This window comes from Acinetobacter sp. LT1 (genome assembly GCF_059800965.1).
The window spans coordinates 1-89,826 of the sequence record NZ_JBBAXE010000016.1 but is presented as its reverse complement, the minus strand read 5'-3'; the positions used below and the strand labels follow the sequence as shown (position 1 = coordinate 89,826).

Below are 89,826 nucleotides of genomic sequence, written 5' to 3'. Positions count from 1 at the left end.
CTTGCAAACGGCTTCATCACCGCAGCGATTCCTGTAACAGGCGAAGGCCCTGTGACCATCCATGCAGAAGCAGTGGATGCACAAGGTAACCTTGATGTTGCAGATGCAGATGTAACGGTAACTCTAGATGTTACTCCACCTGATATCACTACAACTGTGTTAGCAATTGACCCAGTTACTGCTGATAACATCTTGGATGCGACAGAAGCTGGTGGATCAGTGACCTTAACAGGTACATTGACCAACATCCCTACAGATGCAGTAACAACAGGTGTTGTGGTTACTGTAAATGGTGTTGACTATACAGCCACAGTTGATGCCGTAGCAGGTACTTGGACAGTTGATGTAGCTGGTAGTGGTCTTGCAGCAGATTCAGACTTAACTGTTGATGCTACTGCGACATTCACAGACCTCGCAGGAAACGCTAGTACACTTCAAGATACGCAAACTTATACTCTTGCAAGCTCTATCATTGCTTTCGATAACACTGATACAGCTGTACTTGCTCCTCAACCATTGCTTGTACAAGATGATGCAGCACTAGGAAGCAATACTTATCTAGCACTTGTATCACTTGCTGGACTTGATTTGCAGTTAGGATCAGAGTCAATCGGCTTTACAGTAGCTGCTGGTCAAGAAGGCAATGCGACCTTTACTTACAGCGCTTTAATTGGAGTAGATGCATTATCTGATTACTCTCTAGTAGTTCAGAAACTTGATCCAGTAACAGGCCAATGGACTTCGGTCTATGGTGGTGGTGAGGCTGATATTCTTGATCTTACTTTACTAGGTTCAACTCCTGGTGTGGTTCTTGATGGTCTAGAAGAAGGACAATACCGTGCATTCATGACTTACAACGGTCTTCTAGGTATCGGTTTACTGGGTACCTTAACTGGCACAATGGATGTTTATGACACAACACAAGTAGGTGGATATTACACTGAAGTTGCTGATGGGAATGTGATTACTGATATCAATACCAGTGGTGAAACAGACGTTGTAACCGCTACGACTGTAGTTACAGCGGTAAATGGTCAGCCTGTTACAGCGGTAGATACTGTGATTAATGGGTTGTATGGTACGTTGGTAATCGATCCAGACGGTACATACACTTATACGCCTACTGCAAGTGCAGCAGGTGTAGGTCAAACAGATGTATTTGTCTACACATTAACTGATCCTGTAACTGGTGATACGGCTCAAGCAAACCTCAATATTCAATTGAGCTCTGTGAAAGCAGTGGATAATGTTGTAACTGCAGAGATCAACCCAGAACCGTTGCTAGTTGCAGATGATGTTGCTCTAGGTAGTTCAACTTACCTTGCAGCAGTATCGTTGGCTGGTCTGGACTTACAATTGCTTGGTAACGACGCAATTGAGTTTACTGTTGATCCAAACCGCGAAGGTACAGCAACGTTCACATTCGATGCGATAATCACAGCAGATTTACTCAGTGATTATGCGATTGTTGTTCAGAAATTTGATGAAGCAACAGGACAATGGGTATCAATTGGTGGTACTAACCCAGAAGCATCACTCATCGATCTATCACTTATCGGTGGTACGCCAACAGCTGTACTTGAAGGATTGGATGCTGGTCAGTACCGCGCATTCATCGGATATGAAGGCTTGCTAGGTGTAGGTTTAGGTGGAACATTAACTGGTACGATGGATGTCTACAATCCATACATCGTGGCTAGTTACTCTGTTGAACCGATCTCTGGCAATGTCATCAAAGATGCGAGCCTCACTGGTGAAGTTGATGCAGCAAGCAGCAGTGCTGTGATCTCTCAAGTGAATGGTATTGCGGTTGATCCAGTTGCTGGTGCAACAATCACTGGTACATACGGTACATTGGTGATCGACCAAGATGGCAACTACACTTATACCCCAACTGTAGACGGAGCAAACTTAGGTCAGGTAGATCAATTTACCTACACCTTGCTTGATCCTGTAACAGGTAACACTTCTGAGGCAACACTTTACGTTCGTCTCGATAGTGACAGTGTAGATATGACTTGGAACGATACAGATCCATCTCAACCAGCTGTAATTACTAGTCCGCTTCCAGTAGATGCGATGGATAACGTTGCTTCAGCTGAAATAGACATGGTTTATCCAGTAACGACTGAGGTACTTGATAACGCGATTAGCTACAACTGGTTACTCGGTGTAGGTGGAGTTGTTATCGGTTCTAGAGAAGGAACAGCGACATTTACAGTTGATCCAGGTAATCTGACTGATGCGATTATTGCAGTGAACTTTGGTTCGGTTGCTACGGTTGTCGACGGTTTACATGTGGTATTAACACGATTAAATCCAGATGGCACTCGTACTGTAGTTGCAGATAGCTCTGATACTGGCGTGATCGATTTGTTAGGTATCTTTGGTTCTGAAGTTCAATTCAAGATTGATAACTTAAGTGCCGGTACTTATGAGTTGTTCATGGAAAGCAACACATTACTTACAGCTCTAGGTAGTGTTACTGCGGATATCACACTGAATCACGGTGATATCACTCAACCTCCTGTACTGGTTGTTGACCCTGTAACTGGTAATGTACTCGCTGATGATAACTCTGCTGTTTACGGTACAAACTATGTGCCGGACTACATTACAACAACTTCAGTAGTAACTGCTGTTACAGCTGAAAATGGTAATACAACTACAGTTGTAGCGGGTACTCCAGCAACGGTTATTGGGGTATACGGAACTCTGACTATTAATGCAGATGGTACTTATAGTTATCAGGCAACTGCGGATATGGCGAATGTAGGTAAAGTTGATAGCTTTACTTACACAGTGACAGATCCTGTAACTGGTAGAACTGATACCGCTACATTACATGTTCAAGTTGGTTCGCCAGATGTTGATGTCACTTGGAATACAGCAGATCCTTCGGCAGATGCTACGCTTCCAACACCATCTGTAACAGCTGATACAGATGATGCGACAATCAGTATGGAACCAGTGGTAGATCCTGCCGCTTCAGTGGCGAGTGGTGACTTACAATTTGCTCAGATTGGTACTGTTCCAATTGTTGGTACTCCGATCTACGGTACTACGGGTACAGTCACTTCTAGCCAATTTGTAATTGGTGCGAACACTGTTAGTGATGTTCATATACAGTTGAACTACACTGCATCATTAAGCTTATCGGCATTACCAACTGTAGCTTATAAGATTCAGCAGTTTGTAGGCGGTGTATGGGTAGATACGGTTTATTCAGGTTCAGCGACGGCTTTAGCTGGCGTGTTGGGTGCTCCAGCCTACTCGACAGATGTGCCACATCTGTCTGCAGGTACGTACCAAATCGTATTCAACATTAGTGCTCTAGTTGCTATTGGCCAAGTTACTTTAGATACAGTAATTACAACCACAGCGACTCATCTAGACCAATACACACCAGATGGTCAAACAGACTGGATTACTGGCAACGTTCTTACTAACGATGTCGTAGAAGGTACTCAGCTCTATGTAATGAACTCAACAACTGGCACTTATGAGCTAGCTGCTGGTCAAGGAGTCAATACAGGTGAAGGCACATTGTATCTATACAATGATGGTTCTTACTTCTACAAACCATTAGACAGCGCTGCAAATGCGACAGTTGATGTGATTGATTACAAGTTGGTTTCTGTGATTGATGGTAGTGAATACACTTCTTCATTGACGATTAACTTGAGTCAAGAGTTGAATAGCCTTGCAGTGAGTACTGCGGCAAATGATACATTTGCTCTTGGTAATGGCTCGGATACATTGATCTACAACACATTAACAGCTGCAAGCGTAACTAATGCAACTGGTGGTAATACAACAGCTGGTGGTGTAGATGTATGGACTGACTTCCATGTAGGTAATACTGCAACGGATGATCAGGCTGATAAGATTGACTTAAGTAACTTGTTAATTGGTTCACAAACTAACTTAACAATCGGTCAATATGTGACAGTAAGTTATGATGCTGGTACTCAAACTGCGACAATCAGCGTAGACCGTGATGGTGGATTACTTGTAGAAGGTACTTACACTGAAACGCCATTGCTTCAATTGACTAACCTCACTGGTCCAGTCACATTGAATGACTTGATCAACAATGGTCAAATCATTTTCTAATCTGATAAGTGACTTATAAAAAAAGAGCCTTCGGGCTCTTTTTTTATGTTTAAACAATACGTTAACTTAGCTTTTTACATGTTCATGCTATGATGGATTGAAAACTTTATAGAACAACAAACAACGGATAGGGACTGATTTCGAGTGAAAGCATTTTTAAACTTCCAAAGACAACTGAACCTTTGGTTAGAACATATCGCTCCCCATGTTTCAGATCTTCAAAAGAAGACGATTTTATTTATATCTTATGGGCCTAAAGACCAAAGATGTAACGTATGGCATAGTAAAAAAACAAGCTTTTCACAAGCAAAAATACAATTATTAGCTTTCATTAATGATCAGTTTGCACAGGAACTACTTACTGATTATATAAAAATTGATGTTGCATATAATTTAACGAAACAAGCTTGGAAAGTAGTAGAGCAGCAAGTCCATCATCAATTTCACAACAACCACTACCGTAAAGGTATTGGGTTTGATGAACACTGTTCAGTAGCTTTTCTTGAGCAAGAGATTTATGGAAAGGCAATTATACGAGGTTTGAGCTATGACAAACCCAACTTTTTTGATGAAACAAATCTGAATTATTCAATTAAGCAAAAATATAACGCGACTAAACCACAGATTAAACTACAAGAGCTACAAGACATTTGGACTTTTGATACCTACGCAGCATTTTATGAAAATGGGCAATTCATTAATTTAGCGAGCGGTTATGATGCGAATGGTATCAGGGCGATTTCGAGCAATAAGAAACAGCATTTTCAGTCGTTAATTGAAAAAAATTCGGCATTTTTGCATGATCAAATTCAAGAAAATGGCAAATTTATCTATGGCTATTTTTCTGCTTATGATCGAGATATTCGTAACTATAATACGGTACGCCACTGTACCTCGGTGTATGCGTTGCTGGAAACATTTGAAGTGCAGAGCAAACCAGAATATTGGCCCAAGATACATGCTGCTATCCAATATGCACTGACCAACTTTTATAAAGAAAAAGACTCAGAAACTGCTTTTATGATTGATGGTAAAGAAGGGGAATTTGAAATTAAATTAGGTGCCAATGCTGCTGCTATTTTGATGTTCACTAAATATCAAGAAATTATTCAAAAAACTGATTATCAAAAATATGCAGAGAAACTTGCAAATGGTATTTTAAAATTAGTCGATTCAAATGGCTCAACAACTCACGTATTAAATTATCCAGATTATGATTTAAAAGAAAAATTCAGAATTATTTATTATGATGGTGAAGCTGCTTTAGCTTTATTAAGGTTATATCAAATCAACCAAGATTCTAGATTATTAGAAACTGTTAAATTAATGTTTGAATGTTTTATTGAAAAGAGATATGAAAAATACCATGATCATTGGTTAAGTTATTGTACAAATGAACTCACTAAAATATGCCCTGAAGATAAATATTTTATTTTTGGTTTAAATAATTATTTAAAACATTTTATTTTTATTCGCAATCGAAAAACGACTTATGCGACTTTACTAGAAATGTTAATGGCTGCTTATAAAATGGTGAACCGTTTAAAAGAGCAGGGGCACACAGCACTTTTTGAGCAAGCTTATATGCCTGAGCTTCAAAAATTAATTGAATTCAGAGCTGATTTTCAAACGACAGGCTTTTTTTATCCGGAAATGGCGATGTATATGGCACGGCCAGATAAAATTTTACATGCTTTTTATATTCGCCATGATCGTTTCCGAGTACGGATTGATGACCAAGAGCATAATTTATCAGGCTACATCGCTTATGTAAAAGGTTACAAAGGTGATGAGTCATGAAGTATCAACCCGTTGAAATCAAATTATTAGCACATATCGACACTACAAGTTTCGATGAAGCTTTATGGCAATTCGAATTCGACGATGATATTTCAACATTACTGCTAATCGACTATGCACTAGAACAATTTCAACAAAAAAAAGTGCAGGCTCAAGATGTCTATATTGTGCCACAAAAAATAAGTGAGCAAATTGGACAGCAAAACTTAGGTTTAAAAACATCTGAAATTTACACATTTACAGAGTTATTGCAGTTCATAATTTTTACTCAAGCCGTAGATGTAAAGGAAGCTTTAAGCAATATGCTTTGCGGTACAAATGAGCAAGCATCTTTAATTTTCTCTAAAAGAGCCGCTGCCTATAACTTAAAATTAAAAAATGAAGCTACCCAAAATCAGCTAAAGCATTTGTTTTTATTGCTCAGAAAAATTTATAGCTATCCCAATGAAATAAAAAAAGTATTCTTTATAAAAGAGCTGAATTTTCAAGGAAAGTCTTATCTCCCTCAGACACCATTAATGGGACAGAATGTAGTAGAGGTCTTATATCTTACAAACTCATTTAGAAAAATTTATCTGACGTTCTTGGAAGAAAACCAAACGATCGGTTTCTTTTTATTCTTAGATGATATTCATCGTGCTGAGCACCTGGTTCCTTACTATGCTTGTTTTCAAGCACAGAACGTACAACCTAAAGTTTGCTCTGCTCCAAGTGGCATTATTAACATTTTGGGGGATACCTACTTTGGGGAAATCTACACTAAAAAGCGTAAGGCGAGAGGACAAACGGATGCTCTGCAGCAATATGGATATGACTATTCTTTTAAAAAAATAAAAGCTTTTTTAGGTGAACATGACTTAAATATTGCTAACTTTGAAGCGGTATTTTCTTTAGAAAACCAATCTCCTTTAGATCATAAAAAGCCTTTTATTCTTAAAGCTGATGCTGAACAAACATTAGCAGAATTCAAAAATATTCACCTTAATCATGTGGTGTTGGCAAATAACCATCTAAAAGACTATGGGAATCGTGGGCTGACCTATACATTACAACAGTTGGATCAGGCTAACATTTCTTATATCGGGGCAGGTGTAAACCAAAAAGATGCTCATAATTACTTTGAGCTCTCTTTTGAAAATAAGCATTATGCTATTTTTAACGGATACTGGCACAGAGACACTGCCTATCTCGATTATGATTTTTATGCTTTAGGTTATAAGAGTGGGGTTGCGTGTTTAAATGGTGTTTTGCTTGAACAAATAGGTCGCTATAGGCTGACTCATCCTGAACATAAAATTATTGTTATTTGCCATTGGGGTGTCGACTTTAAGCCTATTACAAAAGAGCAGAATAAGCTTGCTACGATTCTAACCCAAGCTGGCGCTGACCTGATCATTGGTCATGGTGCTCATACTATTCAACCTGTCCAGATCATCAACCAAAAGCCAGTCGTGTTTGGTATTGGCAATGCTGTGTTTAATAGCAATGGCGAATATGACAAATATAATGCTTTACCTTATGGTTGTATAGCAAGGTTAGATTTGTCAAAAGATTTACTTCGTCTTTATCCAATTTACACCAATAATTTGAAAACATTTTGGCAGCCGTATCCAGTCAATGCTGAAGATTTCTTAAAGGCGAGTACTTACATGACATCTTCATTGGCCCCTGAAAATTACATCGCTACCCAAGATAACTTAGGGGCATATATTGAAATTAAATTTTAGGGATATTGTTTGTATGTCGATAAAATAGTTTGAAGTTGTACTGGCGTAAATCCTAAATTTCTTAAGCCACCACTGCCTAATTTACATTCGGCGCTTGCCATGATGTTTGTTGGAGTACGTTTTGTAGCTTTTGGTGCACAAACATGTTTTAGTCCAAACACATGTCCCATTTCATGCACGCTACCAGCCTGAATATTATAATTGAGGCGGTTCCAGTCTAATAAAATAAAGGGTTTGCCATTATTACGAAAAGCTCTACTTGTTACATCTTCAAATTTCCATTTCGTTGAGTAGGCATCATAAATAAAAACAATCACTTCTTTACTTGCAGTTCGTTTCGGAAAACACGTATTTACACTGGCAGGAATGGTTTCAATAGTAATTGGGTAGGGCTGATTAATCTGTTGTTTTAAATCACAATGTAATTTTGAAAACTCCTCATAAGGAATATAACGATGTAATTTAAATTTAAAAATTTTATTATTTTTATCATCTACATAGTATTTATTTAATATTTTAATTTCCTTACGCATCTGTTGATATTTTCAAACTTTGTAGCTTCTGGAGAGTTGGTTGTAAAAACAAAAGTGACTGGAATAATAGGACGGCCATCTGTAGAGACTTTAGGTGTTTCTCCTAAAGGAAGAGGAGGGCGTGTAGTACAAGAAACGCATAGTAAAGTGCCAGTAATCACCAGTAATGTTTTTTTCATGCAGATTTCCCTCAAGCCCACCTTGGATTGCATTTAGTTTTGTTCAAAATTTTTTATATGATATGAATGATGTCAATTTTTATGGAGTCCATTTTGACAACTCAGTATGAACTACATCGGCAAATTTTAGAAGTCATTGCTTTGATTCCTTACGGAAAAGTTGCAACCTATGGACAAGTGGCTCGTATGGCAGGATTACCAAAACATGCAAGATTAGTCGGCTATGTTTTGAAACATCTTGAAGCTGATCATCAAGTTCCTTGGTATCGTGTGATTAATTCTCAAGGCAAAATTAGCCTAAGTAAGTTTAATGAAAAAGGTGAAAACATTCAGCAATTAAAATTGGAAGCTGAAGGTGTTTATTTGTTAAATGGTAAAGTTGACTTAAAGCAGTTTGCTTGGCAGCCTTAATATTTATGTTAGAGAGTAAATACACATGCAAAAGAATAATAAATGGTGTAGTGGAGCAGTATTACTTTTAAGTTTGATGGCACAGGTGAGTTATGCTGAAAAGGATATTTCAACTCAACCTTTTACAAATATAAAGGCTTCTCAGCAAGACATAGATTTGATATGTAAGCAACTGAGGCAGAAATGCAGTGGTGAAGCTATCCTGTGGAAGGTTAAAAATACGCAAGATTCAATTTATTACCTAATAGATGAAAGTCCACAAATTGTTCAGGTTAAGAAGCAAAATAATCAATATAAAGTAGTTGATCAATGGGACTTTAAAAATTATCAACATCATAATAAAGAGCCTCACACCGATGATTTGGCACCAGATGGATTACAAATCTTTCCAGCTTTATATCCATTAAATAAAAATGAGTTTGCAATCGCAGTAGTTAATAGATGGTTTACGGGTTACTCAGGAGGAGGGCGTTTTGAAGAAAATGCTGACTTCATTAAGCTCAAACCTCATGGGGAGTATCAAGTTGTACTAAAAGATATTGCTTTTTCTTCACGAGAAATGATTCGAGCATGTTTTTCAGAACAAGATTATAAAAAATCGCCCCATTGTCATGATGAGGCATGGATGATACTAAACATTCAATTTAAAGATGTGGGACAACCATATTATTTATGGCAATTAAATTATAAAAATTATTCTTGGGAAGCTTTCAAAAGTAAAAAAACAATAACGGTTGAGCAATCGCGTGAAGAGGTTATGCCTTTTAAGAAATAGAAGCCTATCTTGCTCACTTTAGCCAGACAGGCATTCTCACTTTAGCGAACAATTAACACAGGAATATGGCTTTCCCCTAAAACTTTTTGTGCAACACTTCCCAACACGAGTTTTCGGACTCCCGTGCGGCCATGAGAACCCATGACAATCAGATCTGCATTTAAGTCTTGAGCAGCTTGAATGATTTCCTCATGTACAACAAAGCCTTCCAACAGTTTGGTTTCAACAGTAATGCCTTCGTTGGCAAATTCTTGTTTTGCTTTTTCTAAAATGTCGAGCAAATAAGTTCTTGTACGTTCAATCAACTCATTAGTTTGGCCAGTTTTTACGTAGACATCAGCAATAAATGGATCAAGTGCCATCACTTGTACAACTGTAATTTTGCTATTTAATGCTTTTCCCAGCTTAATGGCCTCTTTCATGGCGACCATAGAAGTTTCAGAACCGTCAATTGGTACTAGAATATGTTGATATAACATGAGTATTTTCCTTATTGTAATGATGCTTATTTATTAATACTTTATACCTATTTTTTGACGATTTAAATTCAAGCACGTAATCATTTGTGATTTTATAACGACAAATTTTGTAGATAAATTTTTATAAATTGCGCAAATTTTCTATATGTGTAGATAAAGCATCAATATCGTCAGTTTGAAGATATTCACGTATTTTCAAAATTTGCTTCTCATCTAAATCATAAAGTTTTAAAGCAAGTAGTTTGTCGATTTGTTCTTGAGGAAAGCGATATTTAATAATTTTCGCAGGCACTCCACCTACAATTGCATAAGGAGGAACATCTTTAGTTACTACGGCTCCAGTGGCGACCACTGCGCCTTCACCTAGTTTGACACCTTGCATAATCATTGCACGGCTACCAATCCAGCAGCCATCAGCAATAATAGTATCACCAGCCGCCAAAAAACTACGAGTATCAAAAGGAAAAGTTGAAATCCAGTCGGGTCTATGAAGCTGATTGCCACCCATCATGATCACGCACTCAGCACCAAAACAAACAAAATTGCCAATATAAAGTTGGTCAATCGGTTTTTCTGGGGTTGAAGCTTTGTCATGTAAATAACGTACTACACAACGTTCAAAGCCTTGATCCCAATAAGCTGAATAATAAGAATAATTTCCTTTAATATGGATATTGGGATTTTTCACAGTTTTGGAAATAAACTCAAATTCGCACCAATGACGAACAGGGGAGCTAATTAACTTTTCAGCCATAATGGAGATATAAAAAAGGCAATACACCATTATACCGAATTGCGATTCAAGCTGAACCAATAATCTCAGCTCAGCCAATGAATCGAATATTAAAGTAAGTGCTAATTTGAACTAATTATTATGAGGAATACGTGCAATAACTTTAATCTCAAAATCAAAACCCGCTAGCCAGGTTACGCCCACAGCGGTCCAGTTGGGATAAGGTTTTTGTGTAAAGATCTGATTTTTAACTTTCATAATACTTTCAAACTGCCGTTCTGGATCAGTATGAAAGGTGGTGACATCAATAATATCATCGAAAGTACAACGAGCTGCTTTCAGTGTCTCTGCTAAGTTCTTAAAAGCTTGGATCACCTGTTTTTCAAAATCAGGTACAGGTGAGCCATCTTCAAGGCTACCAACCTGTCCTGAAACAAAGAGTAAATCTTTCGATTGAATTGCGGCTGAATAACCATGCTGTTCATATAAGGCATGGCGGTCTTTAGGAAATATTGCAGTTCTCATCAGGTTTGCTCTCCTTCAGTATTTAAATACCAATCAGTAAATGTCGCTCAGGTTTCACATACGCCTCGTATGTAAACATAATTGACATACGAGGCGTATGTCAATTAAAATTTTTTGTGATGATTAGCTGGTGAAATACATGTCTGTTCGTGAACAAAAGATGGCGGAAACCCGCAAGAAACTGATTGAAGTAGCACGTCGTGCATTTGCTGAATATGGCTATGCAGATACTTCAATGGATAAACTCACGGCAGAAGCAGGGTTGACCCGGGGGGCGCTGTACCATCATTTTGGCGATAAGCGTGGTTTATTTGCTGCAGTCGTCGATCAAATTGATTCACAAATGGCAGAATATGCCCAGCAGCATTTAGAGCAGCCTGATGATCTTTGGGAAGGATTGTTACTTGAAGGGCAGACCTATATTCAAAATGCTTTAAATCCTGAGTTTCAGCGTATTGTGTTACGTGATGGACCTGCAGTGCTGGGCGATCCAGCGCATTGGCCAAGTCAAAATAGATGTTTGCAGTCTACCCGTGAGTGTGTTGAACAGCTATTGACAGCAGAACAAATTAAAATTGTAGACCCAGAAGCGGCAGCAGTGCTTTTAAATGGGGCTGCCATGAACGCTGCATTATGGGTGGCTTCTAGTGAATATCCTGAACAGGTACTTCCTGAAGCATTAAATGCTTTTAAAATCTTTGCATCAGGCTTTTTAAAAGATGCCTAGTGAATTTTTTAATATTTGTCTGAAATATAAAAAACCCCTCAATTGAGGGGTTTTATAGTTTCAGTATATCTATTTATAAATTAAAGATATTCTACACTTACGATTTCATATTCCACTTCGCCTTGAGGAGTAACGATTTTTACTTCATCACCTTCACTCTTGCTCAAAAGGCCACGTGCGATTGGTGAGTTCACTGAGATTTTATTGATTTTAAAATCAGCTTCATCATCACCAACAATTTTATAAGTCTTGCGTTCTTCAGTATCAAGGTTTTCAATCGTTACCGTAACACCGAATACAACACGACCGTTTTGTTCTAAGTCCTTAACATCGATGACTTGTGAAGCACCCAATTTTCCTTCGATATCTTGGATACGTCCTTCACAGAAACCTTGCTGTTCACGAGCAGCATGGTATTCTGCATTTTCTTTTAAGTCCCCATGTTCACGTGCTTCAGCAATTGCTTGAGTAATACGTGGACGTTCAACAGATTTCAGATGTTGTAATTCTTTCTCTAAGGCGATTTTACCTTCAGGGGTCATTGGATAACGTTGCATTTCGGTCCCTCTTAAGTTGAGAAAACACAGTTAAAAAAATGAAAAAATCCCGCCACCGATAAGGTGACGGGACTTATCGGTAAAAAAATTAACCTACAGTTAAATCTTGCAAGCGGTATACATCCATTGGCAATTTCACAGCAAAGGCTTGGCAAACAGCTTCTGCGCCATTGATAGTCGTTGTGTAATACACTTTGCCTTGTAGGGCAGCACGACGAATCATTGCAGAGTCATATTGAGCCTGTTTACCTTCAGTGGTATTGACAATAAGGTGTATTTCACCATTTTTCAAGCGGTCAACAATATGTGGACGACCTTCAGTAACTTTATTTACAGATTCGCATTCTAAACCTGCTTCTTTAAGCACTTGGTAAGTACCACCTGTTGCAACAAGCTTGAAGCCATATTCAACTAATTTCTTAGCGATATCAGCGATGTATTTCTTGTCAGATTCACGTACTGATAAGAAAGCATGTTTTACTTCGCCTTCAGTTGGTAAACCAGGTAAGCGTTCATTCGAGCCTAGAACAGCTTTATAGAATGCTTCACCAAATGTTTTACCTACGCCCATCACTTCACCTGTAGATTTCATCTCAGGTCCAAGCATAGGGTCTACGCCTTGGAATTTAGCGAATGGGAAAACGGCTTCTTTCACAGCAAAGTGAGTTGGAATGATTTCTTTAGTAAATCCTTGAGACTCAAGAGATTGACCTGCCATACAACGCGCAGCAACTTTCGCTAAAGAATCACCAATACACTTAGATACGAATGGAACTGTACGTGAAGCACGTGGGTTAACTTCTAGAACGTAAATATCGTCACCTTTTACAGCGAACTGAACGTTCATCAAGCCAACAACGCCAAGTTCTTTTGCCATCGCAATTGTTTGACGGCGCATTTCATCCTGAATTTCTTTAGATAAAGAATAAGGAGGAATTGAACATGCAGAGTCACCTGAGTGAATACCAGCTTGTTCAATATGCTGCATGATACCGCCGATCACAACGTCTTTACCGTCAGATACACAGTCAACATCAACTTCAGTTGCGTCATCTAGGAAACGGTCAAGAAGAACAGGGGCTTCATTAGATGCTTGAACTGCTTCACGAAGGTAACGTTTAAGTTCTTCTTCGTTATATACGATTTCCATTGCACGACCACCTAATACATAAGATGGACGAACAACAAGCGGATAACCTACTTTTGCAGCTTCAGAAATACCTTCTTCAGCAGATTTTACAATGCTGTTATTTGGTTGACGAAGCTGTAAACGTTGAATCATTTGTTGGAAACGTTCACGGTCTTCAGCACGGTCAATCGCATCTGGTGATGTACCGATAATTGGAGTACCTGCTTCTTCTAAAGCACGTGCCAATTTAAGCGGAGTTTGACCACCGTACTGTACGATTACGCCTTTAGGCTTCTCTGTACGTACGATTTCAAGTACATCTTCAAGTGTTACAGGCTCGAAGTATAGACGGTCAGATGTGTCATAGTCGGTAGAAACAGTTTCAGGGTTACAGTTCACCATGATTGTTTCGTAACCGTCTTCACGCATAGCTAATGCAGCGTGTACACAGCAGTAGTCAAATTCGATACCTTGACCAATACGGTTTGGACCACCACCAATGACCATGATTTTGTCGCGGTTTGATGGATTTGCTTCACATTCTTCATCGTAAGTTGAATACATGTATGCAGTACCAGATTCAAACTCTGCTGCACATGTATCAACGCGTTTGTAAACTGGATAAACACCCAAGTTCCAACGTTGTTTACGGAATTGCTTTTGTGAAATGCCCATGAGGTGAGCAATACGAAGGTCAGATAAACCTTTACGCTTGAACGAACGGATGTTGTCAGCGTTTAAGTCACCAAAACCTAAAGTTTTCACTTGAGCTTCAGTTTTAATGATGTCTTGAATTTGGATAAGGAACCAGCGGTCAATCTTAGTCGCTTCAAAAACTTCATCTAAAGAGAAACCATGACGGAAAGCGTCCGCTACATACCAGATACGCTCAGGACCCGGAACTTTAAGTTCTTTTAGAATAATTTCTTTTGCATTTGTTGCACCGGCTTCGATTTTTTCATCAAAACCGCTTACACCAACTTCAAGACCACGTAATGCTTTTTGTACAGATTCTTGGAAGTTACGGCCAATTGCCATCACTTCACCAACAGATTTCATCTGAGTGGTAAGAACTGGTTCAGCTTGCGGGAATTTCTCGAAGTTAAAACGAGGAATCTTCGTTACAACATAGTCAATTGATGGTTCGAAGCTTGCAGGAGTCACGCCACCAGTGATGTCATTTTTCAATTCATCAAGGGTATAACCAACAGCAAGTTTTGCTGCGATTTTAGCAATCGGGAAACCTGTTGCTTTAGAAGCAAGTGCAGATGAACGAGATACACGAGGGTTCATCTCGATCACAACCATACGTCCGTCTTTCGGGTTAATACCGAACTGGACGTTAGAACCACCTGTTTCAACACCAATTTCACGAAGAACTGCAACTGAAGCATTACGCATCAATTGGTATTCTTTGTCAGTTAATGTTTGAGCTGGTGCTACAGTAATTGAGTCACCAGTGTGTACGCCCATTGGGTCGAAGTTTTCGATGGCACATACGATAATACAGTTGTCGTTTTTGTCACGAACAACTTCCATTTCGTATTCTTTCCAACCAATTAAAGATTCATCGATCAATAACTGGTGAGTAGGAGACAGGTCAAAACCACGTTCACAAATCTCAAGGAATTCTTCACGGTTATATGCAATACCGCCACCCGAACCACCCATTGTGAATGATGGACGGATAATTACTGGGAAACCAAAGCGTGACTGGATTTCTAAAGCTTCTTCCATTGTTTCAGCAATGGCAGCTTTTGGACATTCCAAGCCAATTTTACGCATAGCGATATCGAAGAGTTTACGATCTTCGGCTTTCTCAATTGCGTCTTTAGTTGCACCAATTAATTCAACATTATATTTCTCAAGAACGCCGTGCTCATCAAGTGCAAGAGCACAGTTCAACGCAGTTTGGCCACCCATAGTTGGCAATACTGCATCTGGACGTTCTTTTTCAATAATCTGTGCAACTGTTTGCCAAGTAATTGGCTCAATATAAGTTGCATCAGCCATTGAAGGGTCTGTCATAATGGTTGCTGGGTTAGAGTTAACCAAAATAACACGGTAGCCTTCTTCACGAAGTGCTTTACACGCTTGAGCACCTGAGTAGTCAAACTCACATGCCTGACCAATCACAATCGGGCCAGCACCAATAATTAAGATGCTTTTAATATCCGTACGTTTAGGCATTATTCGCTCCTTAATTACTGTTTAGATGCTTCGATAAGTTCGATGAAATGATCGAACAATGGGGCACAATCATGTGGACCTGGGCTTGCTTCAGGGTGACCTTGGAAGCTGAAAGCTGGTTTGTCTGTACGGTGAATCCCTTGTAAGGTGCCATCGAACAATGATTTATGCGTTGCTTTTAAGTTAGCCGGTAAAGTTTCAGCATCTACAGCGAAACCATGGTTTTGTGAAGTAATCATCACTGTACCATCTTCAAGATTTTGTACAGGGTGGTTAGCACCGTGGTGACCATGATTCATTTTTACAGTTTTTGCACCAGAAGCGAGTGCCAAGATTTGGTGGCCTAAGCAAATACCAAATACAGGTAATGTTGTGGTTTCAACAATAGTTTTTACAGCTTCGATTGCATAATCACAAGCAGCTGGATCGCCAGGGCCATTTGAAAGGAATACGCCATCCGGATTAAGTGCCAATACTTTTTCAGCCGGAGTTTCTGCAGGTACAACGGTTAATTTGCAACCGCGGTCTGCAAGCATACGCAAGATGTTGGTTTTGACACCGTAATCGTATGCAACTACATGATATTTTAATTCAGGTTGAGAGAAGCCTTGGCCTAGAGTCCATGAACCTTCAGACCATTCAAAACCAGTTGGATCGCAACATTCTTTTGCAAGGTCTAAACCGTTTAAGCCACCAAAAGCACGAGCTTTGGCAATTGCTTCTTCTTCAGTAATATTTTCGCCAGCAAGGATGCAACCATTTTGTGCACCTTTGTCACGCAAAATACGTGTTAATTTACGTGTATCAATATCCGCGATTGCAACAACATTGTGTTCTTGCAAATATTCACTCAAAGATTGCTCAGCACGGAAGTTACTGTGTAGTAGAGGAAGGTCACGAATAATTAAACCATTCGCCCATACTTTATGGATACGACCAGATTCAACGTCTTCTGCGTTGCAGCCAGTGTTTCCGATATGAGGGTAAGTTAATGTCACAATTTGTTGTGCATAACTTGGGTCAGTCAAAATTTCTTGATAGCCTGTCATGGCTGTGTTAAAAACGACTTCTCCAGTCGTACTTCCCGTTGCGCCGATTGACGTTCCTTTAAAGATCGTTCCATCTGCGAGGGCTAAAATGGCGGGGGTGCTCAAACCAAAGCTCCTGAATTTCGGCTGTAAAAAAGCGAGTAGACCCAAAAAAGATAGGCGATGTTGTGATAAAACATGCCCCTCCCTATCGGTCTGCTCGCTTGTAACTTAACAGCGCATTATACGCATGGAACCTCAAAAAGTCTATTTATTTTCTGCTAAAAAACATAATTCATTGCTTGATTTTTACAAAAAAATTATCCGCTCATCCGAATCAGTTACTTTTGATAAATTGTCTAACAATTTGCTGGCTGAATTTTTAGAACTGGATTTATTGTATTGCTAGTTAAAAAATAAACAATATGAGGAAATAGCATGAGTAATGATCAAGTTTCAAAAGATGTGAGCGAGAAAGCTCAAGCAGTAGTTGATTCGGTAAAAGCTGAGGTGAATGAAGTGAAAGAAACCGTAGCTGCTACTACAACTAAAGCGAAAAGAACAGTAACTGCTAAAACTGCGCAAGTAAAAGAAAGTGTTGCCGAGAAAACTGAGCAGATTAAAGAAGTTGCTACAGAAGCGAAAACTCAGGTGAAAGAAGCTATCACTGAAACTCAAGAGCAGGTCAAAGAAGTTTTAAGTGAAACTCAAGAAAAAATTGAAGCTGAAACTCATGAGTTAAACAAGAATATTCAAAATCAATTTGTTCAAATTAAACAAGATATTCTACAACGTCTTGATGTGATTAAAGCTCAGTTTAGCACCTCACAAGAAGGACTATCTGAACTTAAAAATGCTTTGAAAGCAGAAATTAACGCACTTATCGAAGATTTGACTAAAGTCAGTAAAGAACTTAAAGGTGATATTAGCCAGATTTCTTTGAAGCACAAAGATTCTTTAAGTGAAAGTATTAAGCGTACTAAAAATAATGCAGTTGAAGCTTGGAATAAAGCACGAGATAACTAATGATCTTAGCTTTTAGCCAGCTATAAAAAAAGCGAGAATTAATTTCTCGCTTTTTTACTTTTAAAACTGATGTAACCAGTCACGCTTATTATGGAAATCCGCACTTTTTCCACTGTGCTGCATTGCATAGTACTGCATACCTTCTTTGGTTTTTAAAACTGCAGTTAAACCTAAATAAAGGTTTGCCCATTTCAAGTGATGCTGTTGCATAAATTGTCCCAAATCAAGACTAACATTTAAGCCATAATGAGTACGCTTGAGATGGTTCAGTTCGATATCGTAAGCAGCAAGGGGAGGCATACTTTCTGGATAGCGATATTCTTCAAACTGATAAGACTGCCATGATTGAGAAGGGGAAAGGTTAATTTCCCGATAATAATCTTCATCATGCACGCCAACAAAAATTTCGAAACAAGTTTCTTCCCACAAAAAATCCTGACGAGGATGAGCCGCGACTTCTTGGGGCCAGACAATGAGTTGATTTGGATCACGAATCCAAAAACCGACATTTAAGGTGTGCGGTGCTTGCTGTTCAATTGCACCAACAACAGAAACAGCATGAAAACGATCAAAAGCTGAAAGTTCGTAACTTGCCATAGTTTGTCAAATCAACTTAGTTTGCTAAATGAGCGTGGCGAACAAGATTAGACAAATGCTGGTTTTGCTTAGCTGCTTTTTTGTAAAGTAAAACAATTTTACCAATCTTTTGCACAGCTTCTGCGCCAGTCGCTTCTACAATTGCATCAATTACAGCAGTACGTGCTTCACGGTCTTCACCAGCAACTTTAACTTTGATAAGTTCGTGGTCGTTTAAAGCACGAAGAGTTTCTTCGATAACAGCATCTGTTAAGCCTTGTCCACCAATCATGACAACCGGATTAAGCACATGACCAATTTGACGTAAACGTTTACGTTCATGGATAGATAAAGCGGCCATTAAAAATACCTGATTTTAAAAACGACTTAGTATAGCAAAAAACTTAAATTCAGATGTACGAAAAACTGTATAAATAATCGATCAACATTATTGGAAAAAAACTGTAAAACTTGGTGAGATTACGCTACATCCGTACTGTAATGAGAGTAATTTTCACGTACAATGAACGATCAGAAGTTTTTTTGATATTTAGTGAGTTATGGCAACACGCATTACAAACCAGAAATTGTCGAAAAGTAGTCGTGCGTGGATGAGGGAACATCTAGACGATCCTTTTGTAAAAAAAGCACAAAAGGAAGGGTATCGTGCGCGAGCAGCATATAAACTTCTTGAAATCCAAGAAAAATATAAGTTGATCAAGCCAGGCATGACGGTAGTCGATTTGGGTGCAGCTCCTGGTAGCTGGTCTCAAATTGCTGGAAAACTTGTGGGTAGCAAAGGTTTAGTGATTGCTTCCGATATTTTGCCCATGGATGCTTTGCCTGATGTCACTTTCTTACAAGGCGACTTTAGAGAAGAAGCTGTATTTGAAAAATTGTTAAATATTTTAAATGGGCGACAAGTAGACATTGTAATTTCTGATATGGCCCCCAATACATCTGGTAATAGGGCTGTTGATCAACCTAGACAGATTTACTTATGTGAACTGGCTTTAGATTTTGCTCAAAAGGTTCTTGGACCTAATGGACAGTTTGTGGTTAAAGTGTTCCAAGGCGCAGGATTCGATGAGTTTCGTAAACAAGTGGTTGATAGTTTTGATGTGTTAAAGACAGCAAAACCAGCAGCTTCTCGGGCGCGCTCTAAAGAAGTTTTTTTGGTTGGACAAGGGCGTAAGAAAGCATTGCAATAAAGTTTACTTGCCAAGCTCCTAAAAATTGTGCATTTTGTACTTTTAGGTTATCCGCAAGCAATACAGTTGCTGTTTTTATGACGATCAGCCAAGATTGGGCATGATCAAATTAGATCGATATGGGAATAAAGCTTTGAGCGATTACTTCAAGAATGCCGTATTGTGGCTAATAATACTTGGTGTTCTGATTTTAATTTTCAGTAATATCAGTGACCGCAATAAGCCTACTGCGATGAAATACTCAGATTTCGTTGCAGCGGTGAATGCTGGCCAAATTAAGCAAGTCACAATTGACGGTTTAAATATTAATGGTGAAAAAACTAACGGATCACAGTTTGAAACTGTTCGTCCGCAAGTTGAAGACACTGAACTTATGCCGAGCTTAAATAAGCAAAATGTTGTTGTAGAGGGAACAGCTCCTCAACGTCAAGGCATTTTGATGCAACTTCTCATTGCTAGTTTCCCTGTACTGTTAATCATTCTGTTATTCATGTTCTTTATGCGTAACATGGGTGGTGGTGCAGGCGGAAAAAATGGACCGATGAGTTTTGGTAAGTCGAAAGCAAAAATGCTTTCTGAAGACCAAATCAAAGTTAATTTTTCTGACGTTGCCGGCTGTGATGAAGCAAAACAAGAAGTTGTTGAAATTGTAGATTTCTTAAAAGACCCTGCAAAATTCAAACGTTTGGGCGCTACCATTCCTCGTGGCGTACTTATGGTTGGTCCTCCGGGTACTGGTAAAACGTTATTAGCCAAAGCAATTGCTGGTGAAGCTAAAGTTCCTTTCTTCAGCATTTCAGGTTCTGACTTTGTCGAAATGTTCGTGGGTGTGGGTGCGTCCCGTGTCCGTGATATGTTCGAGCAAGCGAAGCGTCATGCGCCTTGTATTATCTTTATTGACGAGATTGATGCAGTAGGACGTCATCGTGGTTCAGGTACAGGTGGTGGTCATGATGAACGTGAGCAAACCTTGAACCAAATGCTTGTAGAGATGGATGGTTTTGAAGGTAACGAAGGTGTAATCGTAATTGCTGCGACGAACCGTGTTGATGTCTTGGATAAAGCATTATTACGTCCAGGTCGTTTTGATCGTCAAGTAATGGTAGGTTTGCCTGACATTCGTGGTCGTGAGCAGATTCTGAATGTACATTTGAAAAAATTACCTTCAGTTACGGGTGTGGATGTTAAAGTTCTATCTCGTGGTACTCCAGGTTTCTCTGGTGCACAGTTGGCAAATCTTGTTAACGAAGCTGCATTATTTGCTGCACGCCGTAATAAGAACACTGTTGACATGCATGACTTTGAAGATGCAAAAGACAAAATCTACATGGGACCAGAGCGTAAATCGATGGTTTTACGTGAAGAAGAACGTCGTGCAACTGCTTATCATGAAGCTGGTCATGCGATTGTTGCCGAGATTTTACCGGGTACAGATCCTGTTCATAAAGTAACGATTATGCCGCGTGGTTGGGCTTTAGGTGTAACTTGGCAGTTACCTGAACAAGACCAAATTAGCCACTATAAAGACAAGATGCTAAACGAAATTGCAATTTTGTTTGGTGGTCGTATTGCTGAAGAAGTATTTATCCAGCAGCAATCTACTGGTGCTTCAAATGACTTTGAGCGAGCTACTAAAATGGCGCGTGCAATGGTTACGAAGTACGGTATGTCTGACAAAATGGGTGTAATGGTTTATGAAGATGAAAACCAAAATGGTTTCTTTGGTAATGTAGGAAGCCGTACGATTTCTGAAGCAACTCAACAGTTAGTTGATGAAGAAGTACGTCGTATTCTTGATGAGCAATATAAAGTTGCACGTAATATCTTAGAAGGTAATAAAGATATTGCACATGCGATGGTAAAAGCTTTGATGGAATGGGAAACTATTGATCGTGATCAAATCCGTGACATTATGGAAGGTCGTGAGCCACAACCGCCTAAAGTATATGTTGCTGAAAATCCAGTGGCTGCATTTGAACCACCAAAAGATGGTCCATCTACACCACCACCATTGCCAGCAATGAACTAATAATTAGTTAATTAAAAAAGCCACAGTCATGTGGCTTTTTTTATGGGCTTGAGTTTGTTAAAAGCTAAAAACAAATCAACACCATATATAGATGATAATTGCTAAAATACAGCCTGATTTTAAACTGGAGCTTTTTATGCAACTAATGCCTTTGCCTGAACAGATTTTACAGTGTGGACAGCTTCAGTTAGATTTATCACAGCCTCACGTTATGGGCATATTAAATGTCACACCAGATTCTTTTAGTGATGGTGGAAAGCATAATCAAGTAGATCAAGCGATTGCTTATGCGCTAGCCATGGTAGAGCAAGGCGCTACCATTATTGATATTGGTGGTGAGTCTACCCGTCCAGGAGCATCTGAAGTAAGCGTAGAAGAAGAAATACGAAGAGTTGTGCCCGTAGTTGAAGCTTTAGCTAAACATAATATTGTTCTATCAATTGATACAAGTCAGCCTGATGTTATTCGTGCAGCGAAAAAAGCAGGAGCACATATTTGGAATGATGTACGTGCGCTTACTCGTCCCAATGCTTTAAAAACGGCAGCAGATCTGGATATACCCGTAGTGATCATGCATATGCGTGGTGAGCCGACTACAATGAATCAGTTAGACCAATATACGGACGTAACCTTAGATGTTATAGCGGAACTCCAGCAGCGCGTGAATGAAGCTTTAAATGCGGGCGTGAAAAAACATAATATTATTATTGATCCTGGCTTTGGTTTTGCAAAAAATGCGCAGCAAAACTTAAGACTACTCAAAGAATTTTGGAAGCTTGGTGAAATGGGTTATCCGATTTTATCTGGCCTTTCTCGTAAACGTTTTATTGGTGAAGCATTAAAGGGTGCAACTGCAGATCAGCGTGCGGTAGGAAGCGTTACGGGGCATTTGCTTAGTATTCAGCAAGGAGCATGCATTGTTAGAGCGCATGATGTCAAAGCAATGACTGATGCAATTCTAGTTTGGAAGGCGATGATACAAGCTTAATAAAGTAGGCTTTATAAAAATCAGGTAGTAGCTCATTAATTTAATGAGCTAGATGATTGAGTCAGGGAAAAATATCGTTATTCTTTTGAAAATATGTTATAAGCGGCAAGTTTTTGCTGTTGTGTAAACTTTTGTATGTTCGAAGACTTACTTCTCCCGATGTTTGATGATGAATATTATCCAGATATTTTGGTCGCTGAACTCAAGCAGCTCATTGAACAATTTGCTAAAAAAGTTCAGAAGCCTGCCTTAGCTGAGCAGGATATCTATCGATATGCTCATCAAACTGTAATTGAAATTAATGAGATGAAACCTCAGTTCGAAGATCTAGATTCTTCTTTAGATGATAGTGCTGCTGACTATATTGCTGAAGCAATGATGATGGTAGCACAGGAAGCTGGATATTTAGATCTAGAAATGGAAGAGCTGGTTATGAATCGAGAGTGGTGATTACTCTCGATTTTCAATATCTTCAAATGCATCTAATAAGTGGCAAGATGCCTTTAAATGTATTTCGTCTATTTTTTTAACTTTTAAAATTAAAACACCATTCTCTTGATAATCTGCGTCCGCTAACAAACTGACTCAATAAGTTTCTCGTTTTTGTTCCAGCGTTTTAAATTTATCTATTCGGGTGCTTTAACTAAATAATCATCTCTGGTAATAGAGCAACGTGAAAAATACCAATGGTTGTCTTTGAAAGAAAGGGTACCAGAGAAAAGATCTGTGGCGTAAACCTTTGTTATAAAAAGGGTAGTGCAAACGAGTAATAATATTCTTATCATAAAATTCATTTTGATTAGGCATAAAAAAACCAGCATACGCTGGATTCTTTGTAGCACCAAATTCAATATTTGAAAATGGTGCCCGGGGCCGGACTCGAACCGGCACGCTTTGTGGGCGGGGGATTTTAAATCCCCTGTGTCTACCTATTTCACCACCCGGGCATGTGCGCAATAATAGAGGACAAGTGCGCGATTGGCAAGAGAAAATCAGAGAGTTTGCTTTATTTTCAATCAGTTCTTGTTGGTATTTATATAAATTAACCAATTTGTGTCATAATTTGTTCATTAAACTGAGATCAGTTGTTCATCTTATCTACCTAAATTTAAGACACTCATTGCTTAAAACTTAGGTAATTTTATGTCAGAGAAAATTTCACGCCGAGAATTAATTCAAAAAAGTCTGTTCGGTTTTGGGGCGCTATCTTTGCCCGTAGCTTTTACGGGGTGTAATGATGGTTCCGATGAGGAGGGTTCAGAAACACAAGCAGATTTTTTACATGGAGTTGCGAGCGGTGACCCATTGCAAGATAAAGTAATTTTATGGACGCGGTTAACACCAGTAGACCTTAATGCGCGTCTTAGAGTTACTTGGGAAATTGCTACCGATGATCAGTTCAAGCAGAATTTAAAGACTGGTACGGTTCAAACGAATAAAACTGACGATTTTACCGTGAAGGTGGATGCAACAGGTCTACAAGCGGGTATGACTTATTATTATCGCTTTCGATTTGGTAGCAAAGTCTCGCCAGTAGGGCAAACAAAAACATTACCTGTAACTACCAATAAGGTCAGCTTCGCAGTATGTTCTTGTTCTAATTATCCTGCGGGTTATTTTTACGTTTATCGTGAAATGGCAAAACAGAATGTGGATGTAGTCATTCATTTGGGAGATTATATTTATGAATATGGGGCTGATGGCTATGCGACAGAAGATGCTGCAAAGCTGGGCCGTACTTTACCGTCCGATAATAATAAAGAAATTATTAAATTAGATGATTATCGCAAACGTTATGCGCTCTATCGCCAGGATAAGGACTTGCAGGCGGTTCATCAGCGTCATCCTTTTATTGTAATTTGGGATGACCATGAGTTAGCAAATGATACTTGGCGTGAAGGTGCAGAGAATCATCAAAGTAATGAGGGTCCTTTCTTGGAGCGTAAATTAGCTGCTCTACAAGCTTATTTTGAATGGATGCCGATTCGCCCAGTTTCTAGTACCGATCATTTAAATATCTATCGTCAGTTTAACTTTGGTTCGCTGGTTCAATTAACCATGTTAGATACACGTATTATTGCGCGAGATAAACAGCTCGAATATAAAGACTATATGATAGCTTCTGGTTTAGATGCTCAAAAGTTTCAGGCTGATTTAACAGATCCAAAGCGTACTTTAATGGGATATACGCAAAGGGATTGGCTGGTCGATAAATTACAGCAATCTACAGCAACATGGAATGTTGTGGGACAGCAAGTCTTAATGAGTAAAATGTGGATTCCAGCTGAGTTGTTGGCATCGTTGGGGCAAATTACTTCAGGCGGAACTTCGTCTGATACATTAGCTAAAATGACTGCTCAGATTACAGAATTAGTCACATTAAAATTACGATTAGAGCAAGGTGATCCAACTTTAACTGTTCAAGAAAAAGCGCGAGTCACAACTTTAGTTCCCTATAACCTCGATGCTTGGGATGGTTATTACGCTGAACGAGAGTTTTTGTATGACAAATTGGCAGAGTTTAATAAGAAAATTATTGTTTTGGCGGGCGATACCCATAATGCGTGGACATCTTACTTATATAGCCAAAAGGGTGAATATATCGGGGTTGAACTGGCGACAAGTTCGGTTTCTTCACCGGGTCTTGAAAAATATTTAAGTATTCCGCTAACTCAGTTGCAGCAATTTGAATTTGCCTTTACAACGCTTATCGATGAATTGGCATTTTGTAATTTAAATCAGCGGGGTTATTTGATGGTTACACTAGATGATAAGCAGGTGCTGTCGGATTGGATTTTTGTAGATTCAATTAAAAATGCAGAATATAAAGTAGATTCTAGTCGAAGCTATCAATTGGTGTTGGATGCGAATTTAACACCTGAAAAAGATAAGCAAAAAACTGCTTAAATATATGGGGCGAGAAAGGGATGCTAATAAGTATCCTTTTTTTAGACATAAAAAAACCAGCTTTCGCTGGATTCTTTATGACACCAATTTCTATACTAGAAAATGGTGCCCGGGGCCGGACTCGAACCGGCACGCTTTGTGGGCGGGGGATTTTAAATCCCCTGTGTCTACCTATTTCACCACCCGGGCTTTACCAAATTTGGAGGCGGAGGTCGGAATCGAACCGGCGTCCACGGAGTTGCAGTCCGCTGCATGACCACTCTGCCACCCCGCCTACATTTGGTGATGCACATATTAGCAACCTTTACAAAAAAAACAATACTCTTTTGAGATAAGATGAACATAAAAGCAACATCTAGAATAAATTTGTCCAAATAATCATGTATTATTGGCACATTAAATTCATGTCTACCTTGGAGATGTGCTGTGGCATTGGTTTTAGACGGTCGCGCATTAGCAAAGCAAATTGAAGAAAATTTGTCAGTACGTGTTGAAGCTTTAAAAGCTAAAACAGGTCGTACCCCAATTTTGGCGACTATTTTAGTTGGGGATGATGGTGCATCTGCAACTTATGTACGCATGAAAGGAAATGCTTGCCGTCGAGTAGGCATGGATTCTTTAAAAATTGAATTGCCACAAGAAACGACAACAGAACAATTATTAGCTGAAATTGAAAAACTTAATGCTAACCCAGATGTACATGGCATTCTTTTACAACATCCAGTTCCAGAGCAAATTGATGAGCGTGCATGTTTCGATGCAATCTCATTAGCTAAAGATGTTGATGGTGTAACCTGTCTTGGTTTTGGCCGTATGGCTATGGGTGAAGCGGCATATGGTTCAGCGACTCCTGCTGGCATCATGACCATTTTAAAAGAAAACAATATCGAAATTGCTGGTAAACATGCGGTTGTGGTTGGCCGTTCTGCAATTTTAGGTAAACCAATGGCAATGATGCTTTTGCAAGCCAATGCAACAGTAACGATTTGCCATTCACGCACACAAAACTTACCTGAGCTTGTGAAACAAGCCGATATTATTGTCGGTGCAGTTGGTAAAGCTGAACTTATCCAAAAAGATTGGATTAAACAAGGTGCAGTGGTTGTAGATGCTGGTTTCCATCCTCGTGATGGCGGCGGTGTAGGTGATATTCAATTACAAGGTATTGAAGAAATTGCTTCTGCTTACACACCAGTACCGGGTGGTGTTGGTCCAATGACTATTACAACTTTGATTCGTCAAACTGTAGAAGCTGCTGAAAAAGCTTTAGGTTAATTTAATTAACGCTAGGCTGTTATTTGATACGCGTAACCGTCATCCGCAATTGTTTGAGGCAGAAATACGTTAAAAATTTAATGTTTCTGCGATACTTTCGATTCTAGAGAGTATCTGCCGAGTTTTGCGGATGACAATGGTTTTGCCTACTTTTCCCGAAAGAAAAGTAGGTCCAACCGAAGGTTATTCTAAAAATTCAAATCATAATGGAATGACTCTGTTATGCTTGTTATAAAAATGAATTAAAAGAAATCTGATGAGCTGCACCTTTCAACTGTCTAAAGCCCCTGAACATTTACTTCAAGCCTTACATGAAGTTATTCCCAATTGTGAGTTGATGGTACAACAATTACCAGAAACGCCTATTTCTTTATGGTTGATTCCACCAGTTTTTCCAACTGATCGCTTAGATGATGAAGTTATTCGTCGTATTTGGAATGATACGCCGTATTGGATTTTTTGTTGGGCATCTGGTTTGGCGATGGCGCAGTGGTTACTTGCAGAGCCGCACCATGTTAAGGATAAAGTTGTTTTGGATTTTGGAGCGGGTTCGGGTGTAGTTGCAATTGCTGCAAAAATGGCAGGAGCGAAACGAGTCATCTGCTGTGATATTGATCAAGTTAGTTTGAATGCTTGCCGCGAAAACGCTTTACTTAATAATGTTGAGCTAGAATATTTAGATGATTTATATAAGGCTGAGCAAGTTGATGTTTTGCTAGCAGCTGATGTTTTATATGATCAATGTAACCGCTTTTTCTTAGATGAATTTTTAAAGTTTGCACCAGAAGTCTGGGTGGCTGATAGTCGTGTTAAAAACTTTAGTCATCCCAAATATGAAAAAATTGAAGAAAGAAGTGCTTCTACATGGCCTGATCTGGATGAAGCTAAAGAGTTTAGAAATGTAAGTTTTTATAAGACGCTGTAAAAGAACAGCGTCTTTTTTTATTTTATGAACAAGTATAACGAACAACTTTTAGCGTGCTTGGACGTGCTTCAAGCGCTTGGCGAGTCGCATAGTCTTCACCATTATTTAAGCTAGGTGTATTTGATAAGCCAAAAGAAGCACGAGTTTCGCCGAGTTGAATTCCATAATGCTCATCTTTCGCTGGATTAGGAATTTCATTGATACTCAAAATTGATAATTTATAAACTTTCTGAGCACCTAGCACATTCTGACAAGCGCGTTGTAATTTACGTTCATCGAGTTGCTGGTTATTACGACCCGCTAAAGTGTAAGCTAAAGTCGCCGAAGTTTTTGTTTGGTTTTCAATCTGGTATCCAGTTGAACCATTATATTGTCGAGGGGTAGTCTGACAAGCAGTTAAAACAAACATACTACTTAATGTCAAGCATAAAATACTTCTATTCATCAGTATCGTCCTTATTTTCTTATAGCTAGTATCTCATAAAATACAAAGGTTGTTGGGGCTTAATCTCATGATTTGAGCTAACATCGGCGAACGATATTAGCTCTTATTAGTAAAGTATTAATGTTCTTTGATTTTTGAATGATGCTTGGTATCTTTCATAAAAATATAAATAATGAGAGAAATGAAGATCATAATACTTACATAAATAAAGTACCAAGATTCATGCCCAGCTTCTTTAAAACTTAAAGCAAAGAACTCTGCTGTTCCGCCAAATAACGTATTAGCAATTGCGTAAGGTAATGCAACACCTAAAGCGCGAATGTGTGCAGGGAAAAGCTCAGCTTTAACTACGGCATTAATTGAAGTATAACCAGTCACCATTACGAGCCCCCCAAAACATAACCAGAAAGCTGTCCAGTAATTATGTGTATTTGCAAGTGCATCAAATAAAACGTATGTGAATAAAACACCTGTTATTCCGAAGAAAATCATAAGGGGTTTTCGACCAATGCGATCCGACAAAGCACCCGCTACAGGCTGTAGACACATAAAAATAAATAGCGCTAAAGTTGTAATTTGAGTGGCTTCAGGTTTGGTAAATCCAGAAGTATTGACCAAATATTTTTGCAGATAAGTCGTGTAAGTATAGAAAGCTAAAGTCCCGCCAGCTGTTAAAAATAATACTGTGAACGCTTCTTTCGGATAATGTTTAAATAAAGCAAACATGCCTGATTTAGGCTGGTCTGTTTCTGCCTGAGCATTTTTAAAAGATTGAGTTTCTAATAGGCCACGTCGAATGCGGAAAACTACAATAGCAAGTAAAGCTCCAATAAAGAATGGAATACGCCATCCCCAATCATGTAATTGTTCTTCAGTTAATACCATTTGTAATATTAATAGAACACATAGGGCTGTGAGCTGACCAGCAATCAATGTTACATATTGGAAGCTAGAGAAAAAACCACGTCGATTTCTTTCAGCCATTTCACTTAAATAGGTAGCACTAGCACCATATTCACCGCCTACACTTAAGCCTTGAATTAAACGGGCGACAACTAAAAGAAGAGGGGCAAATACACCAATACTTTCATAACTTGGCGTCACGGCAATAAGCAGCGAACCGATACACATTAAAGTGACTGAAAGCGTAAGACCCGCCTTGCGTCCTTTACGGTCGGAATAGATTCCCATAATCCATGCACCGATCGGGCGCATTAAAAAGCCTACAGCAAAAATTGCGGCCGCTTGAAGGAGTTGAGCCGTCTGGCTACCTTTTGGGAAAAAAGCATGAGCAAAATAGAGCGTAAATGCGGCATATACATACCAGTCGTACCATTCGACAAGGTTACCAGCAGAACCGCCCAAAATTGATTTTAGACGAGTTTTTGTATCTAAATTAGAGTGTGGAGTTGTTGCGGTAGAAGGTTGATCAACCATGAGTCGCTCCATGTTTCGCTTGGGTTGAATGCTAAAAAAGAGAAGATTTATTCCGTTTTTACATATTTTCTAGAGGAGTATTTCACTTTATTTTTTTTATGTCTGTAAAACAATGTTTATTATTTAAGCAAAGGAATAAGTTGAATATTTATGTGATTTCAAATTAGCCGATCAGCTCACGTTTATAATATTGTTGGGATCTTTGGCATATTATTTTTTTCCAAGTAGTAAAAATTGATAAAGAATGAGTAGAGTTTGGGCGAAGAAAACCTATACCCCTTAAAAATAATGATATATTCCAAAGAAAATTTTAAGTAAATATAGTTAGGCATGATGTCTTGGCATTGTGGACTAGATGTGTGTGAATAATGAAAGGGACATTCAGATGTCAAATTGCCCGAAAAAATATATTGTTGCTTTTGATCAGGGAACAACAAGCTCAAGAGCAATTGTTTTAGACCATGATGCTAACGTTGTAAGTATTGCTCAAAAAGAATTTACTCAGATTTATCCTCAGCCTGGCTGGGTTGAGCATGACCCTATGGAAATTTGGGCTACGCAAAGTGCTGTTTGGGTAGAAGCATTAGCTCAAGCAGGTATTAAGAGTGAACAAGTTGCAGCAATTGGGATTACCAATCAGCGGGAAACCACAGTTGTTTGGGATAAAAAAACGGGCAAGCCGATTTACAATGCGATTGTTTGGCAAAGTCGACAAACGACTGAGATATGCAATCAATTGCATAAAGCAGGATGGCAAGAATACATTCGTAAAACAACGGGTTTGGTGATTGATCCGTATTTTTCGGCTACAAAAATTAAATGGATTTTAGACCATGTTGAAGGAAGCCGTGAGCGTGCTGAGCGAGGAGAGTTGTTGTTCGGTACGGTGGACACTTGGTTAATCTGGAAACTAACCAATGGTGCTGTTCATGTGACTGATTTTACCAACGCATCACGAACCATGCTGTTTGATATCGAAAAGCTAGAATGGGATGAAAAACTTTTACAAGTTTTAGAGATTCCTCGAGAAATGTTACCCGAAGTACATAGCTCATCTGAGGTTTATGGATATACACATACTATTAGTGGGCAAGAAGTAGGTATTCCAATCGCAGGAATCGCAGGTGATCAACAAGCCGCACTGTTTGGTCAAATGTGTGTTGAGTCTGGTCAGGCAAAAAATACCTACGGCACTGGCTGTTTTCTATTAATGAACACAGGTAAGAAGATTGTTCGTTCAGAACATGGATTACTAACTACTATTGCATGTGGTGCGAGTGGTGAGGTGAACTATGCATTAGAGGGTGCCGTATTTAATGGTGGTTCTTGCGTTCAGTGGTTACGCGATGAATTAAAAGTCATTAAGAATGCTAAAGACTCTGAGCTTTATGCAACACGTGTGAAAGACAGTAACGGTGTATATGTTGTACCTGCTTTTACAGGGTTAGGCGCACCATATTGGGACCCAACAGCGCGTGGAGCTATTTTTGGACTTACTCGTGGGGCTAGTATTGAACATATTATTCGTGCAACTTTAGAGTCTATTGCTTTTCAAACCCGAGATGTTTTAGATGCAATGCAGCAAGATGCAGAAGAAGAGCTTCGTACACTTAGAGTCGATGGCGGAGTAACAGAAAATAATTTCTTGATGCAATTTCAAGCCGATATTTTAGCGACACCAGTAGAACGTCCAATAATGAAAGAAACCACAGCTTTGGGGGCAGCTTTTCTTGCTGGACTGGCGACGGGTTTCTGGCAAGATCTACATGAGTTAAGAAATAAATCTGCCATAGAAAAGGTATTTGAGCCAAAAATGTCTTATGAACAATCAGAAATTATTTATAAAGGGTGGCTCAAGGCAGTTAAGCGTAGTCAAAGTTGGGCTGAGGATTAATTCGTTCTTTAACTGGTTGAATTCAATAGTAGGGTAATTAATTAACGGTTAAATACTTGGTTATTTAAAATTGATTATTCTACTTTTTTGATTGTTGTTTCTTCAATTTGGTGTTTTAATTTTTATAAGATCAACAATAAAAAGAAAATGAGAAATGAAAATACAGCCTAATGATTATTCAAAAATATATGACATTGCCGTGATCGGTGGCGGTATTAATGGTGTTGGTATCGCTAATGATGCTGCAGGCCGTGGACTATCGGTATTTTTATGTGAAAAAGATGATTTAGCTAGTCACACTTCATCTGCTAGCAGCAAATTAATTCATGGTGGTCTGCGTTATTTAGAGCATAAAGAATTTCGTCTGGTTAGAGAGGCTTTAGCAGAGCGTGAAGTGTTGTTGGCTAAAGCTCCACATATTATTAAACCCATGCGCTTTATTATGCCTCATCGACCACATTTACGTCCTGCGTGGTTAATTCGGGCGGGCTTGTTTTTTTATGATCATTTGGGAAAACGAGAAAAATTATTAGGATCAAATCTTATTTACTTCAAAGAAGATAGTCCTTTAAAACCAGCCATCACACGTGGCTTTGAATATTCTGACTGTACTGTAGATGATGCACGTCTTGTAGTGTTAAATGCATTACAGGCCAAAGAGAAAGGTGCCAAAGTCGTAACACGTACGCGTTGTATTAAAGCTTATAGGGAACAAGAGTTGTGGCATCTGGAGTTACAAAGCGGAGCAGAGTTTTATCAGGTACGTGCACGAGCTTTAGTGAATGCGGCAGGTCCTTGGGTTGAAGAAATTATTAGTGAAAATCTGAAGCTAAAATCACCCTATCGAATTCGGCTGATCCAAGGAAGTCATATTGTTGTACCAAAATTATATGACTGCCATAAAGCCTTCATTATGCAAAACGAAGATCGACGCATCGTGTTTGCCATTCCTTATTTAGAAAAATATACACTGATTGGTACGACAGATCAGGAATATATAGGTGATCCACAAAAGGTAGAGATCACAGAGGTAGAAATTGATTACCTCTTAACAGTGGCCAATTCACATTTTAAAAAGCAGTTAACTCGAGCTGATATTGTAAGTCAATACTCGGGTGTACGTGCTTTATGTGATGATGAGTCTGATAATCCTTCAGTGATTACACGTGACTATACCTTGGCATTACAGGCTGAACATAAAAAAGCACCTTTGTTATCTGTGTTTGGTGGCAAGATCACAACTTACCGAAAATTAGCCGAAGCTGCTTTAGATCATCTGTCTGCATTTTTTAATGATATGGCAGAGGAGTGGACTGCAGATGAGCCATTACCTGGCGCTGAAAACTGGACAACACTAGATGATTTAACGCATCAGATTCATTCACGTGTAAGTGGAGTTTCTGAGTCACTTACCAACCGTTGGGCGCATGCATACGGCACAAGAGTCTGGAATATGGTTCGAGAGAGAAATGCAATAGAGCAATTAGGCCAGAATTTTGGACATGATTTATTTGAATGCGAAGTCAAATACTTATGTGAATATGAATGGGCAACTACTGCGGAGGATATATTGTGGCGTAGAACAAAACTAGGTCTGGCATTTGATGAAAAACAAGTAAAAATATTAGAAGCTTATTTATCTGAGCGTCGACAAAAAGATGATGCCGCATAATAAAAAAGGTCGCACATGGCGACCTTTTTTATATATAGCAATTAGAAGCCAGTTTTTACAGCTTCAAGTAAAGCTGCTTGACGTTCTTTTAATGCTTTTGGTAAGCGATCACCGAGTTTATTAAATAAATCAGTGTGGCTTTCAATTTCAGTAATCCACTGATCTTTATCTTGAGCTGTGATTAGGTCAAATTCTTCTTTAGAGAATTCAGTACCTTCCCAGTTCAAGTCGTCATATGTTGGAACAAGACCAATTGGTGTTTCAACAGCGTTTGCACGACCTTCACAACGATCAATGATCCACTCAAGAACACGCATGTTTTGACCGAAACCAGGCCATACGAAGTTGCCTTCAGCATCACGACGGAACCAGTTTACATTAAAGATTTTTGGTAATTTATTACCAGCTGCTTCAGCTTTTGTACTTACTTGTTGACCAAGGCTTAACCAGTGATCAAAGTAGTCAGCCATGTTATAGCCAGCAAATGGAAGCATCGCGAATGGGTCACGACGAACGATACCTTGTTGACCAACAGCAGCAGCAGTAGTTTCAGAACCCATAGTTGCCGCTTTATATACACCGTCAACCCAGTCGAAAGCTTCAGAAACTAAAGGAACTGTATCTGCACGGCGACCGCCGAAAATAAATGCAGAAATTGGAACGCCTGCTGGATTTTCCCAGTCAGCATCGATAGAAGGGCATTGACCAGCTGCAACAGTGAAGCGAGCATTTGGATGTGCTGCTTTTTCACCATTTACGTGAGGCTGACCTTTCCAGTTAGTTAAGTTTGTTGGAACTTCTTTAGAAAGACCTTCCCACCATACTTGACCATCTTCAGTTACCGCTACGTTTGTATAGATAACATCTTTATGAAGAGTTGCCATACAGTTCGGGTTAGTCTTGGTGTTTGTACCAGGAGCTACACCGAAGAAACCAGCTTCAGGGTTAATCGCATATAAACGACCATCTTCACCTGGTTTGATCCAAGCAATATCGTCACCTACAGTTTCGATTTTCCAACCTTCATAACCTGCTGGTGGAATTAACATTGCAAAGTTTGTTTTACCACATGCAGACGGGAATGCTGCAGCGATGTAGTGTTTTTCACCTTGAGGGTTAGTTACACCAAGAATAAGCATGTGTTCAGCTAACCAACCTTGTTCGCGTCCCATGACAGAAGCGATACGAAGAGCTAAACATTTTTTGCCAAGTAATGCGTTACCGCCGTAACCAGAACCGAAAGACCAGATTTCACGAGTTTCTGGGTAATGAACGATATATTTTTCAGGGTTACATGGCCAAGCAACATCTTGTTGACCTTCAGCAAGTGGAGCACCTACTGTATGTACACAAGGAACAAACTCGCCGTCTGTACCTAATACATCATAAACGGCTTTACCCATACGTGCCATTTTACGCATGCTAACAGCAACGTAAGGAGAGTCAGTTAACTCAATACCGATATGAGCAATATGGCTACCTAAAGGACCCATTGAGAAAGGAACAACGTACATGGTACGGCCTTCCATTGAGCCTTCAAATAAACCATTTAATTTTTCACGCATAACAGCTGGGTTTTCCCAGTTGTTTGTCGCACCAGCATCTTCTTTATTTTGAGAGCAGATGTAAGTACGGTCTTCAACACGTGCAACGTCAGATGGGTCAGAATTTGCAAGATAAGAACCAGGATGTTTTTCTTGGTTTAATTTCTGCATGGTGCCGTTAGCGATCATCAAGTCGATTAGACGTTGATACTCTTCTTCGCTTCCGTCACACCATTCGATTTTTGCTGGTTTGGTTAAGTTTGCAATTTCTTCAACCCATGCGATAAGCTTAGGATGACGAACGAATTCTGGTGCGTTCACTGTGGTCATGGTGAGGCCTATTCAAAATATGTACAACGTACAAGTCATTCATTGAGAGGTACAATGAAAGATCAAATAAAAAAGTGGCTGTATTAAAGCACAAAATCATAAAAAAAATAAGACTAAAGACTAAGAAATAGATATTTTACTTTTATATATTTTTCTCATTTAAATCATTAACTTGTAGTTTTTTGCAATATCTTATTCTTAATATTTTTATGTTGTATGTGTGTTATTTATATTATTTATTTCCTTAAAAATCAATGTCTTGATTCTTGTTTTTTTCTTGAGAATTATTATTGATTAAACAAATGATCTTCATTCAAAATTTACATAAAGGGACTTTTATTAGGCGTTTTTATATACAATATTCAGGATGAATCCCTCTAAGATAATAAAAATGCGGACTTTAAAACCTCTCTCTATCATTTATAACCAAAAGTCGGGTTTTCATGCATCAAAACATGAAGATATGTATGAACAGTTAATGACTGTGTTCACCGAATTTGGTTTTGAAATACAAGTTTTTGAATTAGCAGAAGATGTTTCCTTTGATAATTTAATGAGTCAAGTGATTCATCGGCATAGCCAAAATGCAAATTTAGGTGTTGTTGTTGCAGCGGGTGGGGATGGAACCTTAAATGCAGTAGCGTCAAAGCTTAGACATACTCATATTCCTATGGGAATTTTACCTTTGGGAACCTTTAATTATGTCGCTAAAGTTTTAGATATACCCTTAGATTTGTTAGAAGCTGCTGAAGTTATCGCTACAGGTACAACTCGTTCTGTACATATTGCGACAATTAATGACCATGTTTATTTAAATAATGCAAGTCTAGGACTTTATCCATTATTTATAAAAAAACGTGAGCTTTATAATAAATACTTAGGGCGTTTACCTTTGCATGCCTATACATCAGCTTTGGATGTTTTATTAAGAGAAAATAAATCCATGAAACTTTCCATCACAGTAGATGGGAAGAAATATCCAGTCAAAACACCTCTAATTTTCTTTGGTAATAACCAGTTGCAGTTGTGTGATATGAAATTAAGAATTGCCGAATGTGCAGCACAAGGTCGGGTCGCTGGAGTGGTGATTACGAAAAGTGATAGGCTTAGTTTATTAAACATGTTGTGGCAGTGGATTCAAGGCAAAGTAGAAGAGACACAAGATGTTTATAGTTTTTGTGCAGATCATGTGGTGGTAGATTGTGCAAAAAGATCAAAACTTACAGTGGCTTTAGATGGTGAAATATTAGAGATGAAAGCGCCTTTAAATTTCTCTGTGGAAAAGAATGCTTTAAATATTATGGTGCCAAATGTTGTTACATCTGTCTGATCTGCATTTTGGAACAGAAGTTGAGGTATGTTTAGATGCAATCCGACTTTTTTGCACTCAACATAGACCTGAAGTCATTGTGGTGAGTGGTGATATTACTCAACGTGCCCGATATCAACAGTTTTATAAATGCCGTCAGTTTTTAGATAGCCTTAATATTCCTTATCTTGTTGTGCCTGGTAATCACGATATTCCGTTGTACCATATCTGGAACCGTTTTTTCTCACCATTTACTCGCTACCAATATTTTTTTGGCCAGCTTGAACCAACTATAGAAACTGAACATTTTTATATTGTTGGGGTGAATAGTATTCGCCGTCGTTATCATACTCGTGGACATATTTCGATTGAGCAAATTCAAACTACATATGAGCGATTACAGCAAGCGCCAGCGGATAAAATCAAATTAGTTGTTTTCCATCAACCTTTTTATACTCCACCTGATGATGAGCATGGTATTAAAGATTGTCCTGTATTAGGAAAAATGGCACTCGAAAAATGGAGTACCACGGGACTATTTGGAATGTTACACGGGCATTTACATAAAACTGCTGTATATGATTTAACGCAAATTTATCAGTTAAAGATAGATCATCCTATTTATGATATTCATGCAGGAACAGCAACTTCTAGCCGTTTGCATTATCATGTTCCAAATAGTTTTAATGTCATTTCAAATGAAGGAAAAATTAATCATTATTGGTTTAATTACGATTTAAAGATTTTTCAATTAATTTAATTTATAAAAATTCTATAAGACATTTAACTTAAGAGTAGATTGATAAAATTTTATCCATTACAATGCCTAAGCTTTAAATTCTATATATGGGGAATAGGAAAACATTCTAAATGTTTTATCATTTTAAAAATAATATTAATGGATACATAAAAATTTTTAACTATATAAAAAGCCGCGATTTAAAGTAGCTACAATAAGGGTTTAGTATTTTATGATAGTTAATAATATTTGATTAAATGAGTATCTATTTATCTTAATATTTTAGAATAACTTAATAATATTTAAAATTTCATGGTGGAAAAATGGTACAAGTATCATTAATGGCAAATAATGCTTCAAAAAATAATACAGTTGATATTAATGTAGGCCAGACAAAAAATATTGTAGTAAATCCTAAAGAAGTCGCAAAAATCGATATAAATCCAGAAAAAATTTCTTCAATAACAAGAGAAGGAAACAGTGCAATTGTTCATCTAAAAGATGGAACTGAAATTGTTTTAGAAAACTATTTTATTAACGAAAACCCGCAAATTCTTTTAAATGAAGGGCAGAGTTATTGGACTGCTAATCTGGGAGAAGATGCTAGCGGACAGACCACTGTTAATTATTTAGAATTAAAAGATACGCCAAAGCTTATTGATAGTTCATCTTCTGTACCCCTCTGGTCGTGGGTAGTCAGCGCTTTAGCAGGAGCAGGAACAATTGCTTTATTGTCTCGGAACGATTCTAAAGATACGACGCCTCCTGAGCCAGGTACTTTGAATTTCAATAATTTTTTAGATTCTGGGGGGGCGACAACCGACCAGATTACTCAAGATAAAAACTTTAATTTAAAGCTTGAAGGACAGGAAAGTGGAAGCCGAGTAACATATTTGGTCTCTACCGATGAAGGAAAAACTTGGCAAGAGACAACGGTCGCTCAAAAAGATTTAGTGGATGGAAGTTATCTTTACAAAGCTGTAGTAACCGACGTTGCAGGCAACATATCTGAAACCAGTGTGCAAAAAGTCGTTGTGGATACAACAGCGCCGCAAGCAGGTGAACTGACTTTAGCTGCTTTGACTGATACGGGCATTTCAGCAACTGATCAAATTACGCAAGATAAAGCTTTTGATTTAAAGATTAGCGGACAAGAAGTAAATAGCCAAATTACTTACTGGATATCGAAAGATGAAGGAAAGACATGGCAGGAAACGACAGTAAATCAAAAAGATTTGGCTGATGGTATTTATCAATTTAAAGCTGTAGTAACCGACGTTGCAGGCAACATATCTGAAACCAGTGTGCAAAAAGTCGTTGTCGATACAACAGCGCCGCAAGCAGGTGAATTAACTTTATCTGATTTAAGCGATACGGGTGTTTCAGCAACAGATCAAATTACGCAAGATAATAATTTTACTTTGAAGCTAGCTCAACCGATTGTAATCGGAGAGCAAGCTGCTTTATTAGACCACTATGAAGTCTCTACCGATGAAGGAAAAACTTGGCAGGAGACAACAGCTGATCAAAAAGATTTAGCTGATGGAAGTTACCTCTATAAAGCTGTAGTGACAGACCTCGCAGGTAACACATCAGAAACTGGTGTGGAAAAGGTAATTATAGATAATTCTTTAAATATTGAATCAACTACAGTAACTGTAAAGTCGATTACTGAAGACAATATAATAAGTTTAGTTGAAAAAGATCAAGTTATTTCTATAAGACTGGACGTAGATAATCTACCAACAGACTTAAATAGCTCACTGACCTCAGTAAATACGACATTAAACAATGTTGTTTATAACTTTCATTTTGATGAAGTTACCCAAGAGTGGGTTACTGAAATTCCAGCAGAGTTTTTGTGGTCAGAAGAATCGCAAACCAATATATCAACTGATATTAGTCTTACTGATCAAGCTGGCAATACAGCTATTATTAAACAGACCCAAAATTATAATGTAGATCATACTCCAAATTCGCCAACTCTAGATTCACTAACTTTCAATAATATAGATGGAGCTATCATTTCAGGTAGCGCATATAAAGGAAGTAAAGTTGATATCTACAATAAAAATGGTGATTGGCTTGCAACTACAATAGCTAATGAGGAGGGTAAATTTACTTTACAAGACCTTTCTATTAGTACTAATCAAGAAATTTATGCGGTCGCTACTTATAATGGATACAGCAGTGAAAATTCGTCAATTAACCTAGTTACTGAAGTTCCTGCTATTAGTATTACAAGAATTAGTCCAGAAGGTGTGATCACTGGTTATGCGACCGAAGGCAGTCATTTTATAGTAAAAGATCAGAATGGAAATATTCTACAAGAGTTTAACTCCATTGCATTTGAGGGTTCAGGTATTACGCCTTTTAGTGTAATGGCATTAGGTGAGGTCAGACCATTTACTTTGACCCTCAACCAACCTTTAGAGGAAGGTACTCAAATTATTATCTCTACAGATAAAGATAATATTTCAGGCCATCCACAATATATTACCGCAGACTATATTCCAGCAGTATTTTTAGAAACTCCACAATTTGATATTAGTGGTGAAACTTTATCAGTACATGTTAATGAGCCGAACAGCTTTATTCGTGCATTTTCTGGAGAGGGCAATTTAATTGCTACAGGTTTTACCGATGAACAAGGCTTTGCAAGTTTACAGGTATTCCAATTTTTAAAAGAAGGTGAGTCGGTTACCGTACAAGTAGTAGATAAAAATCAAAATACGAGTGAAGCCCTAATCGAAGTTCCAAACTTTGCTTATATTCCATATGTTGAACGTATTACACAAGAAGGCTTAATTTCTGGGTTTGCTGAAGATAATAGTACAGTAATCGTGCGTGATGCTGACGGTAATGAATTAGGAAAGGTTATATTAGGTGATGACAATAGTTGGAATGAATTTAGTCATTTTAGCTTGAGTGTAAACCGACCTTTAATTGATGGAGAGCAAATTTCCGTTCAAATTATTGATAATAAAGGGTTGATGAGTCCTGAGCAGAATATCATTGTAGATCTGACTCCTCCACCTGTTCCAACAGATTTAAATTTCAATGATGCTGGTGATTTAGTTTATGGCCATGCAGAACCTTTCTCTGAAATTTTAGTTAAAGATGGGCAAGGAAACATTCTTAATAAATGGTTCTGGAATAACTGGACTGATGAGAGTGGAAGTTTTTCGATAGAACTAGGTATGTTTTTAACTAATGCTGAGACGGTTTATGTCACGGCTACCGATGTGAATGGAAATGTAAGTTTAGCAGCGCAGATACAGGCGCCTAATTATGCTTTTGCCCCCCATGTAGATAGCTTTACTTCGGACGGAGTGATAAGTGGACAAGCTGAAAATAATAGTACTCTTATTGTTAAAGATGCCAAAGGTGAAGTCGTAGCTGAAATTAAAGTCGGTGAAGATAACGGTTGGAATGGATCAAGTTATTTTAAACTCCAGCTTGACCGCCTTCTTGTTAATGGTGAGCAGTTGTTCTTATCAATTAAGGATGCTCGTGGGCAAGTAAGCACCGATACTGTAATTACCGCTGATACGGTTGCTCCTACACCAGCCAGCAATTTAGTTTTCTCAGAAGATGGTTCATATCTTACAGGCGTAGCAGAACTGAATACTACGATTCAGGTTTTTGATCATAATGGTCAGCTCGTGAATATATGGAATAACACCATAAACTCAGATGGTACATTTACTATTTTCTTAGGTAGCAATAATTTACATGGAGAGGCATTCACGGTCACAGTTAAAGACCAAGCTGGAAATGTGAGTGAAGCTGTTTCAATAAATGCTCCACTTGATGATATTGCACCGGATCCAATTAAAAATATTTTACTTGATGCAAACGGTCAAAACTTTACAGCACAAGCAGAAGCAAATAGTCAGATTGAAGTTTTTGATTCATTAGGTAATCAGACGGGTTGGGGCTCTACAGATAGTGCTGGTAATGTCTCAGGCTTTTTCAATCAAATCTATTTACATGGTGAAGAGCTTACTTTTGTTGTCATAGATCGAGTTGGTAACCGTAGTATCGAATTTAAGCAAAATGCTTTAATTGATACCATTGCACCAAATCCGATTGCAAATATCATCTTCAACGAAGATGGCCAAAGCTTTACAGCTCAGGCAGAAGCTGGAAGCTCTATTGAAATATTAGATCAGGCTGGAAATAAGATTACTACTAGTTATACCGATAGCTTAGGTAATGTATTTGGTTATTTCCCGCAAGTTTACTTACATGGTGAGGAACTTACTTTTGTTGTAGTTGACCGAGCGGGTAACCGTAGTGCAGAGGTCAAGCAGAGTGCTTTAACTGATGATATCGCACCAAATCCGATTGAAAATATTGTATTAGATATCAATGGACAGAGCTTTACAGCTCAGGCTGAAGCAAATAGTCAGATTGAAATTAAAAATACCAATGGTGACATTATTGGTTATGGATCAGCAGATAGCACAGGCAATGTTTCTGGTTACTTGTATCAGGTCTATTTACATGGCGAAGAGCTTACTTTTGTTGTCGTTGACCGAGCGGGTAACCGTAGTACAGAAGTTAAGCAGAATGCCTTGATTGATAATATTGCGCCAAATCCGATTGAAAATATTGTATTCGACTCAAACGGTCAAAACTTTACGGCGCAAGCAGAAGCAAACACTCAAATTGAAGTCAAAAATGCTGCAGGTGAGGTCATAGGTTCAGGTTATGTAGATGGCGCTGGTAATGTGTCAGGTTATTTATATCAAGTCTATTTACATGGAGAAGAACTTACTTTTGTTGTCGTTGACCGAGCTGGTAACCGTAGTGCAGAGATCAAGCAAAACGCTTTAACTGATGATATTGCACCAAATTCAATTGAAAATATTGTACTTGATGCGAACGGACAGAACTTTACAGCTCAGGCAGAAGCAAACACTCAAATTGAAGTCAAAAATGCTGCTGGTGAAGTCATAGGATCTGGTTCAACCGATAGCATGGGTAATGCTTCTGGTTACTTCTATCAGGTCTATTTACATGGTGAAGAACTCACTTTTGTTGTAGTTGACAAAGCGGGGAACCGCAGTACAGAGGTCAAGCAGAATGCCTTGATTGATGACATTGCTCCGAACGTGATTGAAAACATTATCTTTAATGAAAATGGTCAAAACTTTACAGCGCAAGCAGAAGCAAATAGCAAAGTTGAAGTTAAAAATACTGTGGGTGAGGTTGTAGGTTTTGGTTATGTGGATGGTGATGGTAATGTCTCGGGTTACTTGAATCAAGTTTATTTAAAAGGTGAGGAGCTCACTTTTGTTGTGATTGATCAAGCTGGTAATCGTAGTGTTGAAGTAAAACAAACAGCCTTTCTTGATAATACGGCACCAGAAAATGCGACTAATTTAGTATTTAGCGAAGATGGTTCATATCTAACTGGTATGGCTGAGCCCAATTCTACGATTCAAATAATTGATCAGAATGGTCAATTATTAAATCTTTGGAATAATAATGTTAATTGGGATGGAACATTTAACCTCTATTTAAATAGTAACTACATGCATGGAGAAGTATTTAAAGTAGTTGTAGTTGATCAGGCTGGTAATTTGAGTGACGGGGTTACTGTAAAAGCACCGCTTGATGATATTGCTCCTGTAGCTGCAAGTAATCTTACATTCAATGAAGATGGTTCGTCCCTTTCTGGTGTGGCTGAGCCGAATACCTTCATCCAGATTTTTGACCAAAATGGTCAGCAAGTGAATACCTGGAATCAGAGTGTAAACGCTGATGGTACATTCAACATTTCTCTAGGTAACTACAATTTACATGGTGAAGAATTTACAGTCATTGTTAAAGACCTTGCTGGAAATGTGAGTGAAGCTGTTTCAGTTAAGGCGCCGCTTGATGATATTGCCCCAAATCCGATTAAAAATATTGTACTTAATGCGAACGGTCAAAACTTTACAGCACAAGCGGAAGCAAATAGTCAGATTGAAATTTTTGACTCATTTGGTAGCCAGATAGGTTGGGGCTCTACCGACAGCACTGGTAATGTGACGGGTTACTTCTATCAAGTGTATTTACATGGAGAAGAATTAACGTTCGTTGTTATAGACCGAGTAGGTAACCGTAGTGATGAAATGAAGTTAAATGCTTTGATGGATACCATTGCACCAAAGCCGATTGAAAACATCATCTTTAATGAAAATGGACAAAATTTTACAGCACAAGCAGAAGCTAATAGTTTTATTGGTGTCAAAAATGCTGCTGGTGAGTTTGTCGGTTATGGTTATGTCGATAGCACTGGTAATGTGTCAGGTTACTTGAATCAAGTTTATTTAAAAGGTGAGGAACTCACTTTTATTGTTATAGATAAAGCAGGTAATCAAAGTATTGAATTTAAGCAAAATGCTTTAACTGATGATATTGCACCGAATCCAATCGAAAATATTATATTTGATATCAATGGACAGAACTTTACAGCGCAAGCGGAAGCAGATAGTCGAATCGAAGTTAAAAATGCTGTTGGTGAGGTGGTAGGATCTGGTTCAACCGATAACATGGGTAATGTTTCTGGTTACTTCTATCAAGTGTATTTACATGGAGAGGAGCTTACTTTTGTTGTAGTTGATCGAGCTGGTAACCGCAGTACAGAGGTCAAGCAGAATGCCTTAATGGATGATATCTCGCCAAATCCGATTGAAAATATTGTGCTCGACTCAAACGGTCAAAACTTTACAGCGCAAGCAGAAGTAAATACTCGGATTGAAGTCAAAAATGCTACGGGTGAGGTTGTAGGTTATGGTTATGTAGATAGTACTGGTAACGTGTCAGGTTATTTTAATCAAGTGTATTTACATGGAGAAGAGCTTACATTTGTTGTAATTGATCAAGCAAGTAACCGAAGTATTGAGGTTAAACACAATGCTTTAATTGATGATGTTGCACCATCAGCTGCTTCACATATTACATTAACCTCAGACGGATTGCTTTTTGGTGAGGCTGAGCCAAATGCAACGATTGAAATTATTGATCAATATGGTGCAGTTATCATAACAACTGATGTTGGATATGGTGGGGTCTTTAATCAATGGATCAATTTGAGTCAATACCAGACACAAAATTTAAGTATTGTTGTCAAAGATAAAGCTGGTAACCGCAGTGAAGTTGTTCATGAAATAGTACCTTTATTTACCAACTCACCAATTGCTGCAACAGAGCTAAAATTGGATGTAAATGGCCATATTCTTACAGGTAAGGCGACAGCAGGAATGACGATTGTTGTCACATCTACTGATGGTCAGATCATTAATGGAGAATGGAGCAGTATAGTTAATGAAGATGGTAGTTTTGCTATTAAGTTAAATAGCTATTATCTACATGGACAGACGTTACTAATTCGAGTTTATGACCAGAATACATATCAATACAGCCCAATCACTGAACTTATTGCGCCATTAGACAATATTGCTCCAGTGATTAATGAGGTAGCGATTAGTAACGACGGTCATGAGATAACTGGACATGCTGATTCAAAAGTAATTATTAAAGTAATAGATGCGGATGGAGATTTACGAGCAGAATTTCAAATGGAGGAAGCTGGATATTTCAATGTTGGTATGTATCCACCTGTATTACGTGGAGAGCAATTATTTATCACGGCAACGGATTTAGCTAAAAATATAAGTACGCCATTTAATTTTACTTTTACTGCAGATACTAATGCACCACCATCAGCAGATCATGTTGTTTTATCTGAAAATGGTTTCTTCATTGAGGGAACTGCTACACCAAATAGTGAGATGCATATTTTTGATGTGTATAGTGATTATATTGGCGGTGGTTCTGTAGATGAAACTGGATATTTTAATATCCAGTTATACTCACCTCAGGTGAATGGACAAACTTTACGTGTTGTTGTGGAACATAATGGGTATCAAAGCGTTTATACAGAAATTAAGGCACCGATAGACATCGTTGCGCCAAATGCAGCAACACAACTTGTATTGGAAGAAGGAAATATACTTTCTGGGGAGGCTGAAGCATATTCAACTGTTAATATTTTCGATGCTAATAATAATTTAGTTGGTCAGACTACTGTGGGAAGTAGTGGTACTTTCTGGGTGCAATTATGGTCACAATATTGGCATGGTGAAACATTGACAGTAAAAGTAGTTGATGCCAATCAAAATATAAGTGTGGGCTCAACGATTGTTGCTACGAATGATACAACAGTACCGAATGTAGCCACACAACTTGCCATAAATGGATTGGGAGAGCTCACGGGACATGCAGAAAGTAGAGCTATCCTTGAAGTTATATATCATTTTGCTGATCAAGAATCTTCTGTAACTTCTGTAATAAGTACGACGGTTATGGTTGATGGAACTTTCTCTGTTTATATGTATGAGAATGCAACATCATTTGATCTTACTGTTATTGATCGTGCTGGAAATCGTAGTGAAACTATCAATAAAGCAATTAGTGATTTAACTACAATCACTGTTGATCAGTTTAAAGGTGATTCTGCTGATAATACTTATATAGTTGATCATATAATTGATTTTGTTCAAGAATATATTGTTGAGCCGTATGCAATATATAAAGATGTCTGGATTGATAATAGCTATACATATCCAGAATGGGTCACTGAAGGTCATTACGAACAGATATGGTTTGTTGATGGTTATTATGATTCCCAATTGGTCACAAGTGGTTATTCAACTGTACAAAATGTTTATCAAAATCAGAATGGTATAACTTATATTGATAATGGCATGGCAGATAGCGATTATGGTCGATATGAACAACAATATTATGATTTTGCGAATGGACAATGGCAAGAAGGTTATGAATTGACCTATATACGTTCAGAAGAAGGCTGGGTTGATACTAGTCATTATGAAGACGTTTATGTTGATACAAGTCATTATGAAGATGTTTGGGTAGATACTAGCCACTATCAAGATGTTTTCGTAGAAAGCGGTTATTGGGAGAACCAACTTGTTGAATCAGGCTATCGAGATGTTGATTTTGGTGGACACGATAAAATAATTAGCTCTGTGAGTTATAGTCTGGTTGGATATTCTGATTGGTCGACAGGTCTAGAAAGTGGTCGTTATGTTGAAGACTTGGAGTTGGTTGGTTCTGCTCATCTAAATGCAACAGGCAATGCTTTAGATAATCTTTTAACAGGTAACTCTGGTAATAACGTTTTGAATGGGCGTGAAGGTAACGATACCTATATGACTAATGAAGGTACTGATTCCATACTGTTCCAATTGCTAAATAGCCAAGATGCGACTGGTGGGAATGGACATGATACGGTGTTAGATTTTACTTTAGGTGATGTAAGAACTGATACTCAAGCAGACAAAATCGATTTAAGTGAACTATTAATTGACTATTCTAAAGACGTGAGCACATTAGCGAAATTTATTACTGTAGAGCAAGATGCTGGAAACACGACTATTAGTCTTGACCGAGATGGTGAAGGTACAATGTTTAGTAGTGTTTCATTGATAACTTTAAATCAGGTAAATACAACATTAGATGAATTGTTAAATAACCAGCAACTCTTTGTTTAACATTAATATTTATCTTTATAAAAGAGGCTATGAAAATAGCCTCTTTTATTTTGTGCTTTAAATTTAATAAAAACTCTTCACAACTTGTTAAAAAATGACCAAAAAAGATAAGTTTTTTTTCATTTTCCCCTTGAAGCCTTTTTTTTCATCCCCACAAAAGTGACATCTAAATATTTTGTTATTGCTCTGGATTAAAGCAATAACGATTAATCAAAAAGACTTAGTCTGATGGAGTTAATTATGAGCAACATTCGTCCATTACATGATCGCGTTGTAATTCGTCGCGTAGAAGAAGAAACCAAAACTGCTGGTGGTATTTTACTTCCAGGTTCTGCTGCTGAAAAACCATCTCAAGGTGAAGTAATTGCAGTAGGTAATGGTCAAATCACTGAGAATGGCGTACGTGCTTTGGATGTTAAAGTTGGTGACAAAGTATTGTTTGGTACTTATGCAGGTACAACAGTGAAAGTAAGTGGTGAAGAACTCTTAATCATGAAAGAGTCAGACATTTTAGCTGTGTTGGAAGGCTAATCAATCCATAACTCAATTCATTATCAGATTCAGTATTTAAAAAGATTCGGAGTTTAATATGTCAGCTAAAGACGTAAAATTTGGTGATTCAGCGCGTTCAAAAATGATTGCAGGTGTAAACGTACTTGCAGATGCGGTTAAAGTGACTTTAGGCCCTAAAGGACGTAACGTTGTTATCGATCGTTCTTTCGGTGCTCCGCACATTACTAAAGACGGTGTAACTGTTGCTAAAGAAATTTCATTAAAAGACAAGTTTGAAAACATGGGTGCTCAACTTGTTCGTGAAGTTTCTAGCAAAACTAACGACATCGCTGGTGACGGTACGACAACTGCAACTGTACTTGCTCAAGCAATTTTAAATGAAGGGATCAAATCTGTAACTGCAGGTATGAACCCAATGGATTTAAAACGTGGTATTGATATCGCAGTAAAAACTGTAGTTGAAAATATCCGTTCAAATGCAAAACCAGCTGACGATTTCAAAGCGATCGAGCAAGTAGGTTCTATCTCTGCTAACTCTGATACTACTGTTGGTAAACTTATCGCTCAAGCGATGGAAAAAGTAGGTAAAGAAGGCGTAATTACTGTAGAAGAAGGTTCTGGCTTCGAAGACGCTTTAGACGTTGTAGAAGGTATGCAGTTTGACCGTGGTTATATCTCTCCGTACTTCGCAAACAAACAAGATACTTTAACTGCTGAACTTGAAAATCCGTTCATTCTTCTTGTTGACAAGAAAATCAGCAACATCCGTGAATTGATTTCTGTTTTAGAAGCAGTTGCAAAAACTGGTAAACCACTTCTTATCATCGCTGAAGATGTTGAAGGTGAAGCGCTTGCTACACTTGTTGTAAACAACATGCGCGGTATTATTAAAGTGTGTGCTGTTAAAGCTCCTGGTTTCGGTGACCGCCGTAAAGCAATGCTTCAAGATATCGCAATCTTGACTGGTGCAACTGTTATTTCTGAAGAAGTTGGTATGTCTTTAGAGCAAGCAACTCTTCAAGATTTGGGTACTGCGCACAAGATCACTGTGTCTAAAGAAAACACTGTTATTGTTGATGGTGCTGGTGATGCTGCTGGTATTGCTGAGCGTGTTCAACAAATCCGTGCTCAAATTGAAGAATCTACTTCAGAATATGACCGTGAAAAATTACAAGAACGCGTTGCTAAATTAGCAGGCGGTGTTGCTGTAATTAAAATCGGTGCAGCGACTGAAGTTGAAATGAAAGAGAAGAAAGACCGTGTAGATGACGCGCTTCATGCAACTCGTGCAGCAGTTGAAGAAGGTGTTGTTGCTGGTGGTGGTGTTGCTCTAGTACGTGCGGTTAATGCATTAGATGGCTTAAAAGGCGCTAATGAAGACCAAACAGCAGGTATCAACATTTTACGTCGTGCGATCGAAGCTCCACTTCGTCAAATCGTTGCAAACGCTGGTGATGAGCCATCTGTAGTGATCAATGCAGTTAAAGGTGGTGAAGGTAACTTTGGTTACAACGCTGCAACTGGTGAATATGGCGATATGTTAGAAATGGGTATCCTTGACCCAGCTAAAGTAACTCGCTCTGCACTTGAGCATGCAGCTTCTGTTGCTGGCTTAATGTTAACTACAGAATGTATGATTACTGACATTCCTGAAGATAAACCAGCTGTTCCAGATATGGGCGGTATGGGTGGTATGGGCGGCATGATGTAATAACGCATCAACGCTTTAACCAAAAAAATCCCTGCTTATGCAGGGATTTTTTTATTTTTCACGTAATTTTAAGAAATAATTAAGTTCCATTATTTATATTAAAAACAGGAACAGCAGCTAGAAGTTCCTCTTTTGTTACAACCATGCTTATTTACTTGTAGGCATGGTTTTTTTTAACCTAATAAAATAATTAACCATGTAATAGCAATGATAGAGAGTGCAACAAATTGGGCAGCACTTCCCATATCTTTTGCATTTTTAGAAAGCTGATGTTTTTCAAGTGAGACTCGGTCAACCACAGCCTCAATAGCAGAGTTGAATAGCTCAACGATCATTGCAAAAAGACATACAATAATCAGTAATACATGTTCACTACGGCTCACATCAAGAAAAAAACTAGCCGGAATCAAAATAATATTAATCAAAACAATTTGACGAAAAGCTGCCTCATTTTTATAGGCTGCTTTAAATCCTGAAATAGAGTAGCCCGTTGCATTTAATATGCGCTTAAGACCGCTTTTACCCTTATAGGGAGAATAGCTATTCATATACTTATATTTCTGACACTTTTCATGCATTATATAATTTGGGTCTTAAAAAATTATTAAATCTTTTTTAAAGATTTCGACTTTATAACTCAATAGAGAAGAAAAGATGAAAAAATTATGTGTAGCGTTGGGCCTTGCAATTGGAAGTATCCATGCAAGTTATGCTGAGCCAACAGCAACCCCGCAAGTACCAGGATATTATCACCATCAATTTGGAAACTATCGTGTAACCTCATTGCTTGATGGTACGATTTATTTAAATCCTGATTTATTCAAAAACTTAAATCAGGCCCAGAAAACTAAAATCTTAACGAAATATGCTGCTGTTAATGAAAAAGGGATTCAAACCTCGGTAAATGCATTTTTAGTTGATGATGGAAAAAGCTTAACGCTTGTAGACAGTGGTGCAGCAAGTTGTTTTGGCCCGCAACTGGGCTCGATTGCAAAAAATATTGAATTGGCAGGTTATAAGCTTGCTGATGTAAAAAATGTTTTACTTACTCATCTACACCCAGACCATGTGTGTGGTATTGCTCAAAATGGAAAAGCTGTATTTCCAAATGCAACTGTATATGCACATGAGCGTGAAGCTGATTACTGGTTAAATCCAGCTTCTGAAAAAACAGTGCCAGCAGACAAAAAAGAAAATTATTTGGGCACTGTTAAAAACGTAAAAACTGCTCTTGCTCCATACCAAGTAAAAAAAGCATTCAAGACATTTAAAGATGGCGACGTCATTCAAGGTTTTGAGGTAATCGATACTCGTGGTCATACACCAGGTCATCATAGCTTCCGCTTAAAAAGTAATGATCAGCAAATCATTTTTGTTGGAGACATTGTCCACTCACATTCATTGCAATTTGATGCTCCAAAAACTGGGGTAGATTTTGATGTGAATTCTGAGCAGGCAATTAATACCCGTCTAAAAATGTTTGCTGAAATTTCAAATAACCAACAATGGGTTGCCGCACCACATTTACCATTTCCGGGCATTGGCCATGTTTATAAAGTAAATGCTGAGCAATATCAGTGGATCCCACTTTATTTTGATAATGTTGTAGAGAAATAAAAAAACAGGGCATTTATTGCCCTGTTTTTTTATTAAAAACTTTATTTATTTTGCAGCTTTTTCAAAATTAATAACGGCTTCACGGCCAAGTGCTGGGTCATCTGTAAAGACTCCATCAACACCAGCTTTAAAATAGGCTTCAAACTCTTTTAAAGCACCAGATGGACAGCGCTCCGCTGGTTTATCTTGACTGCACTTTAAATGCGTTGGTAAATAATTATTTTCTGGGCGGAAAGTATAAGGATGTACTTTCAAGCCAGCTGTATGTGCATCAGTAATAAACGAAGTCGTTTGAACCGAGCCATTGTCATTAAAGTTAAGAATATAGCCTTTACTTGGACCTACACCATTTGCATATTTAGCCACGTCTTTTAAACCTTGTGCTGTGGCTAAATATGCATAAGTTTTAGTTTCGCCAGATTCAACGAAGTCGGCTGGTTGAGAGGTTTTAGCGTCATATAATTGAATGATTTGTGCATGTTTAATCGTTTTATGAAGGTCGAGCTGATCTTTTAAATATTTTAGATTACTCACTTCAAAAGACTGTAAATAGACAGGTGCAATATCACGTGTATATTCGTATTTGGCTAAGGTTTTAAGAAGAGTATCTTCCATTGCCAGTTTCTGTTTTTTAAAATAAGTCGGATGTTTGGTTTCAATATATAAACCAATAATTTTCCCCGTTTTCTTATAATTTGCTTCAGCCAGTTCAATCACTTGCTCTAGAGTCGGGACGGGATAGAGGTCATTGTAGGCTGTGTTTGCTGGTCGGAACTCTGGAATGCGTTCACGCGCTTTAAGCTGCTGTAATTCACTTAAAGTGAAGTCTTCTGTAAACCAGCCTGTTAAGTCTTTACCATCAATATTTTTTGTTGTTTTACGATCTGCAAACTGGCTTAAAGTGCTTACATTGGTTGTTCCACCAATCTCATTTTCATGGCGAGTAACCAATACGCTATCTTTTGTAGAGACTAGATCAGGTTCAATGAAATCTGCGCCATCATCAATCGCTTTTTGATATGAAGCTAATGTGTGTTCAGGACGCAAAGCGCTCGCGCCGCGATGTCCTACCACTAAAATTTTAGGAAGTTGATATTCTGGTGTGGTTGGTGAGTTTTCAGTTTTATCGTCATCATTACAACCAACCAAGCTAATTAAACTTAAGCATAAAAGTGCTCTTTTAAACATAATTTTACTCATATTGTTTTAGTCGAAACGTATTTAGTCTGATGCTTGAACTTGACGTGATCATGAAGAATTCATGAATTTTCAGTGACACTTGTTAAAACCTTGTTTATGGGTTTGTAGGAAATGCCAGTTCTTGCTTTGTTTTTGTTCTAATTGCATTTATTGTGTTAATTCTACTTGTCTTTTTTATATCGCTCGTTGATGATCAAGAGGGCAAATTTGGTATTGCCATCTGTTAATTGACGACCTAATTCTGAGCAGCCATGCTATCTAAATTTTTTATTCAGCGTCCCATTTTTGCCAGTGTACTCGCAATTATTGTTATGGCATTTGGTATTTTCTCGGTGCTGAATTTACCCGTAGAGCGCTATCCTGATATTGCCCCTCCTAAAATTACAGTCTCGGCAAGTTATAGTGGTGCGGATGCACAAACGGTTGAGCAAAGTGTTACTCAGATTTTAGAACAACAAATACAAGGTATTGATAATTTACTTTATTTCAGCTCTACCAGTGATTCATCAGGACGTAGCCGAATTACTATTAGTTTTGATAATGGCACAAATCCAGATACAGCACAGGTCCAAGTACAAAATAGTATTAGTGGCGTCATAAGACGTTTACCCGATGAAGTACAACGCCAAGGGGTGACCGTGAGTAAGTCACTCGGCGATACTTTTATGGTGGTAGGTTTATATGACTCTACAGGTAAATCGGGCAATATTGAGCTATCGGACTATCTAACGACGCATGTGGTAGATGACCTGAATCGTATTGAAGGGGTGGGTGAGTCTGATGTTTTCGGTTCGCAATATGCGATGCGAATCTGGCTAAATCCAGAGAAATTAAAACAATATAATTTAATGCCAAGTGATGTAGCGAATGCAATCACTGCTCAAAATACACAAGTTGCCGCAGGTGCAATCGGTGATTTACCTGTCATTGATGGACAATATTTAAATACGAAAGTCACCGCAGGATCTCGACTAAAAACAGTCGAAGATTTTAAAAATATTGTAGTGAAAGCAAATCAAACAGCGAGCTATGTCTACTTAAAAGATATTGCTAGAGTCGAGTTGGGTGCAGAAAATTATCAGTCTTTTAACACTATTAATGGCTATCCGGCCGCTGGTTTAGGTATTTCTTTATCTTCTGGTGCAAACGCGATTCAGACCTCTAAACTCATCCATCAAACTCTAGATCAGCTTACAACCAAGCTACCTGCTGGCTATAAAATTGTTTATCCACGAGATAATACGCCGTTTGTTCAAGAGTCTATTAAAGAAGTTGTAAAGACGCTTATTGAAGCCATTATTTTAGTTATTTTGGTGATGTTCCTGTTTTTACAAAGCTGGCGCGCGACACTCATTCCGAGTATTACCGTTCCTGTTGTTATTTTAGGAACCTTTGCTGTTTTATATGTGCTCGGTTTTAGTATTAACACCTTAACGCTGTTTGCATTGGTGCTCGCGATTGGTTTGCTAGTAGATGATGCGATTGTGGTCGTTGAGAATGTTGAACGGCTCATGCATGAACAGCATTTAACACCGAAAGAAGCAGCCATTGAGTCGATGGGAGAAATTAGTGGTGCCTTAGTCGGAATTACATTGGTTTTAACGGCCGTTTTTATTCCAATGTCATTTTTAGGTGGTTCAATTGGCGTAATTTACCGTCAGTTTTCCATTACTTTAGTTGCCGCTATGGCGTTATCACTCGTGGTAGCATTAGTCTTAACACCCGCTTTATGTGCCTTAATTTTAAAACCGAATCCAAAGCCTATGCGCTGGGCAGTTTGGTTTAACAAAAAAATTGATCAACTTAAAAATCAATATATAAAAATCGTCCAGACAAGCATTCGATACAGTAAATCGGTTATCGTGATTTTTGTGGCTTTGATTGCTGTTTTTGCACTGTTCTATAGTGGTTTAAAAAGTGGATTTATTCCTAAAGAAGACCAAGGCATTTTAAGTGTTCAAATTAAGCTTGTTGATAGTGCCCCGATCTCACAAAGTCAAAAAATTGGAGAACAAGTCCGTCAATATTTCTTAACTCAAGAAGATAAGAATGTGGATCTGGTTTTAATCCGCTATGGCCGAAATTATTCTGGTACAGGCCAAAACTTGGCACAGGGATTTATTGCCTTAAAACCTTGGGATGTGCGTACTGGAAAGGAAAATTCGGCTGACGCTATACAAAAGCGTGCGATGAAATATTTTAGTCAATTTAGTAATGCACAAATTAATGTGACATTACCTGCTTCAGTTAATGGTTTGGGCCAAACAGATGGTCTGGATTTATGGATTCAAGATTTAAATGGTCAAGGGCAAGATTTTCTAGATAACACCTTCCGTCAGTTGCAAACACAGAGTAAAAGCTATTCAAGTTTTGAAAACTTTGATAAGCAATCTACTAACAGTAAAGCAAACCTCAATATCAAAATTAACCAGAAACAAGCATTAGCAAATGGATTAGAGCTACCCGCGATTAACAACACTTTGTCGAGTGCGTGGGGTGGAACGTATGTAAATGACTTTATTGACCGTGGTCGTATCAAGCGTGTCATGATTCAAGGTGATGCCCAGTTCAGATCAAAACCGGAAGATTTATATAATTGGTCTGTACGTAATAACCAAAATGAAATGGTACCTTTTAGCTCATTTGCTAACTTCAGTTGGGGCGGCGCTCCTGAAATTGTAAAACGTTATATGGGTTATAGTGCCTTACAGCTTCAAGCAGATGTTGCAAGTGGTAGTAGTTCAGGTCAGGCAATGAAAGATGTTGAACAACTCGTAAATCAGCAAAAAGACGTTGGCTTGGCATGGACAGGTTTATCTTTTGAAGAACAGAAGTCGACAAATCAGGCCGTCTGGTTATATTTAATTTCGGCAGGCTTTATTTTCCTATGTTTAGCCGCACTCTATGAAAGCTTAAGCATTCCCGCTGCGGTGATGACTTCTATTCCGCTTGGGGTGGGAGGAAGTGTCATTTTCTCTTATATTTTTGGTCTACCAAATGATGTGTATTTCCAGATTGCACTGTTAACCACAATTGGATTGTCTTGTAAAAATGCAATTTTAATTGTTGAGTTTGCTGCCTTGGCGCAAGAAAAAGGTAAGAGTGCAATTGAAGCAGCTTTAGAAGGCGCGAGCTTACGTTTAAGACCGATTTTAATGACTTCTTTGGCTTTTGGTGCAGGTGTGATTCCTCTTGTTTTTGCGCAAGGGGCAGGGGCTGTAAGCCGTCAAGAAATCGGTATTAGTATTTTAGGTGGCGTAATGTTCGGTACAGTACTGGTTCTGTTCTTTATTCCAGTCATGTACGTGTTATTGCGTTCATTGTTTAGATCGAAGGCTACTAGTTAAAAGTAAACAATTTAAAAACAGGTATTAAATCAAGTATATTAAGATTAACTTTCTCTTTATATATTTGATTTAAATGCCTCAAGAAAAAAAATTAACAGAGCAACAGGTCATCGCACTAGAACGAGATCTGGCCAAGTTTGCAACCATGATGGACAGTGCAGTTCGCATTCCTTTTACAAAGCAAGGTATTGGTGCCGATGCTGCGCTGAGTACGATTCCAATTGCAGGTGATGTCGCTGGTTTCGCATTGACCTGTTATGCCATCTATAAAGCTAAACAAATTGGTGTGCCTCAACATAAGTTGACTCCAGTCATCAAACTTGCCGTTGTAGATGCTGTAGTCGGATTTGTTCCAGTGGCTGGGACTATTTTTGATATTTTTATAAGACCAAGTCGAAAAGCACTAGATGTAGTTCATACGCATATACGGGAAGAATATGCGATTCAGAGTGATATTCATGTCGTTCATCCGTACTTACATGAAAAACTCGAAAAGAAGCAGCAGCATTCAGCTTTCTGGCGAAATCCTATTGTCAGTTGGTTATGGTTGCATATTCCCGATTTAGTAGGTGCGCTTGTACTGCTTTTAATTGGATTAGCTGTTTGGTGGGGGGCAAGCTATCTTTGGAGTCTCTATCAAACCATGTAATAAAAAATAAAGCCTCCATTTGGAGGCTTTATTTTTACATTAAACGTTTTATGGGCAATCTAATTGATGTAAAGCTGCCACACGTTGTTCAATTGTTGGGTGGGTTTGGAACAAAGCAGCTAAGCTGAAACCTTGTTCTTTACCTTCCGCAATTGCGAAGGCTTTCATTTCTTTTGGCATTTGATCTGGCATTTCCGTCTCAGCTTGGAGACGTAATAATGCAGAAATCATTGCTTGTTTACCTGCTAAACGTGCACCTGCTTCATCAGCACGGTATTCACGATAACGAGAGAACCACATCACAATGGCAGAAGCAAGAATACCAAAGACGATATCCAATACCATGGTAATAATGAAGTAACCCATACCAGGGGCTTCATCGTCTTGACGACCAAAGACATTACGGTCGATAAAGTCACCAACTACACGAGCAAAGAACATAACAAAGGCGTTCACAACACCTTGGATGAGCGCTAGGGTAACCATGTCACCATTCGCAACGTGGCCAATCTCGTGCGCAAGCACAGCACGTAGCTCATCTTTGTTCATACGTTCAAGTAGACCAGATGAAACGGCAACTAAGGCATCATTTTTGTTCCAGCCTGTTGCAAAGGCATTGGATTGATATGATGGAAAAATACCAACCTCTGGCATGTTGATACCAGCACGTTGAGAAAGTTCAGCGACTGTTTGCAATAACCAGCTTTCAGCTTGGTTACGAGGAGCATTCGGGTCGATCAGTTCTGTACCAGTCGTTTTCTTAGCCATCCATTTTGACATGAATAACGAGATTAAAGATCCCACCATACCAAACACAAAACAGATCACTAAAAGGTTGCCTAGATTCAAGCCACCCGCGCCATGGTAACTACCGACACCGAAGAGTGACAAAATAATGCCAGCTACAACCAGTACCGCGAGGTTGGTAAGCAAAAACAAACCAATCCGCATCATTGAGAAAATCCTCTTATAAATAAAATGTTATCTGATTTACAAATTCGAAATCATGAAGCTAATATGCGGGGCTTGGGGGAAAAATTCAAGAAAAAAATAAGGAATTGATACATTCTTTCATTTAGCAGAATGTACCTAAATTTAAAGAATAATTGGCTAAATTCGTCAAAATGGTAAAGATCAGGTAATAGATCATTACAATTTAAAACATCTGAACTTACCTAAATAGAACTGCGAGCCGCCGTTCTTCTTTATTGTTTATTCAATTCGTATATGGGCAATTGCGGTGGCATTATTGGTGACATAAGTGCCTGTTGGTGCGTCGGTATAGGTACCGTCAGATAAAGTCACGATTTGACGAGAAGATGAATATTTAGGTGATTGAGTCGTGATTTGAGCTGTTGTGTTTTCTGCCAAATTAGAAGGATGTGAAACGGTTTGTACTGAAGTATTTGTAAAAGATGAAAAACCTGAACCCGATGCATATAGGTTTTGGTATCGACTTGTTACACGACGCACATAATCTTGTGTTTCACGGAAAGGGGGAATACCGCCATATTTATCGACATTACCTTCACCGGCATTGTAAGCCGCAAGTGCCATTTGCGTGTTTCCATTAAAACGCTTGAGTAACCAGCTTAAATATTTAGCGCCTGCAAAAATATTTTGTTGCGGGTCATAGGCGTTAGAGACATTAAAACGACGGGCAGTCGCAGGCATAAGCTGCATTAAGCCTTGAGCACCTACTGGCGAACGAGCTCTTACGTTAAATCCTGATTCGGTGTGCATAACGGCTTTAATTAGACCTTCTGAAACACCATGTTGTTGTGCAGCTTGTCTAATAATGTGGTCGAAAGCGTTCTTATTTTTATTGTAGCTTGGCAAAACAGAAGCTTCTGATGCTCCCCAGTTTGTATAACTGTGAATATTACTATCAGGGTAATAGGTCACTTTTACTTTTTTAAGAGAGTGGTCATAGCTTTTCCGGTTGGTGAGTAATGTACTACCGTTTTTATCTTGGTAAATATACATTTGACCCGCTGAACTCGAAGTTATGCCGACCGTAAAAGTTGTCATCCCCAGCAAACAAGAAACAAGAAATTGAACCGAATTTTTCATTTTATGTTATTCACAATTTTTAGGTACTCAAAACTTGCAAAAGAGTTTATCAAAAAATATTACTTAAAGAAGATTTGTGTAATTTTTTTTATTTCGACTCTTTCAAAAAATCAAGCTGATTTGTTCGAATGCTCATCAAAAAAAATTAAAAAATTTTTTTAAAATGATTCTATTGACATGGTTAACTTGTTGATTATTAAAAATAAAAAACATTGGTTAAAAAATGATCAATTTAAAGAAAACCCTTAACAGAAGGCCAAAACAGTTTGTCAAGTACGAAGAAATCCACAATTTTATCCACAGGTTTTGTGGAAAACTGTGGAAAAGTCCAAAAAGTAAGCATTTTGCACAAATTTTGAACGCTTCAGTCAAAATAGAGCATGTGTTTTGCATCATGCACGAGCAATGTGACGACTTCAAGAATTGAAACTATTCTTTTGATGCGATTCTCTTCTGAATCATATAAAATTGCGCGGTATTTTTATTTATGGGTATATCTCGTCTATGTACGCGCCAGTTGAGTCCAATCAGGGATTTAATTTTAAGCCTGAACTTCCAACAAGCTCGGCCTATTACCGTTTGCTCAAGAAGCTTCGCCGTCAAGTTGGGCATGCTATTCGTGACTTCAATATGATTGAAGATGGCGATAAGGTCATGGTGTGTGTGTCTGGTGGTAAAGACAGTTATACCTTGCTCGATATTTTATTGCAGTTTAAGCGTATTGCACCAATCAATTTTGAGGTGGTTGCGGTTAACCTCGACCAAAAACAACCAGGCTTTCCTGAAGATGTTTTGCCTCGTTATATGGAAGAGAACAACATTCCATATTACATTTTAGAAAAAGACACCTATACCATTACTAAACGTTTAACACCTGAAGGTAAAACCTACTGTGCAGTGTGTTCACGTTTACGCCGTGGTTCTTTATATGGCTTTGCACAAGAGATCGGTGCGACTAAAGTTGCTTTAGGTCACCACCGTGATGACATCATTGCAACGTTCTTCTTGAATTTGTTCCATGGCGGTAGCTTAAAGGCGATGCCTCCAAAGCTTTTATCGTCAGATAAAAAGAACATTTTGATTCGTCCTTTGGCATATGTTGAAGAAAAAGACATTATTAAATATGCCGAGATTCGTCAGTTCCCAATCATTCCATGTAATCTTTGTGGTTCGCAGGAAAACCTACAGCGTGCCATGCTTAATGAAATGCTACGTGAATGGGATAAACAATATCCGAAGCGCTTACACAGCATTTTTGGGGCATTACAAAACGTATCTCCGTCTCAGTTAGCAGACCGCGAATTGTTTGATTTCGAGGCTCTAGATTCTCAGCGCGAGTTGGATATTAAAGATCCCGAAGAGCTTAAGAACCGTTTAGATGTCGTGAACTTAAGCTTCGCTGCTGAATAAACGCTAGCATAAAGAATGTTAAAGGCACTTTATAAACAAGTGCCTTTAATGTATCAAAATACTAAAAAATGAATGTTCCGTACAAAAAGTCATAGCCCAAAATTTAAATTACATGCTATAACAAGCCACAAGCAGAATTGCTTCACATGATGTTGTCTGGATAGACAACCAGAGAAATTGAACAAATAAATTTGAGGAAGAATCATGCCTGCATTTTTAACTGAAGATTGGTTTGCGACTGTCGAAAAATTAACTGCTGAAGCAGGTGATCTTAATTTGCCGCCCGCTCTTGCGAACTTGGCAATTAATTTAGTAGTGACAGATGCTTCTGGAAATACCGAATTAGCTTTAGATGGGGGTAAAATCCAAAAAGGTTTGTCTTCAAATGCCAAAACAACTTTAAATATGGATGCTGAGACTTTACGTAAAGTATTCTTAGAGTTTGATATGGCTGCTGCTATGCAGGCATTCATGACTGGTAAAATTAAAGTTCAAGGCGACATGTCTCAATTAATGGCTTTACAAACAGCTAAGCCAAGCCAAGAACAAAAAGATTTGTTTAAGAAAGTATTAGAGCATACAGCTTAAATCTAAAAGAATTCATATAAAAAGCTTACCCAAAAAGGTAAGCTTTTTATTTGTACAAACAATGAATTTATCAACTTTTAAAAATAAAAATTAGATATTGATTCGTGTTTGCGCCGTTTTGATATGTTCAAGATAAGCACGGATACGAGTGACATATTGAACTGCTTGCTTATATCGACCATTTCGCGTTTTATTACTTTGCAAATAGTCATAGAGGTTGACCCATTTGTTCGGATCTTTCCCTTGAGATTGCAAGCGCTTCTGAATCTGACTTACCGCACCTGGTCCCATGTTATAGGCCACAAGCGCATACCAGTTCCGATCAGGGAACGGAATATTATCAAATTCGGTTAGCATCAGATCGTAATACTTCGCGCCGCCCTGAATACTCTGAGCAGGATCGCTACGATTGCTTACACCCATTGCTCTAGCAGTGCTATTAGTTAACATCATTAAGCCGCGAACACCTGTGGGAGAAACAGATTCAGGCTTTAAATATGATTCTTGATAACCAATTGCAGCAAGTAAATGCCAATCTAGATCATACTTCGCTGCGCTTTGCTTAAAGCTTGCTTTGTAAATCGGTAAACGTGTGCTTAAGTCACGTTGAATGGTTGACCATGCTTCTGGTTTAACCACATTGCGGTTATAAAAAGAAGCAAGCTGCTGAGTCACACCATTTTGCTTACTCTGGCATACAAAGCCGCTGGCGGTCTGTGTGAGTGGGTCATCAGCCTGTTTAAATACCCAACTTAACTCAGGATTTAAGCCATTTTTTTGCAAATTTGCTGTGTCACCACAACTTGCAGAAAACGACATTAAACCTTTGTTTTCGATTGTGCTTAAACCTGCTGTAGTCATCGCAAAGTTTGCCTTACCTTGCTGAACCCATCTAAGTGCAGTGGCATTGTCTGCCACGATTTTAAAGTCCAGCTTTACATTTAGGTTCTGTGCATAGTTACGTGCTAAGTCGTAACCAAAACCGTGTAAAAACTGATCTTCTTTGAAAACGGTTGTCGGGCTTTCTACCGCAACAACAGTTAAAGTGTTTGTGTTAACTACAGTATTGTACTGTAGGGTTTTTCCTGCATTAAGACTATGAAATGGGAGAAGTATAGTACTGAGTGCAAGAGCTTTTAACGGGAGAGAAGAAAATAAAGAGTTAAGGCAAAGCCTCGACCCAGAACTTGAATTACTGTGCATGTTGTCTCCGCTACAGATAATTTATGCCCTAAAAGTCAGACAAAAAGCTGCCATAACTTCTAAAAGTTGATAAATTCAATAAGGGGTGGGCAGTCATGACGTCATTCAAAATGACATGAAATGAAAAAAACAAACTGTGTAGAAAATCTACATAGTTTTCGAGTGGGTTAAAAAATGCTCAACATTTAAACTGCGCGCATCATAATATTGAAAAAAAGTAATGTCAAATTTTGTACAATTAAAACTTCGATATATCATCATAAACACATGAATTTCTTAAGGAAGAAAATTTATACACTTCTGATGTGAGAAAATAGGGTATAAAATGCTACATTTTGTAGCCATCGTGTTAGTACAACGTGAAATTTGATTTAGATACTAGGTAAATTGATATAAGTTAAATAATTGAAAATATAAAATAATTTAGTTTTGTTCTAATAAATTTAATTTGTTTATAATTAAATTGAAGTTAAAAGATACTTGTTAAAAAAGTATCTTTTAACTAAGGTAATATTTTTATAAGTTATTTTTCATTAAATCTTCCATAACATTACACCGGTCTGATAACCTGCTCCTAAAGACCAAAAAACAATAATATCGCCTTTATTTATAAGTGATTTTTCTAAACGTTTTTTATAGGCAATAAAAAAACTACTTACTCCTGTATACCCATATTGATCTCCAATATATTCAATTTTTTCAGTAGGTATATTGATTTTATCCTGAAGAATGTCAATATTAGATTTTGTAAATTGAGATAATAAAAAACAAGATATGTCTTCAATTTTTAAATTATTTTTCTTTAATAACTTTTCTAACGCGTCCGCAGCAAATTCCACGCTTTCTAAACCAGTAAATGGTGCCCAATGAATTTTTTGTTCCTTACTATGGTAATTCGTTAAACCATGAGGAGGAAAAACAATAGTTTTACAAAAACTACTATCTGTCTGATACATCCTGTCAATAATGCCTGAATCACCAGTATTTTTTTCAAGTATTATGGCTGCTGCTGCATCTCCTACAATTGTTGAAGGAATTGGTTGCTTTTCATCTCCGAGCATTGTTAGATGGTCAGATCCAATCACTAGTGCACGTTTGTAGCTCTCTTTAGACGCTAGTAAAACTGATGCCTGTTCAAGGGCAACAAACATTCCTAAACAATTAGCATTTATATCAAAGCATATACAGTCAGTTTTAATATTTAGTTCTGAATGAATAAGTAAAGCATTAGTTGGAGATAGATATTGTAATGTTGTAGAGGAAAAGATAATAATATCAATACTATCATGTGAAATATTATAATTTTTTAATAATTTTTTTGAAGCATGAATTGCCATTGAGAGAGCATTTTCTTCCTCATCAATAATTACATGCCTTTTATTTCTACCTACTTTTTCAAAAATTCTATTTAAACTGTCTTTATCTTCAAATTTATTTAAATAGTAATCATTATTTCTAATTGTTTCTGGATGATAGGTTGATATAGCAGAAATTTTTATACCTTTCATAGTTAAATAATCTCTTTATTATAAAAATAAAATTTTGTTTGGTTTTTAATCTATTATCGATGGCATTTTATTTATTTTTTTAATTTTAATTTTTATGTTTTTTATTTTTATACATGAGCTTATATAGGTGTATATTAAAAATCAATGAGCTATATTGATTTTCAATGACAATATAATTCAATATTATATTTCACTTAATTATATTGTAATAAAAATTAAATTATTGATAAGAGATGTTTGTTATATACCAAATCATTTTACCCTTAGGAGTTTGAACTTGTATTTCATCATCTATACTTTTACCTAAACAAGCTTTTGCCATAGGCGATTGCAAAGAAATATAATCCTTACGACCGTAAATTTCTTCATCGCCGACTATGCGAAATTTAATAGCTTCGCCTTCGTCATTTTCTAACTCAACCCATGCTCCAAAGTATGCTTTTCCGTCTTGTTCAGGGCTATATTCAACTTTATGTGCGACTTCAAATAGTTTGGTTAGGTATCTAATTCTACGATCAATTTCACGTAGTTTTCTTTTGTTGTAGTGATAGTCTGCATTTTCTGAGCGATCACCAAGACTGGCTGCCCATGACACAATTTTAGTAATCTCTGGACGTTCTTTTCTTACAAGATCATTTAACTCATCTTGTAATCGTTGATAACCTTCAGCCGTTAATAGTTTGCGATTCATCATATGGCCAAAACTTCTTTCATATAGATAGTTTCGTTAGAAACTACATCAGGAATTAAAACTTATCAGTAAGTGCAAAGGGCAGAATACCCTGAGTAAAGCGTAAAGCTTCTTATCTGTGTGAATATGTTATCAAAAAGATAGACGAATATCATTTAGTTATGCCAAGAGTGTTCTGCTGTCAAAGATAGCTAAGAATCTCAAAAGAGAGTTTTGTTTAAGATGAAAAGTAGCAATAAGTAGATAAAAACTAAAAATTTAAGGTTTTTTGTTTTTATTTTGAGCATTTAGATGAAAACTTAAGTAAAAAGATTTGCCAACTTCAATTTTTATTTATATTATAGCGCTCGTTGGAAGCGTGGCAGAGCGGTTTAATGCACCGGTCTTGAAAACCGACGAGGGTGTGAGTCCTCCGTGAGTTCGAATCTCACCGCTTCCGCCAAATTCAAGTTTCTGACACTGTTTAACACTATATAAGTTTATGATTTATAAGGTTAAAGTTGGAAATATACGATATGACAAGCCGTGACGCACTACGCCAATCGGTAGTTATAAAGTAGTAAAAAATGCAGTAAGATTATTTCTTACTGCATTTTTTTATGTCTGAATTATGGCGACTCGTGGAATCAATAAGCTTAGTGCTTTACAAGTTAAAAAAGCTAAACCTGATCCTGACAAGATGTATAAGCTGTCTGATGGGGGAAACCTGTACCTGCGTATTGATCAGAGTGGTAGCAAGTACTGGATATTCAATTACACACGTCCATTTTTAGCCAAACGTAATGATTTATCTTTAGGTACTTATCCTGAAGTTTCACTGGATGATGCTCGCACTATTCGTGATGAATATAAGAAGCTCATTAAGCAGGGCATCGATCCAGCAATGGAGCGGATTGAAACCAAGTCCCAGAAACAGAAAGAAGCAGAAAATACCTTTCGTATTGTTGCTGAAGCATGGCTATATAAACGTGAGCTAGAGCAAAAACAGGATGAAGAGACGATCCGTCGTTTAAAGCACGATGTCTATCCCTATATTGGTGATTTAACCTTTCCACAGCTTACCTTGGAAATTCTTGAGATTAAGGTCTTTAAGCGCATTATTGAACGTGGTGCATTGTCAGTTGCCAAACGCCTAAAATCGGACTTGAACCAGATATTTAAGTCAGCACGTAAAAAGAAGCTGATTCAATACAATCCTATTGAGGATATTGAACTGCCCAAACCACAGGGTGGGAACTTTGCAGCCGTGACAGAGGAGCAGGAACTAGCTCCAATGCTCAATAAAATTTGGAACTACTCCAAACTTTATCCACGTTGTTCACATATCACACAAGTGGCGTTAAAAATCTCCGTGTTGACCTTTCAGCGACCTGGGGAGATACGCAAGCTGAAAAAGGAGTATTTCTATTGTGAAGAAAGATGCTTTAAATTTACAGCTAGTAAAACCAAGCAGCTTCATATTGTACCATTGTCAGATCAGGCCTTTGACTTAATTGATTCAATTATTGATCTGCACCCATACAGTGAATACATTTTCGTGGGTCGGGATGGTAAAACTTTTATTTCTGATAATACGATTAACTCAGCGTTAAAACGCTTGGGCTATGCTGGGAAGCAAACGGCACATGGATTACGTGCAACCGCACGAACCATGTTGGATGAAATATTAGAACAACGTGTAGACTTTATTGAGCATCAATTGGCACATAAAGTAAAAGATAATAATGGTACAGCCTACAATCGAACCAAATTTTTAAACAATCGTCGGGAGATGATGCAGGAGTGGGCGAATTACCTAGAATCATTGCTGGATCAGCAACAGTAAAAAGATGAAAATCCAATGATAAAAAAATAGCCTGTCAAACGACAGGCTATTTAATTTATGCTGCTTTAAGCTCTTTGAGTTCAAGCCATTCAATAATCTGGCTTTCAGCCCATGTGGGCATACTTGCTGTTAAATAGGTAGGTTCAGGAAAATCACCCCGACGAATCATTTTCCAGAAGGTGGATTCTGCAATATTCAATATCCCTTTGGTTGCAGGCTTATAAGATAGCTTTCGTCTGCGACCACCACGATCTACATAGTCCTTGGCAGGGCGTTCAGGGTAGTTGACTAAGTCTTTGACACGATAATGCTGTTCTATCATTTTCCACCTCTAGGATTTTATACACATAAATATTAACAGTATGAAAGTATTGATATTGAACATTGCATACTTTCATATGGCTCATGATAGACAGTGGTATACAGTGATAAAAGAACAGTGCATAATTATAAAAAAACATTACTATTATACATTGTTAACATATTGGAATATAAAAATATGTCTATTATAAAATTTGAAGACTTAAATGAATTGGAACAGGAGTTCATTGATTGTCTGTTTACTTATTATGAATCCAGTTTTTTACAAAATGAGGCATGTGGAAATATAAAAACAGCTGATGAGCCAGAAAAAAGAATCATCGTTGCTGAGTTAAGCGATATACAGCGAAAGGTGCTGAACGAGCGACTACACCTCAATGATTTAATTCTGAAAGAAATAAATGAATTTCATCAACTGATTTTAGGTGAGAATACTGTCATTTCACCTATGCAGATAGTAGTACTATTGGAACAGCTAAATGCATTAAAAGACGAGTTTGATACGCTTTCAAATACAATTCAAAAAAAACGTTATAGTGTCATTTTACAGGCTTATCAGGCTCTGGATGAAAATATTTGCACCCAACGCAATTTAAAGATTTTGAAACGAATGAGAGGTATTCGGGCAGTCAAAGTTCGTAATGATAAGAATGTATACCCACGGCATCAAATTCTGTATCGGGTTTTAAGGGATGAAGCTCATAAAAATGGTCGGTGGGAGAATTTATCACAGGCGGTAAAATCAATTTTGCCAATACTTAGACTTGAATATCAAAAAAATAATCTGGTCTGGATTCAGAATGAAATAGATTCTAAGCTGGCATTGATTGAAGAATTGGAAAAGGGACGACTCATTAATTCCCATAATAAACAGAATGAAAATTATCATGGAAAGGTTTATCAGAATCGTAAATATCAGAACAGGATCGACAAACTTCAGTTAGAAATAAACGAATTAATCATTGCTCAGAAGTCAACTGACCCTGCTTTGCTGCTGGGGAAAAAAATACCCTATAACACCATTTATAATGATGAAAGTATTCTTCACCACTTAAGGGATTGTACTGAACTGTTACAGGATATTCTTATTCAAAAGTGATAAGAAGTACTCATAAAAAACAATCATCAGCTTATTCATTACCAAAAGTATCAGAAGCAATTTGATCAACGGATAGGTGCCTGATTTGCTCTAGCTGAATATTTTTCTGTATTTCCTTTAAAAACTGGAGTTTTAATTTCTGAATTTCACTGGCGTCCTGAAGGGGGCTATTGGTTAATTCATTAATGGTAATTTTACTGTTGATTAATTCATTAATGAGATACTTCTGGATGACTTCATCCTGTTTGCGTACCTGAAGCTGTTTAATATAAAGCATTTTATCAAGGGCTTTGATGCGTTGGTTCAATTCCTCAATAATCATGTCTTTTTCATTTAATTTTTGCTTATAGGGTGGAGGGAGCGTTTGCTTTGCCTCATACGTATTCATCAGGAATTCTAGACACTCTGCCTCAGTTTTAAGTTTGAGCTTTTCAGTCAATGCCTCCATTTTTTTGGCTGTATGTGAGGTTAGATAAAATTGCTTTCTCACATTCGCATGATTTTTCTTGGAATATTTGAAATTTCTGAATCTATTTTTTAGATCGGAAAAATATTTTTCATTGAGTAAAAGTACCCATTGATTCGTTATTTCTGCTACGAGTAATGGGTGGATCATGGTTTCGATGGGCTGAATTTGCAATCGTCCATCAGGAAGCTGAACTATCTGCAGTAGTGCCTGCTCTTTGTTACATTCGTGCTCTAAAAACAAGGATTTTAATGTCTGATCTTTATCAAGCCATTGTTGCAATGTCAGTTGTTTTCTTGCCATTTTGATGTTCTATGATGTTTGAAATTCTAATATGATTATAGATTTTAATTAAGGTGGAATAAACATTTCTAAATACGTTTAGTAAATGTTTATTTGTTTTAAATTTATTTTATAGTAAATATTTGTGCCTATCTAAAAATAATTCTAAAATTTACTAATAGCAATGTTGAATGAATAAAAATGTATGGATGAAATGACAGAAGAGCATAAGCAGCTCATTTTTAATTTTAATGAGTTATCACCACATAGATTAAGTTCCTACGCTAGACTGGTGCTGATTAAATTTATTAGTCTCTTTGGTACACAAAAAACCAACGATTCATTGTTGGAATTGTCTGAAAAGATAGGTGTGCAACATAAAAAATTAAAACTGGTATTGGAGGAGTTATCAGGCTTTGAGATATTGGAGTTTTCATATCCAGAAACAGGTCGGCGGGCAAGAGTTAGAACAATACAGCTGAATTTAGATTATTTAAATCTGCTATTGAGTAAAGTTAATCAACATGAAACATCCCATCATAGGTATGTCCGCCTTAAGAGAGCGATTAAGCAGTTTGACCTTTTAATGCTTATTTTAATCAAATTATCTCAAGTCAGAGTGACCACTAAAAAGTTTGATTTACTACCCGAACAAAAACTGGATTTTAGGGTATTGTTGACATTATCAAACTTGACTCGCTCATGTGATGCTTATGGGGTGATACGTAATATAGGTACAACACAACTGGTTGCTAAAACAGGGTTAAATAAGCAAGCAATATTTGATTCGATCTACTTTTTGAAAAAGATAGGTCTGCTTCGGGTACATGTGCATGGGACGATCAATAACAAATTTATAAAAAATATAACGCCAACCTACGTGTTGAATTTATCTCATACCTTTTGGGGTAATCATGCTCGGTATGGTCGGTTTTATATATTGGAAGCGAGTGAAAGACATCATTTTGAAATAAAAATGATTGCTGATATTTTTACGGTAATTTCTGAGCAGGTGCAGCCGTTGGATTCTGACAACTCACGCGATCTCAATCACCTTACGACATTGGTTCTTAAGGGGCTTGATTCAGATAAAATCAACATTATTTCTGGAACAATGATTGAGCGTATCCAGTCTTCATCACAAGTTCAGGAGACGATTTCTAGTTTCATTAAAGAATGTCTAATTCATTATTTGCAATTACAACAATGCCATCAGGAACAAGGAGATTTGACAGTATTTGCAAAAGTGTTCAAACAAGCATTAATCAATAAAAAGAAGCAACATATCAAGTTGAATGATTTGGATTCAAATTTGACAATGATGCAATGCTATTTTGAATCATGGTGTTGCAGACTGCTTGATCAGCGGGGTTTACGTCAGCATATCTTACAAGGTTCACTGTTATATGGTGTAGATATTTTAAATCGGACTACAATTGAAAAAGATATTTATCCTTTTGTCTTTCAAGAAAAATACCGTTTGGAATTGATTACAAATCCTGACTTAATCAGAAACAGCGATCCAGATGCGGACATCCAAATACAGATTCAGAAGCTAGAGAAACAGGAGCAACGGTTCATCCTAGAATTCTTATTATTTTGTTTGAATTTGATTGCCAAAAATCAGATTTTACCATTTTTAAAAAGTACGCGAAGACTCAGTCATGTAGCAGGCAAGTTTTTTCAAATTATACCAAAAGTCGAGTCGCAGAAAATGTATAGTTGTATCTATGTGCCCGATTCAACACTCACTAAAGATGAGTTTTTTCTGATCGATATCCCTCATCCAATTCGTGGGAAAGAGGAGGAATATTCGAACGAAGACTATTTGCTGAAATTCATTGAACCTAGTGTTGATGACATGAAAAAATATGGATTGCTGGATCAGTTTTATACAGGAGGAACTGAATTGCTGAATAAAAAAGTAGCGTAAGTTTAGCTTCTGTAATATTCCCATAATTTGGTTATTCTCGCTGTATGGCGCAGTGGTGTAATGGTCAGTCTAGACAGGTTTGCTTAACAGGTAATATATATTATTATCTATTAATAATATAAACAATAACTTATATCGTTGATTAAATACAGTGAGTTATTTAGTTAAGTATAGCCCATACTCAAATGGGTTATAGACAATGTATCAATATCAAATCACTAAAAGCATTCTAAATTAACCCTATAGTATGTTCCAAAGTCTCTAAGCATGTTCAGCTAAGCAGGATGACCACAACATCCTGCTTTAGAATCATGATCAGTAAAATTTTACATCTCTCACTTAGATATGAACCTTATGTTTCAGTGAGAACCTAAATGTACCAGAATAATCCATTAGAAAGTGAATCATCCATTCTTATCTCAATCGAAGATTTTATGGTTAGTACATGCCATGAGCAATTTGTTGATGATCATGAAGAATTCAAGCGAGAGCTGTTGGATGCTGTGTGTGCTTTTAAGGTGATTTACAGAGAAGATTTTACTTATTCCAGAATCATTAATGTTTTCAAAAGAGTGATTAATCTCGTAGATTACATTATGGATAAATTGGACTCCCATCTTTATGAAGATATTTTACGATTTGAACTAAACCACATCTTCCATATTCAAGGCATAATTCAACATGAGATGAAAAATACAATACGAGAACAATTCGATTTTCAGCGTCAAGAACAACGTAATCGCTTTAAACTGGAATGCTACCTAAATAAACTGCTTACACACTATGCTAGATTACAGTTTGTTCGAGTAGATATCTCTATTCTTAAAGAATATCAAATCCATTGGGGTATTCAAGACTTTAAGTATGCATTGGATATTCTATGTAATCGTATGTCAAATAAAGATACCTGTTTTAAGCACTTACAAGGTTATGTATGGGCATTAGAGCAGGGTGTAGAAAAAGGCTATCACTGCCATTTATTACTCATCTATGATGGGAATAGTCGTATAGAGGATTCAGGTTTAGCAAAACTGGTGGCTGAGTATTGGAAGCACATCACCAATCAACAGGGTACTCACTACAACTGTAATACCAAAGACAACAAGGAAAAATTTGATAAAAATGGATTGCTTGGGGTTGGAATGATTCATCGTGATCAACCAATACAAGTTACAAATGCGATTCGTGCAGCGATGTACTTGGTCAATCCTGAAAAAGAAGATCAGCGCTTACGGGCTAAAACCTCTCCACAGATGCGGACTTTTGGTACAGGTCAGTTTGAAGTAAAATGGCGCAGAGATATTGAACAAAATGAGTCATTATGATATTAAAAATAGAGAACACGACTATCAGATGTATTCTCTATCTTGTACAGTTTGACATCAAAAAGACAAACTTACATTTCCTTGATCGGTGATTAATTCAGCTTCAAGCACCTGATCACCACGGCATTTCAATAAGTACGATACTGTAGAGCTATAGCTCATTTGCACAGGCATCTTGCTATGAAAGTCAGCGGTGTAATAACCACAACGACCACGATTAATTTTCATGCCTTGTAGAACAAAAGGCTGATTGCTGGTCGATTGAATTTCAAGAATATATTCAATTGCCCCTTGTACATTAAAAGCAGATTGAGATTCTCTAGCACTAATGCGAGCCTTAACATTTAGATCGCTAACTTGTGCAGATTCATTCTCAAGCGGAATGTCAGCAGCTTCCTGAGTGTTGTTTGGATTAAGGTCAGTTTCCATCATGGCTTTCAGCACATCAGGATACTTATTCCATCCACTGATATAAGACTCCGCTTCCTTGACCTCAGCAGGTAAATAGACATGACCATTGTCAATAATCATCTGCATTTCATTGAGTTTAGCTTTAACTGCTTCCTCGGTATAAGGAGCATAGATTGATTGAGTATGCTGAGCAGCATTATTGGTAGGCTCACCTGAAGTATCAGTTTTTGGTGGTTGATTGTTCTGGCTACATGCCATTAACAGGGAACACAAGGCAATGGTGGAAAATAATGATTTCATGATTGCACTCCCTTATAATTTAGGACGAATAACAACAAACCAGACGAATAGTAGAATCAAAATTCCACCAACAATTTTACCGATTACAGGAAACATCACCGCAGGCCACACTAAGCCTTGCCCTAAATTGTAGGTAAATGGCTTATAGTTATACTGCCCCCAGAAATGTTGATAGATGGCAAAAAAGAATCCAATGACCAGATAAGTGCTGATCAGTCCAGCTTTAAGATTAGAATTCATTTACTTCCCCCCCAGTTGCAAATTTTGCCAATGCAATAAAAATTCCCATCACGATCATGAAGCTAATGAAGGGTAGACCCAGTACACAAATCACAGCGATGACGCAGATAATGCCTGCAAGTGTTCTCATGGCTACTCCTTCATACACTGATAGGACACATTGACCATATCCATCTGGAAGGATTCAGTTTGTTGTAAGGTGTAGATATTTTCTTTCAGTCCACCCTCACCATATTTCTTTTCAAGTTTGTCGTAGATGCATGAACAAGTGCTGTCATTAATGCCGCCTGTTTTACAACCACTGATAAACTGGCGTTCGGTTTTGCTGGCACAGCCTGATGCTAGAAGTGCAACTGAGACAACAATGAGTGAAGTTTGAATTTTCATCATTTCCCCTAATTTTTATTGTGTTATTTGATGTGTAATATATTTTGCTGAATTGACTAAAGTGTAGATCTGAAAAAGCTTTCCAAGGCTAGATAGCGTTTAGATCAGTCAAATAAGCAAAAAATTTTGAAAGTTGCTATTGCAACAGAGGAATAGAAAATCGTTTTAGGGAAAATAATATAGATAGAAAGTGCTGAGTCATGGTGACTACTCCTTTTGTATGAAAGAGAGTCTTACCAAATTACTGTCAAATAATGGTGGCAAGACTGGGCGGGTTGACAGACTGATACAAAAGGAAATCAGCGCACGCAAGCGTGCCCCTCCCAGTCTCACCGTAAAGGCGTGACTTAAGAGAACGCACAAAACCATCACAGCGTTGTTGTGCGCCTTTTGTAAACGGTCTGTCAAAACCGACTGACGATGTAGGTCAGCAGTCGAATGATAAAATTAAGGGTGAGTTTAGTCAATCGAGGTTATGAAAATATATAAATAAATCAATAATTTTATTATTTTTAATACACTAGTACTTTTTCAATTTTAAGTAATATAATTCTGGTGTCTAAAATAGTAAATTATCTGAAAATTCAAAAAATTAGGGGGATATATGAATTTTAAATTACTTAAAGTACGACTAGATAGAATTAAAACTCAAAAACATACACTTACTCCAGAAGATATGTTGATGTTAGTTACTCAAGAAAAAGCTGATCTTAATTCGGGGTTTTTCTCTCGCTTATTTAGTGTGACTATTCCACAAAAATGGGAATTTTCTATCAATTCATCTGAGGAAATTGGCGTTGCTTTAGAATTGGTTGAATTGATTGAAACAGTATTTATCCCTCACTATCAGGGGCATGCAAAAAATTATGCTTGGTTAGAGCAATGTATTTTATTCAAACTCAAGCATCAAGCGTCGATGAATATTTCTGAATTAGTCAGTCGGTATTTATCGAAGATTGAAAAAAGTGAACATTTACAGATTAGTCGAGAGATCTTAAAAATTTTATTTGAGCGTGAGCCTAGCAATGCTGTCATTAAAGCACAGGCGATAGTGTACAAACGTAGTCAAATCTATACTAGCGCTATAGAAAAGTTTGAGTACTATTTTGAGCATTGTTCTTATCAAGAAACATTATATTTTGATTATCTTGAATGTTTAATAATGCGGAAGAATGTTATCTATAATCAGGAAAAAGGAGAGTTTGGTGATTTGCAATATGCTGTATATTTACTTTGCTCTATAGACGATGCGAAAGATAGAGCATTACAAGGGAATCTACTCAATCGTGCTATAACAGCCCTTTTACCAGAAGACGTTATTGCAACTCGTCCTGAAGATACGAATTTCTTAGCTGACATGGGACGTGGGCTAAATAGTTTTAGTAAGGGAGTTGGTACATTTTTTGGAGGGCGTGATTCGCAGATTCCATATAGTGAAGGAATTATTGCGAGTGCACCAAAACTTTTGAAAAATAAAAAAATTGTTGAGTGTCTTAACCAAAATCAAAAAGCACAAAAAGAGCTAGAAAAAATATTATCTGATCAAGGGCTAAAGGTGGGTGTGGGCTTAACGGCATCCGCATATTCTTTAGGATTAATTTGGGATTATGCACATATTGATCCATCTGTATTAGATGCATTGAGCTTTGCATCAAAAGGAAATCCTGAAAACTTAAATACTTTACAAGACATTTCAGCGAATACACTAGATAGTGCAGGAGCAGTGACTCGTTTAACTGGTTATGTTGCTGAACAACAGGTTGCACTGAATTTACAACAACAAGGACATACAGTTGAATTTCCCGATAGCGCAAACCAAGCTGGTTATGATTTGATTGTTGATGGCACACCGATGCAAGTTAAGTGCTCAATGGATGCTGATTATGTATTAAGTCATTTTGATAAGTATCCAGATATTCCAGTGATTGTGAACAGTGAACTTGCAGAGCAGCTAGGTAATCATCCGATGGTGTTAGTGGATACCACTTTAAGCTATGAAGCTGTTCAGGAAACTACTGGTGTAGGACTAGAGCAAGTTTCAGATTTTGCGGATGTAGGAGATATGCTACCAATCCCACTATTAACGATTGGTTTAGCGGCATATCGTAATTATGGTGATTTTAATTCAGGTAAAGTGGATGGCGAGCAATACTTAAAAAATGTTGGCAAAGAAACTGCTGCAATTGCTGGAGGTGCAATGACAGGGTCAATGCTACTCGGCGCATTAGCAGGTCTTGCTACAGGTGGTGTTGGAGTCATTGTTGCGAGTGGTATTGGTGCATATATGGGAGGGGTTGCTGGTTCTACAGGTGCAAATAGTATGAATCGAGAAGCCTTGTGTAATCAGAGAGATATCGTAGTGAAATTACTCATTGAATTCGCAGCGTGGTTCAATGAAAATTTATTGGTTCATCGAACAAATGTGCTATTCAAACAGCTACAAAGTTTTGAAACTCATATGTTGAATAATGCTGATCGTATTATTACTTTTAGTACTTTATTGATCTATCAACATGAAGCTTATATGCGTGCCTATCATCTGAACCAATGGATATTACATAAGTTGCAAAAAGGTAATGAAATGGAAAAGGTTCAAGCTGGTTGGGTGGCTATTGATGAGTCAAGTAATTTTATATCAGTTGATCTACAGCCAAAAATTAATGAAATTAATCGTCAATTAGAGATTTATAGGGAACTTGCCAAACCTGATTCAGCACAGCCTAATCGTACTCATCAGCTTAAACCTGCTTGAGTGTTGGAATAATATTGATAGTTGTATTTGAAATAAAAAATTGGAGAGATTATTTACTAATTGAATTAGTAAATTAAAAGTTATTCCAAATAATTTCAGACACATAATATCCTAATGAGAATCATGAAACTCTTTTGAGTTCTTCATGAAAATATGAAAACAAAGTCTGCCATCGAGCAGGCTTTTTTTATGCACAAAATTTAAGGAGTCGAGCTATGAGCTTGAGCTGTCCCTTTTGCCATTCAACGAATGTGATATTGGTTGAAGCAAGTACACAACAATCAAATACGACCTTAACCAATTTGGTCACACCGACCACATTGGGTGCATTGGGAACCACGGTCGCAAAGTCTTTCAATCTGCCACCGATTGTCGGTGGAATAGCAGGAACGGTACTCGGCAGTGTGTTGAATTCATTTACCGAACAAAGCACACCACCACAGCAGAATTTATGCTTCTGCCACAACTGCTACCAAAAGTTTCCAGCGCACCTTTTGCATTAAAGATCGTTAGTAACCACACAAATTCAAATTTCATTTTCAAATTAAAAGGAATAAAACTATGGCACATCAACTTGAACAAATGGCGTATGTCGGAGAAACCCCTTGGCACGGACTAGGGAATCAACTGACACAAAACCAACCGATTGAAGTCTGGGCACAGCAGGCAGGTATGGATTGGCGGATTGAATCTTCTAATGTCAGTTATATGGCGCAGAATGACCGTGGGCAAAGCATCATCATGCCTTATGAAGAACAACGAGTTTTATATCGCTCTGATACCCATGCTCCACTGTCAGTCGTCAGTCAACGCTTTCAGGAAGTGCAACCGAGAGAGATTTTAGAATTCTATCGTGACCTCACCGAGCAATCAGGTTTTGAACTTGAAACCGCAGGTGTACTCAAAGGTGGCAAGAAATTCTGGGCACTAGCACGTACAGGGCAAACATCCATGTTGAAGGGCAAAGATGTCAGTAATGGCTATATGCTCTTGGCAACAGCATGTGACGGAACCCTTGCCACCACCGCACAATTTACCTCGATCCGAGTAGTGTGCAACAATACTTTAGCGATTGCCTTAAAAGGACAGAACAGCAGTGCAGGTGTGGTCAAAGTTCCACACAGTACTAAATTTGATGCTGATAAGGTCAAACAGCAACTCGGTATTTCAGTACGTGCATGGGATGAACACATGTATGAAATGAAGCAACTGACACAACGTAAAGTGAGTCAGATGGAAGCATCCGCTTACTTTGATGCCGTGTTCAATAACAGCACAATGAACAACGTGGTGGATCAGGAGGACAACATCATCCAGTTCTACCGTGATGTAGCCTTACAAGCCCAAGCCAATGGCAAGGACAAAGCTGAACCAAATGCCAAATCGATGAGTCGAGCTATGGAAATGTTTAATGGTCAAGGACGAGGTGCGGAGCTAAGTTCAGCCAAAGGAACAGCCTATGGATTACTGTGTTCAATCACAGAATTTATAGACCACGAACGTCGTGCCATGAGTACCGATCACCGGCTTGATTCAGCTTGGTTTGGTGCTGGCGCATCGATCAAACAACGAGGATTGGAACAGGCACTTAACATGCTTGCATAGTGCGGAATATACATTTTTCAATCATGGAAAGTTAGACCTAACTAAGCATTTTTAAATGGAATTTCGAATTTTAAAAATTATTAAAACCATAGCTTCGGCTGTGGTTTTTTTATGCCCATTTTTTGTGATCCCCATCATTTTACATAGCAAAATAATCAGGACTTCAATATGAATACCGCAATTTTAAATCCATCTATGCAACAGGCAAGTACCCCATTTATTGCCCCAAAATTATTCACAGCCAAACGCTTGGTCAATACAAAGAATATGACTCAAGCAGAATGGCTTGAAGTCAGACGCCAAGGTATTGGCAGTAGTGACTGTGCCGCAGCCTGTGGACTTAATCCCTATATGTCGATGCTAGAACTGTGGATGATCAAGACAGGTCGAGTTAAACAATCCATTGAAGATGAAAGCACAGGTCATGCCCCTTTATATTGGGGTAAACAACTTGAACCTTTGGTCGCTGAATACTACAGCATGCATACCAACAACAAAGTTCGTCGTATCAATGCCGTACTACAACATCCTGATGAGGATAAGCATTTTATGCTGGCTAACTTAGATTACTCGGTGGTAGGTAGTGAGGAAGTACAGATTTTAGAATGCAAAACCGCAGGGGAATATGGAGCAAAGTTATGGCGAGATGGTGTGCCTTTATACGTATTGTGTCAGGTGCAACATCAACTCGCTGTAACAGGCAAAAAGGCAGCGCATATTTGTGTGCTGATCTGTGGTCATGAAACTCGTATCTATAAAGTGGCACGCAGTGAATCAGTCATTCAACATATTGTGAATGCAGAGCGATACTTTTGGGAGTGTGTGGAAAATGACACGCCACCTTCAGTCGATGCCAGTGAATCGGCAGCTAAAGCCATTCAGCAACTCTATCCTCAACATATTCCACTCAGTGTCGAAGATCTCAGTCAAAATGAACAAGCCAATCAGTTGTTTGCTCAACTGATTCAAGAAAAGCATCATATTGAAAAACACCAAAACAGCTTTGATGAAACTAAGCATCAAATTCAGATGTTAATGAAAGATGCTGAACGAGCAACTTTTGCCAATGGTTCAGTGACGTGGAAACGATCTAAAGACTCCATTGCTTTAGATAATAAGGCTGTATTGAAAATGCATCCTGAACTAATCAATGAGTTTCCACAAAACAAGGTGGGGACACGACGTTTTCAAATCTATAGCAATGATGACTGACCCGATCAAAACCATGCATCTATATCGCTAACTATATATGCATGAAATATCCATTCTTCCCAAAAGCGCAAAAAAACCACCCCCGATCTACCGACTCCCGAAGGAGCGGTAGACCAACAATGGCGGTTTTTGCGAAGTCGTAGCTTTTCATATTTCTGTTTACTTACATAGCAAGGGGTAATCAGTAAAATTTTACTTATAGGACAAACAACATGATCAAAGGTTTAGCGATTACACCGCCAATACTCGGCAGAATTAGTATCGGTAAAGTGGTCGAAAAGAATGGTAAACGTCTGCCTGAAAAAGATGATCAATTTACGATTACTAGCCAAATTCAGAATAAGGATGGCTGGGTGAAACACCCACTGGATGAGCAGCTAAGAGCCAAGGCACAAAACCAGAAACTCAGAACCATTCCTGTCCGGATGATTTTTAATGATCCTGAACTCAACTTGCGAGCTGAGTACACTCTATTCGACCGACAAACTGGTCGGCCCATCTGTACTGGTAATGGTGAAACCTGTCAGCGACTTGGACAAAACGGGGTTGAACAGCATCCATGTCCATCACCTGATTTATGCCCCTTGGCCCAAGGTGGACACTGCAAGCCTTATGGGCGGCTTTACGTCAATCTAGATGAGTCGGATGAGTTGGGTACATTCATTTTTAGGACTACAGGTTTCAATAGCATTCGTACCTTAGCTGCACGGCTTCGTTATTACCATGCGGCTTCAGGTGATTTACTTTCATGTTTGCCATTGCAACTGACCTTACGAGGAAAAAGCACAACGCAAAGTTACCGTACCCCAATTTATTACGTGGACTTAACCTTACGTGATGGAATCAATCTACAAGAAGCCATTACTTCAGCCAAACAGATCGATGGACAAAGCAAGACAGCAGGGTTTTATCAGGAGGCTTTAGATCATGTGGCAAGGCTAGGTTATGGTAATGCCAGATTTGAGGTAGGAGGTGAGGAGGGACTGGATATTGTTGAGGAGTTTTATATCAATGAACCAAAACCAGAGCAGGGTCAGCAGCTTAGTGATTTAACTCATGTTCAAGACATTCAGAAAGGGTTGCAGCATTCTGTGCAGGCTCTCAATTGAAATGGACCTAGTTAGAAAAGAGTACTTGTACTCTTTTTTTTGCAGATTTTGGACTGTAGATAAGAAAATACTCACTCCTAGAATTTTTGAGAGATGGATTTACTTTAATAACGCTTTTTAGTATTTTGGTAGCAAATCAGAAGTATGTTCATGACTATGCGTTCAAGTAGGTTTTCTAAGCTTATACTCGCATTTGTCCTGTTTTTGTTTACCATAACAATTACGGGAGTTCATGCGTGGGCGCCTGTTCTACTTGAAAATATTGAACATCAGCATGAGTTGAGTATCATTGTAGAGGATGATGCTTCTAGTCATTGGTCTTTACAGCACTCAGATGATTCTCTAAAAAGTTCTGCTGATCATGATGCAGAAGCACATACGTGGAAGAATTTTGATGAGCCGATCTATCATCATTCAGTAAAGCCAATTTCTTCTGATAGTGATTTCAGCATAGATCCAATCTTTATTCTTAGTTTCGCACTTCCACTAGTTTTATTCTTTTTCCAGCTTTTTGAAAAGCCCGTTTATCGAGTCTTTTTAAAGCGGCGATCCCCTCTAGTATTTAGTAATTCTTATACTTTCTCTAAAGATTTAATCGTCCTACGTAATTGATCTTTCTATACAAAAAATAGTTTTTAATTTTTTTGTATAGGTAAAGTCATGTCTAAAAAATATCAGATATTTCTTACCTGTGGATTTGTAGCAACAGCAGCAAATGTATTCGCAGAAACGAATTATGCAGAACTACAAAAGCAGGTAATCGCAAATGATGCTGTACTCAATAGCTTACAGCAGTCCGAGCAAGCTTATGAAATCAATCAAAAGTTTGCTGGCAGATTAATTAATCCGACTTTCAATATGGAGTTGGATAATCTCGGTAATTCAAAATTGAAAGATTTGGATGGCCCAACAACCTTGCTGGGGCTATCACAAGAGATCCCCCTCAGTAATAAACTTTCCTTGAGAAAACAGATTGCGAGTTTTCAAGGTGATCGTAATCAGTTCGAAATAGCAAAGCGTCAGGCTGAACTCAAAGCAGATTTAAGAATCTGTATGGCGAACTGGTATGTAGCTACTCAGCGTGCTGAAATTTATTCTTCTGAGAGTAAATTGAATGCCAGACAAGCTAACGTTCTTTCCGAACGTCTTAAGTACGGGCGAGTAATTCCTTCCGATGCTCAACTAAGCATAGCACTTTCATCTGAGTCGAAATTGCGCCATCAAAATGAAGTGAAGAAGATTCAGTTCCAGAAAAATCTATGTTCTAAGTTCACTTCCAACCTGCCCAGTAGTGCATTGGAGGTTCCGCTAAGCTTTAATTTCACAGACAAAATAAGTTTGTCTGAGCAAGAAGCAACTTTAAGTTCAAAGCTGAAAAAAGCTCAGTTTGAGTTGGCTCGTAAAGAAGCAATACCAGATATTACTTTGGGAGTAGGGGTTAGAAACTACCAAGAAACCAATGACAAAGTCTTTCAGGTTTCGACATCAATACCCCTCAATATTTTTAGTCGAAATAAAGGCAATATTGCGATCGCTCAAGCAGAGCATACGAAAGCAGAAACACAGTCGGTGCTTGTGAATCGTAATTCTAAAATTGAATTGGAAAACAAGGCTATTGAGGTTTCCAACTTGATTGATGCGATTAAGCAATATGATCAAACGGTTTTGCCCGCAACAAATGAGAGTCTCCGAATTGCTGAAATGGGATACCAAGCAGGGAAAAACTCTTTACTTGAATTCAATAATATTAAGCAAATTTGGTTAGACAAACATCTTGCTCGATTCGATATGTGGTTGGCTTTGCAAACTGAAATTGCAGATGTCGAACGTAACTACATTACTCATTTAGATCAAGAATAAGGGCAAGAATATGAATAAACAAACCAATACATTGATTGCAACTGGTGTCGTTGCCTTACTTATCGTCTTATGTGCAATTGCTTGGTATAAATCGGGCAATAAAACACAAGCGAGCGCACATGGTGAGGTCGCCGAAGAAAAAGTAGCTGTGGCTGGAGATGAGAAAGGGCCTCACGGTGGTCGTTTATATCGAGATGGAGATTTCTCTGCTGAGGTCAAGATATTTGAGGAAGGAGTGGAACCACACCTCCGTGTTTATGGGTATTTGAAAGATAAACTACTTAAACCTGAAGACTTAACAGCAAATATCTACATCAAACGTTTGGATGCCGAGCAAAATATTCAATTTCAACCTGAGAGTGATTACTTAATTGGGAATGAAATTGTTTACGAGCCACATTCCTTTTTAATGATGATAAACGTTGATTATCAAGGGAAAAAGCATACTTGGAAATGGGATACGAAGGAAGGCCGTGTCACCATGTTGGACAGTAGTATTAAGAGCAGTGGATTAGAGCTTTTAAAAGTTGAATCAAAGATGTTTGAAAATGCTTTGGAGTTAAAAGGCGAACTGAAGTTTCCTGATAATTTTGAAAGCTTTATTACGCCTAAAGCCAGTGGGACATTGATCAAAACTTACCGTAATCTAGGTGATAAGGTGAGTCAGGGAGACTTACTTGCTGTAGTTCAAAGCCAAGATGTAATTCGTTTGAATGCCGATCGTAAAGTTGCTTTGGACAGCCTACAGTTTGCTCGTCAAAAAATGGAACAGGAACGAGCGCTATGGCAAAAGCGTGTATCACCTGAAATTGATTATATTTCAGCAAAACGAGACTTTGACGCAGCACAAACTCGTGCAAATGAGTTGAATAACTTAATCAACTCTTATGGTGGTTCTAGTAATGGTACTGTTGAAGTTCGTGCTGCAATGTCTGGAACAATATTAGAAGTCCTTGGTGCTGTTGGATCAAATGTAAGTTCTTCAACACCTATTTTTAAAATCGCAAATACTTCTCAACTTTTAGCAGTTGTTAATGTTCCCGCTGACAGGCTAAATGCTATAAATCCTAACAATAAGGTTAAAGTTAAACCTCAAAGCCCTGTGGATACAGAAGAAGCTTTAGGACGAATTAAATATATCAGTGATGTCATTGATCCAAAGACACGTACAGCACAGGTCTTTATTGAAGTACCAAACCAGTTTAAGTGGCGCTCAGGACAGTTAATCACGGCCCAAATTTTTGAAAATCAAAGTTTGAAGCCGATGGTTGTGCGTGAAGATGCTCTACAGAGCTTCCGTGATTGGGATGTTGTATTCATTCGTGTTGGCAATGATTTTGAAGCTAGGCCTCTGGAGCTTGGTGAAAAGTACAATGGGTATGTGGAAGTTAAATCTGGATTACGCGTAGGACAGGTTTATGCCGCTGGAAATTCATATCTTTTAAAAGCAGAGCTAGGGAAATCTGGCGCTACTCATGACCACTAAGGGGAGTAGCGACTATGTTTGACCAGATTGTTAAGCTCTCGATTAAGAATCGTTGGCTTGTACTTATCGTATTTTTATTTGTTGGTGCATTAGGGGTTTATAACTATTTCAAGTTACCGATTGATGCAGTCCCTGATATTACGAATGTACAAGTCCAGATTAATAGTGAAGCTCAAGGACTCTCTCCAATGGAGATGGAGTCTCAAGTGACCTATCCCATTGAAACTGCTTTGGCAGGTATTCCAAATTTAGACTATACACGCTCCGTATCTCGATATGGTCTATCTCAAGTAACGGCAATTTTCAAAGAAGGGACGGATATTTATTTTGCCCGACAATTAGTCAATGAGAAGCTACAAGGAGTGACACCAAATCTTCCCGTTGGAATTGCAACTTCTATGGGGCCTGTTTCTACAGGACTTGGCGAAATCTTCATGTATACCGTTGAAAATGCCAAGAACAATCCTAATCCACTTTCACCAACGGAATTACGCACCTTACAAGACTGGGTGATTAAACCTCAGCTTCGAAATGTAGAGGGTGTTAATGAAATCAATACCATTGGTGGTTATCTCAAACAATTTGTAGTTCAACCTGATTATGCTTATTTACGTAGCATAGGGCTGGATCAGAAGACAATTTTAGAGGCTATCTCTAAGAACAGCATGAATAAAGGCTCGGGGTATATTGAGAAAAATGGTGAACAGTATTTAATTCGTTCTGATTCTCAAATTAACTCGATTGAGCAAGTCCAGAATATCCCGATTACGACGAGCAATGGTTATATCCTCAGATTGAAAGATGTTGCCAAAATATCTATTGGTCACGAATTACGTACAGGTGCTGCAACTAAAGATGGGCAAGAAATTGTACTGGGTACAGCATTCATGCTTATTGGTGAGAACTCACGAAATGTTGCTCACGCTGTTGATCAAAAGCTACAACAGGTTCAAAAATCATTACCAGAAGGTGTGGAAGCAAAAGCTGTCTATAACCGTACAACTTTGGTTGATGCAACGATACAGACGGTGAAAAAGAATCTTTTAGAAGGTGCGATTCTGGTAATCGTTGTTCTGTTTGTATTTCTTGGTCACTTCCGTGCTGCGCTGATTACCGCTTTGGTCATTCCTTTATCCATGCTGATGACAATCACAGGTATGGTGAACCAGAAAATTAGTGCAAACCTTATGAGTCTTGGGGCACTAGATTTCGGGATTATTGTAGATGGTGCTGTTGTAATTGTTGAGGCCTCCTTAGCAAAGTTGGCAATTAAACAAAAAGAGCTTGGGCGAGTTTTAACAAGGCAAGAACGCTTTACGACTGTGTTTGAGGCGACTAAAGAATCCCGCAAAGCGATTCTCTATGGTCAATTGATCATTATCTTGGTGTATCTACCTGTAATGACTCTGACTGGTGTTGAAGGAAAGATGTTTACACCAATGGCTGCAACAGTGGTTATGGCTTTAGTGGCAGCAATGATTCTTTCAATTACGTTTGTCCCTGCAATGGTGGCATTGGTCACTACTGGTGAAATTAAAGAAGAAGAGTCAAAAATCGTCCATGGCATCAAAAGATTTTATAACCCAATTCTAGATTGGTCTTTAAATCACAGATATTTGCTAATCGCTTTTGTCTCTATTTTCTTTGTTTTTAGTGCAAGTCTTTCGACTCGTTTAGGCTCAGAGTTTATACCTTCCTTGGATGAGGGAGATGTAGCACTACATGCCTTGCGTATCCCTGGTACGTCGTTGACTCAAGCAATTGAAATGCAATACACGTTAGAAAAAGAGATTAAGAAAATTCCAGAAGTTCAGACTATTTTTGCCAAAGTGGGGACTGCTGAAATTGCGACTGATCCTGTTCCACCTAACGTAGCAGATAACTTTGTCATGCTGAAACCTCGTAGTCAGTGGCCTAATCCTGATAAGGAAAAGTCTGCGGTTGTTGCTGAAATTGAACGCGTATCTAAAGGCGTATATGGAAACAATTATGAGTTTACACAGCCGATTCAAATGCGTTTTAACGAACTTATTTCAGGTGTCCGAACAGATGTTGCCGTAAAAATTTATGGTGATGATTTAGAGCAGTTGCTTGAATCAGCAAACGCTGCCGCTAAGATTTTAGAGGGAGTCAAAGGTACTGCTGATCTTAAAGTCGAACAGATGTCTGGTTTACCCATGGTTTCTGTTGAGCTGAAAAAAGACATGATTGCCAACTATGGGCTTGATGCAGAGGATGTACAAAAACAGGTTTCTAGCCTAATCACAGGTGAGACAGTAGGTAAGGTGTTTGAAGGAGATCGAAAGTTCGACATTGTGGTACGTATGGATCAAAACTCGGTAACAGATCTAGAAAAGCTGTATCAGATTCCTGTGAGCTTAGCTGATGGTTCGAGTGTTCTTTTATCAGAATTGATCGAGTTAAAAAACGTTCAAGGACCAAACCAGATTTCTCGCGAAAATGGTAAACGGCGTATCGTCATTACAGCAAATGTTCGTGGAACTGATATTGGTAGTTACATTTCAGAAGCACAATCTAAGCTGAATGCTGATTTTAAATTACCAGATGGTTATTGGCTGACTTGGGGCGGTACGTTTGAGCAAATGGAATCTGCTTCAAATCGTCTTATGGTTGTAGTACCGATTGCTTTAATTCTGATCTTTGCCATGATCTATATGGCTTTAGGTAATGTTAGAAACAGTATCTTGGTATTCACAGGTGTGCCATTTGCACTAACAGGTGGTGTGATTGCTTTAGCACTACGTGATATTCCATTCTCAATTTCTGCGGCTGTGGGTTTCATTGCCTTATCGGGTGTTGCTGTGCTGAATGGTTTGGTTCTTGTTTCAGCCATTCAGCGACTTAGAGTTCAAGGTGAAAGTGTCATTGATGCAGTGAAACATGGTGCAATGGAAAGACTCCGTCCCGTGTTGATTACAGCTTTAGTCGCTTCATTAGGTTTTATTCCGATGGCCTTAAACGTAGGCATTGGCTCTGAAGTTCAGCGCCCAATTGCAACTGTTGTTATTGGTGGGATTATTTCATCAACCTTACTGACTTTGATTATTTTGCCAACCTTATATGTGTGGTTTAACCAAGGTAGGTCAAGAAAATCAAACGAAGCTGCTAAACAGGTTGTTTAGGGGCATCTTTAATGACAAATATATTGCGAGATAAACAAAACAAATTTGTGATGATGTTGCTAGTCTGCATGATCAGTCTCGCTTTATGTTTGCACTTTAAAGAGCATGTAACTGAAAATGAATTTCAGAGACACGTTTCAATTGATGCAATTAACTCTCACCATCATGAGATAAGCCAACAACATTCACATAGTCACCAAGATAATTACTATGAACATTTTGTTGGCTATGACGTACTTAAATCGGCCGCTTTAGCTCATCTCTTAAAAGGGATTTCGATTTTAGATTGGTCAAAAGAATATGTTTATCTGATGGTGAGTCGTATTTTTAAACCGCCCAAAAAGTTAATGGATTTTCAATTCATTTTAAATTTTGGAGTTTGATATACATGCAAATTATTGCTTCACACATTGTGAAATTAAGTGCTTACATAAAGCTATTACTTGCTTTATTCATTACATTGGTAAGCCCTACACTTTTTGCTCATGGAGTAGCGGAAGGTGATAAGGGCTATATTCAAGAAATTTATGGCATTCATGTGATTCCATTCATCTATTTGGGTGCGAAGCATATGGTCACTGGATATGACCATTTACTATTTCTTGTTGGCATTATCTTCTTCTTATACCGAATGAAAGATATCGGCTTGTACGTCAGCCTATTTGCACTTGGGCATTCGATTACGATGCTGGTGGGTGTTTATTACAATATCTCGATAAACGCCTACATCATTGATGCAATCATTGGTTTTTCGATTGTTTATAAGGCTCTAGATAACTTGGGGGCTTATCAGCGTTGGTTTGGTTTTCAACCAAACACGAAAATCGCGACTTTAATTTTTGGTCTGATTCATGGTTTTGGACTCGCAGTAAAAATTCAGGAATATGAAGTTCCGAGTGATGGACTGTTGGCAAATTTAATCTCATTCAATATTGGGGTTGAATTAGGCCAGTTTATGGCTCTGTGCATCATCTTGTTATTAATGACGTTTTGGAGAAAGACACCTTATTTCTTTAAAACAGCTTATCAAAGCAATGTCTTCCTCATGTTCCTCGGTTTTTTACTTGTTGGCTATCAACTTACTGGCTTCATTACTCAATAAGGATCTAAATTATGTATAACGCTGAAATTCCAAAAGATATCGAATTACCTTCATCAAAAAAGTTAATTAAATCAACAGCAATTGCTGCCGTAAGTGCCGTTATTGTGCTAGTTACCTGTGTCATGCCTGCGGAGTATGCAATTGATCCGACAGGTATGGGTAAAGTGCTTGGTTTAACGAAAATGGGAGAAATCAAACAATCACTAACTGAAGAGTCAGAAAATGGTATCAATGCTGCACAGGCAGTGAATAGTGTTGAACAAATATCAGTAGAAACTTCGACTCAAACGGCAACTGATAATGCTCAAATGATTATGCCTGCTATTAATAAAGAGAGCATTAGTATTGAGCTTAAACCGGGCCAAGCAACCGAAGTGAAACTGACGATGCCACAAAGTGCAAGTGTCAACTTTGACTGGAAAGCTGTTGGAGGTGGTCTTAATTATGATACCCATGGTGATCCAGTGAACGCTCCTAAAGGGTTCTATCATGGCTATGGAAAAGGAAAGAATGAAACAACTCAGCAGGGTGTCTTAAAGGCAGCTTTTGATGGCAAGCATGGTTGGTTCTGGCGTAACCGTACGGAAAATCCAGTGACTGTAACTCTACTTGTAGAAGGGCAGTTTAGTGAAATGAAGAAAGTCTTTTAAGTTTTGATCAATCTCCTTGGAATAATATTCCAAGGAGATTCAATTGCTAAAGAAGTCAGGTTCTAAAAGGAATCCATAAGATGCTAGAAGTACTAAAAAACACAACATATCGGCATTTGTTTTTGGCCCAAGTAATAGCGCTAATCGGAACGGGGTTAATCACAATCGCCCTAGCTTTACAGGCGTACGATATTGCAAAGGGGGAAGCAGCCCAAGTTCTTGGTATTGCATTGGCAATTAAGATGATTGCTTATATCGGTGTAGCGCCTATAGCATCTGCATTTGCTGAGCGATTACCAAGAAAAAAAGTATTGGTTGGGCTAGATGTTATTCGAGCATTAACAGCATTGTGTCTACCGTTTGTGACACAAATTTGGCAAATTTATATTCTCATTTTTATTTTGCAATCTGCTTCTGCTGCATTTACACCAACATTTCAGGCAATGATTCCAGATGTTTTACCTGAAGAAAAAGACTATACCAATGCGCTATCATTATCACGATTGGCCTATGATTTAGAAAATATTATTAGTCCGATGCTCGCGGCATTTTTATTAACTTTGATGAGTTATCACAACTTATTTTTGGGAACGGTATTAGGTTTTATCGGTTCTGCTTTGTTTGTGGTAAGTGCGAAATTACCAGTTGCCAAAGTACCTGCGTTTAGAGGTGTTTATAGCCGTATTAAGCAGGGAGCTAAAATTTATTTTAATACGCCTAGACTTAAAGCATTGCTTGCTCTCAATTTAGCAATTGCGTCAGCAAGCGCTGTAGTGATTGTAAATACCGTGGTATTGGTTCAATCGACATTTAAGCTAACTGAAAATGCGACTACTTGGGCTTTTGGTTTATTTGGATTTGGTTCAATGCTTTCGGCTTTCATTTTGCCTAAGATATTGGATAAGTTCCCAGATCGATCAGTGATGTTGACGGGAACAACAATTCTTGTAATTGGGCTGTTAAGTGGTTATTTCATTACATCTTATAATGGTTTGCTTGTACTTTGGTTTGTGCTTGGTATTGGATATTCTGTTTCACAAACACCTACAGGCCGTTTGATTCGAAAATCTGCATCGAGTGAGAGTAGGACCTCTCTATTCGCAGCGCAATTTGCGTTTTCACATGCTTGCTGGTTAGTGACTTATCCCTTGGTTGGATGGCTCACTACTAACATAGGAACATTACAAACTTTTATACCGATGGCAGTGATTGCAACGATTTCTTTATTACTTGCAATGCGTTTGTGGCCATCACAGGATGAGGCTCTTTTACCCCACAGTCATGATGATTTACCTCCAGATCATGAGCATTTGCAGCAGCATCGAATCAATGGAGTACACGTCCATGAATATATTATTGATGACTATCATGAAAAGTGGCCTAAATAACTCTTTTTCGACTAATGACTTAGAAAGATTCCGTTTGTTTGTTGTACAATTATAAGCTTATTTTATTGTTCAATAAAAAAAGGGGAACAACATGAAAAAACTAATCTTGGTATGTTTAATGGGGCTTGCGGTAACAAATGCTTTTGCTCATTCAGGTGGTACTGATTCTTCAGGCTGCCACACGAATAGCAAGACAGGGGATCGTCACTGCCATTAATAATAAAAATGAGTAGAACATTTTGTTCTACTCATTTTGAATAACGATCTAATAATAATAAGTACTGTTTCATTTCTTCTTCATCAAAATTTTGATCCCCTTTCAATACATGTTCTCTTAAATGTTGTTCAAGAAGTTGCTGCATTAACCCATTAACAGCACCTTTAATTGCTGCAACTTGTTGTAATACTTCAAGACAAGAGCTTTCAGGTGTTAATAATGACTTTTCAACAGAAGTAACCTGTCCTTGAATCCGCTTGATGCGATTAAGTATTTTTTTATCTTGATGCAAATGAGACATGATTTTTCCTAAAAAAAATATATACTGGGGGGAGTATCTTGGAAAGATAAAATTTATGCAACTTCATAGTAACTTAGATCGTCGTCATTCTCATCAATTCGATGAAGGAAATCCTTTAGCACAAAAGAAAATACTGATTGCGACAATTCTTACAGCAATCATGATGGTACTAGAGATATTGGGGGGATGGATTTTTAATTCGATGGCCTTACTCGCAGATGGCTGGCATATGAGTTCACATATGGTTGCTCTCGGCTTAGCTTATTTCGCATATCGAATGGCCCGACATTATGCTCATGATCAGCGATTTAGTTTTGGTACTTGGAAAATTGAGATTCTAGCAGGGTACAGTAGTGCTATTTTACTTATGGTTGTAGCACTTTTAATGGGTATTCAATCTATCGATCGATTAATGAATCCCGTGAATATTCATTACAATGAGGCAATACCAATTGCAATTGTTGGTTTATTGGTAAACTTGGTTTGTGCATGGTTATTACATGACGGAGGCCACCACCATCACCACGAGCATGATCATCACCATGAACACGACCACCACCACGATCATCATGACTTAAATCAAAAGGCGGCGTTTCTGCATGTAGTAGCTGATGCGGTTACTTCTGTATTGGCAATTGTTGCATTGTTTGCGGGGAAATATTTTGGTTGGAGTTTCTTAGATGCACTATTAGGTGTAGTTGGAGCTATTCTTGTCGCTAAATGGTCATGGGGATTATTAAATGAGACAGGAAAGACACTACTCGATGCAGAAATGTCTCACCCTGTGGTTGATGAAATCAAAGAGGTTATAGAGGAATTTCCTCAAGTTAATATTACTGATTTACATGTTTGGAAAGTTGGTAGAGGCAAGTTTTCTTGCATCTTGGCTTTAGAGAGTACAGGTGTAGATTTAACACCAGATGTAGTGAAACAGGCACTCTCTATCCATGAAGAAATTGTGCATGCAAGTGTTGAAATACATTTTATTTGAATTATTGAATGGTTAGAGGTGGATCAGGAAATTTGAACAACACTTATAAGTGATATTTTGCTCCCCAAATGATGTTATAAACATCAATATATGGAGTATTTTATGGCACGTAGACCAAGAAGA

70 protein-coding genes, 4 tRNA genes and 2 pseudogenes are annotated in these 89,826 nt (G+C 38.0%); 47 read left to right on the top strand and 29 right to left on the bottom strand.

The window, feature by feature from the left end:
* The 3 genes from WBW42_RS15035 to WBW42_RS15025 form a co-directional block, all read left to right on the top strand.
* On the top strand, positions 1-4,116 hold a 4,116-nt coding region (locus WBW42_RS15035), incomplete at its 5' end, for a beta strand repeat-containing protein (protein ID WP_336735589.1).
* A 144-nt stretch (positions 4,117-4,260) separates the two neighbouring features.
* Positions 4,261-5,916: a poly alpha-glucosyltransferase gene (locus WBW42_RS15030; protein WP_032057416.1), complete on the top strand. Its 1,656-nt coding sequence runs from the start codon at positions 4,261-4,263 to the stop codon at positions 5,914-5,916.
* On the top strand, positions 5,913-7,643 hold the full coding sequence (locus tag WBW42_RS15025) for a CapA family protein (RefSeq protein ID WP_032057417.1): 1,731 nt from the start codon (positions 5,913-5,915) through the stop codon (positions 7,641-7,643). Before WBW42_RS15030 ends, WBW42_RS15025 begins: the two co-directional genes overlap by 4 nt.
* Here the strand turns inward: WBW42_RS15025 and WBW42_RS15020 are convergent.
* Positions 7,640-8,355: pseudogene (locus WBW42_RS15020) on the bottom strand (zinc metalloprotease). The gene WBW42_RS15025 and the pseudogene WBW42_RS15020 overlap by 4 nt on opposite strands.
* A gap of 81 nt (positions 8,356-8,436) precedes the next feature.
* On the opposite strand from WBW42_RS15020, the gene WBW42_RS15015 reads away from it, so the two are divergent.
* Together WBW42_RS15015 and WBW42_RS15010 are read left to right on the top strand one after the other, a co-directional pair.
* Complete coding sequence (locus WBW42_RS15015; protein ID WP_002115572.1) at positions 8,437-8,766, top strand: MGMT family protein; 330 nt, start codon at positions 8,437-8,439, stop codon at positions 8,764-8,766.
* 25 nt (positions 8,767-8,791) lie between these two features.
* A complete protein-coding gene (locus WBW42_RS15010) occupies positions 8,792-9,541 on the top strand; it encodes a hypothetical protein (RefSeq protein WP_032057418.1) in 750 nt (249 codons plus the stop codon).
* A gap of 41 nt (positions 9,542-9,582) precedes the next feature.
* Here WBW42_RS15010 and WBW42_RS15005 read toward each other — a convergent pair whose 3' ends face one another.
* The 3 genes from WBW42_RS15005 to WBW42_RS14995 all read right to left on the bottom strand — a co-directional run bounded on the left by WBW42_RS15005 (position 9,583) and on the right by WBW42_RS14995 (position 11,278).
* Positions 9,583-10,020, bottom strand: coding sequence for a universal stress protein (locus tag WBW42_RS15005; protein WP_004790445.1), 438 nt, complete (start codon positions 10,018-10,020; stop codon positions 9,583-9,585).
* Between the two features lie 121 nt (positions 10,021-10,141).
* On the bottom strand, positions 10,142-10,774 hold the full coding sequence (locus WBW42_RS15000) for a CatB-related O-acetyltransferase (RefSeq protein WP_032057419.1): 633 nt from the start codon (positions 10,772-10,774) through the stop codon (positions 10,142-10,144).
* A gap of 111 nt (positions 10,775-10,885) precedes the next feature.
* On the bottom strand, positions 10,886-11,278 hold the full coding sequence (locus WBW42_RS14995) for a RidA family protein (protein WP_080777082.1): 393 nt from the start codon (positions 11,276-11,278) through the stop codon (positions 10,886-10,888).
* Between the two features lie 139 nt (positions 11,279-11,417).
* Here WBW42_RS14995 and WBW42_RS14990 point away from each other — a divergent pair, with 139 nt between their 5' ends.
* Positions 11,418-12,005, top strand: a complete 588-nt coding sequence (locus tag WBW42_RS14990) for a TetR/AcrR family transcriptional regulator (RefSeq protein ID WP_002115531.1) — start codon at positions 11,418-11,420, stop codon at positions 12,003-12,005.
* A gap of 80 nt (positions 12,006-12,085) precedes the next feature.
* Here the strand turns inward: WBW42_RS14990 and greA are convergent, their stop codons facing one another.
* From greA to carA, 3 genes are all read right to left on the bottom strand, one after another.
* Positions 12,086-12,562 (bottom strand): transcription elongation factor GreA, encoded by a 477-nt coding sequence (greA, locus tag WBW42_RS14985; protein ID WP_002115570.1) that lies wholly within the window; start codon positions 12,560-12,562, stop codon positions 12,086-12,088.
* A gap of 88 nt (positions 12,563-12,650) precedes the next feature.
* Positions 12,651-15,881, bottom strand: a complete 3,231-nt coding sequence (gene carB, locus WBW42_RS14980) for a carbamoyl-phosphate synthase large subunit (RefSeq protein WP_032057423.1) — start codon at positions 15,879-15,881, stop codon at positions 12,651-12,653.
* A 14-nt stretch (positions 15,882-15,895) separates the two neighbouring features.
* The gene (gene carA, locus WBW42_RS14975) at positions 15,896-17,035 is read right to left on the bottom strand and encodes a glutamine-hydrolyzing carbamoyl-phosphate synthase small subunit (RefSeq protein WP_005067597.1); all 1,140 of its coding nucleotides are present in this window, start codon (positions 17,033-17,035) and stop codon (positions 15,896-15,898) included.
* Between the two features lie 124 nt (positions 17,036-17,159).
* On the opposite strand from carA, the gene WBW42_RS14970 reads away from it, so the two are divergent.
* Both WBW42_RS14970 and WBW42_RS14965 read left to right on the top strand, forming a co-directional pair.
* A complete protein-coding gene (locus tag WBW42_RS14970; RefSeq protein WP_002115567.1) occupies positions 17,160-17,318 on the top strand; it encodes a hypothetical protein in 159 nt (52 codons plus the stop codon).
* Positions 17,319-17,347: 29 nt separating this feature from the next.
* Positions 17,348-17,935, top strand: a complete 588-nt coding sequence (locus WBW42_RS14965; RefSeq protein ID WP_005072962.1) for a hypothetical protein — start codon at positions 17,348-17,350, stop codon at positions 17,933-17,935.
* Positions 17,936-17,995: 60 nt separating this feature from the next.
* On the opposite strand, the gene WBW42_RS14960 is transcribed toward WBW42_RS14965, so the two are convergent.
* Positions 17,996-18,532, bottom strand: coding sequence for a DOMON-like domain-containing protein (locus tag WBW42_RS14960; protein ID WP_032057424.1), 537 nt, complete (start codon positions 18,530-18,532; stop codon positions 17,996-17,998).
* A gap of 16 nt (positions 18,533-18,548) precedes the next feature.
* Positions 18,549-18,872 (bottom strand): ribosome assembly RNA-binding protein YhbY, encoded by a 324-nt coding sequence (gene yhbY, locus WBW42_RS14955; protein ID WP_002115576.1) that lies wholly within the window; start codon positions 18,870-18,872, stop codon positions 18,549-18,551.
* Positions 18,873-19,071: 199 nt separating this feature from the next.
* Between yhbY and rlmE the strand changes: the two genes are divergently transcribed.
* The 4 genes from rlmE to WBW42_RS14935 all read left to right on the top strand — a co-directional run bounded on the left by rlmE (position 19,072) and on the right by WBW42_RS14935 (position 23,189).
* Entirely contained in the window at positions 19,072-19,722 is a 651-nt protein-coding gene (rlmE, locus tag WBW42_RS14950) for a 23S rRNA (uridine(2552)-2'-O)-methyltransferase RlmE (RefSeq protein ID WP_000235573.1), read from the top strand.
* Between the two features lie 133 nt (positions 19,723-19,855).
* The gene (gene ftsH, locus WBW42_RS14945) at positions 19,856-21,751 is read left to right on the top strand and encodes an ATP-dependent zinc metalloprotease FtsH (protein WP_005803954.1); all 1,896 of its coding nucleotides are present in this window, start codon (positions 19,856-19,858) and stop codon (positions 21,749-21,751) included.
* Positions 21,752-21,887: 136 nt separating this feature from the next.
* Positions 21,888-22,739 carry a dihydropteroate synthase gene (gene folP / locus WBW42_RS14940; RefSeq protein ID WP_032063753.1) on the top strand — a complete coding sequence of 284 codons (852 nt, stop codon included), beginning with the start codon at positions 21,888-21,890 and terminating at the stop codon, positions 22,737-22,739.
* A 135-nt stretch (positions 22,740-22,874) separates the two neighbouring features.
* Positions 22,875-23,189 (top strand): DUF5713 family protein, encoded by a 315-nt coding sequence (locus tag WBW42_RS14935; protein ID WP_005067609.1) that lies wholly within the window; start codon positions 22,875-22,877, stop codon positions 23,187-23,189.
* Positions 23,190-23,600: 411 nt separating this feature from the next.
* On the opposite strand, the gene WBW42_RS14930 is transcribed toward WBW42_RS14935, so the two are convergent.
* Positions 23,601-23,686: transfer RNA gene (locus tag WBW42_RS14930), tRNA-Leu, on the bottom strand.
* A 196-nt stretch (positions 23,687-23,882) separates the two neighbouring features.
* On the opposite strand from WBW42_RS14930, the gene WBW42_RS14925 reads away from it, so the two are divergent.
* Positions 23,883-25,646, top strand: a complete 1,764-nt coding sequence (locus tag WBW42_RS14925) for an alkaline phosphatase D family protein (protein WP_032057427.1) — start codon at positions 23,883-23,885, stop codon at positions 25,644-25,646.
* A 103-nt stretch (positions 25,647-25,749) separates the two neighbouring features.
* Here WBW42_RS14925 and WBW42_RS14920 read toward each other — a convergent pair.
* Both WBW42_RS14920 and WBW42_RS14915 read right to left on the bottom strand, forming a co-directional pair.
* Positions 25,750-25,835 (bottom strand) — tRNA-Leu (locus WBW42_RS14920).
* An 11-nt stretch (positions 25,836-25,846) separates the two neighbouring features.
* Positions 25,847-25,920: transfer RNA gene (locus WBW42_RS14915), tRNA-Cys, on the bottom strand.
* 152 nt (positions 25,921-26,072) lie between these two features.
* Between WBW42_RS14915 and folD the strand changes: the two genes are divergently transcribed.
* Together folD and WBW42_RS14905 are read left to right on the top strand one after the other, a co-directional pair.
* Entirely contained in the window at positions 26,073-26,921 is an 849-nt protein-coding gene (gene folD, locus WBW42_RS14910; RefSeq protein ID WP_002115552.1) for a bifunctional methylenetetrahydrofolate dehydrogenase/methenyltetrahydrofolate cyclohydrolase FolD, read from the top strand.
* Positions 26,922-27,177: 256 nt separating this feature from the next.
* Positions 27,178-27,846, top strand: a complete 669-nt coding sequence (locus WBW42_RS14905; protein WP_032057429.1) for a class I SAM-dependent methyltransferase — start codon at positions 27,178-27,180, stop codon at positions 27,844-27,846.
* Between the two features lie 22 nt (positions 27,847-27,868).
* On the opposite strand, the gene WBW42_RS14900 is transcribed toward WBW42_RS14905, so the two are convergent.
* The gene (locus WBW42_RS14900; RefSeq protein WP_032057430.1) at positions 27,869-28,291 is read right to left on the bottom strand and encodes a hypothetical protein; all 423 of its coding nucleotides are present in this window, start codon (positions 28,289-28,291) and stop codon (positions 27,869-27,871) included.
* A 117-nt stretch (positions 28,292-28,408) separates the two neighbouring features.
* On the bottom strand, positions 28,409-29,740 hold the full coding sequence (locus tag WBW42_RS14895) for an MFS transporter (protein WP_005803945.1): 1,332 nt from the start codon (positions 29,738-29,740) through the stop codon (positions 28,409-28,411).
* Between the two features lie 373 nt (positions 29,741-30,113).
* On the opposite strand from WBW42_RS14895, the gene glpK reads away from it, so the two are divergent.
* Together glpK and glpD are read left to right on the top strand one after the other, a co-directional pair.
* A complete protein-coding gene (gene glpK / locus WBW42_RS14890; protein ID WP_032057432.1) occupies positions 30,114-31,622 on the top strand; it encodes a glycerol kinase GlpK in 1,509 nt (502 codons plus the stop codon).
* 154 nt (positions 31,623-31,776) lie between these two features.
* The gene (glpD, locus tag WBW42_RS14885; protein WP_032057433.1) at positions 31,777-33,294 is read left to right on the top strand and encodes a glycerol-3-phosphate dehydrogenase; all 1,518 of its coding nucleotides are present in this window, start codon (positions 31,777-31,779) and stop codon (positions 33,292-33,294) included.
* A gap of 41 nt (positions 33,295-33,335) precedes the next feature.
* Here the strand turns inward: glpD and WBW42_RS14880 are convergent, their stop codons facing one another.
* A complete protein-coding gene (locus tag WBW42_RS14880; RefSeq protein WP_002115528.1) occupies positions 33,336-35,168 on the bottom strand; it encodes a phosphoenolpyruvate carboxykinase (GTP) in 1,833 nt (610 codons plus the stop codon).
* Positions 35,169-35,559: 391 nt separating this feature from the next.
* Here WBW42_RS14880 and WBW42_RS14875 point away from each other — a divergent pair, with 391 nt between their 5' ends.
* The 5 genes from WBW42_RS14875 (at position 35,560) to groL (ending at position 49,012) form a co-directional block, all read left to right on the top strand.
* Positions 35,560-36,498, top strand: a complete 939-nt coding sequence (locus tag WBW42_RS14875) for a diacylglycerol/lipid kinase family protein (RefSeq protein WP_032057435.1) — start codon at positions 35,560-35,562, stop codon at positions 36,496-36,498.
* Complete coding sequence (locus WBW42_RS14870; protein ID WP_032057436.1) at positions 36,479-37,237, top strand: metallophosphoesterase family protein; 759 nt, start codon at positions 36,479-36,481, stop codon at positions 37,235-37,237. Before WBW42_RS14875 ends, WBW42_RS14870 begins: the two co-directional genes overlap by 20 nt.
* Positions 37,238-37,539: 302 nt before the next feature.
* Positions 37,540-46,788, top strand: a complete 9,249-nt coding sequence (blp1, locus tag WBW42_RS14865; RefSeq protein ID WP_126117486.1) for a biofilm-associated Ig-like repeat protein Blp1 — start codon at positions 37,540-37,542, stop codon at positions 46,786-46,788.
* 240 nt (positions 46,789-47,028) lie between these two features.
* Positions 47,029-47,319, top strand: a complete 291-nt coding sequence (locus WBW42_RS14860) for a co-chaperone GroES (RefSeq protein WP_002120604.1) — start codon at positions 47,029-47,031, stop codon at positions 47,317-47,319.
* Positions 47,320-47,377: 58 nt separating this feature from the next.
* The gene (groL, locus tag WBW42_RS14855) at positions 47,378-49,012 is read left to right on the top strand and encodes a chaperonin GroEL (RefSeq protein WP_002120607.1); all 1,635 of its coding nucleotides are present in this window, start codon (positions 47,378-47,380) and stop codon (positions 49,010-49,012) included.
* A 173-nt stretch (positions 49,013-49,185) separates the two neighbouring features.
* Here groL and WBW42_RS14850 read toward each other — a convergent pair whose 3' ends face one another.
* Entirely contained in the window at positions 49,186-49,560 is a 375-nt protein-coding gene (locus WBW42_RS14850; protein WP_032057438.1) for a diacylglycerol kinase, read from the bottom strand.
* A 106-nt stretch (positions 49,561-49,666) separates the two neighbouring features.
* Here WBW42_RS14850 and WBW42_RS14845 point away from each other — a divergent pair, with 106 nt between their 5' ends.
* A complete protein-coding gene (locus WBW42_RS14845) occupies positions 49,667-50,629 on the top strand; it encodes an MBL fold metallo-hydrolase (protein ID WP_032057440.1) in 963 nt (320 codons plus the stop codon).
* 45 nt (positions 50,630-50,674) lie between these two features.
* Here the strand turns inward: WBW42_RS14845 and WBW42_RS14840 are convergent, their stop codons facing one another.
* Positions 50,675-51,817, bottom strand: coding sequence for a glycerophosphodiester phosphodiesterase (locus WBW42_RS14840; RefSeq protein WP_017480516.1), 1,143 nt, complete (start codon positions 51,815-51,817; stop codon positions 50,675-50,677).
* Positions 51,818-52,080: 263 nt separating this feature from the next.
* On the opposite strand from WBW42_RS14840, the gene WBW42_RS14835 reads away from it, so the two are divergent.
* Entirely contained in the window at positions 52,081-55,176 is a 3,096-nt protein-coding gene (locus tag WBW42_RS14835) for a multidrug efflux RND transporter permease subunit (RefSeq protein ID WP_032057443.1), read from the top strand.
* Positions 55,177-55,249: 73 nt separating this feature from the next.
* Positions 55,250-55,825, top strand: a complete 576-nt coding sequence (locus WBW42_RS14830) for a DUF4112 domain-containing protein (protein ID WP_017480518.1) — start codon at positions 55,250-55,252, stop codon at positions 55,823-55,825.
* 48 nt (positions 55,826-55,873) lie between these two features.
* Here WBW42_RS14830 and htpX read toward each other — a convergent pair whose 3' ends face one another.
* Complete coding sequence (gene htpX / locus WBW42_RS14825) at positions 55,874-56,779, bottom strand: protease HtpX (RefSeq protein ID WP_002118851.1); 906 nt, start codon at positions 56,777-56,779, stop codon at positions 55,874-55,876.
* 258 nt (positions 56,780-57,037) lie between these two features.
* Positions 57,038-57,829 (bottom strand): annotated as a pseudogene (locus WBW42_RS14820) (lytic transglycosylase domain-containing protein); the annotation flags it as partial.
* A gap of 573 nt (positions 57,830-58,402) precedes the next feature.
* On the opposite strand from WBW42_RS14820, the gene ttcA reads away from it, so the two are divergent.
* Together ttcA and WBW42_RS14810 are read left to right on the top strand one after the other, a co-directional pair.
* A complete protein-coding gene (gene ttcA / locus WBW42_RS14815; protein ID WP_002118895.1) occupies positions 58,403-59,308 on the top strand; it encodes a tRNA 2-thiocytidine(32) synthetase TtcA in 906 nt (301 codons plus the stop codon).
* Positions 59,309-59,512: 204 nt separating this feature from the next.
* Positions 59,513-59,896: an SCP2 sterol-binding domain-containing protein gene (locus WBW42_RS14810; RefSeq protein WP_002118641.1), complete on the top strand. Its 384-nt coding sequence runs from the start codon at positions 59,513-59,515 to the stop codon at positions 59,894-59,896.
* 90 nt (positions 59,897-59,986) lie between these two features.
* Here the strand turns inward: WBW42_RS14810 and WBW42_RS14805 are convergent, their stop codons facing one another.
* From WBW42_RS14805 to greB, 3 genes are all read right to left on the bottom strand, one after another.
* A complete protein-coding gene (locus WBW42_RS14805) occupies positions 59,987-61,099 on the bottom strand; it encodes an MltF family protein (RefSeq protein ID WP_032057444.1) in 1,113 nt (370 codons plus the stop codon).
* A 533-nt stretch (positions 61,100-61,632) separates the two neighbouring features.
* Positions 61,633-62,607 (bottom strand): 3-oxoacyl-[acyl-carrier-protein] synthase III C-terminal domain-containing protein, encoded by a 975-nt coding sequence (locus WBW42_RS14800; RefSeq protein ID WP_032004380.1) that lies wholly within the window; start codon positions 62,605-62,607, stop codon positions 61,633-61,635.
* A gap of 220 nt (positions 62,608-62,827) precedes the next feature.
* Positions 62,828-63,298, bottom strand: a complete 471-nt coding sequence (gene greB / locus WBW42_RS14795) for a transcription elongation factor GreB (protein ID WP_017480520.1) — start codon at positions 63,296-63,298, stop codon at positions 62,828-62,830.
* 352 nt (positions 63,299-63,650) lie between these two features.
* Between greB and WBW42_RS14790 the strand changes: the two genes are divergently transcribed.
* Together WBW42_RS14790 and WBW42_RS14785 are read left to right on the top strand one after the other, a co-directional pair.
* Positions 63,651-63,740 (top strand) — tRNA-Ser (locus tag WBW42_RS14790).
* A gap of 168 nt (positions 63,741-63,908) precedes the next feature.
* Complete coding sequence (locus WBW42_RS14785) at positions 63,909-65,123, top strand: tyrosine-type recombinase/integrase (protein WP_000235462.1); 1,215 nt, start codon at positions 63,909-63,911, stop codon at positions 65,121-65,123.
* A 55-nt stretch (positions 65,124-65,178) separates the two neighbouring features.
* Here the strand turns inward: WBW42_RS14785 and WBW42_RS14780 are convergent, their stop codons facing one another.
* Positions 65,179-65,445 (bottom strand): helix-turn-helix transcriptional regulator, encoded by a 267-nt coding sequence (locus tag WBW42_RS14780; protein WP_000572501.1) that lies wholly within the window; start codon positions 65,443-65,445, stop codon positions 65,179-65,181.
* Positions 65,446-65,622: 177 nt separating this feature from the next.
* Between WBW42_RS14780 and WBW42_RS14775 the strand changes: the two genes are divergently transcribed.
* On the top strand, positions 65,623-66,543 hold the full coding sequence (locus WBW42_RS14775; RefSeq protein ID WP_000022452.1) for a hypothetical protein: 921 nt from the start codon (positions 65,623-65,625) through the stop codon (positions 66,541-66,543).
* A gap of 31 nt (positions 66,544-66,574) precedes the next feature.
* On the opposite strand, the gene WBW42_RS14770 is transcribed toward WBW42_RS14775, so the two are convergent.
* Positions 66,575-67,312 carry a hypothetical protein gene (locus WBW42_RS14770; RefSeq protein ID WP_000101621.1) on the bottom strand — a complete coding sequence of 246 codons (738 nt, stop codon included), beginning with the start codon at positions 67,310-67,312 and terminating at the stop codon, positions 66,575-66,577.
* A 184-nt stretch (positions 67,313-67,496) separates the two neighbouring features.
* On the opposite strand from WBW42_RS14770, the gene WBW42_RS14765 reads away from it, so the two are divergent.
* Positions 67,497-69,224 carry a hypothetical protein gene (locus WBW42_RS14765; protein ID WP_000344079.1) on the top strand — a complete coding sequence of 576 codons (1,728 nt, stop codon included), beginning with the start codon at positions 67,497-67,499 and terminating at the stop codon, positions 69,222-69,224.
* 596 nt (positions 69,225-69,820) lie between these two features.
* Positions 69,821-70,549 (top strand): YagK/YfjJ domain-containing protein, encoded by a 729-nt coding sequence (locus tag WBW42_RS14760; RefSeq protein ID WP_002041114.1) that lies wholly within the window; start codon positions 69,821-69,823, stop codon positions 70,547-70,549.
* Between the two features lie 57 nt (positions 70,550-70,606).
* On the opposite strand, the gene WBW42_RS14755 is transcribed toward WBW42_RS14760, so the two are convergent.
* Genes WBW42_RS14755 through WBW42_RS14740 form a run of 4 tightly spaced genes read right to left on the bottom strand, consistent with a single transcriptional unit; the run spans position 70,607 to position 71,887 of the window.
* On the bottom strand, positions 70,607-71,260 hold the full coding sequence (locus WBW42_RS14755) for a hypothetical protein (protein ID WP_000838342.1): 654 nt from the start codon (positions 71,258-71,260) through the stop codon (positions 70,607-70,609).
* Positions 71,261-71,272: 12 nt separating this feature from the next.
* The gene (locus WBW42_RS14750) at positions 71,273-71,500 is read right to left on the bottom strand and encodes a hypothetical protein (RefSeq protein ID WP_001087629.1); all 228 of its coding nucleotides are present in this window, start codon (positions 71,498-71,500) and stop codon (positions 71,273-71,275) included.
* The gene (locus tag WBW42_RS14745; RefSeq protein ID WP_001259410.1) at positions 71,490-71,630 is read right to left on the bottom strand and encodes a hypothetical protein; all 141 of its coding nucleotides are present in this window, start codon (positions 71,628-71,630) and stop codon (positions 71,490-71,492) included. Before WBW42_RS14745 ends, WBW42_RS14750 begins: the two co-directional genes overlap by 11 nt.
* Positions 71,631-71,632: 2 nt before the next feature.
* Positions 71,633-71,887, bottom strand: coding sequence for a hypothetical protein (locus WBW42_RS14740; protein WP_000701730.1), 255 nt, complete (start codon positions 71,885-71,887; stop codon positions 71,633-71,635).
* Between the two features lie 604 nt (positions 71,888-72,491).
* On the opposite strand from WBW42_RS14740, the gene WBW42_RS14735 reads away from it, so the two are divergent.
* From WBW42_RS14735 to WBW42_RS14670, 14 genes are all read left to right on the top strand, one after another.
* Complete coding sequence (locus WBW42_RS14735) at positions 72,492-74,639, top strand: glycine zipper family protein (RefSeq protein WP_001009680.1); 2,148 nt, start codon at positions 72,492-72,494, stop codon at positions 74,637-74,639.
* 215 nt (positions 74,640-74,854) lie between these two features.
* On the top strand, positions 74,855-75,142 hold the full coding sequence (locus WBW42_RS14730; protein ID WP_000058781.1) for a hypothetical protein: 288 nt from the start codon (positions 74,855-74,857) through the stop codon (positions 75,140-75,142).
* A gap of 58 nt (positions 75,143-75,200) precedes the next feature.
* On the top strand, positions 75,201-76,244 hold the full coding sequence (locus tag WBW42_RS14725) for a DUF932 domain-containing protein (RefSeq protein WP_000951122.1): 1,044 nt from the start codon (positions 75,201-75,203) through the stop codon (positions 76,242-76,244).
* Between the two features lie 168 nt (positions 76,245-76,412).
* Entirely contained in the window at positions 76,413-77,456 is a 1,044-nt protein-coding gene (locus WBW42_RS14720) for a YqaJ viral recombinase family nuclease (protein ID WP_001090272.1), read from the top strand.
* A gap of 212 nt (positions 77,457-77,668) precedes the next feature.
* Positions 77,669-78,565, top strand: coding sequence for a recombination directionality factor (locus WBW42_RS14715; protein ID WP_000589670.1), 897 nt, complete (start codon positions 77,669-77,671; stop codon positions 78,563-78,565).
* 156 nt (positions 78,566-78,721) lie between these two features.
* Positions 78,722-79,177 carry a hypothetical protein gene (locus tag WBW42_RS14710; RefSeq protein WP_002086797.1) on the top strand — a complete coding sequence of 152 codons (456 nt, stop codon included), beginning with the start codon at positions 78,722-78,724 and terminating at the stop codon, positions 79,175-79,177.
* Between the two features lie 48 nt (positions 79,178-79,225).
* Positions 79,226-80,425: a TolC family protein gene (locus WBW42_RS14705; RefSeq protein ID WP_000039774.1), complete on the top strand. Its 1,200-nt coding sequence runs from the start codon at positions 79,226-79,228 to the stop codon at positions 80,423-80,425.
* 10 nt (positions 80,426-80,435) lie between these two features.
* Entirely contained in the window at positions 80,436-81,911 is a 1,476-nt protein-coding gene (locus WBW42_RS14700; protein ID WP_001041870.1) for an efflux RND transporter periplasmic adaptor subunit, read from the top strand.
* 14 nt (positions 81,912-81,925) lie between these two features.
* On the top strand, positions 81,926-85,054 hold the full coding sequence (locus tag WBW42_RS14695; RefSeq protein WP_000460236.1) for an efflux RND transporter permease subunit: 3,129 nt from the start codon (positions 81,926-81,928) through the stop codon (positions 85,052-85,054).
* A gap of 11 nt (positions 85,055-85,065) precedes the next feature.
* Positions 85,066-85,437: a hypothetical protein gene (locus WBW42_RS14690; protein ID WP_000181823.1), complete on the top strand. Its 372-nt coding sequence runs from the start codon at positions 85,066-85,068 to the stop codon at positions 85,435-85,437.
* A gap of 5 nt (positions 85,438-85,442) precedes the next feature.
* Positions 85,443-86,156: a HupE/UreJ family protein gene (locus WBW42_RS14685; RefSeq protein WP_001165581.1), complete on the top strand. Its 714-nt coding sequence runs from the start codon at positions 85,443-85,445 to the stop codon at positions 86,154-86,156.
* Positions 86,157-86,167: 11 nt separating this feature from the next.
* A complete protein-coding gene (locus WBW42_RS14680) occupies positions 86,168-86,806 on the top strand; it encodes a hypothetical protein (RefSeq protein WP_000282061.1) in 639 nt (212 codons plus the stop codon).
* Between the two features lie 80 nt (positions 86,807-86,886).
* Positions 86,887-88,194 (top strand): MFS transporter, encoded by a 1,308-nt coding sequence (locus tag WBW42_RS14675; protein WP_000895211.1) that lies wholly within the window; start codon positions 86,887-86,889, stop codon positions 88,192-88,194.
* Between the two features lie 91 nt (positions 88,195-88,285).
* Positions 88,286-88,411: a YHYH domain-containing protein gene (locus tag WBW42_RS14670; protein WP_000733641.1), complete on the top strand. Its 126-nt coding sequence runs from the start codon at positions 88,286-88,288 to the stop codon at positions 88,409-88,411.
* Between the two features lie 31 nt (positions 88,412-88,442).
* On the opposite strand, the gene WBW42_RS14665 is transcribed toward WBW42_RS14670, so the two are convergent.
* Positions 88,443-88,712, bottom strand: a complete 270-nt coding sequence (locus tag WBW42_RS14665; protein WP_000018740.1) for a metal/formaldehyde-sensitive transcriptional repressor — start codon at positions 88,710-88,712, stop codon at positions 88,443-88,445.
* A gap of 55 nt (positions 88,713-88,767) precedes the next feature.
* Here WBW42_RS14665 and dmeF point away from each other — a divergent pair, with 55 nt between their 5' ends.
* Positions 88,768-89,703, top strand: coding sequence for a CDF family Co(II)/Ni(II) efflux transporter DmeF (dmeF, locus tag WBW42_RS14660; protein ID WP_001175951.1), 936 nt, complete (start codon positions 88,768-88,770; stop codon positions 89,701-89,703).
* Positions 89,704-89,826 lie beyond the last annotated feature (123 nt).

Excerpts from the sequence above, each read along its gene's own strand:
- ttcA (WP_002118895.1), top strand. The coding sequence starts at position 58,403 with ATGTACGCGCCAGTTGAGTCCAATCAGGGATTTAATTTTAAGCCTGAA.
- glpK (WP_032057432.1), top strand. The coding sequence starts at position 30,114 with ATGTCAAATTGCCCGAAAAAATATATTGTTGCTTTTGATCAGGGAACA.
- WBW42_RS14960 (WP_032057424.1), bottom strand. The coding sequence starts at position 18,532 with ATGGCAAGTTACGAACTTTCAGCTTTTGATCGTTTTCATGCTGTTTCT.
- WBW42_RS14680 (WP_000282061.1), top strand. The coding sequence starts at position 86,168 with ATGTATAACGCTGAAATTCCAAAAGATATCGAATTACCTTCATCAAAA.
- WBW42_RS14725 (WP_000951122.1), top strand. The coding sequence starts at position 75,201 with ATGGCACATCAACTTGAACAAATGGCGTATGTCGGAGAAACCCCTTGG.
- WBW42_RS14715 (WP_000589670.1), top strand. The coding sequence starts at position 77,669 with ATGATCAAAGGTTTAGCGATTACACCGCCAATACTCGGCAGAATTAGT.
- WBW42_RS14685 (WP_001165581.1), top strand. The coding sequence starts at position 85,443 with ATGCAAATTATTGCTTCACACATTGTGAAATTAAGTGCTTACATAAAG.
- WBW42_RS14875 (WP_032057435.1), top strand. The coding sequence starts at position 35,560 with ATGCGGACTTTAAAACCTCTCTCTATCATTTATAACCAAAAGTCGGGT.
- WBW42_RS14695 (WP_000460236.1), top strand. The coding sequence starts at position 81,926 with ATGTTTGACCAGATTGTTAAGCTCTCGATTAAGAATCGTTGGCTTGTA.
- dmeF (WP_001175951.1), top strand. The coding sequence starts at position 88,768 with ATGCAACTTCATAGTAACTTAGATCGTCGTCATTCTCATCAATTCGAT.
- WBW42_RS14735 (WP_001009680.1), top strand. The coding sequence starts at position 72,492 with ATGAATTTTAAATTACTTAAAGTACGACTAGATAGAATTAAAACTCAA.
- WBW42_RS14745 (WP_001259410.1), bottom strand. The coding sequence starts at position 71,630 with ATGAGAACACTTGCAGGCATTATCTGCGTCATCGCTGTGATTTGTGTA.
- glpD (WP_032057433.1), top strand. The coding sequence starts at position 31,777 with ATGAAAATACAGCCTAATGATTATTCAAAAATATATGACATTGCCGTG.
- htpX (WP_002118851.1), bottom strand. The coding sequence starts at position 56,779 with ATGATGCGGATTGGTTTGTTTTTGCTTACCAACCTCGCGGTACTGGTT.
- WBW42_RS14830 (WP_017480518.1), top strand. The coding sequence starts at position 55,250 with ATGCCTCAAGAAAAAAAATTAACAGAGCAACAGGTCATCGCACTAGAA.
- WBW42_RS14860 (WP_002120604.1), top strand. The coding sequence starts at position 47,029 with ATGAGCAACATTCGTCCATTACATGATCGCGTTGTAATTCGTCGCGTA.
- WBW42_RS14750 (WP_001087629.1), bottom strand. The coding sequence starts at position 71,500 with ATGAATTCTAATCTTAAAGCTGGACTGATCAGCACTTATCTGGTCATT.
- WBW42_RS15015 (WP_002115572.1), top strand. The coding sequence starts at position 8,437 with ATGGAGTCCATTTTGACAACTCAGTATGAACTACATCGGCAAATTTTA.
- folP (WP_032063753.1), top strand. The coding sequence starts at position 21,888 with ATGCAACTAATGCCTTTGCCTGAACAGATTTTACAGTGTGGACAGCTT.
- WBW42_RS14810 (WP_002118641.1), top strand. The coding sequence starts at position 59,513 with ATGCCTGCATTTTTAACTGAAGATTGGTTTGCGACTGTCGAAAAATTA.
- WBW42_RS14835 (WP_032057443.1), top strand. The coding sequence starts at position 52,081 with ATGCTATCTAAATTTTTTATTCAGCGTCCCATTTTTGCCAGTGTACTC.
- WBW42_RS15010 (WP_032057418.1), top strand. The coding sequence starts at position 8,792 with ATGCAAAAGAATAATAAATGGTGTAGTGGAGCAGTATTACTTTTAAGT.
- WBW42_RS14710 (WP_002086797.1), top strand. The coding sequence starts at position 78,722 with ATGCGTTCAAGTAGGTTTTCTAAGCTTATACTCGCATTTGTCCTGTTT.
- WBW42_RS14705 (WP_000039774.1), top strand. The coding sequence starts at position 79,226 with ATGTCTAAAAAATATCAGATATTTCTTACCTGTGGATTTGTAGCAACA.
- WBW42_RS14965 (WP_005072962.1), top strand. The coding sequence starts at position 17,348 with ATGAGTAATGATCAAGTTTCAAAAGATGTGAGCGAGAAAGCTCAAGCA.
- WBW42_RS14675 (WP_000895211.1), top strand. The coding sequence starts at position 86,887 with ATGCTAGAAGTACTAAAAAACACAACATATCGGCATTTGTTTTTGGCC.
- WBW42_RS14905 (WP_032057429.1), top strand. The coding sequence starts at position 27,178 with ATGAGCTGCACCTTTCAACTGTCTAAAGCCCCTGAACATTTACTTCAA.
- WBW42_RS14805 (WP_032057444.1), bottom strand. The coding sequence starts at position 61,099 with ATGCACAGTAATTCAAGTTCTGGGTCGAGGCTTTGCCTTAACTCTTTA.
- WBW42_RS15025 (WP_032057417.1), top strand. The coding sequence starts at position 5,913 with ATGAAGTATCAACCCGTTGAAATCAAATTATTAGCACATATCGACACT.
- WBW42_RS14880 (WP_002115528.1), bottom strand. The coding sequence starts at position 35,168 with ATGACCACAGTGAACGCACCAGAATTCGTTCGTCATCCTAAGCTTATC.
- yhbY (WP_002115576.1), bottom strand. The coding sequence starts at position 18,872 with ATGGCCGCTTTATCTATCCATGAACGTAAACGTTTACGTCAAATTGGT.
- WBW42_RS14760 (WP_002041114.1), top strand. The coding sequence starts at position 69,821 with ATGGATAAATTGGACTCCCATCTTTATGAAGATATTTTACGATTTGAA.
- WBW42_RS14765 (WP_000344079.1), top strand. The coding sequence starts at position 67,497 with ATGGATGAAATGACAGAAGAGCATAAGCAGCTCATTTTTAATTTTAAT.
- WBW42_RS14700 (WP_001041870.1), top strand. The coding sequence starts at position 80,436 with ATGAATAAACAAACCAATACATTGATTGCAACTGGTGTCGTTGCCTTA.
- WBW42_RS14935 (WP_005067609.1), top strand. The coding sequence starts at position 22,875 with ATGTTCGAAGACTTACTTCTCCCGATGTTTGATGATGAATATTATCCA.
- WBW42_RS14775 (WP_000022452.1), top strand. The coding sequence starts at position 65,623 with ATGTCTATTATAAAATTTGAAGACTTAAATGAATTGGAACAGGAGTTC.
- WBW42_RS14730 (WP_000058781.1), top strand. The coding sequence starts at position 74,855 with ATGAGCTTGAGCTGTCCCTTTTGCCATTCAACGAATGTGATATTGGTT.
- blp1 (WP_126117486.1), top strand. The coding sequence starts at position 37,540 with ATGGTACAAGTATCATTAATGGCAAATAATGCTTCAAAAAATAATACA.
- WBW42_RS14970 (WP_002115567.1), top strand. The coding sequence starts at position 17,160 with ATGGAACCTCAAAAAGTCTATTTATTTTCTGCTAAAAAACATAATTCA.
- WBW42_RS14850 (WP_032057438.1), bottom strand. The coding sequence starts at position 49,560 with ATGAATAGCTATTCTCCCTATAAGGGTAAAAGCGGTCTTAAGCGCATA.
- WBW42_RS14780 (WP_000572501.1), bottom strand. The coding sequence starts at position 65,445 with ATGATAGAACAGCATTATCGTGTCAAAGACTTAGTCAACTACCCTGAA.
- WBW42_RS14800 (WP_032004380.1), bottom strand. The coding sequence starts at position 62,607 with ATGAAAGGTATAAAAATTTCTGCTATATCAACCTATCATCCAGAAACA.
- WBW42_RS14740 (WP_000701730.1), bottom strand. The coding sequence starts at position 71,887 with ATGAAAATTCAAACTTCACTCATTGTTGTCTCAGTTGCACTTCTAGCA.
- WBW42_RS14665 (WP_000018740.1), bottom strand. The coding sequence starts at position 88,712 with ATGTCTCATTTGCATCAAGATAAAAAAATACTTAATCGCATCAAGCGG.
- greA (WP_002115570.1), bottom strand. The coding sequence starts at position 12,562 with ATGCAACGTTATCCAATGACCCCTGAAGGTAAAATCGCCTTAGAGAAA.
- WBW42_RS14770 (WP_000101621.1), bottom strand. The coding sequence starts at position 67,312 with ATGGCAAGAAAACAACTGACATTGCAACAATGGCTTGATAAAGATCAG.
- WBW42_RS15000 (WP_032057419.1), bottom strand. The coding sequence starts at position 10,774 with ATGGCTGAAAAGTTAATTAGCTCCCCTGTTCGTCATTGGTGCGAATTT.
- WBW42_RS14990 (WP_002115531.1), top strand. The coding sequence starts at position 11,418 with ATGTCTGTTCGTGAACAAAAGATGGCGGAAACCCGCAAGAAACTGATT.
- WBW42_RS14870 (WP_032057436.1), top strand. The coding sequence starts at position 36,479 with ATGTTGTTACATCTGTCTGATCTGCATTTTGGAACAGAAGTTGAGGTA.
- rlmE (WP_000235573.1), top strand. The coding sequence starts at position 19,072 with ATGGCAACACGCATTACAAACCAGAAATTGTCGAAAAGTAGTCGTGCG.
- carB (WP_032057423.1), bottom strand. The coding sequence starts at position 15,881 with ATGCCTAAACGTACGGATATTAAAAGCATCTTAATTATTGGTGCTGGC.
- WBW42_RS14690 (WP_000181823.1), top strand. The coding sequence starts at position 85,066 with ATGACAAATATATTGCGAGATAAACAAAACAAATTTGTGATGATGTTG.
- WBW42_RS14755 (WP_000838342.1), bottom strand. The coding sequence starts at position 71,260 with ATGAAATCATTATTTTCCACCATTGCCTTGTGTTCCCTGTTAATGGCA.
- WBW42_RS14785 (WP_000235462.1), top strand. The coding sequence starts at position 63,909 with ATGGCGACTCGTGGAATCAATAAGCTTAGTGCTTTACAAGTTAAAAAA.
- WBW42_RS15005 (WP_004790445.1), bottom strand. The coding sequence starts at position 10,020 with ATGTTATATCAACATATTCTAGTACCAATTGACGGTTCTGAAACTTCT.
- WBW42_RS14995 (WP_080777082.1), bottom strand. The coding sequence starts at position 11,278 with ATGAGAACTGCAATATTTCCTAAAGACCGCCATGCCTTATATGAACAG.
- WBW42_RS14895 (WP_005803945.1), bottom strand. The coding sequence starts at position 29,740 with ATGGAGCGACTCATGGTTGATCAACCTTCTACCGCAACAACTCCACAC.
- WBW42_RS14925 (WP_032057427.1), top strand. The coding sequence starts at position 23,883 with ATGTCAGAGAAAATTTCACGCCGAGAATTAATTCAAAAAAGTCTGTTC.
- WBW42_RS14845 (WP_032057440.1), top strand. The coding sequence starts at position 49,667 with ATGAAAAAATTATGTGTAGCGTTGGGCCTTGCAATTGGAAGTATCCAT.
- groL (WP_002120607.1), top strand. The coding sequence starts at position 47,378 with ATGTCAGCTAAAGACGTAAAATTTGGTGATTCAGCGCGTTCAAAAATG.
- WBW42_RS14720 (WP_001090272.1), top strand. The coding sequence starts at position 76,413 with ATGAATACCGCAATTTTAAATCCATCTATGCAACAGGCAAGTACCCCA.
- WBW42_RS14670 (WP_000733641.1), top strand. The coding sequence starts at position 88,286 with ATGAAAAAACTAATCTTGGTATGTTTAATGGGGCTTGCGGTAACAAAT.
- greB (WP_017480520.1), bottom strand. The coding sequence starts at position 63,298 with ATGAATCGCAAACTATTAACGGCTGAAGGTTATCAACGATTACAAGAT.
- WBW42_RS14840 (WP_017480516.1), bottom strand. The coding sequence starts at position 51,817 with ATGTTTAAAAGAGCACTTTTATGCTTAAGTTTAATTAGCTTGGTTGGT.
- WBW42_RS14900 (WP_032057430.1), bottom strand. The coding sequence starts at position 28,291 with ATGAATAGAAGTATTTTATGCTTGACATTAAGTAGTATGTTTGTTTTA.